This is a genomic window from Devosia yakushimensis (assembly GCF_030159855.1).
Lineage (GTDB): Bacteria > Pseudomonadota > Alphaproteobacteria > Rhizobiales > Devosiaceae > Devosia > Devosia yakushimensis.
Genome location: NZ_BSNG01000001.1, coordinates 2,739,539 through 2,850,826, shown reverse-complemented (window position 1 = coordinate 2,850,826; position 111,288 = coordinate 2,739,539). Strand labels below are relative to the sequence as shown.

At 63.2% G+C, this 111,288-nt stretch carries 115 protein-coding genes and 1 riboswitch (2 of these 116 only partly in view); of the genes, 61 read left to right on the top strand and 54 right to left on the bottom strand.

What is annotated here, in order from left to right:
* The 3 genes in view from QQL79_RS13815 to cbiB are tightly spaced (at most 7 nt apart) and all read left to right on the top strand, a layout consistent with a single transcriptional unit that may run on beyond the window.
* Window positions 1-389, top strand: the 3' end of a protein-coding gene (locus QQL79_RS13815; protein WP_284391776.1) for a cobyrinic acid a,c-diamide synthase CobB. 907 nt of this gene lie to the left of the window's left edge; 389 of the gene's 1,296 nt are visible here — the last part of the coding sequence; its start codon lies off the left edge, out of view; its stop codon occupies window positions 387-389.
* A gap of 7 nt (window positions 390-396) precedes the next feature.
* Entirely contained in the window at window positions 397-1,860 is a 1,464-nt protein-coding gene (locus QQL79_RS13810; protein WP_284391775.1) for a cobyric acid synthase, read from the top strand.
* Window positions 1,860-2,825 carry an adenosylcobinamide-phosphate synthase CbiB gene (cbiB, locus tag QQL79_RS13805; protein WP_284391774.1) on the top strand — a complete coding sequence of 322 codons (966 nt, stop codon included), beginning with the start codon at window positions 1,860-1,862 and terminating at the stop codon, window positions 2,823-2,825. Before QQL79_RS13810 ends, cbiB begins: the two co-directional genes overlap by 1 nt.
* A 36-nt stretch (window positions 2,826-2,861) precedes the next feature.
* On the opposite strand, the gene cobU is transcribed toward cbiB, so the two are convergent.
* Entirely contained in the window at window positions 2,862-3,416 is a 555-nt protein-coding gene (gene cobU, locus QQL79_RS13800; protein WP_284391773.1) for a bifunctional adenosylcobinamide kinase/adenosylcobinamide-phosphate guanylyltransferase, read from the bottom strand.
* Window positions 3,417-3,774: 358 nt separating this feature from the next.
* On the opposite strand from cobU, the gene QQL79_RS13795 reads away from it, so the two are divergent.
* The 4 genes from QQL79_RS13795 to edd all read left to right on the top strand — a co-directional run bounded on the left by QQL79_RS13795 (window position 3,775) and on the right by edd (window position 9,025).
* Complete coding sequence (locus QQL79_RS13795) at window positions 3,775-4,713, top strand: glucosamine kinase nucleotide-binding domain-containing protein (RefSeq protein WP_284391772.1); 939 nt, start codon at window positions 3,775-3,777, stop codon at window positions 4,711-4,713.
* A gap of 24 nt (window positions 4,714-4,737) precedes the next feature.
* A complete protein-coding gene (zwf, locus tag QQL79_RS13790) occupies window positions 4,738-6,219 on the top strand; it encodes a glucose-6-phosphate dehydrogenase (protein WP_284391771.1) in 1,482 nt (493 codons plus the stop codon).
* Between the two features lie 171 nt (window positions 6,220-6,390).
* Complete coding sequence (pgl, locus tag QQL79_RS13785) at window positions 6,391-7,086, top strand: 6-phosphogluconolactonase (protein ID WP_284391770.1); 696 nt, start codon at window positions 6,391-6,393, stop codon at window positions 7,084-7,086.
* A 124-nt stretch (window positions 7,087-7,210) separates the two neighbouring features.
* Window positions 7,211-9,025, top strand: a complete 1,815-nt coding sequence (gene edd, locus QQL79_RS13780) for a phosphogluconate dehydratase (RefSeq protein WP_284391769.1) — start codon at window positions 7,211-7,213, stop codon at window positions 9,023-9,025.
* On the opposite strand, the gene QQL79_RS13775 is transcribed toward edd, so the two are convergent.
* Window positions 9,019-10,152 (bottom strand): citrate synthase, encoded by a 1,134-nt coding sequence (locus QQL79_RS13775; protein ID WP_284391768.1) that lies wholly within the window; start codon window positions 10,150-10,152, stop codon window positions 9,019-9,021. The genes edd and QQL79_RS13775 overlap by 7 nt on opposite strands.
* An 85-nt stretch (window positions 10,153-10,237) precedes the next feature.
* On the opposite strand from QQL79_RS13775, the gene QQL79_RS13770 reads away from it, so the two are divergent.
* Window positions 10,238-11,314, top strand: a complete 1,077-nt coding sequence (locus QQL79_RS13770; protein WP_284391766.1) for a citrate synthase/methylcitrate synthase — start codon at window positions 10,238-10,240, stop codon at window positions 11,312-11,314.
* Window positions 11,315-11,674: 360 nt separating this feature from the next.
* Here QQL79_RS13770 and QQL79_RS13765 read toward each other — a convergent pair whose 3' ends face one another.
* From QQL79_RS13765 to QQL79_RS13755, 3 genes are all read right to left on the bottom strand, one after another.
* Window positions 11,675-13,225 (bottom strand): VOC family protein, encoded by a 1,551-nt coding sequence (locus QQL79_RS13765; RefSeq protein WP_284391763.1) that lies wholly within the window; start codon window positions 13,223-13,225, stop codon window positions 11,675-11,677.
* A gap of 1 nt (window position 13,226) precedes the next feature.
* Window positions 13,227-15,071 carry a DNA mismatch repair endonuclease MutL gene (mutL, locus tag QQL79_RS13760; RefSeq protein ID WP_284391761.1) on the bottom strand — a complete coding sequence of 615 codons (1,845 nt, stop codon included), beginning with the start codon at window positions 15,069-15,071 and terminating at the stop codon, window positions 13,227-13,229.
* Window positions 15,072-15,147: 76 nt separating this feature from the next.
* Entirely contained in the window at window positions 15,148-16,278 is a 1,131-nt protein-coding gene (locus tag QQL79_RS13755) for a TDT family transporter (RefSeq protein WP_284391759.1), read from the bottom strand.
* Between the two features lie 100 nt (window positions 16,279-16,378).
* On the opposite strand from QQL79_RS13755, the gene QQL79_RS13750 reads away from it, so the two are divergent.
* From QQL79_RS13750 to QQL79_RS13735, 4 genes are all read left to right on the top strand, one after another.
* A complete protein-coding gene (locus QQL79_RS13750; protein ID WP_284391756.1) occupies window positions 16,379-17,269 on the top strand; it encodes a LysR family transcriptional regulator in 891 nt (296 codons plus the stop codon).
* Between the two features lie 9 nt (window positions 17,270-17,278).
* The gene (locus tag QQL79_RS13745; RefSeq protein WP_284391754.1) at window positions 17,279-17,731 is read left to right on the top strand and encodes a nucleoside deaminase; all 453 of its coding nucleotides are present in this window, start codon (window positions 17,279-17,281) and stop codon (window positions 17,729-17,731) included.
* Window positions 17,732-17,863: 132 nt separating this feature from the next.
* Window positions 17,864-19,027, top strand: a complete 1,164-nt coding sequence (gene fabV, locus QQL79_RS13740; protein WP_284391752.1) for an enoyl-ACP reductase FabV — start codon at window positions 17,864-17,866, stop codon at window positions 19,025-19,027.
* Window positions 19,028-19,466: 439 nt separating this feature from the next.
* Window positions 19,467-19,841 carry a nuclear transport factor 2 family protein gene (locus QQL79_RS13735; protein ID WP_284391751.1) on the top strand — a complete coding sequence of 125 codons (375 nt, stop codon included), beginning with the start codon at window positions 19,467-19,469 and terminating at the stop codon, window positions 19,839-19,841.
* A gap of 2 nt (window positions 19,842-19,843) precedes the next feature.
* Here QQL79_RS13735 and QQL79_RS13730 read toward each other — a convergent pair whose 3' ends face one another.
* From QQL79_RS13730 to QQL79_RS13715, 4 genes are all read right to left on the bottom strand, one after another.
* A complete protein-coding gene (locus QQL79_RS13730) occupies window positions 19,844-20,716 on the bottom strand; it encodes a patatin-like phospholipase family protein (RefSeq protein WP_284391749.1) in 873 nt (290 codons plus the stop codon).
* A 151-nt stretch (window positions 20,717-20,867) separates the two neighbouring features.
* Entirely contained in the window at window positions 20,868-22,151 is a 1,284-nt protein-coding gene (purD, locus tag QQL79_RS13725) for a phosphoribosylamine--glycine ligase (protein ID WP_284391747.1), read from the bottom strand.
* Between the two features lie 354 nt (window positions 22,152-22,505).
* Window positions 22,506-23,876 (bottom strand): glutamate--cysteine ligase, encoded by a 1,371-nt coding sequence (locus QQL79_RS13720; protein WP_284391745.1) that lies wholly within the window; start codon window positions 23,874-23,876, stop codon window positions 22,506-22,508.
* Between the two features lie 72 nt (window positions 23,877-23,948).
* Window positions 23,949-24,698 carry a 16S rRNA (uracil(1498)-N(3))-methyltransferase gene (locus QQL79_RS13715; protein WP_284391743.1) on the bottom strand — a complete coding sequence of 250 codons (750 nt, stop codon included), beginning with the start codon at window positions 24,696-24,698 and terminating at the stop codon, window positions 23,949-23,951.
* 180 nt (window positions 24,699-24,878) lie between these two features.
* Here QQL79_RS13715 and ubiA point away from each other — a divergent pair, with 180 nt between their 5' ends.
* Window positions 24,879-25,823 (top strand): 4-hydroxybenzoate octaprenyltransferase, encoded by a 945-nt coding sequence (ubiA, locus tag QQL79_RS13710; RefSeq protein WP_284391741.1) that lies wholly within the window; start codon window positions 24,879-24,881, stop codon window positions 25,821-25,823.
* Window positions 25,824-26,099: 276 nt separating this feature from the next.
* Here ubiA and QQL79_RS13705 read toward each other — a convergent pair whose 3' ends face one another.
* Entirely contained in the window at window positions 26,100-26,615 is a 516-nt protein-coding gene (locus tag QQL79_RS13705; RefSeq protein WP_284391739.1) for a DUF6101 family protein, read from the bottom strand.
* Between the two features lie 317 nt (window positions 26,616-26,932).
* On the opposite strand from QQL79_RS13705, the gene QQL79_RS13700 reads away from it, so the two are divergent.
* Both QQL79_RS13700 and QQL79_RS13695 read left to right on the top strand, forming a co-directional pair.
* Entirely contained in the window at window positions 26,933-27,772 is an 840-nt protein-coding gene (locus QQL79_RS13700) for a 3'(2'),5'-bisphosphate nucleotidase CysQ (RefSeq protein ID WP_284391737.1), read from the top strand.
* A gap of 11 nt (window positions 27,773-27,783) precedes the next feature.
* Window positions 27,784-28,029 (top strand): DUF4170 domain-containing protein, encoded by a 246-nt coding sequence (locus tag QQL79_RS13695; RefSeq protein WP_284391734.1) that lies wholly within the window; start codon window positions 27,784-27,786, stop codon window positions 28,027-28,029.
* 186 nt (window positions 28,030-28,215) lie between these two features.
* Here QQL79_RS13695 and QQL79_RS13690 read toward each other — a convergent pair whose 3' ends face one another.
* From QQL79_RS13690 to QQL79_RS13675, 4 genes are all read right to left on the bottom strand, one after another.
* Entirely contained in the window at window positions 28,216-29,364 is a 1,149-nt protein-coding gene (locus QQL79_RS13690; RefSeq protein ID WP_284391732.1) for a glycosyltransferase, read from the bottom strand.
* A 2-nt stretch (window positions 29,365-29,366) separates the two neighbouring features.
* On the bottom strand, window positions 29,367-29,588 hold the full coding sequence (locus QQL79_RS13685; RefSeq protein ID WP_284391730.1) for a DUF2093 domain-containing protein: 222 nt from the start codon (window positions 29,586-29,588) through the stop codon (window positions 29,367-29,369).
* A 50-nt stretch (window positions 29,589-29,638) separates the two neighbouring features.
* Entirely contained in the window at window positions 29,639-31,252 is a 1,614-nt protein-coding gene (gene xseA / locus QQL79_RS13680) for an exodeoxyribonuclease VII large subunit (RefSeq protein WP_284391728.1), read from the bottom strand.
* 147 nt (window positions 31,253-31,399) lie between these two features.
* A complete protein-coding gene (locus tag QQL79_RS13675; protein WP_284391727.1) occupies window positions 31,400-32,290 on the bottom strand; it encodes a LysR family transcriptional regulator in 891 nt (296 codons plus the stop codon).
* A 157-nt stretch (window positions 32,291-32,447) separates the two neighbouring features.
* Here QQL79_RS13675 and QQL79_RS13670 point away from each other — a divergent pair, with 157 nt between their 5' ends.
* Window positions 32,448-32,708 (top strand): DUF1127 domain-containing protein, encoded by a 261-nt coding sequence (locus QQL79_RS13670; RefSeq protein ID WP_284391725.1) that lies wholly within the window; start codon window positions 32,448-32,450, stop codon window positions 32,706-32,708.
* A 400-nt stretch (window positions 32,709-33,108) separates the two neighbouring features.
* On the opposite strand, the gene QQL79_RS13665 is transcribed toward QQL79_RS13670, so the two are convergent.
* Both QQL79_RS13665 and QQL79_RS13660 read right to left on the bottom strand, forming a co-directional pair.
* The gene (locus QQL79_RS13665; protein ID WP_284391723.1) at window positions 33,109-33,354 is read right to left on the bottom strand and encodes a PilZ domain-containing protein; all 246 of its coding nucleotides are present in this window, start codon (window positions 33,352-33,354) and stop codon (window positions 33,109-33,111) included.
* 14 nt (window positions 33,355-33,368) lie between these two features.
* Window positions 33,369-33,872, bottom strand: a complete 504-nt coding sequence (locus QQL79_RS13660) for an invasion associated locus B family protein (RefSeq protein ID WP_284392887.1) — start codon at window positions 33,870-33,872, stop codon at window positions 33,369-33,371.
* Between the two features lie 360 nt (window positions 33,873-34,232).
* Here QQL79_RS13660 and coxB point away from each other — a divergent pair, with 360 nt between their 5' ends.
* From coxB to QQL79_RS13585, 15 genes are all read left to right on the top strand, one after another.
* Complete coding sequence (gene coxB / locus QQL79_RS13655) at window positions 34,233-35,150, top strand: cytochrome c oxidase subunit II (protein WP_370461252.1); 918 nt, start codon at window positions 34,233-34,235, stop codon at window positions 35,148-35,150.
* A gap of 22 nt (window positions 35,151-35,172) precedes the next feature.
* Entirely contained in the window at window positions 35,173-36,867 is a 1,695-nt protein-coding gene (gene ctaD / locus QQL79_RS13650; protein WP_284391721.1) for a cytochrome c oxidase subunit I, read from the top strand.
* 64 nt (window positions 36,868-36,931) lie between these two features.
* Window positions 36,932-37,864 carry a heme o synthase gene (locus QQL79_RS13645; protein ID WP_284391719.1) on the top strand — a complete coding sequence of 311 codons (933 nt, stop codon included), beginning with the start codon at window positions 36,932-36,934 and terminating at the stop codon, window positions 37,862-37,864.
* A complete protein-coding gene (locus QQL79_RS13640; protein ID WP_284391718.1) occupies window positions 37,864-38,046 on the top strand; it encodes a cytochrome c oxidase system small membrane protein in 183 nt (60 codons plus the stop codon). The genes QQL79_RS13645 and QQL79_RS13640 overlap by 1 nt, the downstream gene beginning before the upstream one ends.
* On the top strand, window positions 38,046-38,609 hold the full coding sequence (locus QQL79_RS13635) for a cytochrome c oxidase assembly protein (RefSeq protein ID WP_284391716.1): 564 nt from the start codon (window positions 38,046-38,048) through the stop codon (window positions 38,607-38,609). Before QQL79_RS13640 ends, QQL79_RS13635 begins: the two co-directional genes overlap by 1 nt.
* Before the next feature lie 3 nt (window positions 38,610-38,612).
* On the top strand, window positions 38,613-39,449 hold the full coding sequence (locus QQL79_RS13630; RefSeq protein WP_284391714.1) for a cytochrome c oxidase subunit 3: 837 nt from the start codon (window positions 38,613-38,615) through the stop codon (window positions 39,447-39,449).
* 69 nt (window positions 39,450-39,518) lie between these two features.
* A complete protein-coding gene (locus tag QQL79_RS13625; protein ID WP_284391712.1) occupies window positions 39,519-39,872 on the top strand; it encodes a DUF983 domain-containing protein in 354 nt (117 codons plus the stop codon).
* Window positions 39,869-40,627, top strand: a complete 759-nt coding sequence (locus tag QQL79_RS13620) for an SURF1 family protein (protein WP_284391710.1) — start codon at window positions 39,869-39,871, stop codon at window positions 40,625-40,627. The genes QQL79_RS13625 and QQL79_RS13620 overlap by 4 nt, the downstream gene beginning before the upstream one ends.
* Before the next feature lie 244 nt (window positions 40,628-40,871).
* Window positions 40,872-42,266: a threonine synthase gene (gene thrC, locus QQL79_RS13615; protein WP_284391709.1), complete on the top strand. Its 1,395-nt coding sequence runs from the start codon at window positions 40,872-40,874 to the stop codon at window positions 42,264-42,266.
* Between the two features lie 54 nt (window positions 42,267-42,320).
* Window positions 42,321-43,583 (top strand): M16 family metallopeptidase, encoded by a 1,263-nt coding sequence (locus QQL79_RS13610; RefSeq protein WP_284391707.1) that lies wholly within the window; start codon window positions 42,321-42,323, stop codon window positions 43,581-43,583.
* 15 nt (window positions 43,584-43,598) lie between these two features.
* Window positions 43,599-44,204 (top strand): GNAT family N-acetyltransferase, encoded by a 606-nt coding sequence (locus QQL79_RS13605; RefSeq protein WP_284391705.1) that lies wholly within the window; start codon window positions 43,599-43,601, stop codon window positions 44,202-44,204.
* 67 nt (window positions 44,205-44,271) lie between these two features.
* Complete coding sequence (locus QQL79_RS13600) at window positions 44,272-44,940, top strand: GntR family transcriptional regulator (protein ID WP_284391703.1); 669 nt, start codon at window positions 44,272-44,274, stop codon at window positions 44,938-44,940.
* 107 nt (window positions 44,941-45,047) lie between these two features.
* Window positions 45,048-45,626, top strand: coding sequence for a biotin transporter BioY (locus QQL79_RS13595; RefSeq protein ID WP_284391701.1), 579 nt, complete (start codon window positions 45,048-45,050; stop codon window positions 45,624-45,626).
* A complete protein-coding gene (locus QQL79_RS13590; RefSeq protein ID WP_284391700.1) occupies window positions 45,623-46,054 on the top strand; it encodes a DUF1284 domain-containing protein in 432 nt (143 codons plus the stop codon). The genes QQL79_RS13595 and QQL79_RS13590 overlap by 4 nt, the downstream gene beginning before the upstream one ends.
* A gap of 172 nt (window positions 46,055-46,226) precedes the next feature.
* Window positions 46,227-49,106 carry an EAL domain-containing protein gene (locus tag QQL79_RS13585; protein ID WP_284391698.1) on the top strand — a complete coding sequence of 960 codons (2,880 nt, stop codon included), beginning with the start codon at window positions 46,227-46,229 and terminating at the stop codon, window positions 49,104-49,106.
* Window positions 49,107-49,264: 158 nt separating this feature from the next.
* Here QQL79_RS13585 and QQL79_RS13580 read toward each other — a convergent pair whose 3' ends face one another.
* Window positions 49,265-49,840, bottom strand: a complete 576-nt coding sequence (locus QQL79_RS13580; protein ID WP_284391695.1) for a YqgE/AlgH family protein — start codon at window positions 49,838-49,840, stop codon at window positions 49,265-49,267.
* 131 nt (window positions 49,841-49,971) lie between these two features.
* Here QQL79_RS13580 and QQL79_RS13575 point away from each other — a divergent pair, with 131 nt between their 5' ends.
* The 4 genes from QQL79_RS13575 to QQL79_RS13560 all read left to right on the top strand — a co-directional run bounded on the left by QQL79_RS13575 (window position 49,972) and on the right by QQL79_RS13560 (window position 53,005).
* Window positions 49,972-50,781: a protein-disulfide reductase DsbD domain-containing protein gene (locus tag QQL79_RS13575; protein ID WP_284391694.1), complete on the top strand. Its 810-nt coding sequence runs from the start codon at window positions 49,972-49,974 to the stop codon at window positions 50,779-50,781.
* A 125-nt stretch (window positions 50,782-50,906) separates the two neighbouring features.
* Window positions 50,907-51,401, top strand: coding sequence for a redoxin family protein (locus QQL79_RS13570; protein WP_284391692.1), 495 nt, complete (start codon window positions 50,907-50,909; stop codon window positions 51,399-51,401).
* Window positions 51,402-51,425: 24 nt separating this feature from the next.
* A complete protein-coding gene (locus tag QQL79_RS13565) occupies window positions 51,426-52,013 on the top strand; it encodes a hypothetical protein (RefSeq protein WP_284391690.1) in 588 nt (195 codons plus the stop codon).
* Between the two features lie 227 nt (window positions 52,014-52,240).
* Window positions 52,241-53,005, top strand: coding sequence for a class I SAM-dependent methyltransferase (locus QQL79_RS13560; protein WP_284391688.1), 765 nt, complete (start codon window positions 52,241-52,243; stop codon window positions 53,003-53,005).
* Between the two features lie 143 nt (window positions 53,006-53,148).
* Here QQL79_RS13560 and gcvPB read toward each other — a convergent pair whose 3' ends face one another.
* The 12 genes from gcvPB to QQL79_RS13500 all read right to left on the bottom strand — a co-directional run bounded on the left by gcvPB (window position 53,149) and on the right by QQL79_RS13500 (window position 66,083).
* Entirely contained in the window at window positions 53,149-54,696 is a 1,548-nt protein-coding gene (gcvPB, locus tag QQL79_RS13555; protein WP_284391686.1) for an aminomethyl-transferring glycine dehydrogenase subunit GcvPB, read from the bottom strand.
* Window positions 54,693-56,036 (bottom strand): aminomethyl-transferring glycine dehydrogenase subunit GcvPA, encoded by a 1,344-nt coding sequence (gene gcvPA, locus QQL79_RS13550; protein ID WP_284391684.1) that lies wholly within the window; start codon window positions 56,034-56,036, stop codon window positions 54,693-54,695. The genes gcvPB and gcvPA overlap by 4 nt, the downstream gene beginning before the upstream one ends.
* A gap of 66 nt (window positions 56,037-56,102) precedes the next feature.
* Window positions 56,103-56,468 carry a glycine cleavage system protein GcvH gene (gcvH, locus tag QQL79_RS13545; protein WP_284391682.1) on the bottom strand — a complete coding sequence of 122 codons (366 nt, stop codon included), beginning with the start codon at window positions 56,466-56,468 and terminating at the stop codon, window positions 56,103-56,105.
* A gap of 10 nt (window positions 56,469-56,478) precedes the next feature.
* The gene (gene gcvT, locus QQL79_RS13540; RefSeq protein WP_284391681.1) at window positions 56,479-57,648 is read right to left on the bottom strand and encodes a glycine cleavage system aminomethyltransferase GcvT; all 1,170 of its coding nucleotides are present in this window, start codon (window positions 57,646-57,648) and stop codon (window positions 56,479-56,481) included.
* A gap of 158 nt (window positions 57,649-57,806) precedes the next feature.
* Window positions 57,807-57,895: riboswitch (glycine riboswitch) on the bottom strand.
* Window positions 57,896-58,051: 156 nt separating this feature from the next.
* The gene (locus QQL79_RS13535) at window positions 58,052-58,537 is read right to left on the bottom strand and encodes a F0F1 ATP synthase subunit B family protein (protein WP_284391679.1); all 486 of its coding nucleotides are present in this window, start codon (window positions 58,535-58,537) and stop codon (window positions 58,052-58,054) included.
* 5 nt (window positions 58,538-58,542) lie between these two features.
* Window positions 58,543-59,187 carry a F0F1 ATP synthase subunit B gene (locus QQL79_RS13530; RefSeq protein WP_370461251.1) on the bottom strand — a complete coding sequence of 215 codons (645 nt, stop codon included), beginning with the start codon at window positions 59,185-59,187 and terminating at the stop codon, window positions 58,543-58,545.
* 97 nt (window positions 59,188-59,284) lie between these two features.
* Window positions 59,285-59,512 carry a F0F1 ATP synthase subunit C gene (locus QQL79_RS13525; RefSeq protein ID WP_046137693.1) on the bottom strand — a complete coding sequence of 76 codons (228 nt, stop codon included), beginning with the start codon at window positions 59,510-59,512 and terminating at the stop codon, window positions 59,285-59,287.
* Between the two features lie 62 nt (window positions 59,513-59,574).
* A complete protein-coding gene (locus tag QQL79_RS13520) occupies window positions 59,575-60,348 on the bottom strand; it encodes a F0F1 ATP synthase subunit A (protein ID WP_284391667.1) in 774 nt (257 codons plus the stop codon).
* A 24-nt stretch (window positions 60,349-60,372) separates the two neighbouring features.
* Window positions 60,373-60,762 (bottom strand): AtpZ/AtpI family protein, encoded by a 390-nt coding sequence (locus tag QQL79_RS13515; RefSeq protein WP_284391665.1) that lies wholly within the window; start codon window positions 60,760-60,762, stop codon window positions 60,373-60,375.
* A gap of 414 nt (window positions 60,763-61,176) precedes the next feature.
* A complete protein-coding gene (locus QQL79_RS13510; protein ID WP_284391664.1) occupies window positions 61,177-64,632 on the bottom strand; it encodes an AAA family ATPase in 3,456 nt (1,151 codons plus the stop codon).
* Window positions 64,633-64,689: 57 nt separating this feature from the next.
* Entirely contained in the window at window positions 64,690-65,466 is a 777-nt protein-coding gene (locus tag QQL79_RS13505) for a thioredoxin domain-containing protein (RefSeq protein WP_284391662.1), read from the bottom strand.
* Between the two features lie 89 nt (window positions 65,467-65,555).
* Window positions 65,556-66,083, bottom strand: coding sequence for a DUF721 domain-containing protein (locus tag QQL79_RS13500; RefSeq protein ID WP_284391660.1), 528 nt, complete (start codon window positions 66,081-66,083; stop codon window positions 65,556-65,558).
* A 142-nt stretch (window positions 66,084-66,225) separates the two neighbouring features.
* Here QQL79_RS13500 and QQL79_RS13495 point away from each other — a divergent pair, with 142 nt between their 5' ends.
* A complete protein-coding gene (locus tag QQL79_RS13495; RefSeq protein WP_284391658.1) occupies window positions 66,226-67,278 on the top strand; it encodes an A/G-specific adenine glycosylase in 1,053 nt (350 codons plus the stop codon).
* An 80-nt stretch (window positions 67,279-67,358) separates the two neighbouring features.
* Here the strand turns inward: QQL79_RS13495 and QQL79_RS13490 are convergent, their stop codons facing one another.
* The 3 genes from QQL79_RS13490 to QQL79_RS13480 all read right to left on the bottom strand — a co-directional run bounded on the left by QQL79_RS13490 (window position 67,359) and on the right by QQL79_RS13480 (window position 69,701).
* Window positions 67,359-68,492, bottom strand: coding sequence for a site-specific DNA-methyltransferase (locus tag QQL79_RS13490; protein ID WP_284391656.1), 1,134 nt, complete (start codon window positions 68,490-68,492; stop codon window positions 67,359-67,361).
* Between the two features lie 172 nt (window positions 68,493-68,664).
* The gene (gene rnhB, locus QQL79_RS13485) at window positions 68,665-69,315 is read right to left on the bottom strand and encodes a ribonuclease HII (RefSeq protein ID WP_284391654.1); all 651 of its coding nucleotides are present in this window, start codon (window positions 69,313-69,315) and stop codon (window positions 68,665-68,667) included.
* A gap of 29 nt (window positions 69,316-69,344) precedes the next feature.
* Window positions 69,345-69,701, bottom strand: a complete 357-nt coding sequence (locus QQL79_RS13480) for a DUF4180 domain-containing protein (protein WP_284391652.1) — start codon at window positions 69,699-69,701, stop codon at window positions 69,345-69,347.
* Window positions 69,702-69,808: 107 nt separating this feature from the next.
* On the opposite strand from QQL79_RS13480, the gene QQL79_RS13475 reads away from it, so the two are divergent.
* A complete protein-coding gene (locus tag QQL79_RS13475) occupies window positions 69,809-70,408 on the top strand; it encodes a hypothetical protein (protein ID WP_284391650.1) in 600 nt (199 codons plus the stop codon).
* A 14-nt stretch (window positions 70,409-70,422) separates the two neighbouring features.
* Here QQL79_RS13475 and QQL79_RS13470 read toward each other — a convergent pair whose 3' ends face one another.
* Entirely contained in the window at window positions 70,423-70,860 is a 438-nt protein-coding gene (locus QQL79_RS13470) for a VOC family protein (RefSeq protein ID WP_284391648.1), read from the bottom strand.
* A gap of 57 nt (window positions 70,861-70,917) precedes the next feature.
* Entirely contained in the window at window positions 70,918-71,352 is a 435-nt protein-coding gene (locus QQL79_RS13465; RefSeq protein ID WP_284391646.1) for an Lrp/AsnC family transcriptional regulator, read from the bottom strand.
* Window positions 71,353-71,475: 123 nt separating this feature from the next.
* Between QQL79_RS13465 and QQL79_RS13460 the strand changes: the two genes are divergently transcribed.
* A complete protein-coding gene (locus QQL79_RS13460) occupies window positions 71,476-72,381 on the top strand; it encodes a DMT family transporter (RefSeq protein WP_284391644.1) in 906 nt (301 codons plus the stop codon).
* On the opposite strand, the gene QQL79_RS13455 is transcribed toward QQL79_RS13460, so the two are convergent.
* Together QQL79_RS13455 and QQL79_RS13450 are read right to left on the bottom strand one after the other, a co-directional pair.
* Window positions 72,335-73,222 carry a phosphotransferase family protein gene (locus QQL79_RS13455; protein WP_284391642.1) on the bottom strand — a complete coding sequence of 296 codons (888 nt, stop codon included), beginning with the start codon at window positions 73,220-73,222 and terminating at the stop codon, window positions 72,335-72,337. The genes QQL79_RS13460 and QQL79_RS13455 overlap by 47 nt on opposite strands.
* Window positions 73,223-73,290: 68 nt before the next feature.
* On the bottom strand, window positions 73,291-74,439 hold the full coding sequence (locus QQL79_RS13450) for a PA0069 family radical SAM protein (RefSeq protein WP_284391640.1): 1,149 nt from the start codon (window positions 74,437-74,439) through the stop codon (window positions 73,291-73,293).
* 394 nt (window positions 74,440-74,833) lie between these two features.
* Between QQL79_RS13450 and QQL79_RS13445 the strand changes: the two genes are divergently transcribed.
* Both QQL79_RS13445 and QQL79_RS13440 read left to right on the top strand, forming a co-directional pair.
* Entirely contained in the window at window positions 74,834-76,321 is a 1,488-nt protein-coding gene (locus QQL79_RS13445; protein ID WP_284391638.1) for a DHA2 family efflux MFS transporter permease subunit, read from the top strand.
* An 83-nt stretch (window positions 76,322-76,404) separates the two neighbouring features.
* Window positions 76,405-77,352 (top strand): hypothetical protein, encoded by a 948-nt coding sequence (locus QQL79_RS13440; RefSeq protein ID WP_284391636.1) that lies wholly within the window; start codon window positions 76,405-76,407, stop codon window positions 77,350-77,352.
* Between the two features lie 202 nt (window positions 77,353-77,554).
* On the opposite strand, the gene moaB is transcribed toward QQL79_RS13440, so the two are convergent.
* The 3 genes from moaB to QQL79_RS13425 all read right to left on the bottom strand — a co-directional run bounded on the left by moaB (window position 77,555) and on the right by QQL79_RS13425 (window position 80,280).
* Entirely contained in the window at window positions 77,555-78,091 is a 537-nt protein-coding gene (gene moaB, locus QQL79_RS13435) for a molybdenum cofactor biosynthesis protein B (protein ID WP_284391634.1), read from the bottom strand.
* Window positions 78,069-79,367 (bottom strand): MFS transporter, encoded by a 1,299-nt coding sequence (locus QQL79_RS13430; RefSeq protein ID WP_284391632.1) that lies wholly within the window; start codon window positions 79,365-79,367, stop codon window positions 78,069-78,071. The genes moaB and QQL79_RS13430 overlap by 23 nt, the downstream gene beginning before the upstream one ends.
* A 103-nt stretch (window positions 79,368-79,470) precedes the next feature.
* Window positions 79,471-80,280, bottom strand: coding sequence for a uracil-DNA glycosylase (locus tag QQL79_RS13425; RefSeq protein ID WP_284391630.1), 810 nt, complete (start codon window positions 80,278-80,280; stop codon window positions 79,471-79,473).
* Between the two features lie 153 nt (window positions 80,281-80,433).
* Here QQL79_RS13425 and QQL79_RS13420 point away from each other — a divergent pair, with 153 nt between their 5' ends.
* Window positions 80,434-82,170, top strand: a complete 1,737-nt coding sequence (locus QQL79_RS13420; protein ID WP_284391628.1) for a tetratricopeptide repeat protein — start codon at window positions 80,434-80,436, stop codon at window positions 82,168-82,170.
* 10 nt (window positions 82,171-82,180) lie between these two features.
* Window positions 82,181-83,056 (top strand): 4-(cytidine 5'-diphospho)-2-C-methyl-D-erythritol kinase, encoded by an 876-nt coding sequence (locus QQL79_RS13415; protein ID WP_284391626.1) that lies wholly within the window; start codon window positions 82,181-82,183, stop codon window positions 83,054-83,056.
* Window positions 83,057-83,091: 35 nt separating this feature from the next.
* On the opposite strand, the gene QQL79_RS13410 is transcribed toward QQL79_RS13415, so the two are convergent.
* Entirely contained in the window at window positions 83,092-84,087 is a 996-nt protein-coding gene (locus QQL79_RS13410; protein ID WP_284392885.1) for a polyprenyl synthetase family protein, read from the bottom strand.
* 234 nt (window positions 84,088-84,321) lie between these two features.
* Between QQL79_RS13410 and QQL79_RS13405 the strand changes: the two genes are divergently transcribed.
* Genes QQL79_RS13405 through QQL79_RS13390 form a run of 4 tightly spaced genes read left to right on the top strand, consistent with a single transcriptional unit; the run spans window position 84,322 to window position 87,105 of the window.
* Window positions 84,322-84,987 carry a tRNA1(Val) (adenine(37)-N6)-methyltransferase gene (locus tag QQL79_RS13405; RefSeq protein ID WP_284391625.1) on the top strand — a complete coding sequence of 222 codons (666 nt, stop codon included), beginning with the start codon at window positions 84,322-84,324 and terminating at the stop codon, window positions 84,985-84,987.
* Between the two features lie 54 nt (window positions 84,988-85,041).
* Window positions 85,042-85,884 (top strand): S49 family peptidase, encoded by an 843-nt coding sequence (locus QQL79_RS13400; RefSeq protein WP_284391623.1) that lies wholly within the window; start codon window positions 85,042-85,044, stop codon window positions 85,882-85,884.
* Window positions 85,885-85,887: 3 nt separating this feature from the next.
* Window positions 85,888-86,127 (top strand): hypothetical protein, encoded by a 240-nt coding sequence (locus tag QQL79_RS13395; RefSeq protein WP_284391621.1) that lies wholly within the window; start codon window positions 85,888-85,890, stop codon window positions 86,125-86,127.
* 54 nt (window positions 86,128-86,181) lie between these two features.
* On the top strand, window positions 86,182-87,105 hold the full coding sequence (locus tag QQL79_RS13390; RefSeq protein ID WP_284391619.1) for a glycine--tRNA ligase subunit alpha: 924 nt from the start codon (window positions 86,182-86,184) through the stop codon (window positions 87,103-87,105).
* On the opposite strand, the gene rnk is transcribed toward QQL79_RS13390, so the two are convergent.
* Window positions 87,106-87,519, bottom strand: a complete 414-nt coding sequence (rnk, locus tag QQL79_RS13385) for a nucleoside diphosphate kinase regulator (RefSeq protein WP_284391618.1) — start codon at window positions 87,517-87,519, stop codon at window positions 87,106-87,108.
* A gap of 307 nt (window positions 87,520-87,826) precedes the next feature.
* On the opposite strand from rnk, the gene QQL79_RS13380 reads away from it, so the two are divergent.
* The 3 genes from QQL79_RS13380 to glyS all read left to right on the top strand — a co-directional run bounded on the left by QQL79_RS13380 (window position 87,827) and on the right by glyS (window position 92,413).
* Window positions 87,827-88,387, top strand: a complete 561-nt coding sequence (locus QQL79_RS13380; RefSeq protein WP_284391617.1) for a LemA family protein — start codon at window positions 87,827-87,829, stop codon at window positions 88,385-88,387.
* Between the two features lie 7 nt (window positions 88,388-88,394).
* Window positions 88,395-90,317, top strand: a complete 1,923-nt coding sequence (locus tag QQL79_RS13375) for a DUF2207 domain-containing protein (protein ID WP_284391616.1) — start codon at window positions 88,395-88,397, stop codon at window positions 90,315-90,317.
* 71 nt (window positions 90,318-90,388) lie between these two features.
* Window positions 90,389-92,413, top strand: a complete 2,025-nt coding sequence (gene glyS / locus QQL79_RS13370) for a glycine--tRNA ligase subunit beta (protein WP_284391614.1) — start codon at window positions 90,389-90,391, stop codon at window positions 92,411-92,413.
* A 55-nt stretch (window positions 92,414-92,468) separates the two neighbouring features.
* On the opposite strand, the gene QQL79_RS13365 is transcribed toward glyS, so the two are convergent.
* On the bottom strand, window positions 92,469-92,804 hold the full coding sequence (locus QQL79_RS13365; protein WP_284391612.1) for a hypothetical protein: 336 nt from the start codon (window positions 92,802-92,804) through the stop codon (window positions 92,469-92,471).
* 69 nt (window positions 92,805-92,873) lie between these two features.
* On the opposite strand from QQL79_RS13365, the gene QQL79_RS13360 reads away from it, so the two are divergent.
* Window positions 92,874-93,866 carry a DUF808 domain-containing protein gene (locus tag QQL79_RS13360; RefSeq protein WP_284391610.1) on the top strand — a complete coding sequence of 331 codons (993 nt, stop codon included), beginning with the start codon at window positions 92,874-92,876 and terminating at the stop codon, window positions 93,864-93,866.
* Between the two features lie 5 nt (window positions 93,867-93,871).
* On the opposite strand, the gene rnhA is transcribed toward QQL79_RS13360, so the two are convergent.
* Genes rnhA through ispH form a run of 3 tightly spaced genes read right to left on the bottom strand, consistent with a single transcriptional unit; the run spans window position 93,872 to window position 95,828 of the window.
* A complete protein-coding gene (gene rnhA / locus QQL79_RS13355) occupies window positions 93,872-94,348 on the bottom strand; it encodes a ribonuclease HI (RefSeq protein WP_284391609.1) in 477 nt (158 codons plus the stop codon).
* Entirely contained in the window at window positions 94,345-94,860 is a 516-nt protein-coding gene (locus QQL79_RS13350; protein WP_284391607.1) for a GNAT family N-acetyltransferase, read from the bottom strand. Before QQL79_RS13350 ends, rnhA begins: the two co-directional genes overlap by 4 nt.
* Window positions 94,857-95,828, bottom strand: coding sequence for a 4-hydroxy-3-methylbut-2-enyl diphosphate reductase (gene ispH / locus QQL79_RS13345; protein ID WP_284391605.1), 972 nt, complete (start codon window positions 95,826-95,828; stop codon window positions 94,857-94,859). Before ispH ends, QQL79_RS13350 begins: the two co-directional genes overlap by 4 nt.
* Window positions 95,829-95,928: 100 nt before the next feature.
* On the opposite strand from ispH, the gene QQL79_RS13340 reads away from it, so the two are divergent.
* From QQL79_RS13340 to QQL79_RS13330, 3 genes are all read left to right on the top strand, one after another.
* Complete coding sequence (locus QQL79_RS13340) at window positions 95,929-98,214, top strand: putative PEP-binding protein (RefSeq protein WP_284391603.1); 2,286 nt, start codon at window positions 95,929-95,931, stop codon at window positions 98,212-98,214.
* A 78-nt stretch (window positions 98,215-98,292) separates the two neighbouring features.
* Entirely contained in the window at window positions 98,293-98,847 is a 555-nt protein-coding gene (locus QQL79_RS13335; protein WP_284391601.1) for a hypothetical protein, read from the top strand.
* 178 nt (window positions 98,848-99,025) lie between these two features.
* Complete coding sequence (locus QQL79_RS13330; protein ID WP_284391599.1) at window positions 99,026-100,096, top strand: cell wall hydrolase; 1,071 nt, start codon at window positions 99,026-99,028, stop codon at window positions 100,094-100,096.
* Here the strand turns inward: QQL79_RS13330 and QQL79_RS13325 are convergent, their stop codons facing one another.
* The 3 genes from QQL79_RS13325 to ygfZ all read right to left on the bottom strand — a co-directional run bounded on the left by QQL79_RS13325 (window position 100,097) and on the right by ygfZ (window position 102,227).
* On the bottom strand, window positions 100,097-100,615 hold the full coding sequence (locus QQL79_RS13325; protein ID WP_284391597.1) for a hypothetical protein: 519 nt from the start codon (window positions 100,613-100,615) through the stop codon (window positions 100,097-100,099). It lies immediately after the preceding gene.
* A gap of 111 nt (window positions 100,616-100,726) precedes the next feature.
* Window positions 100,727-101,329, bottom strand: coding sequence for an HD domain-containing protein (locus QQL79_RS13320; RefSeq protein WP_284391596.1), 603 nt, complete (start codon window positions 101,327-101,329; stop codon window positions 100,727-100,729).
* A gap of 67 nt (window positions 101,330-101,396) precedes the next feature.
* Window positions 101,397-102,227 (bottom strand): CAF17-like 4Fe-4S cluster assembly/insertion protein YgfZ, encoded by an 831-nt coding sequence (ygfZ, locus tag QQL79_RS13315; RefSeq protein WP_284391594.1) that lies wholly within the window; start codon window positions 102,225-102,227, stop codon window positions 101,397-101,399.
* A gap of 116 nt (window positions 102,228-102,343) precedes the next feature.
* On the opposite strand from ygfZ, the gene QQL79_RS13310 reads away from it, so the two are divergent.
* The gene (locus QQL79_RS13310) at window positions 102,344-103,669 is read left to right on the top strand and encodes a dihydroorotase (protein WP_284391591.1); all 1,326 of its coding nucleotides are present in this window, start codon (window positions 102,344-102,346) and stop codon (window positions 103,667-103,669) included.
* Between the two features lie 20 nt (window positions 103,670-103,689).
* Here QQL79_RS13310 and QQL79_RS13305 read toward each other — a convergent pair whose 3' ends face one another.
* On the bottom strand, window positions 103,690-104,241 hold the full coding sequence (locus QQL79_RS13305) for an AAA family ATPase (protein ID WP_284391590.1): 552 nt from the start codon (window positions 104,239-104,241) through the stop codon (window positions 103,690-103,692).
* A 219-nt stretch (window positions 104,242-104,460) separates the two neighbouring features.
* Here QQL79_RS13305 and QQL79_RS13300 point away from each other — a divergent pair, with 219 nt between their 5' ends.
* Genes QQL79_RS13300 through QQL79_RS13290 form a run of 3 tightly spaced genes read left to right on the top strand, consistent with a single transcriptional unit; the run spans window position 104,461 to window position 105,622 of the window.
* Window positions 104,461-104,802 (top strand): ArsR/SmtB family transcription factor, encoded by a 342-nt coding sequence (locus QQL79_RS13300; RefSeq protein WP_284391589.1) that lies wholly within the window; start codon window positions 104,461-104,463, stop codon window positions 104,800-104,802.
* Entirely contained in the window at window positions 104,795-105,223 is a 429-nt protein-coding gene (locus QQL79_RS13295) for an SRPBCC family protein (protein WP_284391587.1), read from the top strand. Before QQL79_RS13300 ends, QQL79_RS13295 begins: the two co-directional genes overlap by 8 nt.
* A gap of 30 nt (window positions 105,224-105,253) precedes the next feature.
* A complete protein-coding gene (locus QQL79_RS13290; protein ID WP_284391585.1) occupies window positions 105,254-105,622 on the top strand; it encodes a nuclear transport factor 2 family protein in 369 nt (122 codons plus the stop codon).
* A gap of 199 nt (window positions 105,623-105,821) precedes the next feature.
* On the opposite strand, the gene QQL79_RS13285 is transcribed toward QQL79_RS13290, so the two are convergent.
* The 3 genes from QQL79_RS13285 to QQL79_RS13275 form a co-directional block, all read right to left on the bottom strand.
* Window positions 105,822-106,082, bottom strand: coding sequence for a hypothetical protein (locus QQL79_RS13285; RefSeq protein ID WP_284391583.1), 261 nt, complete (start codon window positions 106,080-106,082; stop codon window positions 105,822-105,824).
* Window positions 106,083-106,218: 136 nt separating this feature from the next.
* Window positions 106,219-106,590 carry a TIGR02301 family protein gene (locus QQL79_RS13280; RefSeq protein WP_284391581.1) on the bottom strand — a complete coding sequence of 124 codons (372 nt, stop codon included), beginning with the start codon at window positions 106,588-106,590 and terminating at the stop codon, window positions 106,219-106,221.
* A gap of 32 nt (window positions 106,591-106,622) precedes the next feature.
* Entirely contained in the window at window positions 106,623-107,021 is a 399-nt protein-coding gene (locus QQL79_RS13275) for an NUDIX hydrolase (protein WP_284391579.1), read from the bottom strand.
* 73 nt (window positions 107,022-107,094) lie between these two features.
* On the opposite strand from QQL79_RS13275, the gene QQL79_RS13270 reads away from it, so the two are divergent.
* Window positions 107,095-107,820, top strand: coding sequence for an SOS response-associated peptidase (locus QQL79_RS13270; protein ID WP_284391577.1), 726 nt, complete (start codon window positions 107,095-107,097; stop codon window positions 107,818-107,820).
* Here QQL79_RS13270 and QQL79_RS13265 read toward each other — a convergent pair.
* Entirely contained in the window at window positions 107,817-108,392 is a 576-nt protein-coding gene (locus QQL79_RS13265) for a hemerythrin domain-containing protein (protein WP_284391575.1), read from the bottom strand. The two genes, QQL79_RS13270 and QQL79_RS13265, sit on opposite strands and share 4 nt — an antisense overlap.
* Before the next feature lie 57 nt (window positions 108,393-108,449).
* Window positions 108,450-109,865 (bottom strand): FAD-binding oxidoreductase, encoded by a 1,416-nt coding sequence (locus QQL79_RS13260; RefSeq protein WP_284391573.1) that lies wholly within the window; start codon window positions 109,863-109,865, stop codon window positions 108,450-108,452.
* A gap of 253 nt (window positions 109,866-110,118) precedes the next feature.
* Here QQL79_RS13260 and QQL79_RS13255 point away from each other — a divergent pair, with 253 nt between their 5' ends.
* The 3 genes in view from QQL79_RS13255 to QQL79_RS13245 are tightly spaced (at most 60 nt apart) and all read left to right on the top strand, a layout consistent with a single transcriptional unit that may run on beyond the window.
* On the top strand, window positions 110,119-110,739 hold the full coding sequence (locus QQL79_RS13255; protein WP_284391571.1) for a histidine phosphatase family protein: 621 nt from the start codon (window positions 110,119-110,121) through the stop codon (window positions 110,737-110,739).
* A gap of 60 nt (window positions 110,740-110,799) precedes the next feature.
* Window positions 110,800-111,036, top strand: coding sequence for an antitoxin (locus QQL79_RS13250; protein WP_284391569.1), 237 nt, complete (start codon window positions 110,800-110,802; stop codon window positions 111,034-111,036).
* Window positions 111,033-111,288, top strand: the 5' portion of a protein-coding gene (locus tag QQL79_RS13245; protein WP_284391567.1) for a type II toxin-antitoxin system VapC family toxin. 149 nt of this gene lie beyond the right edge of the window; only the first 256 of its 405 coding nucleotides appear in the window; the start codon lies at window positions 111,033-111,035; the stop codon falls past the right edge of the window. The genes QQL79_RS13250 and QQL79_RS13245 overlap by 4 nt, the downstream gene beginning before the upstream one ends.

The following is a 111,288-nucleotide window of genomic DNA, read 5'->3' as shown; positions in this document are numbered from 1 at the left end:
TGGCCGCGGCCGATAGATTTAAGGCGGGCCTCACCGCCGCGCGCGACCGCAATGCCCTGATCTATGGGGAATGCGGGGGCTTCATGGTGCTGGGCGAGGCACTGGTGGACAAGGCCGGCCACAGCCATGCCATGGCCGGCCTGCTGCCGCTCACCACCCGCATCGACCGCCCCAAACGCACCCTGGGTTATCGCCGCCTGGCCCAGGCCGGCGATCTGCCCTGGCCCAACCGGCTCAATGGCCACGAATTTCACTATTCCTCGGCCAAACAATCGCGGATGACGCCGCTTTTCGCGGCCGCCGATGCCAATGGTGAAACCCTGCCACCCATGGGCGCCGTCATTGGCCGTGTCATGGGGTCTTACGCCCACGTCATCGATGCGGCATAAGCCTGCAATGGCCAAGTCACTGATGTTCATGGGTACGGGGTCCGATGTCGGCAAGTCGCTGCTGGTGGCGGGACTGTGCCGCTTGCTGGCCAATCGCGGCCTGCGCGTTGCTCCGTTCAAGCCGCAGAACATGTCCAACAATGCCGCCGTCACCGCCGATGGCGGCGAAATCGGCCGGGCGCAGGCGCTGCAGGCGCGCGCCGCGCGGCGTGACCCTATCACGGCGATGAACCCGGTTCTGCTCAAGCCCGAGCAGGAAACCGGCTCGCAGGTTGTCGTGCGGGGCCAGCGCCGGGCCTCGATGTCCGCCCGTGCCTATTGGGCCGAGCGCGGTAAGCTGATGCCCGAGGTCCTGGAGGCCTTCCATGAGCTGGCAGCCGATAGCGACTATATCATCGTCGAAGGCGCCGGCAGCGCCTCCGAGGTCAATCTGCGGGCCAATGACATCGCCAATTTCGGTTTTGCCCAGGCCGCCGAACTGCCGGTCGTGCTGATCGGCGATATCCACCGCGGCGGCGTCATCGCCTCCATCGTCGGCACTTTTGCGGTGATCGGAGAGGCCGATGCCGGACTGATCCGCGCCACTTTGGTCAATAAATTCCAGGGCGATCCTTCCCTGTTTGCCGCAGGGATCGGCTTCATCGCCCAGCATACCGGTGTGCCTTGTTTCGGGCCCGTCCCGTGGTTTTCCGATGCCGCCAAGCTGCCGGCGGAAGATGTGTTGGCGCTCGAAAACTATGCATCTGGAGGCTCGGGCGGCTTCACCATTGCCGTGCCGCGCCTGCCGCGCATTGCTAATTTCGATGATCTTGATCCGCTCCGCGCCGAGCCGGGTGTCAATCTCGTATTGGTCGAACCCGGCCAACCCATTCCCCGCAATGCCGATCTGGTCATTCTGCCCGGTTCCAAGGCCACGCGCAGCGATCTCGCTGCTTTGCGGGCCAATGGCTGGGATATCGACCTTCTGGCGCATCACCGCGCCGGTGGCCGCATCCTGGGCATTTGCGGCGGCTACCAGATGCTGGGCAGGACCATTGCTGACCCTGAGGGTATCGAGGGCGAGCCGGGAACCAGCGCGGGATTGGGACTGCTCGACGTGGAAACCGTACTGGAGCCGGTCAAGCAATTGCGGGTCGAGGCGGCCGTTCATGCCGCGTCCAACCTGCCGATCAGTGGCTATCACATGCATATGGGCGTCACCGAAGGCCCTGATCGTCAGCAGCCTTTCGCCAGGATTTCCAAGGCCTTGGAAGGAGCGGTCAGCGCCGATGGACTGGTGGCCGGCACCTATCTGCACGGCCTCTTCGCCGCCGATGGCTTCCGCCGCGCTTTCCTCGGTAATGCAGCCAGTCCCGACCTCTCCTATGAGACCGGCGTCGAGCAGGCGCTTGACGATCTGGCGGCCCATCTCCAAACCCATCTCGATATCGATGCGCTGCTTGCGCTGGCCGAACCTGTGAGCCTTGCCTGATGTATGCCCTGATCCCGCCTCTGGCCCTGTTGGCCGAACGTGTCCTCGGCTATCCGCAGCTTTTGACCGGGCGGATCGGGCATCCGGTCATGTGGTTTGGCTGGCTGATTTCCTATATGGAACAACGCACTAATACGCCGGTGCGCAGCGCCCGGCAGCGCAAGCTGGCGGGGATCGTGTCGCTGGCTTTGCTGCTGATCGTGGTGCTGGTTGTGGCTGTCGTTGTGCAACGCCTGGTGCGGTCGCTGCCGCTGGGCTGGCTGCTCGAAGTATTGCTGGCGACGCCGTTTCTGGCCCAGAAGGAATTGGGCCGCGCTGTCGAGGCCGTGGGCGATGCGCTGGGAACCTCGCTGGCAGCAGGACGCGAGGCGGTCAGCCATATCGTTGGGCGCGACCCGCAAACCCTTGACGAAGCTGGCGTTTCTCGCGCGGCAATCGAGACCCTGGCGGAAAGTACCTCCGATGGCGTGGTGGCACCCTGGTTCTGGCTGGTGCTGCTCGGCCTGCCCGGCATCGTGCTCTACAAGGCCATCAACACGCCCGATTCCATGATCGGGCATCTCAATGACCGCTACCGCGATTATGGCTGGGCGGCGGCGCGGCTCGATGACCTTGTCAATCTTATCCCCGCCCGGCTTTCGGCGGTTTTGGTGACCATTGCCTGTTTCTTTATCCCCGATGCCAGCCCGTCCCGGGCCTGGGGCGCCGCGATGCGCGATGCGCGCGGGCATAAGTCACCCAATTCAGGCTGGCCGGAAGCCGCCTTTGCCGGTGCGTTGGGAATTTCCCTTGGTGGACCAAGGCATTACGATGGTGAGATGGTCGACCTGCCGATGATGGGCAAGGGGGATAGAAACCTCGGGCGCTATCACATCGCCCGTGCTGTCAGCCTTTATCATATGGTGCTCACCGTGCTGCTGGTTGTTAGCACACTGTTAGCACTGGCAATCGCATTGGGCGGCTGAGGGTAATAGAACTCGAATTTTATGCGCGGGGTAGCCTCACGCCTCGTGAATATGCGTCGGTGTCTGTTCGGGCGGCTGGCCCTTGAGCGTCATCGGCAGGCCCGCAGCGACGAAATAGACGTCGTCGCAGATTTCGGCGAGGCGCTGATGGGCGGCGCCGGCAAGATCGCGGAAGGTGCGGGCCATGGCATTGTCGGGCACGATGCCCAGCCCCACCTCGTTGCTGACCAGGATGATCTTGGCTTTCTTGAGCTGGATCAGCGTGGCGCCCAATTCGCTGACCGCGCTCGAGACATCCTCATTGGCCAGCAAAAGATTGGTGATCCATAGCGTCAGGCAATCGACCAGGATCACATCGTGGCTGGACGAGGCCTTGATCAGGGCATCGGAAAGCTTGAGCGGCTCCTCTATGGTGGCAAAGCGCTCGCCACGTACCGCCTTGTGACTGGCGACGCGGTCACGCATTTCGGCGTCCAGCGCCTCGGCTGTCGCCAGATAGGCAGGCTTGGCCCCGTTATGGAGCGCCAACCGCTCGGCAAAGCCGGTTTTGCCCGAGCGAGCGCCACCCAGCACCAATACATGTCTCGTCATCCTGGCTCCTCTCCGGGGCATCCGCCAACCCCGTTCAGAAAACACAAAGCACTGGCGCCCAAGGGGTTGCGCACTTCCTGCAATCAGGCCATGCCAACCCTGCATAGGACAGACGCTTTTTGTGCCTTATTCTACTTTCGTCTTAGCATCTTTCGCATTATGGTCCGCCGCGAAACCAGCCCCTACAATCCCGTTAGGATGTGAGTCAGTTAGGTGATGGAGGCCTGCAAATGGTGATTTCCTGCGCTTCCGGTGCTCACGTACCCAAACGTACGCTGCGCTCCGGTTCTCGAAAATCACCATTTTCGGCTCACCCTGACCTAACTGTCCTCACACCCTAGTCCACGGAGTCGATTGCGTGCCCAGATACTATCTTGGCGTTGATGGCGGCGGCACCAATTGCCGTGTGCGTCTGGCCGACGAGAATCTCAAGACGCTCGCCGAAGTCAAGAACGGCCGCTCCAACTTGCAGATCGATGATGGCGAGCCGGCTTACAAGGCCATTAGCGACGGCACCCGCGATGTCTTCAAGGCGGCCGGGATCGATTTCTCCGAAACCGCCAATACCTATGCCTGCTTCGGCATGGCCGGCGGCCGCATGGATACCGCGCGCGCCGAATTCCGCGCCCGCAAATGGCCCTTCGCCGATGTCAAAGTCTATGATGACATCGATATCGCCCATGCCGGCGCGCTGGGCGGCGGCGAAGGCGGGGTGATCATCGTGGGCACCGGTTCGGCCGCACTCGCCATTGTCGATGGCCAGCGCCATCAATCGGGCGGCTGGGGCTTTCCCATTGGCGACCAGATGTCGGGCGCCATCCTGGGCCGTGAACTGGTGCGCTATGCCGTGGAGGCCGAAGATGGCCTGGTGGAAGCCTCCCCGCTCACCAAGGCGGTGATTGCCCGGCTCGGCGGCAATAACCAGGCGGTCATGACCTGGGCCTTCGCCACCGAATTGGACCTCAAGATCATCAGCAGCGACGGCTCGGAAGGGTGCGACGATGCATTGATCGGCCGGGCGCCCGCTGAATTCGGCAAGCTGATGCCGCTGTTCTTCGATTATCTGGAACAGGGCGATCCGGTGGCCCAGAAAATGCTCGATATCGAACTGGGCTATGTCGATACCTATGTGCGCTGGTTCAAGGCGCGCAATGCCAAGGTCATGGCCATTGTCGGTGGCTTTGGCGAACGCCTGTTCCCCATTCTCACACAGCGCTATGGCGATTTCGTCGCCCTGCCCAAATTCGAGCCGCTCAATGGCGCGGTGATCCTCGCACGCCAGAACTTTCCTGCCTAACGACGCCAACCAAGGACTTGCCAAGTGTCCAGCCGTATCATTCCCGTCCAGCCTTTCGACTATGTGGTGTTCGGCGCCACGGGCGACCTGACCAAGCGCAAGCTCATCCCGGCGCTTTATCACCGGTTCAAGGATGGCCAGTTCGACGAGCAGAGCCGCATTATCGGCGCCTCGCGCAGTAAGCTCAGCGATGCCGATTTCCAGAAGGCGGCGCGCGACGCGATCACCCAGTTCGTCGAAAAGGAATATCAGGACGAGGCGGTGATCGACCGCTTCATCAAGATTTTTTCCTATGTGCCGGTCGATGCCAGCAACCCTGAAACCTCGGGCGATCTGGGCAAGGCCCTGCGCGACGACCCCAAGATCGTGCGCGCCTTCTATCTTGCCGTGGCGCCCGATCTGTTCGAGCCCATTGCCGAATATCTCGCCAAGAAGAAGCTCTATCGCCGCGATGCGCGCGTGGTGATCGAAAAGCCGCTGGGGCACGATCTGGCCTCATCGGTTGAGATCAATGACGGCGTGGCCAAGATCTTCAAGGAAGATCAGGTTTACCGCATCGACCACTATCTGGGCAAAGAGACCGTGCAGAACCTGCTGGCGCTGCGCTTTGCCAATGCCCTGTTCGAGCCGATCTGGAACTCGGCCCATATCGACCATGTGCAGCTGACCGTGGCTGAATCGGTGGGCGCCGGCACGCGCGGCTATTACGACGAGAGCGGCGCGCTGCGCGACATGATCCAGAATCATATGCTCCAGCTGCTGTGCCTGGTGGCCATGGAGCCGCCCGCTTCGGACGATGCCAATGCGCTGCGCGACGAAAAACTCAAAGTGCTGCGCGCGCTCAAGCCCATCCTCAATGGCGATGTGGCCAAGAATACCGTGCGCGGCCAGTATAAGGGCGTAAAGTCGGAAACGACCTCGGTCGCCGGCTATCAGGATGAATTGCCCGAGGACAAGAGGGGCAGCCGCACCGAGACCTTCGTGGCGCTCAAGGCGGAAGTGGAAAACTGGCGCTGGTCCGGCGTGCCCTTCTATTTCCGCACCGGCAAGCGCATGGCCAACCGGGTGTCGGAAATCTGCATCCAGTTCAAGCCGATCCCCCATTCCATTTTCGACCATGCCGAGGGCGCGCCCAAGGCCAATAAGCTCGTCATCCGCCTGCAGCCCGACGAGGGCGTCAAGCTGTTGATGATGATCAAGGACCCGGGTCCGGGCGGCATGCGCCTGCGCGAAGTGCCGCTGAACCTGAGCTTTGCCCAGACCTTTGCCGAGCGCACCCCCGAAGCCTATGAACGCCTGCTGATGGATGTGGTGCGGGGCAGCCAGGCGCTGTTCATGCGCCGCGACGAGCTGGAAGCCGCCTGGAAATGGGTTGACCCGATCCGCGAGGCCTGGGACCGTTCGAGCGAACCGCCACAGGCCTATGTGGCCGGCACCTGGGGCCCCAGCGGCGCCATCGCCCTGATCGAACGCGACGGCCGGACGTGGTACGAAGACGATAATTAAGGCTTCGGCTCTTGCCCTCCCCCTTGAGGGGAGGGTAGCGGCGCCGGGCCCGAAGGGCCTAGCAAAGCTGGGGAGGGGGTGGTTCGGTGATCCACCGACGGACCCCCACCCTCATTCCCTCCCCTCAAGGGGGAGGGAGGCGATAGGAGCCGCTGGCTCAAAGGAATTGATATGACCATCGAGCGCCGCACATTCGCTGACAAGCCGACCCTGGCCAAGGAACTGGCCGAGGCGGTGGCGGATCGCATTCGGACCGCCATTGCCGAGCGGGGCGAGGCGGCGATTGCGGTGAGCGGCGGCTCGACTCCGGCCCGGTTTTTCCAGGCCCTGGGCAAGACCAAGGATATCGACTGGAGCAAGGTAATCGTCACCCTGGTCGACGAGCGCTGGGTCGATGAGACCAATGACCGCTCCAATGCCCTCCTGGTCAACGAAAAGATGCTGCAGGGCCCGGCTGCCGTGGCGCGCTTCTTCCCGCTCTATTCGGGCGGCGATGAGCCCGGTCCGGCCGAGATCGCCAAGACCAATGCGCTGCTGGCCGAGCTGCCCGAGCAATTTGCCGCCGTCATCCTCGGCATGGGTGGGGACGGGCACACCGCCTCGTTCTTCCCCGGTGGCGACACGCTGACCGAGGCGCTGACTGCCGCCGGCCCGGCCCTGGCGATCCATGCGCCGGGTGCGGGCGAACCGCGCATAACCTTTACCCTACCGCGTCTCCTCCACACGGATGGGCTTTACCTTCATATCGAAGGGGAGGAAAAGGCCGTCGTTCTCGACGCGGCTCTGGGAGATGGTCCCGTTGAGGACCTCCCCATCCGCGCCGTATTGCGCTCCGGCCGCCCTGTAACTGTCTACTGGTGCCCATAGTCCCCTCGGCGGTCCCCAATCGACTGCCCTGGCCACTACGCGGCTCCGCAGCAGCGTCCTTTTTACGGAAAAGTGACCCCCGCTTTTCCGCGCGAGGCCGCGACAACTGAGTTAGGAGCTCGAAATGTCCGTTCGCCAAGCCATCCAGGATGTGACTGACCGCATTGCCGCGCGCAGTCGCGATAGCCGCAAGGACTATCTCAACCGGCTCGATGCGGCCCGTGAGGCCGGCGTTTATCGCTCGACGCTCTCCTGCGGCAATCTTGCCCATGGCTTTGCCGCCTGCACGCCCGCCGAAAAGGCGGCCCTGGCCGGCAACAAGACGCTGAACCTGGGCATTGTCACCAGCTATAACGACATGCTGAGTGCTCATCAGCCCTATCAATTCTATCCCGAAATCATCAAGCAGGCCGCCCGCGAGATCGGCGCCACGGCCCAGGTTGCCGGCGGCGTGCCGGCCATGTGCGATGGGGTGACCCAGGGCCAGCCGGGCATGGATCTGAGCCTGTTCAGCCGCGACGTGATCGCCATGTCGACCGCTATTTCGCTCAGCCACAATATGTTTGATGCCGCGGTTTATCTCGGCATTTGCGACAAGATCGTGCCCGGCCTGCTGATCGGGGCACTGACCTTCGGGCATTTGCCTGCCGTCTTCGTGCCGGCCGGACCGATGCCTTCGGGCCTGCCCAATGACGAAAAGAGCAAGGTCCGCCAGCTCTATATGGAGGGCAAGGTCGGCCGCGCCGAATTGCTCGAAGCCGAGTCCAAGTCCTACCACTCGGCCGGGACCTGCACCTTCTATGGCACGGCCAATTCCAATCAGATGCTGATGGAAATCATGGGCCTGCACCTGCCGGGCGCCAGCTTCGTCAATCCGGGCACGCCTTTGCGCGATGCGCTGACCCGCGAGGCCACGGTGCGGGCGCTGTCGCTGACCGCCCAGGGCAATGATTATACGCCGGCCGGGCACGTCATCGACGAAAAGGCCATCGTCAATGGCCTGGTGGGTCTGCACGCCACGGGTGGCTCGACTAACCACACCATGCACCTGATCGCCATTGCGGCGGCTGCCGGATTGCAGGTGACCTGGGACGATATGAGCGATCTGAGCGATGCGACGCCCCTGCTGGCCCGCGTCTATCCCAATGGCGTGGCCGATGTGAACCATTTCCACGCCGCCGGCGGCATGGGTTTCCTGATCAAGGAATTGCTCGAAAGCGGGCATCTGCACGAGGACGTCAAGACCGTCTGGGGCAATGGGCTGTCCAACTATACCGTCGAGGCCAAGCTGATCGAGGACAAGCTGGCCTTTGAAGCGGCGCCCAAGGAATCGGCTTTGCCCAAGGTGCTGACCGGCACGGCGACCCCGTTCCAGCAGACCGGGGGCCTCAAGCTGCTCACCGGCAATCTGGGCCGTTCGGTCATCAAGGTCTCGGCCGTCAAGCCCGAACACCGCGTGATCGAGGCCCCGGCCCGGGTCTTCCATGGCCAGGAAGGGTTGCAGGCTGCGTTCAAGGCTGGGGAGCTCAATGGCGACATGATCGCGGTGGTGCGGTTCTCGGGCCCCCGCGCCATCGGCATGCCCGAATTGCACAAGTTGACCCCGGCGCTCGGCGTGTTGCAGGATCGCGGCTTCAAGGTGGCGCTGCTGACCGATGGCCGCATGTCGGGCGCCTCGGGCAAGGTGCCCGCGGCCATCCACATGACGCCGGAAGCGGTCGATGGCGGTCCGATCAGCAAGATCCGCGATGGCGACATGATCCGGCTCGACGCCAATGAGGGCACGCTGACCTTCCTGGGCGACGAGAAGGAATTCTTCGCCCGCACCCCGGCCAGCGAAGACCTGCGGCCCCAGCATTTCGGCATGGGCCGCGAACTGTTTGCCGGCTTCCGCAGCCTGGTCGGCGTCGCCGATCGCGGCGCCAGCGTCTTTCAATAGGCCGGCGCCGGCCCCACATAACGCGCCCGGGGCCGGATCAGTGATCCGGTCTCGATCTGCTCCAGCGCATGGGCCAGCCAGCCCACCGAGCGGGCGAGGGTGAAGATGATCATCGGCGCGGCAGCGGGCAGGCCGCAGGCGGCGGCCATGGCGGCGAGGGCGAAATCGATATTGGGCCGCTCGCCCACCAGCGCCTCCCCGATCACCGCGAGATCGCGATAGAGCGGCGGCACTTCGAAGTGCGTCAGCAATTCGGCCGCGCGCACATCGCCATGCGGATAGAGCCGGTGGCCGAAACAGGGCAGGGCACGGCCTCGCCTGAGGCTGAGTTGCACGGCCTGTTCCGGCCCGAGCCGGGTGGCGGCCTCGGCCAGTTCATCCATGGCGGCCGCCGCCCCGCCATGCAGCGGCCCGCCCAGCGTGCAAAGGCCCGACAGCACTGCGGCCGAGAGCGGCGCGCCGGTCGAGACGGTAATGCGCGCGGAAAAGGTCGAGGCATTGAGCTCATGTTCGGCGAGCAGCACCAAGGCCCGCCGGATGATGTCGGCGGCCTCCGGGCGATGCCAGTGCCGGGCGAGGCGCTCATGGGCCGCCAGCTCGGTGGCGGTCGTGCCGGCCAGGGCGCGGGTCACTGCACCCATGACCCGGGCGGCATCGGCATGAAGCACTGCATGGCCGCGCCCCAATGTGGGCATGTCGCTGGCGGCCAGGCGCCCGAGCACGGTGAAGGCCTGCGGTAGGCCGGGATTGTCCTCGCCGGCCATAATGGGAAAACGCGGCCGCTTACCGCCCCAGAGCAGGCCCGCCACCGCTTCGAGGTCGGCCATGCGCGAGAGCTTGGCGGCATCCTCGCCGCGATAATAGAGGCGTCCGTCCTCGATGGTGGAGATCGTGGTCGGCAGGACAGGATCGCCCCAGGCCATGGTCTGCGCGGCGACGGTCTCGGCCTTGCGGCGGCCATGCTGGCGGCTGGCCAGCCGCTCGATGTCCTCGGTGCTGTAAAGACTGCGGCGCGGATCGGAGGCGTCAGGCTTGGCCGCGATCCGGCCCCGGCTGACATTGGCATAGAGCGTCTGCGGTTTGGTGCCCAGACGCTGCAAGGCCTGTTCCGCTGTTATCCAGCCCATGGCTCCTCACATTGATGGTTCGCATCAAGATTGACGTCAATCTTGATCAAGCCCATCTATCCTCCAAACGCAGAGGAGAGACAAGATGATCTCTGGATTGGACGATGTGATTGCCGCCGAAACCATGCTTTCGGATGTGGATGGGCTGAATGGCCGGCTGGTCATCGCCGGCCATTCGCTGGACGATCTGGCGGGCCGCACCAGCTATGAGGCCATGCTGGCCCTGTTGCTGGGCGAATTCCTCCAAGCCGACACGGCCGCCATCACCCGGAACCTGGCCGCTGCGCGCCGGGAAGTGCATGCCTATGTCGAAGGGATCGATGCTGCCATCCTGGCATTGAGCCCCATCGAGGCCCTGCGCGCCATGATTGCCCGCCTGCCCGATGGCGAGGACCGCGACACCGCCTATCGCCTGCTGGCTGCCCCGGCGGTGTTCACTCCCGCTCTGCTTCGTATGCAGCAGGGGCTACCGGTTATCGCCCCCAGCGAGACGCTCGGCCATGCCGCCGACATGCTGGCCATGCTGCTGGGAACCGTGCCGGCAGAAGAGCAGGCCAAGGCCCTCGATACCTATCTCGTGACGGTTTCCGACCATGGCCTCAACGCCTCGACCTTTGCCGCCCGCGTCGTAGCCTCGACCCGCGCCGGGCTGACCTCGGCGATCCTGGCCGCCCTGAGCGCGCTCAAGGGGCCGCTCCATGGCGGTGCGCCAGGCCCAGTGCTCGATATGCTCGATAGCGTGGGTACGCCTGAGCGGGCCGAAGCCGTGCTGGCGGCCGAACTGGCCCGGGGCGAGCGGCTGATGGGTTTTGGGCACCGCATCTATCGCGTGCGCGACCCGCGCGCCGATGCGCTCAAGGCCGCGCTGCAGCAATTGGCCAAGGCCGGCGCCGTGCCGGCGGGGAGGCTGGCGCTGGCCGAAGCGGTCGAAGGCGCGGCGCTGGTTCTGCTGCGGCAGAAAAAGCCGGATCGGGCGCTCGAAACCAATGTCGAATTCTATACCGCACTGCTGCTCGAGGCACTGGGCTTGCCGCGCGAGGCTTTTACCTGCGTCTTTGCAGCCGGCCGGGTCGGCGGCTGGATCGGCCATGCGCGGGAGCAAATCGATCACGGCCGGCTCATCCGCCCGCAATCGAAATATATTGGGCCGCTTGCGGCTTGATCAGCTGTATTTTTAGTCGTCGCGCTCTCCCCCGCCTTTGTGGCTCCCCGCACCCCACCCTCAATCCCTCCCCATCAAGGGGAGGGAGGCGCAGACTGAGAACTCTCGGTTCTATCGTCTCCCTCCCCTCAGAGGGGGGACAGCATCGGGGTGTCCCTGGATTGACCACTGCCTATCCAACACACCGCGCTTCCCTCGGGCTTGACCCGAGGGCCACTCGCCGCTTGTGCCGGGTTGGGAGAGGCCCTCGGGTCAAGCCCGAGGGAGGCGCGGTGGGGTGGTGAGATTGAGGTGGTTGGGAAGGCGGTGGGTGGGGAAGGCGCGGTGGGTGGGGAGATTGGCGTACCGGGCGACACGCCCTTATTGCGCTTCTTTTCCCAACCAAGCCGCGATCGTAGCGTTGTCCTGGTCTGACAAGGCATGGGCAGCGGGAAGGGTCTTAACCGTCACGGTCGCGCCGGCGGCGCGCAAGGCGTCGGCCAGTGTTTCGCCGCCGCTGCGATAGGCGTCGGTTTCTCCCAATATGATCAAGACATCGGTTCCCGTCAGGTCGGCTTGCGGCGTGTTGTCCAGCACCATGACCGGACGCAGCAGGATAGCGCGGCGCACGAGGCCAGGATGCAGGAGCAGCGCCGCCGCCAGCAGGTTGGCGCCATTGGAATAGCCCAGCGCCGTGAGGTGGTCGCGGTCGAGGCCATATTCCCGTTCGGCATCGGTGACGAAGGCGTCGAGTGCGCCGGATTCGAAAGTTATGTCCTTCTGGTCGAAAATATGGGGCGCAAGCCCGCGGAACCAGCGCTGCACGCCGCTTTCGGTGCTGCGTCCGCGCAGGCCGAGCAGAACGGCGTTGGGGGCCGCGCGACGGGCCAGCGGCATCAGGTCGGTCTCGTTGCCGCCCGTGCCGTGCAATAGCAGCAAGGTCTGGCCATCGGGATGGGCGGGGGTGTGGAAGCGATGCACATGGGTGAGGTCGCGATAGACCACGCGGTCCTCGCCGGGCAGGGCGAACTGGGGCAGTGTCGCGATGATGTCCTGGGCGTCGAGCGCGGCATCGGGGGGCACGAAAAGCTGCTGGCCCAGGGTCTCCTCCGGCTCATCCAGCGTAAATCCGGGGCCGTCCGAAGCCAGTTCGATCAGCACGCCGCCCGGCTCGCGCACATAGAGCGAGGTGAAATAATGCCGGTCATGCAGATTGGTCAGGCTTGAATTGAGCCGCGCCAGATCGCGTTCAACGGCCTTGACGGCGGCATCGTCGGGGGCGCGGAAGGCGACGTGATCGGCAATGCCGGTCCCCGGTGCGCCCGGCCAGAAGCCGGAGGCATCGCGCACATCGACGCTATCGCCGCTATCGGCAACCAGTCGCTGGCTGGCGCCCGACCGCGTCAGCATACGGAAGCCGAAATGGGCGGTGATGAAGGCGGCGGTCTGTTCTGGCGTTTCCGACAGCAGGGTCACTCCGCGCAACCGGCTGATGGCATGTTCGGGCGGAATATCGCTGACGGGCAGGGCCAGCGGGGGCAGGCCGGCCGCGGCCAGCTTGATGATGACGCCATCCGGATCGCGCAGCCGCAGCACGGTTTCCCCGAATTCCTGGACCGTGCCCTCGACCTTGACCTGGTGGCGCAATGCCCGCTCCAGCCAGAAGCCGATGCTGGCCTGGCCGATAGAGAAGCTGATTTCCCCCACCTGCTCGGCACCGCTACGCCCGGGCGATCCATCCTGCCAGACGAGGAAGGTGATGAGCGAGCCGGGCGCGCCCGAGCGGTCGCCATAGAACAGGTGTAATTGGCGGGGGTCTTCATAACCCCCGGTGCGCTTGACCAGGCGCAGTCCGAGAAAGCCGACATAGAAATCGACATTGGCCTGCACATTGCCGGTGATCAGCGTGACGTGGTGGATACCGCTGGTCATGCTACCGGCTCCGCCCGAACAGGCGCTCGATGTCCTTCTGCTTCAGTTCCACATAGGTCGGGCGCCCATGGATGCATTGCCCGGAATGGGGCGTGGCCTCCATGTCGCGCAGGAGGGCATTCATTTCGTCGACCCGCAGACGACGCCCGGAGCGGACCGAGCCGTGGCAGGCCATGCGGGCGATGATTTCATCCATGCGGTCGGCCACCGCGGTCGAGGTGTCCCATTCGGCCAGGCCATCGGCGACATCGCGCACCAGGCCCTCGACATCGGAATTACCCAGCAAAGCCGGGGTCTCGCGCACCGCGATGGCGCGGGGGCCAAAGCGCTCGAGATAGAGGCCAAACCGTTCGAGGTCCGGCGCCGCCTCTTCCAGCCGGGCGCAATCTTCCTCGGGCAGCTCGATGACCAGGGGGATGAGATGGGCCTGGCTGGGCACGGGACCGGAGGCAAGCTGGGCCTTGAAGCGCTCATAGACCAGACGTTCATGCGCGGCATGCTGATCGACCAGCAACAGGCCCTCGCTATTCTGGGCGATGATGAAATTGTCGAACATCTGGGCCCGTGCCGTGCCGAGCGGGAATTCCATCAGCGCGGGCGGAGCTTCGCTCTCGACGCGGGCACTGGGCTCGTTGAGGCCTTCTATGCCGGGCTGGATTGCCGTTGCGGCGCCATAATGCGGCGAAAAGGGGTTGGCGCTGCCATAGCCCTCCGCCCGCTCATAGCTGGCAAAGGGCATTGCGGGGCGGACGAAATCCTGTCGCTGGGGCGCTCCGGCCGGAGCCGTCGTTTCGTATTGCGGGGTGGTGAAGGCGCCCAGAATGTCATCGGCGACGCTGGTCGAAGCCTTGAAACCGGCGGCGGTCAGTGCCTCGCCAATGGCGCGGATAACAGCACCACGCACCGCGCCGGCATCGCGGAAGCGCAATTCGGCCTTGGCCGGATGCACATTGACGTCGACCTCGGCCGGATCGATGGCGAGGTAGAGAGCGACGACCGGAAAACGGTCGCGGAAGGTGTAATCGGCATAGGCGGCGCGGATGGCGCCGACCAGCACCTTGTCGCGCACCGAGCGGCCATTGACGAAATAGAACTGCGATAGCGAATTGGCGCGCGTATAGGTGGGCAGACCCGCCAGGCCTGCCACGACCACGCCATGGCGCGACGTCGCGAGCCGCACCGCATTCTGCGCGAAATCGTCGCCGATGACCTGGGCCAGCCGCGCTTCCAGGGCCCCCGTGCCGCTGACGGCGGGCCAATTGGCGGGGGAGCGATCCGTGCCGTTGAGCACGAAATGTACCGATGGATTGGCCATGGCGAGGCGCTTCATCACATCGGTAATGGCGCCGGCCTCGGCCCGATCGGTCTTGAGGAATTTGAGCCGCGCGGGGACATTGGCAAAGAGGTTCTTGACCTCGACCACAGTGCCCCGGTTCATCGCCTGCGGTACGGGGCCGGTGCGGACGCCGCTGCGCACCTCGATGCGCAGGCCGCTCTCGGCATTGGCCGGGCGCGAGGAGACGCTGAGCTCGGCTACCGAGCCGATCGAGGCCAGGGCTTCGCCGCGAAAGCCCAGCGTGCGGATATCGTCGAGATCGCCGGCGGAGAGCTTGGACGTGGCGTGGCGCTCGACCGAGAGGAGCAGGTCGGCCTGGTCCATGCCATGGCCGTCGTCCTCGATGCGCATCAGCCCCTTGCCGCCGCCGGCCGTAGTGACCACGATGCGGCTGGCGCCGGCATCGATGGCGTTCTCAACCAGTTCCTTGATCACGCTGGCAGGCCGCTCGACGACCTCGCCGGCAGCAATGCGGTTGATCAGATCTTCGGGAAGCTGGCGAATGGGCAAGTTTCGATTCTCCTGAGGGGAGAATATAGGTCATGCCGGGCGGCTTTCCGACCCGGTTTCCCGTTTTTACCCGCGATCAGTCATCGGCGAGGCACGGCGCGGCGAAGAGCTCGCCATGCCACGCCCCGGCCAGCGTGCGCGAGGCAACGATGGCCCAGACCACGGCCAAGACGCCGCAGAGCCCCGTGCCAAGCGCCATGAAAGGGGCGAAGGGCACTATATGGGCCAGGTTGAGCGTGGTGACGGCATAGACGCCCAGCGGAAAGGTAAAGGCCCACCAGCTGAGGTTGAAGGGCACGTCATCACGGAAATAGCGCAGGGTGATGAGACCAGCCATGCCCAGCCACCACAATCCATAGCCCCAGAGCAGCACGGCGATGAGAAAACTCGCCCCGCCCACCGCATCGGCATAGGCGCCCAGGCCATTGGCTTCGAGCGCTATGGGCGCATGCCGGGCCAGTAGCAGCATGCCGAGCGCGCCGGTGGCAATGGGTCCCAGGGCCAGCCAGCAGGAACTGGCCATATTGGCGTCGGGCAGGTTGTGGACGATCATCCGCACCACCAGAACCACCAGCAAGCCTAGCGCCATGGGCACCGAACAGGCCCAGAGCGCATAGCTGACAAGGGTAACGGTCAGCTGATCGGCCGCCGGGAGATGGGGCGCGAGCAGGGCGCCCGTTGCCGCGGCCACCCCGGCGGCGACGATGGGCAGCAGCCAGATCGCGGTCATCTGGTGGGGCGCGTGATTCTGGCGGGTGAACATCATGAAGGGCACGCCGATGCCACAGGCCAGCGACAGCGTGGCATCGGCCCACCACAGGCCCTGCGCCACCGGCACGATGGCCGCGCCGAACAGGGGAATGCCGAACAGCACGGCGCCATTGATCAGCGTGGAGAGGCCCATGGGAATGCAGCCCAGCGACATGGACATGCTCGAATGCGCCAGAATGCGCTTGGCGCCGGAAAAATGGGTGACCCAGCGGGTGGCATAGAGAACGGCAAACAGCGCAAACAGCGCGACATTGAAGAACCACAGCCCCGTGCCGGCGGCGAACAGCAGCGGCAGATCGGGAAATTGCCCCAGCGCCACGGCCAGAATGCCGGTGCCCATGGTGGCGGCGAACCAGTTGGGCGTGAAAAAGCGAACCGCATCGGCCGGCGTGGCGAGACGGGAAAACGGGCGGATACTGGCAACAGCAATGGACATGGCAAACCTCTGCGGCGAGCCATAGCGGCAAAGCGATGATCGTTTCCAACGCATGATTTATGTGAGATCAATCGATGATATCGATTGATTGGTGGCGGGAATGACCCTCGAACAATTGCGCATATTCCTGGCCGTGGCCGAGCGGCAGCACATCACGAGGGCGGCCCAGGCCCTGCATATGACGCAATCGGCGGTGAGCGCCGCCGTCTCGGCGCTAGAAAGCCGCCATGGCGTGACGCTGTTTGACCGGGTGGGGCGGTCCATCGTGCTCAACGAGGCCGGGCGCACCTTCCTGCCCGAGGCCCAGGCGGTGCTGGACCGGGCCAAGGCCGCCGAAGGCGCGCTCGACGACCTCTCGCGGCTGCTGCGTGGGCGGCTGTCGATCATGGCGAGCCAGACCATTGCCGATTACTGGCTGCCGCGGCGGCTCGTGGCCTATCGGCAGAGCCATCCCCATATCGAACTCGACATGCGCTTTGCCAATACCGGCCAGGTGGCCGACGGCGTCGAGAGCGGGCTGGCCGAACTGGGCCTGGTGGAAGGGCAGGTGGAGCGCCCGGCGCTCAGTGTCGGCCTGCTCGATCAGGATGAAATGGTCGTGGTGGTGGGGGCAGGCCATAGCTGGGCCCAACCGGGCGTGGCCCAGGCCGCAGGCTATGGCGGCACGGCCTGGGTCTTGCGCGAGGCCGGCTCGGGCACCCGCGCCGCCTTTGACGGCATGATCCTGCAGGCGGGAATCGATCCGGCTGCGCTCGATATCGCCATGGTGTTGCCGGGCAACGAGGCGGTGCTGGGCGTCGTCGAAGCGGGGCTGGGCGCAACGCTGGTATCGCGCGCCGTCGCCCGGGCCCGCGTGGTGGCGGGGCTACTGACCGTGGTCGACCTGCCACCGGTGCGGCGCAGTTTTTATCTGCTGCGGCACAAGGAGCGCTACCGCACCCAGGCGGCCGAAGCATTTCTGGCTATGGTGAGAAGCGCCGCAAACGGCTAGACAAGCGCCATGACTGCACCCCGCTCACCCATGGATCTGGCGCTGACCCTGGCCGAGGAGGCCGCGGCCCATGGCGAAGCGCCGGTGGGCGCGGTGATCGTCGAGGGCGAGACCGTGCTTGCCGCCGAACGCAATCGCATGAAGGCGCTCAACGACCCCACCGGCCATGCCGAAATGCTTGCTATCCGCACGGCCCTGGCTCGGCGCGGCACCGGGCGGCTCGATGGCTGCGATCTCTATGTGACGCTCGAACCCTGCGCCATGTGTGCCGGAGCCATCGCCCATGTCCGGCTCCGCCGTGTCTATTTCGCGGCCGAGGACCCCAAGGCCGGCGCGGTGGAAAACGGGGTGCGGCTGTTCGAACAGCCCACCTGTCATCATCATCCGGAGGTTATCGGGGGCATTGGCGCCAGCCGCTCCGAAGCGCTGTTGAAGGCGTTTTTCCGGGGGCTGAGGGAGTAGGGGCTATCATGAGCCCCGATCCCTCAAACCCCATATTCGCCGCCCTAACCCACATCAGAATCGCATGTGGCCCTAGCCGTGCCGCTTTTGGCACGCTATTGCGGAAGTCACGACCATTCGGAGCCCCCGCCCATGATCATCGAGCCCAAAATCCGTGGCTTCATCTGCACCACCGCGCATCCCACCGGTTGCGCGACCAATGTTCAGCGCCAGATCGACCATGTCGTGGTCAAGGGCGCGATCCCCTCGGCCCGGCGCCGGGTGCTGGTGCTGGGGTGCTCCACCGGCTATGGCCTCGCCTCGCGCATCGTCAATACGTTCGGTAGCGATGCCGATACGATCGGTGTGTCCTTCGAAAAGCCGCCGGCCGAAAACAAGACCGCCAGCGCCGGCTGGTACAATAACCGCGCCTTCGAGCAGCGCGCCAAGGCCGTCGGCCGGCTGGCGCTGACCATTGAAGGCGATGCCTTTTCCGATGCCGTCAAGGCCGAAACCGTCGAAGCGATCCGCCAGAATTTGGGTCAGGTCGATCTGATCGTCTATAGCCTGGCCTCCCCCGTCCGCACCGATCCGGCCACCGGGGAAACCTATCGTTCGGCCATCAAGCCCTTCGGCGCCGCCGTCGAAGCCAAGACTCTCAACACTGCCACCGGCGAAGTATCCGAAGTTGTCATCGAACCGGCGACCGACGAGGAAGCCAAGGCCACCGTCAAGGTCATGGGCGGCGAAGACTGGCAGCTCTGGATTTCGGCTCTGGCCGATGCCGGCGTACTCGCCGATGGTTTCACCACGCTCAACTATACTTATCTGGGCAGTGAGCTGACCTGGCCGATCTACCACAAGGGCACGCTGGGCGTGGCCAAGGCCGATCTCGACCGCGCCGCCAGGGAAATTCGCGCCCGCTTCACTGACCAGAGCGCCTATGTCGTGGCGCTGAAGGCCGTGGTGACCCAGGCCAGCTCCGCCATTCCCGTCGTGCCGCTCTATGGCACGCTGCTGCTCAAGGTCATGGCCGAGATGGGCGTGAACGAAGGCACGATCGAGCAGATCGACCGCCTGTTCCGCACCAAGCTGGACAATCCCGCGCTCGATGACGAACACCGCATCCGCGTCGACGACTGGGAATTGTCCGAGACCGTCCAGGCCGAAATGATCCGCCGCTGGCCGCTGCTCTCCACCGAGACACTGCCCAAGCTGGCCGACCTGCCGAAATACCGCGAAGAATTTTTGAAACTCTTCGGCTTTGGTCTTGGTGGGGTGGATTACAGCGCGGACGTGGATCCGCGCGAGGTTTAGTAGCGGGCACTGCGTACCGCCCTATCCCATCACCAGCGTCTCCCTCGGGCTTGGCCCGAGGGCCTTTCACCGCTTGCACCAGGCTCAGTGCGTAACCTTGCAGGCCCTCGGGTCAAGCCCGAGGGAGCAAAGTGGTGTGGTTAAGCTCGGTGGCAGCGACCGATTCCGGGTCCAGCCGCCGTTCGCTCCCCAACCCCTCTCCGCAAGGGGAGAGTGCCGCATCGAGGCCATGGAGAGCTTGGAAATTCCCACAGTGTCATCCCCGCGAAAGCGGGGACTTCCGTTTTGCTGCTGGGTTTTGGAAACAGAGGTTCCCGCTTTCGCGGGAATGACATTGTGGGTGGGCGCGCTTAGCGCACGTCACGGTTCATCGGCGAGAGTGTACAAGCCATTGCATGCATGGCTAAAGTTGCGCTTTTGCCACCGGAGCCATTCGGAGATGCCCCTTCCTGAGTTTGCCGAAATATGGTCGTTGGAAGAGGCGCTTCACAAGCCGGAGACCAGGCGCTCACGGCAGGCCGTCGAAAACCTCTTGGCCGAGGATTTTGTCGAGTTCGGCGCGTCGGGAGCTGTCTATCGGCGGGAGCAAATCATAGATCTTCTGGCTGAAGAAAATGACGAGGACAGCGGCCAACTTCGCACGGCCAACCATACTTTGATGCCGATTGGTCCCGACGTCGTGCTCCTGACCTATGAAAGCCGTAGCGAGCAAAGCGACGGATCGGAACGATGCGTTCTGCGAAGCTCCATCTGGAAGCACAATGGCAAGCAGTGGCAAATGCTGTTTCATCAAGGCACGATCGCGAGGCGCTAGCCCTAATTGCTCTCGATCACCGGCACCTTGCCCTGGATATAGGCTTCGATCTTGGTTTCCAGCAGGCGCTTGAAACGGTCTTTTTCCGGCTCCGCATTGGCGACGATTTCGCGCACCCGCCAGAATTCGAGGGCGCCGAAACTGGCGACATGGGGGCGGATATAGATGTCGGGCGGATAGGCCGCCATCATATGGGCGGTCAGCGAATGCATCATGATCTGGGCCGAGCCGAACCAGATGTCGAGCGGCTTGTGATCGGTCCTGGCAATGCTTTGGGAGGGGTCGCCATTGACGTCGATGCCGATCAGGAAATCGGTGTCGATATCGGCCTGGTCGAGCGGCAGCGGATTGACCACCCCGCCATCGACCAGCAGGTGATTGGCATAGACCACCGGCCGGAACAGGCTCGGAATGGCAATCGAGCCGGCAATGGCCGGGCGCAGCAGCCCGGAATTGAACACCACCTGGTGCCAGGATTGGAAGTCGGTCGCCACCACATAGAGCGGGATTTTGAGGTCTTTGAACTCGCGCGGGAAATAGGGTGGGGTAAAGGCATCCACGACATGGGTGGCATCGAGCTGCATCGAAATGCCGTTCTTGAGAATGCCGCTAATGCCCCGAATCTGGGTGGCCCAGAGCTTGGTGGCGATGATCTTCATCGTGCCCAGCACGTTGAAGGAATGCTCGCGCAGTTCCGCACCGGTCATGCCGGCTGCCCAGCCGGCCCCGATCAGCGCGCCGATCGAGGTGCCCGAGATGACCGAGGGCTTGAGCCCGAGTTCGTCCATCGCTTCGATATAGGGAATATGCGTCAGCCCGCGCGCCGACCCGCCCCCCAGGGCTACTCCGATCCTCGGTCCGGATATCGTGCTCACTCTGGCCCGCTCCTTGCTGGCCTGCTCCCTGTCATTCGGGCGAAGCTGGTCCGCGATTGCCTTGCCCCGGATTTGCAGCGGGGTCAGCGGGCGCCGCGACGGCTTCTTCCCGGATGAGGGATAGGGTAGGGGCAGCCCCTTGCCAAAGGGTTCACGCCGATGTGGTGGATTCCCTGGCAATCTGCCGCCAGCCGATGTCTCGGCGGCAAAAGCCTTCTGGCCAAACAATCTGGTCCACGCCTGCGTAAGCACGCTGCTGCGCCTCTTTCACGCTCGAACCCAGCGCGGTGACATTCAGCACACGCCCGCCGGCAGCCAATAAACGCGCGCCATCGCGCTGCGTTCCCGCATGAAAGACATGCAGATCTGCCGTATCGAGACCCTCGGCATTTTTGATCTCGCTGCCCTTGCCATAGTCGCCCGGATAGCCCTGGGTCGCCATGATGACGGTCAACGCATATTGATCTTTCCAGGCCACGCTCTGGCCCGCCAGATTGCCTGTGGCGGTGGCATGAAGCAGCTCCAGCAGGTCGCTATCGAGCCGCAGCATCATCGCCTGCGTTTCGGGGTCGCCGAAGCGGGCATTGTATTCGACAAGCCGCGGGCCGGTTTCGGTGAGCATCAGCCCGGCATAAAGCACGCCCTGATAGGGCGTACCGCGCGCGGCCAGGCCCCGCACGGTGGGTTCGATAATGCGGGCCATGGCCTCGTCATATTGCGCGCGACTCATCACATCGGCCGGTGAATAGGCCCCCATGCCCCCGGTATTGGGGCCGGTGTCGCCGTCAAAGGCGCGCTTGTGGTCCTGCGCGGTGGTGAGCGGCTGGATGGTGCTGCCGTCGCAGAGCACGAAAAGGCTGACCTCCTCGCCTTCCATGAATTCCTCGATCACGACCTCGGCGCCCGAGGCGCCGAAGGCTCCGGCAAAGCAGTCGATCACGGCCTCTTCGGCTTCCTCGACGCTCATCGCCACGGTGACGCCCTTGCCGGCGGCCAGGCCATCGGCCTTGATCACGATGGGCGCGCCATGGGTGTAGATATGGGCGAGGGCTGCGGCTTCGTTGTCGAAGCGGCCATAGGCGGCGGTGGGGATATCCATCTCGTCGCACAGTGCCTTGGTGAAGCCTTTTGAGCCTTCGAGCTGCCCGGCAGCCTTGGACGGGCAGAAACAGGTGAAACCGGCCGCCCGCACATCATCGCCCAGCCCGGCGACGACCTGCGCATCGGGGCCGACCACGACGAAGTCGATTTCGTGCTGATGGCAGAGCGCGATGACGGCTGCATGGTCGGTGATATCGACCGGCAGGTTTTCAGCCACTGCCCCGGTGCCGCCATTGCCCGGCGCGATGAAGAGCTTGGTCAGCCTGGGCGACTGCGCGATTTTCCACGCCAGGGCATGCTCACGTCCGCCGCCACCAATGACCAGAACCCGCATGCTTCGCCTCCGCCGCTACCTGGCGGGGTGATGCACGAGATAAAGCGGGGAGGCAAGGCTTTTGGGGGAACTCAATTCATGCCACCCACCGCTCTCCCTCGGACTTGATCCGAGGGCCACTCGCCGCTTGTGCCGGGTTGAGGATGGCCCTCGGGTCAAGCCCGAGGGAGATGCGGTGGTTGTTGATGATTAGCGCAAAATTGCTTCCATTCACGGGATCATCCCGGCGAAGGCCGGGATCCAGGTCCGTGGTGCGCCGCATCATCCAGCTTGGGAATGGTCTTCAGCATGGATTCCGGCCTTCGCCGGAATGACACCGTGGTGGGGGTAGGACTGTGCCTGCTCTTCCCCAGCCTACATCTCTGCTTCTTTGAAAATCCGGGTCAAATCCCCATTCCACTCGCCGTGGAATTTCTCGAGCCACCGTTCGGCCGGGGATTTGGCGAGGCGGATGGTTTCTTCGAGGGGGGCCAGGTGGATGGTTTCGTCCTGGCCCTTTCCATTGCGGCGGTTGCGGCGGACGAGGCCCGCCTCGGCAATGCCCACGGCCTGGGCGGCGATGTCGTAGAGATTGGAACGATCATGCGGCGTGTTGAGCCCCAGGCGCGGCACTTCGCGGCGCATGGTTTCGCGCTCTTCATCGGTCCACGGCTCGATCAGCTCATAGGCGGCTTCGAGCGAAACATCGTCATAGAGCAGCCCGACCCAGAAGGCCGAGAGCGCGGTGACGGACTTTTCGTCGCCCATATCGGCGCCGCGCATTTCCAGGAACTGCTTGAGCCGCACTTCGGGGAAGATGGTGCCCAGATGGTAGTTCCAGTCGCGCCGGGTCGGCTTTTCGCCGGGCAATTGCGGCAGCTTGCCTTCGAGGAATGCGCGGAAACTCTCGCCGGCCACATTGATATATTTGCCGTCGCGGATGACGAAATACATCGGCACATCAAGCGCATAATCGGCATATTGCTCGAAGCCGAACCCTTCTTCGAACACGAAGGGCAGCATGCCGGTGCGGGCATTGTCGGTATGCAGCCAGATATGGCTGCGGAAGCTCAGATAGCCGCTGTCCTTGCCATCAACGAAGGGCGAATTGGCAAAGAGCGCCGTGGCCACGGGTTGCAACGCCAGCGACACGCGGAACTTCTTGACCATGTCTGCTTCGCTCGAAAAATCGAGATTGGTCTGCACCGTGGCCGAGCGGAACATCATCGAAGTGCCCAGCGTGCCGACCTTGTCCATATAGGGCGCCATGATGCCATAGCGCGATTTGGGCATGACCTTGATCTCGGCCACGCTCCAGAGCGGGGTGACGCCCAGACCCAGGAAATGGATATCGAGCGGAGCGGCGACGGATTTGACCACTGCCATGTGCTCAGCGGTTTCGGCGGCGGCAGCGTGCAGATCGGGCTGGGGCGCGCCCGAAAGCTCGAACTGGCCGCCGGGCTCGAGCGAAATGCCGCCATGGCTTTGCTCGTCCCAGAGGCCGATGGGATTTTCCCCGTCGAAGAACGGCTTCCAGCCGGTGCGCTCGGCAACGCCGTCCAGCAGCGCATGAATGCCATCGGGCCCCTCATAGGCCACCGGGCGGAGCGGATTGGTGTGGAACACGTGTTTTTCGTGCTCGGTGCCGATGCGCCATTGCTCGGCGGGTTTACAGCCCCGCGCCATACCGTCGATGAGGTCGGCCCGCGATTCAATCAGGGGCGAAAATGTTTCGGCGCCGGCCATAAAGTCCTCTTGCTATGAGGGGGTCATTGTTGGCGCGAACATAGCGAGGCGCAAGCCGAAAGCAATCGGCTTTTATCGCCAATCACCGATGGTCGCTTGAATCACGGCCAAAGCGGCCACGGCAGCAGTGTCGGCACGCAGAATTCTGGGGCCGAGACTGATCGGAACGACAAAATTCTGCGCCCGCAGCCGCTCGCGTTCTTCATCGGAAAAGCCGCCCTCGGGGCCGATCAAAATGCCGACGGGTTGCCCCCGCAGCGCTGAGAGGACCTCGATGGGCGAGGCCGAGGCAGCGCTTTCATCGGCTAGGATCAGCTTGCGTTCGCCCTGTTCGGCGGCCCAGGAGTCGATCAGGCGGTCCAGGCTGATCTCGGCGGCTACGATGGGCACGCTTAGCACTTCGCATTGCTCGGCGGCTTCGATGGCATTGGCCACCAGCTTGTCATGCTTGAGGCGGCTGACCTGGGTATATTTGGTCAGCACCGGCTGGATGGTGCCGGCCCCCATCTCGACGGCCTTTTGCACCACATAATCCAGGCGCTCGGTCTTGAGCGGGGCAAAGCCATACCAGAGATCGGAAACCGGGGTCTGCGGCGCGATCTGTTCGACCAGATCGAGCGTCACCGATTTCTTGGAATCGCTGATGAGACGGCTCAGCCAGGCCCCGTCGCGGCCATTGAACAGCACGACCTCATCGCCCACGCTTTTGCGCAAAACGGCGGCGAGATAGAGCGACTGGTCCTTGCCCAGGGTGAGCTGGGCATGGGCGACAAGGTCGGGTTCGATATGCAGACGAGGCAGGGAAGCGTGGGTGCGGGGCATGGCAAGCGTGTTGATTGGCGGTCACGGCGCAGTTAGGACTGAAGCCGTCGCTTGATCAAGGCTGGTTCTCTTCCACCCAGGTCATTCCCGCGAAAGCGGGAACCTCCATTTGCGAGGCAGCGACTGTCAACAGAGGTTCCCACTTTCGCGGGAATGACCTTGTGGTTTTTGGCGAGCGCGATGACCAACACCGATCAAACTCCCCCCACCTCCGGCACGGTTGCCGATGCAAGGGCCGACAATTGGGTGGATCGCTATGCCCCCGCCTGGCTCAAGCCCTATGCGCGGCTGGCCCGGTGGGACCGGCCAATCGGCATCTATCTGCTGTTTTGGCCCTGTACCTGGGGGCTGGCGCTGGCGGCCATCGCCAATCCCGAGCGCGGCTTCGACTGGATCGCCTGCATCCTCATGGCTATCGGCGCGACGCTGATGCGCGGCGCCGGCTGTACATTCAACGACATTGTCGACCGCGACATCGACATGCAGGTGGCGCGCACCCGCTCGCGCCCGATCCCCGCGGGGCAGGTAACGGCCAGGCAGGCGCTGGCTTTCCTCGTCGCGCAGGCGCTGCTCGGGGCGATCATCCTGTTCCAGTTCAACCGCTTCACGGTGATTGCCGGGGTGGCCTCGCTGGTGCTGGTGGCGATTTATCCCTTCATGAAGCGAGTCACCTGGTGGCCGCAGGCCTTTTTGGGCCTCGCCTTTTCCTATGGCGCTTTGGTGGGCTGGAGCAGCCAGACCGGGGGCTTCTCGCCCGCCATCCTGCTGGTCTATTTCGGCACCATCCTCTGGGTCATCGCCTATGACACCATCTATGCGGTGCAGGATATCGAGGACGATGCGCTGATCGGGGTCAAATCCACCGCACGGCTCTTTGGCAGCAAGACCAGGCCCATTGTCACCGGCTTCTATGCCGGCGCCTATGCGCTGTGGCTCGCCGGCGCGACCATGGCCGGGGCGGGATTGATGTTTTTCGCGCTGTCACTGGTCGCGGCAGGGATTTTGGCCTGGCAGGTCTGGACCCTCGATGCCGATGTGCCGGGCAATCCGGGCGTGCGGTTTTACAGCAACCACTATGTGGGGATTGCCCTGGTGCTGGCACTGCTGGCGGAGTGGGTTTGGTAGGATTTGGGCAGATTTGCGCAGGGGCTGGTGGTTCTGGCCTCCCTCCCCCTTGAGGGGAGGGCCGGGGTGGGGGTCCCTTGCGGCTTTCTGCGCAAGAGCCCGCCGACCCCCACCCTCAATCCCTCCCCTCAAGGGGGAGGGAGGCGATAGGCCCACGCGCTGGAGGGTCTTTGAACCCGCCCCGCGACCACCTCACCCCAACGGCCAAAACGACAAAAGGGTCAGCCGCACCATCGGCTAACCCCTTTGTCGTGCTTTGGAGGCAGTAGAAACTGATTAGTTGGCTTCGCTCTGGCCGGGCTTGCGGCGGTTGAGGAAGCGGGGGCGGCGGTTGGCGTCGGCGGCGAGCTTGCGGCGACCGGCCGAACTGCCCAGCATGACGCCATCGACCTGCTGGCTATAGGGCATGTATTGGCCATCGCCCGCCTTGATGAACAGCGGCAGGCGCAGCTTCTTGCCCCAGTTTTGCCATTCGGCGACGACGTTGTGATTGCCCTGTTCTTCGAACACGCGATAGTTCAGCTCGCTGTCGGAATGGACCAGCTCGATGGAGCTGACCAACAGGCCCTCCTCGGAAATCGAGGTGGCGACAGCCACGCCGATAAATTCGGTGACGGGCACCTTGATCTTGATGGAAACCCCGCTCTGTTCGAGCATTTTGCGAATGGTGACGGTCTTGACCGGGTCCTTGGGACCATTGTCATTGGCGGCCACAAAGCGGCGTTCGGCCACTGCGGGCTTGCCGAATGCCAGAACGACCGAAGAACCTTCCATCGCAACGCCGTGAACCATTTTGTTCTGCCTTATACCTGTCAACTTCAAGAGCTGGTTTTTGGTGCTCTCTTTTATGGCCCCACTTTAGCGCGTCCCCTTACCTGCCTCCTTAATCGGTTCGGTTAAGTTTATCTTGTTTTCCGAGAGGGTTAGCAGGACCTGACTCGGTGTAGGGCCAGATTAACCGAACCTGGAATGGGAGCGTTAACCAGCTTGCCGCGGCGGCCCGATCCGCGATTGTGCCATTAGGCAAAGCACTTATCCGAAGCGGTCGAAGCAATGTGTTCGCACTGGCCTTGTTCAAAACCCGCCGCCAGCCTAAAAGCGCGGGGAAAATGACGCTTCCTTCCAGCATATACAGTGACGATCTCGAATTGCTCCGCTCTTCGGCGGTGGCGGCCGGTATTATTGCCAGCGGCTTTTTCCGCCGCGATGTAAAGAGCTGGACCAAGGAACACGATTCCCCGGTAACCGAGGCCGATATATTGGTCGACCGGTACCTCGCCGCCTCCTTGTTGGCCGCGCGGCCCAGCTATGGCTGGCTGAGCGAGGAAACCGCCGACAATCCCTCCCGGCTCGATTGCGAGCGCGTTTTCGTTGTCGACCCCATCGATGGCACGCGCGGCTTTCTGCGCGGGGAAGATAGCTGGACCGTTTCGCTGGCCGTGGTGGAGAACGGCGTGCCGGTGGCAGGCGTGGTCTATGCCCCGGTGCGCGATGAAATGTATGACGCGCTCAAGGGTGGCGGGGCCAGGCTCAATGGCAATCCCATCACGCGCAGCCGCAGGGCCGGCGCGCCGCCGCTGATCCCCGCGCCCGGCGCGGTGCATCAGGAGATGCAATTGGCCGGGCTGCATTATTCGCGTGGGCCGATGTATCCGTCCCTCGCCTATCGGCTGGTGCAGGTGGCGACAGGCAAGCTCGATGCCGCCGTGTCGCGGCGCGGCAGCCAGGATTGGGATATCGCGGCGGCCGCACTGATCCTCGACGAAGCTGGGATCGGCTTTGCCGATGTGTGCAGCGGGTTCCCACAATTTAACAAGCGAGATACGCGCCATGGAGCGCTTGCGGCGCTTGGCGACATGAGCCTAAAACCGCTCGTACATGCGGCATTGATCAAGGTTTACGGCTGTCCCGCCGAAACCGAGACGCCGCAGGAAAAGACCCTGACCTGACGGAGCGCCAAATGGCCGAAAAAGAAGACCCCAGCAAGCAGCTTCTGCATCTCGTGATTGGCGGCGAACTCTCCAGCATCGAGGGCGTAACCTTCGCCGATCTCGACCAGGTCGATATCGTGGGCCTTTATCCCAACTACGCCGCGGCCTATGCGGTGTGGAAGCAGAAGGCGCAGCTGACGGTAGACAGCGCCCAGACGCGCTATTTCATCGTGCACCTGCATCGGCTGCTCGATCCGGAGACGGATAAGAAGTAGGGCAGGGCGGGCGTTACGCTCATTCCTCCATAGCGTCGTATTCATCCACAACGTCATTCCCGCGCAGGCGGGAATCCACTCTTTTTGCTCCCAGTGCGGGGAAGAATGGATTCCCGCCTGCGCGGGAATGACACTGTGGGTGGGATAGTGCGGGCCGATCCGAATATCGGGGCTCTCCAGCTTTCCCTACTGCTCCATCAACCGGTCCAGCACCGCATGAATGGCGCCTGGGCCGCCAATGCGTTCGCGGCCGATATTGGCCAGCCGCCGGCGTTCGTCGCCATGTTCGAGCAGGTTACGCAGCGCGATGCCGATCGCGGCGGCTTCCGGTGGGACTACTGTGCGTGCTTCGCCGAACAGCATTTGCTCATCGGTAAAGCGGGAGCGGCGGTCGCGTGGATTGACCACGGTGATGGCGGGCTTGCCCAGGCCCAGCGCCTGCACCGTTGCCGTGCCGGCCTGCGACAGCACCAGATCCGACGCCGCCAGCAGATTGCCCATGGCATTGCCCCGCGCCATATGGATGGTCAGCGTGCCATCGGACAATTCGCCCAGATCGGCAGATTCGGCGCTGAGCATGGCGGTGCGGCGCAGCCCGGTCTGCTTGGCGAGATCGTCGACATTGACGCTGCCCGCCACGGCCAGGAATACATCGGGCCGCAGCGCTTCGGGCAGGGTGCGCAGGGCCTCGACCTGGAGCGCAAAACTCTCGGCGGTCAACGCCCGGCTGCCCGGCAGCAGCGTCACCGCCTGGCTCCGGCTGCGGCGGGCGCGGGCGTCGTAGTCCCCGCTGGGGATGGTATCCATCATGATATTGCCCGCGCAGCGCGCATCGACACCGATATGCACCAAGGTCCGGGCAAGATTGTCGCTGCGGCAGAATACGGTGGCGCAGGCCTGCTTGATGGCCCAGCGCTCGGGGCTGGAATAAAGCCGCGCCGCGCCGGTCTTGTAGACGTCTAGATAAATGAGATCGCGATGCCCGGTGCCCAGGCACGCCAAAACCCCCACCATGTCGCCGACCACGACCACCCGGTCATACTTGCCCCGCATGCGGCGCAGGAAGGAGAGGGCGGGCGGCACCGTGCGCAATCCGCCCGTGGCCAGGTCACGCCGCAGCGAGCCCTTGACGTTGCGCCAGCCCTCGGAGGCGAGACTGGCCCGTGGCCCGACAATGCGGCACACATTGGCATAGGCATTGCCGGCCCCGATCATGGGATAGGCTTCCGCCTCGATCCAGGTCGGCAGGCGCGCGACGATGGCGGCCGAAATCCAATCCTCGCCATGCCCATTGGAAATGAAGAGATATCTGAGGCGGCTTGACGCTTCCGCCACGGTCAGGCCCCGATGCCGTACCGCTCGAATGCCGTATGGGCGGTGGCCGCATCGACATAGGCCTCCTGCCGGTCGACATTCCAATAGGTCAGTTCATCGACCGGAATGGGCTTGCCGGTAATGGCGCAACGCACAAAGCTGCCGGGCTTGAGCACGACATAGTCGCCGTCGAGATAGCGCACCACCGCTTCTGCGGGGGTGAAGCTTTTGTCGAAAATATTCATCGTCGAATTCCTGACAATCTATCTCGGGATATAGCGTCCAAATCGACCGTTCAAAAGAGACTTTCCTGTGAACCGTCATCCGAGAGCGAACGCGGTTTCTTTTTTATGACCGGGCTGCCCGCTATTGTAGCGCCTATGGCGCCATCGGCAAACTCGATTGCCACCGCATCGCCGGGACTGAGGCCGGCCTTGCCCTGCACCAGATTGCCCGCTTCGTCCTTGATCACGGCATAGCCCCGCGCCAGCACGCTGCGATAGCTGAGCGACACCAGAAGCTTGGACGATTGGCTGAGCGCGTTGCGGCGGTCGGCCATGGCCTGGGAAACGCTGGTCAAAAGGCTTGCCGCCAGCGGCGCAAGCTGGCTGCGCGAATGCCGCAACTCGGCCCGCAGGGCATTGGGCGAAAGCTTGGGGCCGATGGCGTCGAGCAAAGCACGCTTGCGCTCGAGAAGGCGCGCGGCCGCGTTGCCGAGCCGCTCGGCGCGCGGATCATGGGTAAGCCGGGCGCGTTCGACGCTCTTGCGCAGTCCCGCCGCGCCGCGCAGCGCCAGATTGCCCAGCCGCTCACCCATTTCCACCTGGCGGCGGGCCAGCAATTGCGGACCCAGTCGCGGCTCAATGCGGGAAAACTGCACGCGCTGCGCCTGTACCGAATGCCGCAGGGCCGCGCCAAGATTGCTCGCGGCATGGTCGAGCCGCTGCCTTTGCGTGGCGACCAGATCGGCCGGGCGGGGCAGGCCGGCCGTCGCGGCCCGCAACCGGTCTCGCGCGCTCAGCGCCAGCCGTCGCGCCGCCTGGCGTTGCCGGCCGCCCAGGTCGTCGACATAGCCGATCAGCTCTGCCCGTACCGGCACGGCCGCTTCGGCGGCTGCCGTGGGGGTGGGGGCCCGCATGTCGGCGGCATAATCGATCAGCGTGGTATCGGTCTCGTGGCCCACCGCCGAGATGATGGGAATGGCGCTGGCCGCCACGGCGCGCACCACGGCCTCTTCGTTGAAGCCCCAAAGGTCTTCTATGGAGCCCCCGCCACGCGCCACGATCAGCAGATCGGGCCGGGGAATGGGGCCATTGGGCAAAAGGCCGTTAAAGCCCTCGATGGCGTTGACCACTTCGGGCGCGCAGGTATCGCCCTGCACTCGCACCGGCCAGACCAGCACATGGCTGGGAAAGCGGTCCTCGAGGCGATGCAGAATATCGCGGATCACCGCGCCGGTGGGCGAGGTGACGACGCCGATGACGCGCGGCAGATAGGGCAGGGGGCGCTTGCGTTCGCGGGCAAAGAGACCTTCGGCAAGCAGCTTCTTGCGCCGCTCCTCCAGCAGCGCCATCAGGGCGCCTGCGCCGGCCGGCTCGATATTGTCGATGACGATCTGGTATTTCGACGAGCGCGGGAAAGTGGTGAGGCGCCCCGTGGCGATCACCTCAAGCCCCTCTTCGGGCTTGAAGGTCAGCCGGGCATAATTGCCCTTCCACACCACCGCATCGATCGCGGCATTCTCGTCCTTGAGCGTGAAATAGGCGTGGCCGGATGAATGCTGCCCGCGAAAGCCGGAGATTTCCCCGCGCACCCGGACATGGCCGAATTCATCCTCGACAGTCCGTTTGACCGCTTGGGCGATCTCGGAAACGGTAAACTCGGCAGCATTGCTCAGCGCGTCGGACATGCCTCTCTGGTGCGGCAATTGGCCGGGGAGGTCAAGCTCTTGCGCTTTGTCGGGTGGGCGCATGCTGTCCACACCCACTGTTTTCCCTCGGGTCAGGCCCGAGGGAGAAACGGTGGGAGGGAGAGACATAGCCAGATGAGTCGGCGCCTACTCCGCCGCGTCCGCATGCACCGGGACGGCGTCGAGATTGCCCATGGAATGCACGATATGATTGGCCAGGGCATCATAAATGCCGCCATAGGCGTGGCTGGCCCGCATCAGCGCGATTTCGGCATCGGCCAGGCGCGGCAGGCCGACATCCTCGCTGACTACACGCATGCCCGGCTGCATCGCGCTTTCTGGGAGGAACCCCACCGCAAGGTCGGACAGCACGGCGCTCGAAATGGCCGTGGCATTGGAGGAGGTGTAGGCGATGCGGTAATCGGTGCCGTTGCGGTTCAGCGCTTCCATGGCGTCCTTGCGCCAGATGCAGCAGGCCGGGCCGCAGGCAATGGCCAGTGGCTCGCTGGCGAGAGCCCGTCCGCCATGGCTGGCCACCCAGAACATCTTTTCGGTACGGAACAGCTCGCCGTAATTCTGGTCAGTGCCCTGGGTGAAGACGATGAGGTCGTAACGCCCGGTCTTCATGCCGGCCAGCAATTCCTCCGAAGCCATGCAGGCCACATCCACCGCGATCTTGGGATGAGTGCGCTGGAAGCTGGAGAGGATCACCGGCAAGAGGCGCACGGCATAATCGTCGGGCACCCCGAAACGGATCGAGCCCGCCAGGTCGCCATCGGAGAAATGGTCGAGAATTTCCGCATTGGTGCGCAGCATGCGGCGTGCCCTGGCATAGAGCGCTTCCCCGTGATGGGTCAGCGACACCGAACGGCCGTCCCGCGTCAAAAGCGGCTGGCCCAGCCGCTCTTCGAGGCGCTTGATCTGCATCGATACGGCCGACTGGGTCTTGTTCACCCGGCGGGCAGCCTCGGTGAAGCTGCCGCAATCGGCAATGGCGCAGAAGCTCTGCAATTGGTCGAGATCGAGGGGCGTGGTCATCACCTAATCCCATCACTCAAATTGATAGTAAGGATGAAATCTATTTGTTGGACGAATGGAAGTCCAGCGCGGTATTCCTATCATCATAGACGCGGATCGTCCTTCGCGCCTTCCCCAGCCGGCTCCCTTCGGCACAACCACATCTTTGGAGACTAAAATGGCTCTCTCGCTTTCCGGCGAGCGGTCAGTCGTGGCCGCCACGCCTCTCAATCCGTTTGCCGCATTCATGCGCTGGATCGCCAAGGCACAAGCAGCCCGAACCCGCCGGACCGCGTTGCTGGGCCTGCTCGAACTCGATTCCGAGCGCCTGCGCGACCTGGGCATCAGCCGCCACGACGTAGTGGAAGCGATGCGCAGCAAAGGCGCCGCCGCCAGCCTGGCGCTCAACGCCGCCCGCGCCGGCAACGCCCGGCGCTAAGCCAGGAAATCTGGCTGCCATGTTTCCGACGAAATCGGGGCGGCATCACTTGAGGCTGAAGCGCATGTTCCGATTCCTCCCGGAACACTCCCTCGCTCAGTCATTGAATTGCGCCGGCTACCCATGCGGCCGGCGCCACCTTGTTGGTACGGACATTTTTTGGAGTGCTCGTGCCATCTCCCGGGCCGGTTTTGCCGCCGGTCCCGTTTCCTGATGACTTGCCGGACGGTGCCAAGGCACTTGTCCGGCTTTTTTGTTTTTTTGGGAAAGCAGCTCCCGCCAGTAACAACGTCATTCCCGCGCAGGCGGGAATCCATTCCTTCTTTCTCGAGCCACTTGAAGAGTGGATTCCCGCCTGCGCGGGAATGACGTCGTGGAGAGCGAGAATGATGTGGCGGTCTCAGCCGAACTTGACGCCGATTTCATTCGCCGTCCGCCAAACCACCGTGCAGGCATGTTTGCGGCCGTCATCCATGGCTAGATCGAACGTGTCGGGAATGCCGATAATGCTGGCGACCTTGAGCCGTGCGCCCGCTTCCGACAGATTGCGCACCGTGCATTGAAAGGTCGAGAACCCGTCATTGATGACGATTCTGCCGCCCTTGAGCACACGCTGGCGTGGGGCGGCACGGCGTTCCTCGGTCATGGATACCTCGCCACTCAGGGGAGTTGGGCAAACCCGTCCTTGAAGCCATTGAGCGACACCGGAATACCGATGCCTTCCTCTGGCGTCTTGAACACCACGAAAATCGCTTCCTTGCCGGCCGACAGCGTCTCGATCATGCTGTCATCCAGCACCACTTCGGCGACACAGCCATTGGGCAGGCAGCGCACAAAGGCGACCCGGCCCATATCCTGGCCATCGATATTAAGCCCCAGCCCGTTCGGCAGCAGCACGCCAAGCGGCGCCAGCACCCGCAGCAGCCGCGCTTCGCGATCGGCGGTGCGCAGCACGATGACGGAAAGGCCCACATTGGGCTGATCTTCCGCCATCACGTTCTGGATGATCGCGCATTGCTCGAAGCTGGCGCCCGGCGGGGTATCGCAGCTCATCTGCCAATCGCCATACTGCGCCTTGACGACACCCTGCGCCGCCGAAGGGCCACTCGCGCCAGCCAGAGCCAGCAGGGCAAGGCCGCCAACGGCCAGACGCTTCAAATTCAGCTTCACTCTATCAATTCTCCTGAACGAATCGGGCGCCCGCGTGAGGTTACAACTGTTTCCAACAGGGGAGGGGGCAAGTCAACCAAAGCCCGGATTCATTGGGAATATGCTGGGAAAACTACGGCAAGGGTGAGGCGTTTGCTCATCTCGGGGGAACATTATGACGCAGCACAGGGCCCAATCGCCGCAATAGACTCCGTCATTGTGATGTGATTTAGGTCTGCGCAGAGTTTTTGCGCTCCGAGGTTGAGTCGGGGCGGCGTAGCTATGCCGCTGTTTTTACCCCTCAATCCTTGGCGCGTGTGCACCAACGACAGTCGATTAGGGGGTTAAGTGGTGACCGGACAGTTCTTGAAAGGGATGGGAGCCGTGTCGGCAGCCGCCATGGCGCTGATGCCAGCCCTCGCCGCCGCCCAACAGGCGACGGAGGAAGCGGGCTATACGGCGGGACACCCCCTCCCCGGTCAGTTTCATCTGCAGCGTTCCGTGACCCCGATCATGGATTCCATCACGGCTTTCCATGATGGCATCCTGATGTGGACGATCACGTTGATCGTGCTTTTCGTGCTGGCGCTGCTGATCGTGGTGATCGTGCGCTTCAATGCCAAGGCCAATCCGAACCCGGCCCGCTTCACCCACAATACGCTGGTCGAAGTGGTGTGGACCGTATTGCCCATCGTGGTGTTGATCGTCATCGCCATCCCCTCCTTCGGCGTACTCAGCGACCAGCTGACAACGCCCGATGGCGAGCGTAAATATCTCGGCGCCAACATTTTCTCGTTCGGCGAAGTCGAGGTTCCCGCTCCCGAGCTGACCATCAAGGCCATCGGCCAGCAATGGTACTGGGACTATGAATATGTCGATCAGGACCTCGCGCTGACCTCGGTGATGCTGCAGGAAGATGGCGCCGCTGGCCGCCTCGCCACCAAGCCGAACCAGCCGCGCCTGCTGGCTGTCGACAATGAACTGGTCGTTCCGGTCGATACCACCGTGCGTCTCGAAGTCACGGCCGATCCGACCGGCGTGATCCACGCCTTCGCCGTGCCCTCCTTCGGCATCAAGATCGACGCCGTGCCCGGACGCCTCAACGAAACCTGGTTCAACGCCCGCGAAACCGGCGTGTATTATGGCCAGTGCTCGGAACTGTGCGGCAAGGATCACGCCTTCATGCCGATCGCGATCCGCGTCGTGACCAAGGACGAATTCGCGGCCTTTATCGCGGCCTTCAAGGGTGGGGATTACGCCGCCGCCAATGCCACGCTTGCGGCGCTCCAGTAAGGCTTAGGGGACACTTAGTACAATGGCCGACATCGCTCACCTCGAAGCCCACGCCACGGGACACGACCACGCCCATGATGCGCACCAGCCCACCGGCTGGCGCCGCTGGGTCTACTCCACCAATCACAAAGACATTGGTGTGATGTATCTGATCTTCTCGATCGTCGCCGGCATCATCGGCGGCCTGCTCTCCGGCGTCATGCGCATGGAATTGCAGGAGCCGGGCATCCAGATTTTCCACGGCCTGGCCGCCATGTCCTATGGCGTCGATGGCGATGCCGCGCTCGATGCCGGCAAGCACATGTATAATGTGTTCACCACCGCGCATGCCCTCATCATGGTGTTCTTCGTGGTGATGCCCGCCACCTTTGGCGGCTTCGGCAACTATTTCGCCCCGCTGATGATCGGTGCGCCCGACACGGCCTTCCCGCGCATCAACAATATCGCCTTCTGGCTCCTGCCGCCGGCCTTTATCCTGCTGCTGATGAGCCTCTTCTTCGAAGGCGCCGGCGCTGGTGCGCTCGGCTTTGGTGGCGGCTGGACCGTCTATCCCCCGCTTTCGACCACCGGCCACCCCGGCCCGGCGCTCGATTTCGCCATTCTGGCCCTGCACGTTTCGGGTATTTCCTCGATCCTGGGCGCCATCAACCTCATCACCACCATCTTCAACATGCGCGCTCCGGGCATGACGCTGCACAAGATGCCGCTGTTTGCCTGGTCGATCCTGGTGACCGCTTTCCTGCTGCTGCTGGCCCTGCCGGTGCTCGCAGGCGCCATCACCATGTTGCTGACCGACCGCAATTTCGGCACCAGCTTCTTCAAGCCCGATCAGGGCGGCGACCCCGTGCTGTTCCAGCATCTGTTCTGGTTCTTCGGTCACCCTGAAGTTTATATCATGATCCTGCCCGGGTTCGGGGTGATCAGCCACATCGTCTCTACCTTTAGCCGCAAGCCGGTCTTCGGCTACATGGCCATGGCCTATGCCATGGTGGCCATCGGCTTTGTCGGTTTCGTCGTGTGGGCGCACCACATGTATACGACCGGCCTGAGCCTGGATGTGCAGCGCTACTTCGTGGCTGCCACCATGGTCATCGCGGTGCCGACAGGTGTGAAGATCTTCTCCTGGATCGCCACCATGTGGGGCGGCTCCATCACCTTCCGCACGCCCATGCTCTGGGCCATCGGCTTCATCTTCCTGTTCACCGTTGGCGGTGTGACGGGCGTGGTGCTGGCCAATGCCGGTGCGGACCGTGCCCTGCACGACACCTATTATGTGGTGGCCCACTTCCACTACGTGCTGTCGCTGGGCGCCGTGTTCTCGATCTTTGCGGCCTGGTACTACTGGTACCCCAAGATGTTCGGCTGGATGTACAGCGAGAAGCTCGCCAATGCCCATTTCTGGGTCATGTTCGTGGGCGTCAACCTGATCTTCTTCCCGCAGCACTTCCTGGGCCTGGCCGGCATGCCGCGCCGCTATATCGACTATCCGGATGCGTTTGGCTTCTTCAACCGCGTCTCCTCGATCGGTTATTACATCACCTTCGTCGCCATGCTGATCTTCTTCTATGCTATGTGGGAAGCAGCCCGGAAGAAGCGCCCGGCCGGCGACAATCCCTGGGGCGATGGTGCAACCACGCTGGAATGGACGCTGAGCTCGCCTCCGCCCTTCCACCAGTTCACCACGCTCCCCAAGATCGACTCGACCAACGCGCACTAAGCGCAACAAAAACGAACCACCGGGCCGCGTATGCGCGGCCCAATCCCGGATAAAGGCAGAGCCAGTGGCTTATATTCATGACAATCGGAAGGCGCCCGCATTGACGGGCGAGGCGCGCGTGGAGGACTACCTCGCGCTCCTGAAGCCGAACGTCATGCAGCTGGTTGTCTTCACCGCCATTGTCGGCCTTGTGGTCGCGCCCGGCACGATCAATCCGATCGTCGCTGTTATCGCCATTGTCTGCATCGCCATCGGGGCAGGGGCCTCGGGCGCGCTCAATATGTGGTATGACGCCGATATCGACGCCATCATGAGCCGCACGGCCAACCGGCCCATTCCGGCTGGCCGCATCACCAAGGGCGAAGCCCTGGTCTTTGGCTGCGTGCTCTCGGTCTTTTCGGTGGCGCTTCTGGGCCTTGCGACCAATTGGGTCGCCGGCGGGCTCCTGGCCTTCACTATCTTCTTCTATGTCGTCATCTATACGATGTGGCTCAAGCGCTCGACGCCGCAGAACATCGTCATTGGCGGCGCTGCCGGCGCTTTCCCGCCCATGGTGGGCTGGGCCGCCGTAACCGGCTCGATCTCGCTGGAAAGCGTCGCGCTGTTCCTCATCATCTTCCTCTGGACGCCGCCGCATTTCTGGGCCCTGGCGCTCTATAAGCAGAGCGACTACGGCGCCGCCGGCGTGCCCATGATGCCCAATGTGGCGGGTGAAGCCTCCACCAAGCTGCAGATCCTGCTCTATACCGTGCTGCTCGCCGCCTCGGCCCTGCTGCCGACCTGGCTCGGCTTTACCGGCGCGATCTATACCAGTGTCGCGGTGATCACCGGGGCTTCCTTCCTGTTCCTGGCCTGGCGGCTCTACCGCACCAGGGAAGACGTGCCGATGCGCAAGGCCGCGCGCGTCGTGTTCAACTATTCCCTGAGCTATCTGTTCGTTCTGTTCTTTGCCCTGCTGGCCGACAACCTGCTCGTGCGTTTTGGGATGTTTGGCTGATGAGTGCTCCCGACGAAATCCGTGAAGTGGTGGTCCTGCCGCCCGAGATCGAAGCTGCCCGCGCCAAGGTGCGCCGCCGCCGCTCGATTGCTCTGGCGCTGGGCCTGGCCCTCTTCGCCCTGACCTTTTATGTGCTGACCATCGTCAAGATGGGACCGGCCCTGTTCGACCGGGCGCTCTGATGGCCGATCTCTCCCACTCCTCATTCGCCGATGCCGCACGCCGCAACAAGCGTATCGGCCTCATGTGCCTGGCGCTGGCCGCCGGCATGGTGGGGCTCGCCTATGCCTCGGTGCCGCTCTACCAGCTCTTCTGCCAGGTGACCGGTTTCGGCGGCACCCCCGGCAAGGCCGAGAGCAATCCCAAGGGCGTCATTGCCCGCGAAATGTCGGTGCGCTTCGATTCCAACGTGTCCTCCGACCTCAATTGGACCGTCAAGGCAGCCGCACCCGTAACCGACCGGATCGGCGCCGTCGACACGGTCAATTACGTCGCCACCAACCATTCGGACAAGCCGATCACGGGCATGGCCATATTCAACGTCTCGCCCGAAAAGGCCGGCGTCTACTTCAACAAGATCGAATGCTTCTGCTTCACCGAGCAGACGCTGCAGCCCGGCGAGACCGTGGATATGCCGATCGTGTTCTTCGTCGATCCCGAGCTCGACGACAATCGTGAGCTCGACACCATCAAAGAGATCACCCTCTCTTACACCTTCTACGCTTCAGATAACGGGGGAAGCTGAACCATGTCGGCAATAGCCAAGAATCACGACTACCATATGGTCGAGCCCTCGCCATGGCCCTTCGTCATGTCGGTGAGCCTGCTGGTCTTTGCCATCGGCGCTGTGTCCTGGATGCACCATTGGACGCCGTGGATTTTCTTCATCGGCCTCGTTGGTGTGCTCTACAGCTTCTATATGTGGTGGGCCGATGTGGTGAAGGAAGCCAATAACGGCGTCGACCATACCCCCGTGGTCCAGATGCACCACCGCTATGGCATGATGCTGTTCATTGCTTCGGAAGTGATGTTCTTCGTCGCCTGGTTCTGGGCCTATTTCGACGGCTTCTTCCGCTTCGACGATGTCGAGCAATATGCCCGCGTCGCTGCCACCGGCGGACATTGGCCGCCGGTCGGGGTCGAACTGTTCGACCCCTTCCACCTGCCGCTCTTCAATACGCTGATCCTGCTCACCTCGGGCACGACCGTTACCTGGGCGCACCATGCCCTGCTCGAAGGCGACCGCAAGGGCCTGCGCTGGGGCCTGGCGCTGACTATTGCCCTGGGCGTGCTCTTCTCCACCGTCCAGGCCATCGAATATTCCGAGGCCGCCTTCTCCTTCGCCGGCAATATGTATGGCGCCACCTTCTTCATGGCGACCGGCTTCCACGGCTTCCACGTGCTGATCGGCACCATTTTCCTCGCCGTCTGCCTGATCCGCGCCGAGCGTGGCGATTTCACCCCCGAACGTCACCTGGGCTTTGAATTCGCCGCCTGGTACTGGCACTTCGTGGACGTGGTGTGGCTCTTCCTCTTTGCCTCGGTCTATATCTGGGGTTCCTGGGGCGTGGCGCTCAACCACTAAAAGAGCGAACGGGAAATCTGCGGGGGCGCGGTCTTATGGGCCGCGCCCCAATTTCTTCCGGGGACCATCATGACCCAAATCTCCCCCTTCAAGGCGGGCCTGCTCTGCCGCTGTCCGCGCTGCGGCCAGGGCAAGCTGTTCAAAGGCTATCTCAAGGTTGCGCCGGTCTGCTCGGCCTGCGGGCTTGACCTGGCCTTTGCCGATAGCGGCGACGGCCCGGCCATTTTCGTGATTTTCCTCGTGGCCCCGCTGATCGTCGCGCTGGCCCTGGTGGTCGGCGCCATGTTCAATCCGCCGCCCTATGTCCACCTGATCCTGTGGATACCGGCGACGCTGATCCTGTCGCTGGCTCTGCTGCCGCCCTTCAAGGCCACCATGGTCGCCCTGCAATACCGGCACGATGCGCATGAGGGACACCAATGAGCGCCCCCGCACAAGGCCGCCTCGGCCCGCTTATGACCTGGGGCTTTGCCGTGCTGATGCTGATCCTTGCCGGCGTCTGCGTCTGGCTGGGCACTTGGCAGATGCATCGGCTGGCCGAAAAGGAAGCCCTCATCGCCGCTGTCGACGCGCGGCTGACCGCAGCGCCCATTTCCGTTCCAGATGCTGAAAGCTGGGAGGGCCTCAATCTCGAAGCGCTCAATTTCCAGCCCGTCTCGCTCACTGGCGCCTTCCGCTACAACCAGACGGTCACCGTTTTCACCAGCCTTGCCAATGCCCGCGGACCCGCCTCGGGCCCCGGCTATTGGGTGGTGACGCCCTTTGCCCTGGCGGATGGCGGCACCGTCTTCGTCAATCGCGGCTTCGTGCCCGAGGCCTTTCAGGAAGCCGCCGTCACCGATCCGGAAGGCGAAACCGGGCAGGTGACGATTACCGGCCTTTTCCGCCCCGGCGAAAAAGCCGGCTTCATGACGCCCGAAGCCAATACTTCGGACCGCATCGAATGGGTCCGCGATCCCCAGCGCCTCGCCAAGCTGGTCGATCCCGCGCTTGCGCCCTTTGCGCCTTTCTATGTCGACCTCCCCGCCGGCGCCCCCGGCCAGCTGCCGCAAGGCGGCGAGACAGTGGTGGAATTCCCCAACAATCATTTGGGCTATGCCTATACCTGGTACGGCTTTGCCGTGGTGGCCGTGGTCATGCTCGGGTTTTGGCTGTGGCGACAGCGACGGGGCGGCTAGGCGGGATGTCGAGAGGTTACCTTCTCCCCTTGAGGGAGAAGGTGCCCGAAGGGCGGATGAGGGGTCTCTTTCGGCGTTCTGGCATGGGCGAGCGCAGCACCTCTCACCCTGTCATTTCTGCTGAACGCAGAAATGCCGCCCCCTCTCCCTCAAGGGGAGAGGGGAAGACACCCCTCCATCAAACTTGCGGTTCAGTCCCCGTTTGACTAGGTTGCAACAATTCTAAAAAGGGCCTTCCCCTTCGATGCAGTTTGTTTCCACGCGCGGCCAGGCGCCGGCGCTCGGCTTCTCCGATGCAGTTCTGGCCGGTCTTGCCGCTGATGGCGGGCTCTATGTGCCGCAAAGCTGGCCCCAGCTCAGCGCCGCCGATATCGCTTCTTATGCCGGCAAGCCCTATGCCGATGTGGCCTTCGACATCATCAGCCGTTTCGTCGATGGCGAAATTGCCCCGGCCAAGCTCAAATCCATCATCGATGAGGCCTATGCCGGCTTCCGCCACCCTTCGGTGACCCCGCTGGTGGAGCTGGAACCCAATCATTTCGTGCTCGAGCTGTTCCACGGTCCCACTTTGGCGTTCAAGGACGTCGCCATGCAATTCCTCAGCCGCATCATGGATCACATCCTGGCCGAGCGTGGCCTGCGCGCCACCATTGTCGGCGCCACCTCGGGCGATACCGGCTCGGCCGCCATCGAAGCCTTCCGCGGCCGCGACACCACCGATATTTTTATCCTCCATCCGCTCGGCCGCACCTCTCCGGTGCAGCGCCTGCAGATGACCACAGTGCTCGATGCCAATGTGCATAATATTGCCCTCGAGGGCACGTTCGACGATTGCCAGAACCTGGTCAAAGCCATGTTCAACAATCACCGCTTCCGCGATTCGGTGCGCCTCTCGGGCGTCAATTCTATCAATTGGGGCCGCATCGTTGCGCAGATCGTCTATTACGTCACCGCCGCCGTATCGCTGGGCAGCCCGCACCGCAAGGTGAGCTTCACCGTGCCCACCGGCAATTTCGGCGATATCTTTGCCGGCTATTGCGCCAGGGCCATGGGCCTGCCGATCGAGCGGCTGATCATCGCCACCAATGCCAATGATATCCTTCGCCGCACCATGGATAGCGGGCGCTACGAGATGGAGGGGGTCTCGCCCACCATCAGCCCCTCCATGGATATCCAGATCTCCTCCAATTTCGAGCGGCTGCTGTTCGAGGCGGCCGGGCGTGACGCGAAATCGGTCATGCGCATGATGGATAGCCTCAAGCAGTCCGGCGGCTTTGCGCTGCCGGAAGCGGCGCTGGCCAATATCCGCCGCGACTTTGCCGCTGGTACCACCGGCGAGGCCGAGACCCGCGCGACCATTGCCGCAACGCTCAAGAATTCCGGTTACCTGCTCGATCCCCATACCGCCGTTGGCGTGCATGTGGCCCGGGTGCAGGCATGGTCGGCAACCCCCATGGTCACGCTGGCCACCGCTCATCCCGCTAAATTCCCTGCCGCCGTCAAGGATGCCTCGGGCATCGAACCGGCTCTGCCGGCCTGGCTTGCCGATCTCTATGGCCGCGAAGAGCGCCTGACCGTGCTTGCCAATGACCAGTCGGTGGTCGAAAACTTCATTGCAGCGCGTACGCGCGCTGCCTAGGACGACTTTGGGGCACATGCGGCCTCCGGGTCGCGCCGTGCCAGGAGGACCCATTTGAGCCTACAATCAACGACCCTCGATAACGGCATGGTGGTGCTGACCGACGACATGCCGCACCTGGAGAGCGCTTCGCTCGGGGTTTGGGTCAAGGCCGGTGCGCGCTGCGAGCGCAAGGCCGAACACGGCATTTCCCACCTGCTCGAACACATGGCCTTCAAGGGCACGACGACCCGCAGTGCGCTGGAAATCGCCGAGGCCATCGAAAATGTCGGTGGCGATCTCAACGCGGCGACCTCCATCGAGCACACCGGCTATTTCGCCCGCGTGCTCAAGGAAGATGTGGTGCTGGCCGCCGATATCCTCTCCGATATCCTGCAGAATTCCCGTTTCGAGGATGACGAGCTGACCCGCGAAAAGCAGGTCATCGTGCAGGAAATCGGCGCGGCGCGGGACAATCCCGACGATCACGTCTTCGATCTGTTCCAGGAAGCGGCCTTTCCCACCCAGCCCATCGGCCGCACGATTCTGGGCACAGTGGATTCGGTGCGCGAATTCAACCCCGACACCATCCGCAAATATATGAACCGCAATTATGTGGGCGACCACATGGTGATGGCGGCGGCGGGCAATGTCGATCACGACGAATTGGTGCAAGTCGCCCAGCAGCGCTTTGCCACCCTCAAGCCCAATGGTGCCCCCGCGCCCCAGCGCGCCGAATATCTGGGCGGCGAAGAGCGGCTGATTTCCGACCACGAACAGGCCCATATCGTCATCGGCTTCGAAGGCCGCGCCTATAATGCCGATGGCTTTTACGCAGCCCAGGTGCTTGCCTCCATCCTGGGCGGCGGCATGAGCTCGCGCCTGTTCCAGGAAGTGCGCGAAAAGCGCGGCCTATGCTACTCGGTCTATTCCTTCCACTGGGCCTTTGCCGATAGCGGCGTGTTCGGCGTGGCGGCGGCGACGGGCGAGGACGAAGTGGCCGATCTGGTGCCCGTCGTACTCGACGAGCTCAAGCGCGCCACCCAATCGATCACCGACGAGGAAGTCATTCGCGTCCGCAACCAGATTCGCGCAGGGCTCCTGATGTCGCTCGAAAGCCCCTCGGCACGGGCCGGACAATTGGCGCGCCAGCAGATATTGTGGGGTCGTCCGATCCCGATGCAGGAAACCGTCGATCGTATCAATGCCATCACCGCCAAGCGGGTGCAGGATGTCGCCGAGCAGATCTTTACCGCCGGGGCGCCAACTCTGGCCGGCATCGGGCCGGTCGATCGGCTGGTCGATGTCGGCGCCATCGGCGACCATCTCAAGCGCTGAGGAGCGCACCGGCCCATGCTTTGGCCCTGGTCATCGCCAGCCCCGCTGATCGCCCTGCGCGGGCGGCGGGTCTTGCTGCGCCTGCCGCAAATGGCTGATTTCGAGGCCTGGCACGAGCTGCGCCGGGCCAGCCGCGATTTCCTGCGGCCGTTCGAGCCGCGCTGGACCGAAGCCGATCTCAACCGCCGCGTCTTTGCCGCGCGGGTGCGGCGCGCGCGCGAAGAGGCGGAGGAGGGGAGTGACTATTCCTTCTTCATCTTCGCCGATCAGGGCGCGACGCTGGTGGGCGGCATTACGCTCTCCAATATCAGGCGCCGGGCCGCCCAATTCGTCAATCTGGGCTATTGGATGGGCCAGCCTTTTGCCGGCCAGGGACTGATGAGCGAGGCCGTCGCCACCAGCCTCCCCTTCATCTTCGACACGCTCGACCTGCACCGCATCCACGCCGCCTTCCTGCCCGGCAATGCCGCCTCGCGCCGCGTGCTGGAAAAGAACGGCTTTGTCGAAGAAGGTTTTGCCGAAAAATACCTGCAGATCAACGGCCGCTGGGAAGACCATGTACTGTTCGGCCTGACCAAGGAACGCTACGAAAACGCGCGATATCTGCGGCGCACGGTTTAGCGTCAATCGGCTTTCGCCCTCAGAGCTGCCTCGACAAATCGCAGCGCGATAAACTATCTATAAAATCATGCCCCAGCCCAAAGATGACACCATTGCCGTCCGGATCAGCAAGGTTCTGGCCGAGCGGATCATCGCCGGCGTGCTCGAGCCGGGCGCGCGGTTGCGACAGGATCATATCGCGGCCGAATTCGGCGCCAGCCACGTGCCCGTGCGCGAGGCCTTCCGGCGGCTCGAGGCTCAGGGCCTAGCGATCAGCGAGCCGCGCCGTGGCGTGCGTGTCGCCGCCTTCGATCTGGCCGAAGTCAAGGAAGTGGCCGAGATGCGCGCCGCCCTCGAAGTGCTGGCCCTGCGTCACGCCGCGCCGCATCTGACCACGGCCATTCTCGATGCTGCCGAACAGGCGACCTATGCTGGCGACAAGTCCCCCGACGTCGCCTCCTGGGAGGCGGCCAACCGCCTGTTTCACCGCACTCTGCTGGCCCCCTGCGGCATGCCGCGCCTGCTGGCGGCGATCGATGACCTGCATGCCGTCAGTGCCCGCTTTCTCTTCGCCGCCTGGCGATCGGCCTGGGAAGCGCGCACCGACCACGATCACCTGGCTATCCTCGCCGCCCTGAGAGCAGGGGATGTGGAGGAAGCCGCGACCGTGCTGGCGCGTCATGTCCGCTGGATCGGCCAGAAACCCGTGCGAACGGCCTCCGGCCAGACGCGGAAGGTTTTTACGATAGTGGGGTGAGGGGATCCGATCTCCGACCCACTCCCAATTCCCCCTTGCCCCGGCATCCAAAAGTCCGTTTAATAGATCATCTTCAAAAATTATCTATAATTCTGCAAGGATCGAATATGAACTCTCTGGCCACCGCATCTCATTCCGGTTTCAGCCCACTGCGTCTGGCTGACCGGCCCCTGGTCTGGCAGGTCGCCGCCGTCGTTCTTGGCACGCTGTTCCTGGCGCTTTCGTCCTATGTCGAAGTGCCCATGGTGCCGGTGCCCATGACCATGCAGACCTTCGCCGTCGCCATGGTGGGCGCGCTTTATGGCTGGCGCCTTGGCGGCATCACCATCACGGCCTGGCTGATCGAAGGGGCAATCGGCCTGCCGGTCCTTTCGGGCGGCGCCGCGGGCGCGATCCATTTCGTTGGGCCCACCGCCGGTTATCTCTTTGCCTTCCCGTTTGCCGGTGCCCTGGTCGGCTGGCTGGCCGAACGCGGCTGGAATGGTCAGCGGCCGGTTCTTGCCTTTGTCGCGGCTCTTGCCGGCAACGCCGCCTGCCTCGCCCTGGGCGGCGCCTGGCTTGCGGTGATGATCGGCGCCGAACAGGCCTTCATCCACGGCGTTGCGCCCTTCCTGGTTGGTGCGGTGCTCAAGTCCGTGCTCGGCGCGGCAGCGCTGGCCGGTCTGCAGCGCGTGGTCAAGCGTTGACCGTCAAGCTGCGGGCCCATCACCTGCTCTGCATGCTCACCTATGTCGGCAGGGGGTATACCCCTGCCTTCACTGCCAATTACGACATCATCATCGCTCGCCTCGGCGCGGGCGAAACCATCGAGCTGGTTGCCGGCCCGGACGATGTCTGCGCCCCCCTGCTGGCCACCGGCCAGCCCCATTGCCATAACGATAGCGTTATCGAGCGAGACCGCCTGGCGCGGCTTGCCGTCGCCGATTTGCTCGCCCCGCATATCGACCTGACAGGGCCCTTTCACCTCAATACGACCATGCTCGCCAGCTTGCGCGGTGCATTTTCCACCGGCCAGATTCGCCCCGCCTGTGCCGGTTGCGAATGGTCCGAACTCTGCGACAACGTCGCTCGCTCAGGCTATGCGGGCACATCCCTGACCATCGCCACCTGTTAGCCGGTGTGCCGTTGCCATTCGGCAACACGTCGCCAATCTTGTCGCCTGCCTCAATCCCCGCTACCAAAGAGGGCTCCCGCCAAGACGAAGCCGTTTCGGCGCGCGGGTCGTTAACGCGGCCCCGCTGGATCGCTGCCATAATGAAGCCTACCACAGGATATAGTCGGCCCTGATGCGTCCTCTCTTTGCACTCGCGATGTGGCTTGCGGTTTCGCTCCTCACCATCGCGCCATCCGCCGCCTTTGAAGTCATCTCGGTCCCCGAAGACGTCAACGCCGTCAATCTGTCCGCCGTGGTCGAAATCGTCCCGGGCACCGATGGCCGCGTGCAATTGTCGACCGCGCCGGGCGAAGACGGCATCATTCGCCGCATCGAAGTGCTGGCGAGCGAGCAGGGGACCAATCCGATTTTTGCGCTCTTTGCGCTGCGCAATGAAAGCGACCAGCAGATCGAGCGGCTGCTGGTGGCACCATTTTTTCGTCTGCCCAATTCCGGCGTGTTCAACCCAGATCTCGGCAATGACCGCCTCAAGGCGCTGACTCCCAGCGCCGGCATCCGTCCGGTCAAGCTGACCGACAGCGAGGCCGATGTCTTCGAGATCACGCTCGATCCCGGCGCTACGGTGACTTTCGTGGCCGAACTCTCCTCGGCCCAATTGCCCGAACTTTATCTGTGGCAGCCCAATCCCTATCGCGACTATGTGAACTCCTTCACCCTGTTCCGCGGCGTGGTGCTGGGCGTGGCCTCGCTGGCCGCGGTGTTCCTCACCATCATGTTCGTGGTCAAGGGGCGCGGCGTGTTCCCGGCTACGGCGGCTTTTGCCTGGGCCGTGCTGGTCTATCTGCTGATTGATTTCGGCGTGCTGGGCCGCCTGCTTGGCATTCCGGCGGGAGGAATGCAGCCCCTGCGCGCGGCTTCCGAGGCGGGCATAGCCACCACATTAGCCGGATTCCTGTTCATTTATTTGAACCTACATCGCTGGCATCTGCGCTTCATCCATTTGGCGCTGGGTCTTGCCGCCCTGTTTCTGGCGCTCTTCGCCTTTGCCTTCTTCCAGCCCGCCATCGCCGCCACCATTGCCCGGCTGGTGCTGGCCATGCTCGGTTTTTCCGGCTTCTTCCTCATCCTGCTGCTGGCGCTGCGCGGCTATGATCGCGCCGTGCTGCTGGTGCCCACCTGGATCATCCTGATTTCCTGGCTGTTCTATTCCTGGCTGGTGATTTCGGGTCAGGTCTCCAACGACGTGGCTCAACCGGCCGTGGGTGGCGGGCTGGTGCTTATTGTCATGTTGCTGGGCTTTACCGCGGTGCAGCACGCCTTCTCCGAGGGACAGGTGTCGGTCGGCACGCTGTCCGAAGTTGAGCGCCGCGCCCTGGCGCTCACCGGCTCGGGCGATTTCGTCTTCGACTGGAATATCGAGCGCGACCGCGTCTCGGTGTCAGATGAATTGGCGACCCGCTTGGGCGAAAAACGCGGCGCATTGCGCGGCGCCATCAAGCGGTGGCTCGATCGCGTCCACCCCGACGACCGCGACCGCTTCCGCACGGCTTTCGACACCTTGGTCGAGCTGCGCCGCGGCAAGGTTTCGGCCGATATGCGAATAGCCGGTCACGATGGGAGCTATCGCAGCTTCCGCATGCGGGTCAAACCGGTGTTGGGCGGCGACGGCCAGGTCAACCGCATCGTCGGCACCCTGCAGGACGTCACCGAGGACCGCGCCGCCCGCGAACGCCTGCTGCATGATGCTGTGCACGATAGCCTTACGGGCCTGCCCAATCGCCAGCTCTTCCTCGACCGACTGGAGCGCGCCCTGGTGCGCGCGAGGACACCGGGCGGCACCAAGCCGGCTGTGTTCCTTATCGACATCGACCGCTTCATGGAGCTTGAGGAACGCATCGGCCACTCGGCCGCCGATTCCGTGCTGTTGGCCATTTCCCGCCGCATCGCCCGCATAATGCGGCCGCTCGATACCGTCGCCCGCGTCACCGGCGACCAATTCGCCGTGATCCTGGCGTCCGAGCAGGCCGCCGGCAAGATCGCGGAAACCGCCGAACAGATCCGCAAGGCACTCAAGGCCCCGTTCAATTTCGGCGACCGCGACCTGACCCTGACCGCCTCGATCGGCGTCACCATCTATGACAGCGCCCCCGCCTCGGCACCCGATGTACTGCGCGACGCAGAGCTCGCCATGTATTACGCCAAGCGCCTGGGCGGCGACCGCATCGAAGCCTATCGCGCTTCGGCCCGCTCCATTTCGGCCTATAACCGCGCCAGCGAAGAAGACCTTGAACGCGGCATGAAGCAGGGCGAGCTGCATGTGCAGTTCCAGCCGGTCATGGACATCCAGACCGGCCAGCTCGTGGGCGCCGAAGCCTTGATGCGCTGGGTGCATCCGACCCGCGGCGTGGTCAATCCCGATGAATTCGTGCCCCTGGCCGAACGCTCCGGCCAGATTGAAAAGCTCGGGCGCCTCGCCTTCGAGCAATCGGCCGCTCAGGCCAAGGACTGGATGACCTCGCTGGGCCTGCCCGAGGAATTCTTCATCTCGGTTAACCTGTCGCCCAGCCAGTTGGCCACCGAAACCCTGCTCAACGACATGCGGAGCCTGGTCAGCCAGGACAAGGAATTGGCGCGTCATTTGAAGCTCGAAATCACCGAGAGCCAGGTGATGACCAACCCTGAGCATTCCGCCTATATGCTGCAGGCGCTGCGTAATCTGGGCCTGGGTCTGGCGCTGGACGATTTCGGCACCGGCCATTCATCGTTGAGCTACCTGCACCGCTTCCCCTTCGACACCATCAAAATCCCGGCACCCTTCGTCAAGATGAGCGACGATAACGGTATCGCCCATACCCAGGCGCCGATTATCAAGGCTGTGGTGGGCTTGGCGACCGATCTCGACCTCATGGTCATTGCCGAAGGCGTCGAAACGCTGGACGAGATCGAACGCCTGCGCCAGCTCAACTGCCGCTACGCCCAGGGCTTCGCCTTTGGCGCCGCGATGACCGGCGCGGAATTCGGCAAGAAACTGGCGGCGCAATTGGCGCGGTAGGTCCGCGATATGGGCAGAAGCCCCGTCCCAAAAATCGCTTCCCTCGGGCTCGACCCGAGGGTCACTCACCGCTGGCGCTGAATCGCCAAAGGAGCTCGGGTCAAGCCCGAGGGAGGCGACTGCGTTTTCGTTAGGTGAGGTGAAGTCTCAGAAACGCCCTAAGCGTGTCCCGCATCCGGGCTGAAGCTCGCTCGTGTAATATGCAGGCTCGCCAGCGCCGCCTTGTAGCGCTCTTCGACCGGGGTTTCGAACACCAGGTCGCGGGAAATGGGGATGGTCAGCCAACCATTGTCGCTGATCTCGCCTTCCAGCTGCCCCGGACCCCAGCCGCAGCAGCCCAGCGCGAAAAGGCTGGCCTTGGGACGCGGGCCAAAAGCCATGGCCTTGAGAATATCGAGCGTGGCGGTGAGATAGATGCCCTCGCCAACCTTGTAGCTATTGCCGCTGGTGTAATCGGCCGAATGGAGCACGAAGCCGCGCCCCTTTTCCACCGGACCTCCGCGCATGACTGCGCCCTGGCGGATCGAATCGGGCAGGCGGATCAGCGCGTCGGGATCGCCCAGATCGAGTTCGTCGATAATGTCGGCAAAGCGCAGATTGGCCAATTCGTGATTGACCACGAGGCCCATGGCCCCCTCGCTGCCATGGCCAACGACGAGGATGACGCTTTCGGCGAAGCGTTCATCTTCCATATCTGGCATGGCAACCAGAAATTGGCCTTCAAGCGAATTCATGAAGCCAATTGTAAGCCCACTCGTCCGATGCGACAAGGCGCGCGGCTTGCAAAGGGGTTATGCGGCCATCACGAAGGCCTGATTGCGCGTCAGCTATTTCTTCACTTCCTCCTGCGTTAATGGCTGTGCTCATGCAGTTTCTTTCCGCCCTTGCCCTCCTTGCCGCCACGCTCACACCCGCCCTCGCGGGCGAAACGCCATGGCAGGAAGTTGCCCCCGGCGTGAAGCTGCGGCTGATCAGTTCGGGCCTGATCAAGCCCGATGGCCAGACCCTGCTTGGTCTCGAAATTTCGATGCCCGAGACCACCAAGACTTATTGGCGCGTGCCGGGCGAAACGGGCCTGCCCACCGTGCTCGACTTCGCCGGCTCGACCGGTGTCGCCGGCGGAGAGATCGTCTGGCCCTATCCCAAACGGGATGAGAAGGACGGCTATCTCGACTATGTCTATTATGGGCCCCTGGTGCTGCCGGTGGCGGTGACCGTGACAGGCGAGGCCCCCAAGGCCGAGATTTTCGCCACCCTGGGCGTCTGCTCGGAAATCTGCGTGCCGGCCCAGGCGCGGTTCTCGCTGCCGCTGGCCGATCCCGAGCCCGATGCGCCCAATGGGCTGCGCATCCGCCAGGCGTTGGCGCTGGCCCCCGTGCCCTGGGATGGTGCAAAGCCGCCGCTTGGCGCGGTGCGATATCGTGCCGCCGAGCGCATGCTGGCCGTCGAACTGGCCGATCCGGGTCTCGATCCCGCCTCGCTGATCGTTGCCACGGCCAGTGGCGAACCGCTCTTCGGCGCGCCGCAAAAAAGCCCGGAACCACACCTAGTCCTCATCCCGATCCTGGATAAGGAAGGGCCGATAGGCCTCGAAAGCCAGGACGTTCAGCTCACATTCATGACCGATATGGGAGCTTTTGAAGTCACACGGACCGTTGCCGGTTCGGGCGACTGAAACCGGACCGGGATCGGATCGGCCATTAGGCCTTGTATGCGGCGGAAAAGCCGCTTATCCGAGATACTGGACTTTTCGAGGGAAATGGCTGCCACAGGCGGCTCAGGCATGGGGCATATCCTTTTATGATCGAACGTGGCAGTCCGGTTCCGTCGGTGCGGATCAAGCTTGTTGGCGCAGAGGGCGCCAGTGACACCACCAGCGATGCGGTTCTGGGCAGCGGCACCGTGGCGTTCTTCGCCGTGCCGGGCGCTTTTACGCCAACCTGCCATGTCAATCATCTGCCCGGCTATCTCGCCAATCTCGGTAAGCTTGAGGCCGCCGGCGTCGACAAGGTCGTCTGCGCCTCGGTCAACGACCACCATGTGATGAAGGCCTGGGCTGAAGCCTCGGGCGCGCTCGGCAGAATCGAATTCATTGCCGATGGCAATGGCGAACTGGCCGAAGCGCTGGGCCTCGCCAAGGATTTCTCGGGTTCGGGCATGGGCAAGCGCTTTGCCCGCGCCTCGATCCTGTTCCGCAACGGCAAGGCCGACGCGGTCTTTCTCGAGGATGGCCCGGGCGTCAATGCCAGCGGTGCCCCCGCCATGCTGATGGCGCTCGAAACGGCCAATGGCTGACCCAAGGCGCAAGGAGCCAATTCGATGACCAATTTCCTCCCCGTGCTGCGCCTCTCCGCTGCCGCTCCCCTCGCTATTCTGCTGGCTGGCTGTTCCATGGGCGGCATGTTCGGCGGCGGCCAGAGCGCGGCGACCAACCAGTCGCTGCAGAACGCCACCGCCACTCCCGCCGCCATTGCCCAGGCCCAGACCAATGCGCTGCCGGCCATCGCCACCCAATGCCCGCCTATCAAGGTGCGCGCCGGCTCGGAAGCCATGTATTATTACGGCAATGGCCGCACCGGCGATCCCAAGGCCCTGCAATACCAGGGCGTGATCGACGAGAGCTCACGCAATTGCGTGGTTTCCAATGGCCTGATCACCGTCAATATGGGCGTAGTCGGCCGCGTGCTGCTTGGCCCCGCTGGCTCCCAGAGTACCGTCAATGCCCCGATCCGCTTTGCAGTCGAGCGCAATGGCGCCGCTGTCTTCTCGGAGAAATACACCATTCCGGTGGCTATCACTCCGCCGGCTCAATCGGCCGAATTCGTCAAGGTGATCGAAAATGTCGCCATCCCCTATCTGGGCGGCGAGGAGATCACCATCTGGGTTGGCTTCGACACCAGGGGCTGATTGCGCCAGCTGCGCTTTCGGGCTAAGGAGCCTGCCATGAGCCAAAACGCATTCTTTTCCATTCGCATCCGCACCGCCTGAAGGCGGTGCCGATCCATGACTGAACGCCCGGCCGTCATGCGGCCGGCGTGAGCCTGCGGGATTCTGGCCAAAAGGCTGTGGGCCAAAATTCCGAAACCGGCGCCGTCTCATCTCTCGAACAGCTTTTCGAGATTTTGAGACCATCCATGAAAAAGAACCTCAATCGCGCCCGCTCGCAGAGCTGGGACGCTGTCGCCCATTGGTATGCCGGTTGGACCGGCACCAATGGCAGCCGCTATCACCGCACCCTTGCCGTGCCCCTGTTGCTCGAATTGCTCGATCCACGGGCCGGAGAGCATATTGCCGATCTGGGCTGCGGCCCGGGCATTCTCGCGCCGCCAGTGGCCGCGCGCGGCGCCCGTTTCATCGGCGTGGACCTCTCGCCAAAGCTCATTGCCGAGGCGCGGCGCAATCACGGCCGGGTCGGGCGCTTCCATGTCGGAGATGCTACCAATCTGCCACGGCATGCCGACCTGCCGGCGGGCGGCTTCGACGGAGCGAGTTTCCTGCTCTCCATTCAGGATATTAATCCGCTCGGGGATGCGATGGACAATGCCGCCCGGCTGCTCAAGCCTGGCGGGCGGCTCGCCATGGTTATGCTGCATCCCTGTTTCCGCGTGCCGCGCCAGAGCGGCTGGGGCTGGGATGAGGGCAGGGGCCTCAAGTTCCGCCGCCTCGATTCCTACCTGACGCCGCTGGCCGTGCCGATGCAATCCCATGCCAGCGGTACCACCCGCAGCTATCACCGCCCGCTCGGGGCCTATGCCGAAGCGTTGGCCAGAGCAGGCCTGGCGTTGACCGACATAAGGGAGGTGAGTGATCTGCCGGGGCAGGGGGACAGCAAGGCTGATCGGCGGGCGGCCGGGGAGTTTCCGCTGTTTCTGGGGTTGCGGGCGGTGAAGCTGGGATAGAACTGGGGGTGGGGATACCCCCTCCTAGCCTCCCCCTGATAGGGGGAGGGATATCTCCACCCTTGGAACTGGATCGAGTTCTAGTCACAAGGCGGTTCCTCCCCCTATCAGGGGGAGGGTAGGAGGGGGTACTTCGATGCCCGCTATTCAGCTGCCTTCAGCTCAACCTCCGGCTTTTCCCACTTCAAGATCGGGCTGCGCGCTGCCCGTGTCTCGTCCAGCCGGCGGCGCGGGGCCTTCATCGGCGCCGAGGTGAACCGCTCGGCATTACCCGCCTTGGCATCGGCGGCCAGTTCTTCCATTACCGCGCAGAAGCGGTCCAGCGTCTGCTTGCTTTCGCTTTCGGTGGGTTCGATCAGCATGGCGCCATGCACGACCAGGGGGAAATACATGGTCATGGGGTGGAAACCCTCGTCGATCAGCGCCTTGGCGAAATCGAGCGTGGTGACACCCGTTCCGGCCAGGAAACTGTCATCGAACAGCGCCTCATGCATGGTCGGGTAATCGTCAAACGGCACGGAGAAGGCATGGGCCAGCCGCGCCTTGATGTAATTGGCATTGAGCACGGCATCCTGCGCCGCCTGGGCGAGGCCATCCCCGCCATGGCTGAGCATATAGGTGAGCGCGCGGACATACATGCCCATCTGGCCCTGGAAGGCGGTGATGCGCCCCAGTGCCTGGCCCTCTTCGTGTTCCACCAGCTCCAGCCCATGCTCGCCTCTGCGCACGAAAGGCACCGGCGCAAACGGCGCCAGCGCTGCCGAGAGCACGACCGGACCCGCGCCCGGCCCGCCCCCGCCATGCGGCGTCGAGAAGGTCTTGTGCAGGTTGATATGCATGGCGTCGATCCCAAGATCGCCTGGTCGCACCACGCCCATGATAGCGTTGAAATTGGCCCCGTCGCAGTAGAAGAACGCGCCAGCCGCATGCACGGCTTCGGCGATCTCGATGACTTGCGGCTCGAAGAGGCCGCAGGTGTTCGGATTGGTCAGCATGATTGCGGCCACGTCGGGCGAGAGCGCATCCTTGACCGCCTGCACATCCACCGTGCCATCGGCCCGGGCCGGAATCGGCTTGACGCTATAGCCCAGGAAAGCGGCGGTTGCCGGATTGGTGCCATGCGCGCTTTCGGGCACCAGTACGATAGTGCGATGGCTCTGCCCGGCAGCATCCTGCGCGGCCTTGATCGCCATCATGCCCAGCAATTCGCCATGCGCGCCGGCCTTGGGCGTCAGCGCCACGGCTGCGGTATTGGTCAGCGTCATCAGCCAGTGCGAAAGCTGGTTCATCAGCTCGAGCGCCCCCTGCACGGTCGAAACCGGCTGCAGCGGATGGATATCGGCAAAGCCGGGCAAGCGCGCCATCTTCTCGTTTAGACGCGGATTGTGCTTCATCGTGCACGAGCCCAGCGGATACATGCCGCTGTCGATCGAGTGATTGAGGCGCGACAGGCGCACATAATGACGCATTGCCTCGGGCTCGGTCAGCCCGGCCAGGTCGAGCGGGCTCTTGCGCTCGAAGCCGCTCAGCCGGTCGCCCGAAATCTTGACCTCCGGCAGGTCGACGCCGGAATGCTCATTATCGCCGATTTCGAACAGCAGCGGTTCGTTCGGCAACATGGCCGAACCGGAGGTGGAGGCAAAGCCCGAAGTGCCGGTGCCGGTGGGGCGGCCCTGATTGTTCATGCTCATTGCAGTTCCTCCGAAAGAGCGGTGCAGAGCGCGGCGATGTCGGCAGCACTGGTGAGTTCGGTGGCGGCCAGGATGATGAGATTGCCGACCGCCGGATCATCGGGAATAAGCCGGCTGACCGGCACGCCACCCAGAATGCCGCGCGCCGCCAGTCGTTCGATCAGCGCCGCGCCGGGCAGGGGCGTACTGATGGTCATCTCATTGAAGAAGGTCTTGTTGAGCACGCGCACCCCCGGCACGCCCTCAAGCGCATCGGCCAGGGTGCAGGCATTGGCATGGTTGAGCCGGGCAAGACGGGTAAAGCCAGCTTCGCCCAAGAGACCCATATGGATCGAGAAGGCGAGCGCACAGAGCCCCGAATTGGTGCAGATATTGCTGGTCGCCTTTTCGCGGCGGATATGCTGTTCGCGGGTAGAGAGCGTCAGCACGAAGCCGCGCTGTCCATCGGCATCCACCGTCTCGCCGCAGAGCCGCCCCGGCATCTGGCGGATGAATTCCTTGCGCGTGGCCATGAGCCCCAGATAGGGCCCGCCGAAATTAAGCGCATTGCCGATCGACTGGCCCTCGGCCACCACGATATCGGCACCTAAAGCGCCGGGCGCTTCCAGCAGGCCCAGCGACACCACTTCGGTAATCACCACGATCAGCAGCGCGCCCTTGGCATGGGCAGCGTCAGCCGCGGTCTTGAGGTTGCGCAGATGGCCGTAGAAGTCCGGCGTCTGGATAACGATGGCCGCAGTCGTCTCGTCGATATGGTCCAGGATATCGCCCTGGCCTTCGGGCGAGGCCGAAAGGATTTCGAGGTCGGCATCATCCTTGAGATAGGCCCGCACCACATCGCGATAATGCGGATGAAGCCCGCCCGACAGCACGATCTTGCTGCGCTTGGTGAGGCGCCGGGCCATCAGCACCGCTTCGGCCGTGCCGGTCGAGCCGTCATAAAGGCTGGCATTGGCCACATCCATGCCGGTGAGCTTGGCCACCTGGGTCTGGAATTCGAACAGCATCTGCAGCGTGCCCTGCGAGATTTCCGGCTGGTAGGGCGTATAGGCCGTGAGCCATTCCGAGCGCTGGATCAGGTGATCGACCGTCGCCGGCACATGGTGCCGATAGGCCCCCGCTCCCACGAAGAACGGGCCATCCGCCCCCGCATGGTTCTTGGCCGCCAGCGCCCGCATATGCGCTTCGACCAGAAATTCTGGGCTATGGGCGGGCAGGCCGAGATCAAAGCTCTTGAGCGCCTTTTTGGGCACGGCGCTGAACAGGGCATCGATATCGGCCGCGCCGATGACGCCAAGCATCTCGGCGCGTTCATGGTCGGAATGGGGGAGGTAGCGCATGGGCAGGGCTTCCAGTATGTGGCGAGAACCCCCTCCCTTATGGGGAGGGTAGGGAGGGGGACTTTCTTACTTCGTCAGTTCGGCATAACCGGCATCGTCGAGCAGGCCGTCCAGCTCGCTCGCATCGCTGAGGGCGATCTTGAACATCCAGCCGGCCGCCTCGGGATCGGAATTGATCAGTCCCGGCTCGTTGCTCAGCGCGTCATTGACCTCGGTGACGGTGCCCGAGACCGGCGCATAGATCTCCGAAGCGGCCTTGACCGATTCAACGACAGCGGCTTCGTCGCCTTTCTTGAACACCTTGCCGACGGCAGGAAGCTCGACAAAGACGATGTCTCCAAGCTGTTCCTGCGCATAGGGCGTGATCCCCACAATGCCGGTCGCGCCCTCGACGCGAATATATTCGTGGTCAGGGGTGAACTTGGTGGTCATGGCAGATCCCTCAACTGGATTTGGTTTTGCGGAAATAGCGGTGGGGCACGAAAGGCATGGCGACGACCGTGCCGGAAACCGGCTTGCCCCGCACCATGGCGATCACGGGCGCCCCTTCATAAGCGTCAGACGGGGGCAGATAGCCCATGGCGATTGGGGCATCGAGGCTGGGCGCAAAGCCGCCCGAGGTGACCTGGCCCATGACGCAACCCGATTCATCGACCAGTTCGGCCCCCTCGCGCACCGGCAAGCGGCCCTCAAAGCGGATACCGACGCGCACCCGCGTCAGCTCGCCGGCAAATTCCTTGAGAATGCGCGCGGCGCCAGGGAAATCGGCGGCCTCGCGGCGGCGCTTGGAAATGGCGAAATTAAGCGCTGCCTCAGTGGGCGAAATGGTCTCGTTGAGGTCGTGGCCGTAAAGCGGCAGGCCGGCTTCGAGCCGCAGGCTATCGCGCGCGCCAAGGCCGATCGGCTTTACGCGTTCGTCGGCCAGAAGCTTGTCCCATAACGCACTGGCCAGGCTCGCCGGCGCCAGGATTTCAAAGCCATCCTCCCCGGTATAGCCGGAGCGCGAGACAATGAGCGTGCGTCCTTCCCAGTCGAACGGGCCATATTGCATGAAGCCCAGTTCCACCACGCCCGGCAGCAATGCGCTCAACACGTCAATGGCTTCCGGCCCTTGCAGCGCCAGCAGGGCCTCGTCATCGGCGCGGGTGACCTTGGCGCGGTCGCCGGCCGCCTTGGCGATATGGGCGAAATCGGCCTCCTTGGTCCCGGCATTGACCACGATATAAAGCGAGCCGGGATAACGCGGCGATCGGGCGACCATCAGGTCGTCCATCGTGCCGCCCTCGGCATTGAGCAGCAGCGTATAGCGGATCTGGCCGGGCTTGAGGCTCGCAATATCGCCGCAGATCAGCGGCTCGATAATGGCGGCGATGGCGGCGTGATCGGCCTCGGCGTCGCCAGTCCTGGTGCTGAGTTCGAGAAAGCTCGGCCCCATATGGCTGACATCGAACAGCCCCGCATGCTCGCGCGTCCATTTGTGCTCGGCCATGATGCCGGGGGCATATTGCACCGGCAGGCTATAGCCGCCAAACGGCACCATGCGGCCACCGGCCGCGACATGCCGCTCATAAAGCGGTGTGGTTTTGAGAGTTTCGGCGGAGCTATCGGCCATCAACGCTTCCCGGAAAATGAACAAGGCGACACGACTACACTCGCCTTGCGGCGAATTCCGTGCCCCCTCTGTCCTCATCACCTGAGAGATTTCCCGGCTGAGCGCCGGTTGCTCCTTCGGTGGGACCGCGCCTATGCGGGTCCGCTTTCCAGAGTTGTAGCGGTGCTGCGGTCCTTTTGCCTGAGAGTTTCCGGGGCGGTTGCTCCTTCGGCGCTGGAGAAAATCCAATCTCTCCCGCAGTCACGCGCACCATGGTGGAGATTCCTTGGGGCGTCAATCGCGGGCGTGGATATGGGCACAGCGATTTTTATCGGGAGGTGGAGACGATGGTCCCGCAATACCCCCTCAAACAAAAAGGGCGGACCTCGCGGCCCGCCCTCAAAACTCAATCCAACTGAACGCCTCAGTTCAACCGGCTGCCCACATCGGCGATGGCGCGATCGATGACCTGGCCGCCCTTCTTGGCCATTTCGTCGGTGAGCACGGTACGGGCCGCCTCGATGGCGACGTCGGCCGAGCGGCCACGCACTTCGGCGATAGCCTGGGCTTCGGCCTGGGCGATCTTGTCTTCCACGGCGCGGGTGCGGCGGGCAACGAGATCGGCCAGCGAGGTCTGGGCTTCGGCGGTGAGACGTTCGGCTTCCTGCTTGGCCGCGGCGATAATGCCTTCGGCTTCCGACTCAGCAGCGACGCGCTTCTGCTCATATTCTACCAGCAGAGCGGCGGCTTCCTCGCGCAGCTTCTTGGCTGCTTCGAGCTCGTCCGCAATCTGCTGGATGCGCTTGTCGAGCATCCGGCCGATAACGCGCGGCACGCCGAAATAGGTGATCAGGCCCAGGAACAGCACGAGCCCGACAGTGGCCCAGAAGCTATTGTCCATCCATTCCATCGTGCTTACTCCTTGCTCGCCTTGGCGACGGCCGCCTTGACGCCATCGGTCGGGATATCGCCCACGAGCTGAGTGACGACGGTCTGCGCCGTTTCGGCGGCAATCTCATCGACATGGGTCATGGCTTCCGCCTTGGTCGCGGCGATCCGCGTTTCGGCGGCGCTGACCTTGGCGGAGAGATCGGCTTCCACCGCCTGGCGCTTGGTTGCCAGTTCGGCCTTGATCGCGTCGCTGGTCTGGGTCGCGATGCCCTGAGCTTTCGACTTGGCTTCCGCCAGGGCCGTCTCATAGGCGGCAATGGCAGCGTCGGTCTTCTGGCGGCTGGCATCGGCCGCGGCCAGATCAGCGTCGATCCGTGCCTTGCGATCGGCCAGGATGGAGCCGACGCGGGGCAGGGCCACCTTGCTCATCAGCAGGTAGAGCGCGGCAAAGGAAATCGCCAGCCAGAGCAATTGCGAGGGGAAGGTCGCCGGATCGAACGGCGGGAAGACACCCGAACCGTGATCTTCGCCATGCGCCTCGGTGGTCGCATGGGTATCGGCGGTGGGGTCGGCATGTGCCGGATCGGCATGGGTCGCATCGACCGCGCCATCGACATGTTCTTCAGCCGGGGCTGCTGCCTCTTGGGCGTAGGCTTGCGTTACCATCAGGTGAGGTCCCGTTAAATCCGGTCAGCCGGCGGAAAGCCGGTCAATAGAGCGCAGCCGGGAGTGTCCCGGCTGCGGAATACAGGCAGTCGCGCCGCTATTAGGCGACGAACAGCAGGATCAGGGCAACCAGGAACGAGAAGATGCCCAGAGCTTCGGTCATGGCCATACCGAAAATCAGGTTACCGGTCTGGCTCGGAGCAGCCGACGGGTTGCGCAGGGCGCCCGACAGGAAGTTCGAGAAGATGTTCGACACGCCAAGGGCGGCGCCAGCCATACCCAGAGTTGCGATACCAGCGCCGATGAACTTTGCGGCTTCAGCTTCCATTTTTGTAGTCCTTTCAAGGGTCGTAGTTTGCCGGCGGGGCCCGCCGTTGAGGGACTCAACGCTCAGTGTGAAGGGTGAACCGCGTCGTTGAGATACATCGAAGTCAGAACTGCAAACACATAGGCCTGCACTGCTGCAACGAGGAATTCGAGGGCTGTGATCGCCACCGTCATGATCAGCGGCAGCACGGCGCCGAGCCAGCCCAGGGCGCCCAGCGTGCCGAGGCTAACCACGAAGCCAGCAAAGACCTTGAGCGTGATATGACCGGCCAGGATATTGCCAAACAGTCGGACAGAAAGGCTGACCGGGCGCGACAGGAACGAAATGATTTCGATCGGCACCACGATGGGCAGCACATAGCCGGGCACGCCCGAGGGCACGAAGAGCTTGAGGAATTTGAAGCCGTGACGGACGAAACCGTAGATCACCACCACGCTCATCACCAGAACGGCCAGCGCCACCGTGACGATGATATGACTGGTGACGGTGAAGAAATAGGGGATCATGCCGAACATGTTGGCCGTCAGCACGAAGGCAAACAGCGAGAACACGAAGGGGAAGAACTTCATCCCCTCGGTGCCGGCCGAGCTTCTGAGCATATTGGCCACGAATTCGTAGGACAGCTCACCCATGAGCTGCAGTCTGGAGGGGACCAGCTGCTTGCGGCTCGAAGCGAGCAGCACGAAAGTGGTGATTGCAGCAACCGTCAGCACCATAAAGAGCGACGAATTGGTGAAGGACAGGTTCAATCCGCTTCCTGCGGTGCCATCGCCCCCGACATGGATCGGAATCATGTCCTCGATGACAAACTGGTGGATCGGGTCAGTACCGGCCAAAACAGAGCCCCTTGCGCGTCGTCATCAGTGTTCAATCCGCTTGTCGTCTTCCGCGTCAGGCTTGGGCCCAGGCGGGGGAGGCGATGCGGCATTCAGTTCGGCCACCGCTCGGGTGACGTTGAGTATTCCAGCGGCAAAACCCATCATGAACATGATGAGCAATCCCCAGGGGCTGGTGCCCAGTCCAAGATCGATCAGGTAGCCGAGAATGCCCCCTATCACGATCGCCGCCACGAATTCAGTGCCGATGCGCATACCGCGCGCCATGCTGCTCGTGTCGTGGGAACCATTTGCCGAGGCTCTATTGTCCTCGGCTGCGCGGCTCCGCTTGGCAGAGGCAATACGCGATGCGAGATCGCGCGTCACCCCGTCAGCGCCACTATCCTGGCCTTTGGTATCTTGCGGTTTTGCCATCCGCTCGCTCCCCTCGGCCCGGCTTTGACCCGGGGTAAATCCGGGGCGCCTTTTAAGTCGCGCGCAACATAGTGGTGGGGTAACACAGTGTCAAGATTCGTCGCGGCAACGTAATTTATTGATTTAAAACGCTTTTTTGCCTTTCAATGGGGGTGCGGCATGCTGTCCACACCCAAGCGTGGCAAAGTCGAGGCAAGGACAGGGGGATTCTGGGTACTTTTGGGTTACCGGCGGGGAGGGGCGGTGTCCGATCTGGGAGATCGTGGCTTCCGCTACCCCCTCCTAGCCTCCCCCTGATAGGGGGCGGGATCTCTCCACTCTAAGAACTGGATCGAGTCACAAATACTGAACGGTCCCTCCCCCTATCAGGGGGAGGCTAGGAGGGGGTAACGAGAGCCCCAAACCTACCGGCCCTCAAACCGCCTCAAGAAATGTCTCGGCCGTGGTCAAATCCACCGACACCAATTGGCTCACCCCGCGCTCGGCCATGGTCACGCCAAACAGCCGATCCACCCGGCTCATGGTGATCGGATTATGCGTAATCACCATGAAGCGCGTATTCGTCCGCTGGCGCATGGAATCGAGCAGGTTGCAGAACCGCTCCACATTGGCGTCGTCGAGCGGGGCGTCCACTTCATCGAGCACGCAGATCGGCGCCGGATTGGTCAGGAACACCGCAAAGATCAGGCTCATCGCTGTCAGCGCCTGCTCGCCACCTGAGAGCAGCGTCATAGTCTGCGGCTTCTTGCCGGGTGGGCGGGCGATGATTTCGAGCCCCGCCTCTAGCGGATCGTCGCTCTCGACAAAAGTCAGCTCGGCCGTGCCGCCGCCGAACAGCGTGGTGAACAGTTCCTGGAAATGCGCATTGACCTTGACGAAGGCCTCATTGAGCCGTGCCCGGCCCTCGCGATTGAGCGATTGGATACCGGTCCGCAGCTTGGCAATGGCCTCGATCAGGTCGTCCCGATCCCTAACCATGGTGTCGAGCTTTTCCTGAACCTCTTCGGCTTCCTTTTCCGCCGACAGGTTCACCCCGCCCAGCCGCTCGCGCTCGGCCTTGAGCCGGTCCACCCTCTGCTCGATGGTGCTTTCCGTCGGCAGCGCCTCGCTGGGCTTGATCCCCGACACTTCCAGCGTCTTGCTGGCCGGAATATCCAGCGTTTCCTCGATCTGCCGCTCGATCTGCTGGCGCTGAGCGATAATGCCCTTGATGCGTTCTTCGACGCGTGTCAGCTCGATCCGCGCATTGGCCAGAATATCGCTGGCGCCCTTGAGCGCCTTGTCGGCCTCGCGATAGCCGGTCTGCGCCAGGTTGAGCCTATCGCCGGCCGCCTTGTGCTCGATCCCGGCGGTTTCGATCTGGTCTTCCAGCTCCGCCCGCCGCGCCACAAAACCATCCGGCGTTTCGGTGACGCTGGTCAATTGGGCGCTGACTTCGGCGGTGCGCTGGTTGAGTGTCGCCAATTGCGCCATGGCCCCGTCGCGACGGCGGGTCCAGGCCATGCTGTCGCGCTGCAATTGGCCGAGGCGATTGTCGCGCATGCGCGCCGCCGTCTCAAAACTGCCCAGCTTCAGCCGGGTCTGATCGGCCCTTTCCCTTGCGGCGGCCAGCCCCGCTTGCAAATCCTCGGCCATCTCGGCCGCATCGTCTTCCTCGCCTGCCTCTTCGAGCAGGGCTTCGGCCTGTTCGCGCATCGCCTCGGCTTCGGCCAGACTTGCTGCCAGCCGCGCCCGCGCTTCTTCCAGCGCCGATTGGCGCGTGGTCAAATCGCCAATGGCCCGCTGTGCCCGGTCGACCTCGGCCTGCGCCGCGCCAATGGCATGCTGCGCCATCCGCCAGGCTTCGCGCTGGTTCTTTTCATCCTGCCGCGTTGTTGCAAGGGCTGCGGTCAGCGCCTCCACATCGCGCTTGGCCGCATTGCGTTCGCCCCGCGCACGGGTGATTTCGGCATCGAGTTCGGCCAGCCGGTTGCGTTGCGCCAGCCGCTGTGCAGCCGGGCTCGGCGCATCGGCGGCGGCCACAAAACCATCCCAGCGCCACAGCGCTCCATCCAGCGTCACCAGCCGCTGGCCGGGCTTGAGCGCATGCATCAGCGCCGGGCCATCCACCGCATCGACAATGCCGATCTGGTCCAGCCGGCGCTTCAGCAGCGCATTGCCTGTCACATAGCGCGACAAGGGTTCGGCCGCCTGGGGTAAGGCCGGATCGATATAATCCTCGATGGCCACCGACCAATGCATCGGCGCGCCTGCGTCCGAAGACGCTTCAAGATCATCTCCCAAAGCCGCGCCGAGCGCCGTTTCATAGCCCGATTGTACGCTGAGCTGATCGACAATGGCCGGCCACAGGCTCGCGCCCACATTGAGCATTTTGCCCAGTGTGGAGGCTTCCGATTCCAGCCGCGTCAGCGCCGCCTCGATCTCGGCCAGCCGGGGCTGCGCATCGTCGAGCCGAGTCTGCGCATCCGCGGTCGCTTCCTCGGCGATCACAGCCATTTCTTCAGCCGTCGCCGCTGAAGCCTGCGCTTCTTCCAGCGCCGCGCGCTTCAGCGTCAGGGTTGCATCGGCGTCAAGCTTGGCCGCAATCGTATTGGCTTCCTGCTCGACTTCGGCGATCTGCTGACCCAGCCGGGCAATCCGCCCGGCAGCATCCTCGGCGCTGCGTTGTGCCTGGGTCCGGCGCGCTCGTACCTGCGCCAATGCATCGGCCGCTGCCCGCGCTCGTGTCTCCGCCGCGCTCACGGCGGCGCTGGCGGCCTCGGCCTCGCCGCGCGCCCGGTCGAAATCAGCCTGCGCTGCCTCGCCCTCTTCGACCAGCTGCACCAGCTCTTCTTCATAGGCGGCGAGTGTGACTTCGCTTTCTTCGACAAGCAGCCGCTCGCGCTCACCGTCGGCGGCAAGCTGGCGGATGCGGTCTTCCAGTTCCGCGCGGCGGCTGCTGGCGCGGCGCGCTTCCTCGGCCAATTGCTCGTTGAGAATCGTGTAGCGCTGCAGCACGGCCCCAGTCACCGCCTCGCGGTCGCGCAGCGGCTGCAGCGCCGCATCGGCGGCTTCCAGCGTCTTTTGTGCCTGCAATTCGAGATGGGTTGCGTCCGCCAATTCGCGGATCAGCACGGCCTGGCTTGCCTCGGTTTCCTTCTCGGCAAAGCGTGCCGCCACCCAGCGGATATGAAACAGTGTGGCTTCGGCGCGGCGAATATCGCCCGAAAGCGAGCGATAGCGATTGGCCAGCCGCGCCTGGCGCTTCAGCGTTTCGAGCTGAGCATCGATCTGGGCGATGATATCGTCGACCCGCTCGAGATTGCCCTCGGCCGCCCGCAGCCGCAGCTCGGCCTCATGCCGACGCGAATGCAGCCCGGAAATCCCTGCCGCCTCTTCCAGCAAGGCCCGCCGTGCGGTCGGCTTGGCGGCGATCAATTCGCCAATCTGTCCCTGCCGCACCATGGCGGGTGAATGGGCGCCGGTCGAGGCATCGGCAAACAGCAATTGCACGTCGCGCGCGCGCACTTCCTTGCCATTGACGCGATAGACCGACCCGGCCTCCCGCTCGATCCGGCGGGTCACTTCCAGGATATCGGCACTGTTGAGGGCAGCCGGCGCCGTGCGGTCGGCATTGTCGAGCACCAGCGTCACTTCGGCCGAATTGCGCGCCGGCCGGTTGCCCGAGCCCGAAAAGATCACGTCATCCATGCCCGAGGCGCGCATGGCCTTGTATGAGTTTTCACCCATAACCCAGCGCATGGCTTCCACGAGGTTGGATTTGCCGCACCCATTGGGCCCGACAATGCCAGTCAGCCCGGGCTCCATGAGAAGCACGGTCTCATCGCTGAAAGATTTGAAACCATGCAGCTTGAGGCGGGAGAATTTCATGGCCGTATCGCCCAAAGGGCGACCTCCCCCCGCAGGGGGAGATGCAGATCGATGGCCTTACTGCGCGGGAGCAACCGGCGTAGCGGTCTCGGCGGCAGGTGCGGCCGGAGCCATCGTGTCGGTTGCAGCAGGTGCGACCGGCGCTGCTGCGGGAGCGGCAGCAGCCGGTTCGGTTGCCACGAAATCGGCAGGCACCAGCGGATCGATTTCAGCGGCCAGCTGCTCGAGCGTCTTGTCACCAGTGAGCGTCTTGCCATTGACATAGAATGTCGGGGTGCCCTGCAGGCCAAACTCGTTGAGCGCCTGATCGCGCATGGCTTCCATCCCGGTGAACAGCGCCTGATTCGTCAAGGCGGCGTCGAAGGTTTCCTGGGTAAAGCCGAGCTGCTTGGCGATTTCGAGGATCTTGTCGCGGGGGGCTTCGGATGCGGCCCAATCGTTCTGCGTCTTGAAATAGGTCGACAGCACATTGTCATAATTGGTCGGGCCGGCGGCCTCGGCCAGCATGAACACCGCCGCATCAAGCACATTGCGCACGAACGGCCGGGTGATCAGCTTGACCTTGCCGGTATTGACATAGGCCGCAACGAAATCGGGCTTCACCGTATTGGCGAAAGTCGCGCAGTGCGGGCAGGTGGGCGAGGCATATTCGATAACGGTGACCGGAGCGCTGTCGCTGCCCTGCACATGGTCGGTCATGCCGCCGGCGGGGGCCAACAGCTTGGCCTGGTCAACCATGTCGCCTTCGGCGGCACTGGCCGTGGCGACGCCGCAAAGGCTTAGCGCCGACGCTGCGGCGGCAAGGATCAGGGTGTCACGGCGGGTAAATTTCACGGTCTGTCGCTCCTTTTGAGGTCTGCGCGACACTACACGGGCACAAGGTGTCGGCAAGTGGGCACATTCATCACTAGCGGGTGAACGCACTATCTGGCTTTTCGCTCCGATCTGCTGGAGAGCGCGTGGCCCAAGGCCCGCAACGCCTCCCTCAGATCGTCATCTTCGACATTGGCCACCTGGGCCCCGACCTTTGCTATGACGCTCTGGCTCGGTTGGCTGGGTTTTTCGTCCCTATCGCCTGAACCGGGCGTGAACGGCTCAGCCGAGAGCCGGATCTGGCCCACCAGCACATAGCCGAAATAGCGGTTGATTGCAGCGGCAATGGCCGGTCCCTCATGGCTGATGGCCAGGGCATGGCCCGGTATATAGCGCAGGTAAAGTGTTGCTCCCTCGGCGCTCCGCTCGCCGCGCGGCCAGGCCAGCTTGTCGGGAATGGCGACGGCGTCATAGGGCCGGGGCGCCATCGCCCCCCAATGGGTAATGATATCCCGGCTGGCAAAGCCGCGCTTCTTGAGCACGGGATCGAGCGCGCCGGTAATGGCATCGGCCAGCGTCACCGCACGATTGCGGCGTTTGGGTTCTGCGTCGGCTTTGGATTTAGGCGCTTCGCTCATGGCGGTGATCTTAGCACCGGCACGGCGGCCAAATCACCCCCACCCCGATAGCAAAGACAGATTGAAAAGGTCACGCTCCCCCTTGTGGGGAGGGGGTATTTCAGGCTTGCACGAAATCCAGCCTTCCCCCACATCATGCGCCATGCACCTGCCAAACCCCGCTCCGATAGATGCCGCGCCGGTTCTCGCCTGGTATGACAGCCACGCCCGCAATCTGCCCTGGCGCGTCTCCCCTGCCGACCGCGCCAAGGGCATCGCGCCCGATCCCTACCGCGTCTGGCTCAGCGAGGTCATGTTGCAGCAGACCACCGTGGCTGCGGTCAAAACCTATTTCCTGCGCTTCACCAGTCTCTGGCCGACCGTTTTCGATCTGGCCGCCGCGCCGCTCGATGCAGTCCTCAAGGAATGGGCGGGCCTGGGCTATTATGCCCGCGCCAGGAACCTTCATGCCTGCGCCGAGGCTGTGGTCAACCAGCATGGCGGTGTCTTTCCCACGAGCTCGGCCGCCCTCCAGACCCTTCCGGGCATTGGCGCCTATACCAGCGCGGCCATCGCCGCGATCTGCTTTGACGAAGAGATCGCCGTGCTAGACGGCAATCTCGACCGCGTCCTGGGCCGTTATTATGCGCTGCCGGTGCCCGTCCGCGAGGCCAAGGACGAGCTGCGCGCGGCCCTCCAGGCCTCGGTGCCCAAAAGAGCAGGGGATTTTGCCCAGGCCATGATGGACCTGGGCGCAACCATTTGTGCCCCGCGCACCGCGACCTGCATGCTCTGCCCGATCCAGCCGGGGTGTATCGCGACAAAAACGGCGGCCCCCACCGTCTATCCACTCAAACCGGCCAAGCCCGAAAAGCCGGTCCGCAAGGGGCATGCCTTCGTCATGACCGACGCGGATGGCGACGTCTATCTCCAGACCCGTCCCGACAAGGGCCTCCTCGCCAAAATGACCGAAGTGCCAACCTCAGACTGGGTCAGTGCACTTCCACCCGTCGCCTATCCCGCGTCCGGGGATTGGCGTCATCGCGGACAGGTTATCCACGTCTTCACCCATTTCCGGCTGGAACTGGAAATCTGGTCCGCTGCGGTCGCGCCGGCAGGATTGGACAGGGGCTGGTGGGCGGAGCCATCCGCGCTCAAGGGCGAGGCCCTGCCGACTTTATTCCGCAAGGTGCTGGCGGCGGCCGGGCTGGAATAGTGTCGAGCTCAACCAAGAAAAAAGCCGCCGGGGCAAACCGGCGGCGGGCAGTTGAGCCTGGAAACGATTGGAGGTCAGGATCAGGCGGAAATCAAATCAAGTTTCTGTCGGATGCCGGCGCGCAGATCGTCGATCGGCACGCTGCGGCCATCATTGTCATGGTGCCAGAAGGTCCAGCCATTGCAGGATTCAGCGCCTTGCACCAAAGCGCCCACCTTGTGGATGGAGCCCTGATGCGTGCCCGAAACCAGCGAGCCGTCTGCCCGCACCATGGCGGAGTAACGGCGCGCTGAATCGAAAAGTTGCGCGCCCGGTTCGATCACCCCCTGTTCGACAAGCGAACCAAAGGGAATGCGGGTTTCCTTGCGCTTGGGTGTCACCGATTGCAGCGCCTCGAACACGCCGGGCCGGATGCTGGCAATGCGCTGCAGCGCGGCATTGATATAGGTTTCTTCCCGCTCGATGCCGATGAAGTGGCGGCCCAGCTTGCGGGCCACTGCGCCCGTGGTGCCGGTGCCGAAAAACGGGTCGAGCACGATATCGCCCGGCTTGGTCGTGGCATTGAGAATGCGGAACAGCAGCGCTTCCGGTTTCTGCGTCGGATGCACCTTGCCGTCGTCTTCGCCCTTGAGGCGTTCGGCGCCGGTGCAGATGGGGAACAGCCAGTCGCTGCGCATCTGCGTATCGTCATTGGCGAGCTTGAGCGCTTCATAATTGAAGGTCACCCGGCTTTTCTGGCTCCGCGCCGCCCAGATCAGCGTTTCATGCGCATTGGTAAAGCGCGTGCCGCGGAAATTGGGCATGGGATTGGCCTTGCGCCAGATCACGTCGTTGAGCATCCAGTAGTCGAGATCCTGCAGCGCCGTCCCGACCCGGAAAATATTGTGGTAGCTGCCGATGACCCACAGCGCCCCATCGGGCTTGAGCACCCGGCGCGCGGCCTTGAGCCAGGCGCGGGTAAACTGGTCGTAATGGGCAAAGCTCTCGAACTTGTCCCAGTCGTCATCCACCGCATCTACCTTGGACTGGTCGGGGCGGGTGAGGCCCTGGTCCAGTTGCAGGTTATAGGGCGGGTCCGCAAAAATAAGGTCAACCGAGCCGGCCGGCAGGGCATTCATGTGGTCGATGCAATCGCCCACCAGGATAGTATCGATGGGGAGGCGTTTTGCCTCCTCCGCAGCGGCCACAGGAGCCGTACGCGCGGTACGCAACATACACTTAACCCTAACGCAGTACTAACGCCTCCCTTGTAGCGTCGGAGGGGTTAAAAGAGCGTTCGCAATGGGTTAGCGGGGGGTTAAGAAGCCACAAACCGGGTGTCAAAGCGCTGCCGAACCCGGCATCTTCATTCCATCCATGGCAAAAGCGGCGGGCGAGGTCGTGCCCTTATCCCGCCAAACCCACGCGCAGCCGCGCCTCGGCAACCGGCGCAAATTCCTCACGGTGGTGCCGGCAGGGGCCATGCGCCGTCAATGCCCGCAAATGCTGCGGCGTGCCATAGCCCTTGTGCCCGGCAAAACCGAAATCGGGGGCATCGCAATCCATGATCGCGCACATGCGGTCGCGCGTTACCTTGGCGACGATCGAGGCCGCCGCGATCGATACGCTCCGCCCGTCCCCACCGATCAGCGCCGTGCCGTCGCAGGGCAGGCCCATGGGCACATCGCGCCCATCCACCAGCACCCGGTCCACCGCAATGCCGAGACTATTGACCGCCCGCGCCATGGCCCAGAGTGTCGCGCCCCTAATATTGCGGCTCAAAATGATCGAAGGTGGCGCCACGACCACGGCAACATGCGCCGAGGCGACGATCAGCTCAAACAACGCCTCGCGCTGCTCCTCGTTGAGCTTTTTGGAATCGTTGAGCCCATCGGGGATGCGCGCGGGATCGAGCACCACAGCGGAAACCACCACGGGCCCGGCCAGCGGTCCGCGCCCGGCTTCGTCAACACCAGCGACGAACCGCGCCCCGCGCGCCTGCATGGCGCGTTCGTGCGAATAGTCGGGAATGGTCTGGAGCGGCGAATCGATCAACATGCCGCCAGCATCGCTGGGGCGCGGGGCAATCACAAGCGGTCCAGCAGCGCCTGCCGGTCGGGTAGGAAAAGGTGATGACCCACCCGGTTGGTTTCCACAACGAATGCCGCCAGCGCTTCGCTTGCCGCTACCTCAGCCGAAATATCGCCCAGTACCACCAGCCGGCATCCGTAATTCTGCAGCTTCTGGATGAACGCGCCGGCCATGCCGCTGCGCAACTGCAGAAAGCCCGGCTGGAGCCGCGCTACGGGAATGACGATGATGTTCGCCTCGGTGCCATAGGTTTCCCCCAGAATGTCCAGGGCATCCGTCTCGGTGCCCAGCAATGGACCTTCATTGGGGAGCTCAAGGAGAGCCGAGCCATTGATATTGCTCGTCACTGTCACGATTTCTCCTTTACCAACAAATATATACGTTCTGAGATGCAGCGGGTTTCCTGCTATCATCGTTCACCGCGTCGGCAAAGCAGACAAGGGAGCTCGGGCCATTGCGCATGGCATTGATGCAGTCACGGTTCGGTTTGGTGGCCATTGCATTGGTTCTGTTGCTAGTGCCGGCTGCTGCCGAACCCTTCCATCATCCCTCCGGCGAATGGCGGGAATATAACCGCGACTGGCTCGCCGCCTGTCCTGACACGATCGATGAGGATGCAGCCACCTATTACGGCTATTCCTGCTTCGCCAGCACCGGCAGCCAGGAGCTCAACAGCGCCGGCCTCCCCGCTTGGAAGCTGACCCTTGTCCACAATCGGCTGACCGGCGATGTCGATGTCGCTTTTACCGGTGCGGCCGACACCGCCCAGGTCGACGTGACCCGGCCCCTCCATGTCGAATTCACCGGCACCCTGCCGCAAAGTTTCGATTTCGTGGCCGACCTCGAAACCCGCTTCAACACCACCAATCAATGGTTCGTGGCCGACGACGCCCGCCGGGATGCCCTGATTGCCCAGATGAAAACACGCAACGCGGTGACCCTGGGCGTACCCCTTACCAATGAAGGTGAACCCACCCGCAAGGTCCGCCTGTCCCTCAACGGCGTCCTCGCTTCGCTCGATTTCATGTCGAGCTATGCGCGGCGCGTATCGGAATATTAGGGCCGCCCTGAAGCTCAGCTCAGTTCCTGGGCCAGTCCGATAAGCAGGCCCTCCGGACCGCGAATGTAGCAGAGCTTGTAGCTATTCTCGTATTGGACGACCTCGCCAACGAGCTGCGCGCCACGATTGCGGAGCCTTTCGAGTGTGTCGTCGATATCGTCCACCGCGAACATGACGCGGAGATAACCCAGGGCGTTGACCGGGGCGTTGCGGTGATCCGCCACGACAGCGGGGGCGAGGAAGCGGGACAGCTCGAGCCGGCTATGGCCGTCCGGGGTGCGCATCATGGCAATTTCGACGCGCTGGTCGCCCAGCCCGGTGACCCGTCCGGCCCACTCGCCCTCGACCACGCCCCGCCCTTCCAGCTCCAGGCCAAGCTCGACAAAGAAATCGACCGTCGCTTCGAGGTCGTCGACGACGATCCCGACATTGTCCATCCGTTTGATCGCCATGTGTCCAACCTCCAGGTGCCATGAGCTTAGGACCTCAAGACCAGTAAGCCAACCGGCTCACAGAGGCGGCAAGCGCCGTTTTACCGGCTGCGCCTTCACAATTGCCGTGCTGGTCTCGGCCTTGTCCGCAATCCGATCCAGAATCCCGTCCAACTGCTCGATCGAGCGCAGCAGCAGCCGGGCGACAAAGCAATCATCCCCCGTCACCTTGTCGCATTCGGTGATCTGCGGAATCTCCTCGATCAGCTTCTGCACGATATGCAGCTTGCCCGGCAATGGCTTGATCCGCACGATGGCCTGCAAGGGGTAATCCAGCATTCTGGTGTCGAGATCGAGTGTGAACCCCTGGATTACCCCGCGGTCTTCGAGTCGCTTCAGCCGCTCCGATACGCTGGGCGAAGACAATTCCACCCTTTGGGCCAGTTGCTTGATCGAGAGCCGTGCATCCGCCGCCAGCGCCACGATGATCTTTCGGTCGGTTTCGTCGATCATTTTCGTTTTCCAAGGAAGTCTGTTCAATCTAACGAATAATATAAAGCAAAAATCGGTTTTGCCTATCAAGTGATATGGATGGCGACAGCGCCGGCAGCTATTGTCTCGGCAAAGGGACAGGCGATGAACACGACCACACGCGGCACAATCGAGATGACGGCATCCATGGTGATTTCGGGCACCATCGGCGCCTTTGTGGTGTTTTCCGGTCAGCCGGTGATCGATGTCGTATTCTGGCGCTGCCTGTTCGGCACCGTGCCGCTGCTCGCCGCTTGTGCCGCGCTCGGCCTTTTCCGGCGCTATATCATCACGCCGCGCCAATTTCTGTTGGCCCTGGTTGGGGGCGTGGCCATCGTTGCCAATTGGCTGCTGCTGTTTGCCGCCTATCCATTGGCCTCTATTTCCATCGCGACCGCCGTCTACAATACGCAGCCCTTCATGCTGGTGGCGTTCGGCGTGCTGTTCCTGGGCGAGCGGCTGACCATCCACAAGCTGGGCTGGCTGCTTGTCGCCTTTGCGGGCGTCGCGCTCATTGCCAATGGCAAGGCCGGCGCTGCCGGCAGCGACTATCTGGGCGGCATTCTGCTCTCGCTGGGCGCGGCATTTTTCTATGCCATTGCCGCTTTGGTCACCAAGCAGCTCAAGGGCGTGCCGCCCCATCTGATCGCCCTGATTCAGGTTGGTGTCGGCATGGCCATGGCCGCGCCATTCGCCGGCTTTTCGACGCTGCCCACCAGCCCCACCACCTGGGGGAGCCTCGCCGCCATCGGCGTGGTGCATACCGGCCTGGTCTATATCCTGCTCTACGGCGCCATCCAGAAATTGCCGACCCCGCTGATCGGCGCCCTTTCCTTCATCTATCCCGTTGTCGCCATCCTGGTGGATTTCATCGTCTTCGGCCATCGTCTCGATGCCGGCCAAATGCTCGGCGCCACGGCCATCCTCATCGCCGCCGCCGCCATGACCCTGGGCTGGGTGCCGCTCAGAAGCGTGCGCCCGCGGCCCAGTTCTCAACCGCCGCTATCATGACCTCATGCGTTTCGGGGCTGCCGGCCTCCTGCGCCAACTCCCATAGGCGATGCGCCCCCGTCGTCAGATCAATACGCTCGCGATCGAGCCGCTTGCCCGTCTCGGCCTCGTAGCGCCGGACGATCCGCTCGGTGAGTTCCGGCGACACGAAACTCGAATAGATGAATTCCTGATGCAGCGGCCCGAACCCGGAATCGGCAAAGTCGTAAACCCCGTTCAGCGTCGCGCTCGCATGATCGAACGCCATGTTCCAGCCATGCCCGTCGAAAAAGCCATAGCTTTCGCCATAGGGGTCGGGCGGCAAATCAGCCCAGGCCGCGAGTGTCCGCTCCGCCAGGCCCCGCAGGTGATGTGGCAAATGGGGCAGGGCGCCCGCCACGATGGTGTCCGCCGGTGCTATGGCCTCCGCCGGCCCCGCGCCCGCGGCCCGCAATTGCGCGGCGTCGATGGCATGCAATTGTGCGTAGAACAGGCCGAGTCTATTTGCCAGCCTGTCCCGCGCCGCCTCGGACAATTGCGCGTAATGTTCGGCCAGCAGGTGCTCGCCGGCCAGCTTGACGTGGCGCGAGAAAACGCGCGGCGTGTGATGCATCGTCAGTTCCGGCACGGGCATGTCCACGGCCGGCCCGATCACCGTCAGGAGCCGCGCCTCCATCAGCAGCGCATCTTCGGCATGGGCCTGGCGCGGAAACTTGAAGATCAGCCTGTCATCGACATCAACGGCCACACTGTCCCAGCCTTCATTCAACAGGCTGAACCGGCCGTCACGTGTCTCGGGATAGGCCGCGACAATGATATCGCGCAACTGTTCGAGATCGAGTGGCGAGGCGGCAATGGGCATGATTGTTCCGTGGTCCTGGACTTTGCGCGAGACTAGGGTGTTTCGCCCGCGCTGTCAGGCCGCGCCGCCTAAAACAGGCTCATCTGCTTGTCCTCAAGCCTGGGCGCCACGAAAAGCTCGGTGCGCAGCCCCGGCAGTTTGACGTCGAGCCCATAGCGCTCGCGCGCCTTGTCGAGACGCTGACGCAGCAATGTCGCATAGGGTCCTTCCCCGGTCATGCGGATGCCCCAGCGCGCATCGTAATCCTTGCCGCCACGCGTATCGCGCACCAGCGCCAGCACATGGCGCACCCGGTCGGGAAAATGCCGCAACAGCCACTCGCGGAAGATGTCGCGCACTTCCCCCGGCAGCCGCAGCAGGATCATCGAGGCACTCTTGGCCCCCTGCGCCGCCGCTGCATCCAGAATCCGCTCCAACTCCATATCGTTGATCGCCGGAATCATTGGCGAGGCAAACACCGCCACCGGCACGCCGGCCTCGCTGAGCAGCCGGATCGCCTCCAGCCGCCGGGCAGGGGAGGAGGCGCGCGGTTCCATCTTGCGGCTGAGCTTGTGATCCATCGTGGTCATGGAAATGGCCACCTTGACCAGGTTGAGCTTGGCCAATTCGGTCAGGATATCGAGATCGCGCACGATCAGCGCCGATTTGGTGGTGATCATCACCGGATGCCGGGTTTCCAGCATCACTTCGAGAATACCCCGCGTCAGCTTATGCTTGCGCTCGGCCAATTGATAAGGGTCGGTATTGGTGCCCATGGCAATAGGCTTGGGCCGGTAGTTTTTGGCGCCCAGCTCCGCTCGCAATGCTTCCACCGCATTGGTTTTCACATAGATATCGCGCTCGAATTCGATCCCCGCCGAATGCCCCAAAAAGGCGTGGGTCGGCCGCGCGAAACAATAGGAACAGCCATGTTCGCACCCCCGATAGGCATTGATCGAGCGTTCGAAGCCGATATCGGGACTATCGTTTGTGGTGATGATGGTCTTGGCGCGTTCAAGGTGCTCGACCGTCTCGAAGGCCGGCATGGATTCGGAGCTGCTCCAGCCATCATCGAACCCTTCGCGCACCTGCCGCTCGAACCGCCCGCTGCGATTGGATTGCGCGCCCCTGCCGCGATTGCGGCTGGGATCGACCAGCTCGCGCCGCGCCAGATCGGCGTCGCGGCTGCGGCTCAGCTTTTCCAGGGCTTCGAAAGACGGGGCCTGATAGAGGGCCATCAATGCTCTCCTTGCGCGCCGACTTGTCGAATCGTCGCATGGGTTAACGTGCAGTAAGACATAGCAGTTGCATGAGAACAAAACAAGAACTAGCGCCAATGAGAACAGCTGCGCTACCCGCTCGCGGGATGGCTGGCTTGCGCGGAAATGAGTGGACAGCAAACCCTTGCTCCCCTAAACGGTCCGGCCCCGCGTCTCAAACTGGCAATGGCGCGGCGTACTTAAGCGCCAGATTTAGTATTGACCCGCTTCCGCGGGTAATTTACTAAAGCAATCACTTCACTATTTTCGCGCAGCTGCTGACACGGCCTGTCACGCAATCTTTTTAGATGTGACGTCGAAATCCGCCGCCGCCATTCGTCGTTCCGGCGACATCCAGCCCTTGGGAGAGATCATGACCACCGACAATTCAACTTTCGCCGGTCCGGCGGAGCAGGCCGGCGCGCCGCAAGACCATGCTGCCCGTAACCGTCTGGTGATTTCCCTGCTGCTTGTTTCGGCCTTCGTGGTCATTCTCAACGAGACCATCATGGGTGTGGCGCTGCCCCATCTCATGGATGATCTGGGCATCACGGCGAGCGCCGCTCAATGGCTCACCACCGCCTTCATGCTGACCATGGCCGTGGTGATCCCGGTCACCGGTTTCCTGCTGCAGCGGCTCAATACGCGGCCGGTCTTCATCCTGGCCATGTCGCTGTTTTCGGCCGGCACGCTGATTTCGGCCATCGCGCCCGGCTTTGCCGTGCTCGTCATCGGCCGCATCGTGCAGGCATCGGGCACCGCTATCATGATGCCCTTGCTGATGACCACGGTGATGACCCTGGTGCCGCCTGAATCGCGCGGCAAGACCATGGGCAATATCTCGATCGTCATTTCGGTCGCCCCGGCCATCGGTCCCACCATTTCGGGGCTGATTCTGTCCGTGCTCGACTGGCGCTGGATGTTTATCCTGGTGCTGCCGATTGCCCTGGGGGCATTGGCGCTCGGCGCCAAGCGGATCGTCAATGTCACGACGCCCAAGGAAGCGCCGATCGACGTGCTTTCGGTCGTGCTGTCGGCCATCGGCTTTGGCGGCTTCGTCTATGGCCTGAGCGGTCTGGGTGAAGCAGCGCATCATCCGTCTCCGGTTTCGCCGTGGATTCCGCTGCTGGTGGGTGCTGCCGTCATCGCCGTCTTCGTGCTGCGCCAACTTTCGCTGCAGAAGCAGGATCGTGCCTTGCTCGATCTGCGCACGCTCTCTTCGCCCGTCTTCACCGTTTCGGTGGCGATGATGGCGATCCTGATGATGGCCATGTTCGGCGCCTTCATCCTGCTGCCCATCTACCTGCAGAACGTGCTGGGTCTTTCCACCCTGCAAACCGGCCTGCTGCTCTTGCCGGGTGGCCTGGTCATGGGGCTCTGCGCGCCGACCGTGGGCACGCTCTTCGATAAGTATGGCCCCGTGCCGCTGGTCATTCCCGGCGCTGTGCTGCTCAGCATTGCGCTTTGGGGCCTGACCTTCGTGCAGCAGGATACTTCGGTCTGGCTGCTGCTGGCGGCTCATCTGCTGCTCAGCATTGGCCTCGCGCTGATGTTTACGCCGCTCTTCACCGTGAGCCTGGGCTCGTTGCCGCCCAATCTTTATTCGCATGGCAGCGCGGTGATCGGTACGGCCCAGCAGGTTGCGGGCGCGGCGGGGACGGCGCTGTTCGTCGCCATCATGACGCTGCAATCGACCGGCCTCACCAATGCCGGCGCCGATCTCGTTGCCGCAACCACGGGCGGCATCCGCTCGGCCTTCCTCTGCGGCGCCATCATCTCGCTTGCGGCCGTGGCGGCGGCACTCTTCATCAAGAAGCCCGCGCCCCGCGCCATGCCGGCCGAGTTCGCGCCGGGACACTAAGCCGTCTCATCCAAGCACGGTCTTGAACTCATCCCCGTCGCCAGCCAAGCTGGCGGCGGGGATTTCATTTTGCGGAGGACAGCATGAACGGCTTGCTCGAGAGGATCGTGGCCGCCTCCGGCGTGCCGGACCTGGTGGATATCCTCGCCGCCCGCCTCAGCCCCACCGATCTGCAATCGCTGCTGCTGGAGGTCTATGACCGCCGCTCGTCCGCGCGCAGCCCGGCCGATCTGCTGGCCGATTACGAAAAGAGCCGCTTCTTCGGCGCCGCCAGCCTCGCCCCGGCCGACGCCGCCGAATGGGAGGCGGTGTTGAGCGCCAGCGCAGGGGATTGCCAATTCCTCACGCTCTCGCCCATGGCGCCGCTGGGTGCTTGCGCTGTGGTGGCGCCGGTTGGTCAATCCTGGTCGGTGCCCACTGTGCGGACCGGGGAAGTCGTATCCGACGCGACCAATGTCCTGGCGCTCGAAGCCGCCCTGCTGCGCCGGGCTGCGGCAAAGCGCGATCCCAAAAGCCAGGACATCGTTCATCTTGCCACAACCCACCGCGTGGTCCGGCCCCAGGCCTATGCCAAGCCCGGCCTATTGGCCCATTTCGCGCTCTCGGCCATGGTCAGCGCCGGCCGCGATCGTGGCAGCCTGGGGTTCGAGGCGGCGGCGCTGCACGCACAGATCGGCGCCTGGCTCACCGCCTATCGGCGCTATTTTGGGCCCAAATTGCGGCTGGGTATTTCCTATACCTTGCCGCGTCCCGGCAATCCCGATGCGCGGCTGGAGGCACTGCGTGCGCTGGCCGAGGCTCACAATGCCGAATTGATCGAAGACGCCGAGCGCCCCGCCGCCAATGGCTATTATGCCGGCTTCTGCTTTCACCTGCTGGGCGGCTGGCCTGGCGGGGAACTGCGCCAATTGGCCGATGGCGGCATGGTTGATTGGACGGCCAAGCTGCTGGGGAATGCCAAGGAGCGGTTGTTGATCAGCGGGTGCGGGGTGGAGGGGTTGGTGGCGTTGCGCGGGCAGGGGACAGCATAGGGCACTGAGGCATCCCCATACTCAATGTCACCCCGGCGCAGGCCGGGGCCCATCCTGAGATTGTGGAGCTTGGACACAGACCTTGCGGCGGCGGGGCGATCTCGAGATGGGTCCCGGCCCGCGCCGGGATGACACCGTGGGTGATCCGGGATTAGCTACAGAATGGCTAAATCAGCAATGGTCTCGCCCGACGGAGCTTCTCCTACCGCTCATCCAGCCGTGGCATCAGCTCGACGAAATTGCAGGGCTTGTGCCGGTAATCCAACTGGTGGCTCAGAATGCCTTCCCAGGCGTCGCGGCAGGCGCCGCGCGAGCCGGGGAGGCAGAAGACGAATGTCGTGCCGATGAGCCCGCCCGTCGCCCGCGATTGCAGCGAGCTGGTGCCTACCGTCGTCGCCGAATATTGGTGGAACAGCACCGAAAAGCCTTCCATCCGCTTGTCAAAGAGCGGCTCGATCGCCTCGGGCGTGACATCGCGCCCGGAAAAGCCGGTGCCGCCCGTGGTGAGGATCACATCGACCTTGGGATCGGCGACGAACCCCTGCACGGCCTGGCGGATCAGCTGGGTATCGTCGCGGACGACCACGCGAGAGGCACATTCATGCCCATCGGCTTCGAGCAGCGATTTGAGCAGCGCGCCGCCTGTATCGGTTTCGAGCGTCCGTGTATCGGAAACGGCGATGACGGCGATGGAGAGCGGCTTGAACGCCCGGTCTTCAAATCGCTCGCTCTTGAACATCGCTTCTCTCCGCTTGTGATGATGGCTCATTGCTTGGGCCGCTATCACTATCAGCTCGCGGATCGAGCACAATGGTTTCCGGCGTCACCTGCTTGTCGGTGCCCATGGGCTGGAACGGGGCGCGATCGGCCGCGTCGGGCGCATTGCGCATCCGCATGCGGAGATAGGCAAAGCCGGCCAGCAGGGCATGGAACAGCGCCGTCACCATGAACAAGGCCACCGGCCCGAACGTGCCCATCAGCATGGAGGAAACCGCCGGCCCGATGGCCAGCCCAACCCCCAGAATCAGCAGCATGCCGCCGGCCACGCGGGCAAATTCGCCATCTTTGGCGAAGTCGTTGGCATGGGCCACCGCCACGGCATAAAGCGGATTGGCAACAAAGCCATAGGCGGCAAAAAACACATACATCAGCCAGCCGGCGGTGGGATTGATCAGGACCAGCAGGAGGCCGATCACCGAGGCCGCCCCCGCCAGCCCGATCAGCACCCAGCGCCGGTCGATCCGGTCCGAGAGGCGCCCGAAGGGAATTTGCGCGATCGCGCCCAGAATGGCTGCAACGGCGAAGAGAAAGGCGATGCCGCCGGCATCGAGCCCTTGTTCATAGCCATAGACCGGCGCCAGCGTGCCGAACGAGCCATTGGCCATGCCGCAGGAAAAGGCCGCGATCGCCGCCACGGGCGAGGTTCTGTAGAGGAGGCGCAGATCGAGCTTGGCCGAGGCGAGCGGGCGTGGCTGCGGGCTCGAGGTCAGGGCGGTCGGCAGTACGGCGCAGATAAAGCTGATCGCGCCAAGCACGAAGGGCAGATAGCCCGCCGTCCCGGTCACCGACATGGCAATCTGCCCCAGCGTCGAGGCGGCCATATTGATGGTCACATAGATCGAAAAGATCGTGCCGCGGCTGCGATTGTCGGCCACTTCATTGAGCCAGCTTTCGACGATCATCGCCGCGCCGGCAAAGCAGAAGCCCGATAGCGCGCGCAGCACGATCCAGCCGACATCGTTGATCCAGAGCAGATTGAGCAGAATGGTGACCGTGCCGATGGCCGCCATCACCGAAAAGGCGCGGATATGGCCCACCTTGCGCACGATCATCGGCACCGCGATCGACCCGGCGACAAAGCCCACCGACCAGCCTGTGCCGATCAGGCCCAGCGACAGCAGCGAGAAATTTTCCTCCGCCCCGCGCACCGAGAGCAAGAGGCCCTGCAGCCCCCCGCCAAACATGAGCAGGGCCGAACCCAGAAACAGGGCGTAGATTTTAATGACTGAGGCCATGACGCTTTTTCGGCTTTACGGGTCGGAACAACGTTGCAAATCACGCAAGGGTGACCATAACGCGGCGTGCTGGGATTGGGAGCGCAAAAAAGCGGCAAGGCGCTTAAACTATCCCCAGCGCCTCGATCCGCATCCGCAAGCTCAGCAAATCCCGCCAGGCCTGCTGCTTGGCGGCCGGATTGCGCAGGAGATAGGCCGGATGCAGCGTCGGCATGGCTTCCACCTCATGCCGCCCGATGCTCACATTGCTCCACTTGCCGCGCATCTTGATGATGCCGGCGGTAGTGGAAAACACCGTCTGCATGGCCGGCCCGCCCAGCGTCATCACCACTTTGGGCGCTACCAGCTCCACTTGCCGGTGCAGGAACGGCAGGCAGAGCGCCATTTCCTCGGGCGTCGGGGTGCGATTGCCCGGCGGCCGCCACGGTACGGTATTGGCGATATAGACCTTGGTGCGGTCGAGCCCGATGGCCGCCAGCATACGGTCGAGCAATTGCCCGGATTTGCCGACGAAGGGCTTGCCCTGCCGGTCCTCCTCGGCGCCCGGCGCCTCCCCGATCAGCATGATCTCGGCCTCGGGATTGCCATCGGCAAAGACCAGTTGCGTCGCCCGCAATTTGAGCCCGCAGCCGTCATAGGCGCCCAGAATGGCCTGAAGCTGGTCCAGCGTTTCGGCGCTGCCGGCCAAAGCCCGCGCCTCGCTGGGATCGCCGCCCAATGCCGGGGCAGGGGGCGCGACGGCCCGCTCTCCGCTTGCTGCCGCAACGGGCGGGGGCATGGCGGCCCGCACCGGCGGGCGCTGGGCGAAGCGATCGACCGGTTCCTCGCCCACGGCGACATCCACGCCGGCAGCGCGATACCAGTCGAGCATGCCGACCATGTCATCGTGATTGAGGAAAGGTTCTTGAGCCATGACCTTCCTTATGTCACAGCGCCTTCGGCCCGGCCAAGCCGATATCGCCACTACATCCGATTGTGACTGCATCGCGCCTTGCGGCGCAGTCGCAAAACGGACAATCTTGCCCGCCAGAACTGGCTGGATAAGGCCTCCGGAGAATTAAGCCTCGTGACATTGCTCGTGAACCGTCTCGCGCGACCCGCCCTTGTGGTGCTGATGCTGGCGGCGTTTGCCGCCCCCCTGGCCGCCCAGACCAAGTCTAACCAGTCCCTCGATATGCTGTCCCTGTTCCGCTCCAGCGTCACCGGCTCCTATATGGCCGGCCAGCAGGCGCTCAAGGACATGCGGACCGAAGAAGCCGCGCGCTATTTCAACCAGGCTGCGCAGGCCGATTGGGACAATCCGGTGCTGGTCGAGCGCGCGTTCATCGGCTTTGCCGTCGATGGCCAGATCGGCCAGGCCGCGGCCACCGCCAAGCATCTGCTCGAACTCGACCCGCGCAATGAGCTGGGCGAATTGGTGGTTGCTACCGAAGCGCTCAAGGAGCGCCGCTATGACGCGGCCGAGAAAATGCTCGGCGCCATCGGCCAGGACAGCTTTACCGGCATCACCGCCGGCATCCTGCAGGCCTGGGCGCTGGTGGGCGACAATCGTTTTTCCGAGGCCGAAGCCCTGCTCGATAAGCTCGGCGCCAATGGCCTCGAGGATTTCCTGGTGTTCCACCGCGCCTTGATGGCCGAGGCTGCCGGGGAGACCGACAAGGCCATTGCCCTGGCCGGCAAGGCCTATGACGCCGAGCCCTTCGTCGCCCGGATCGTCGAGGTCTATGCCCGCATCCTCGCCAATGCCGGCCGCTTCGACGAGGCCAAGGATGTCATCGCCCAGTTCGAGGAACGCGGGCTGACCCACCCCATCGTCACCCGCGTGAAGCAGGCCATCGAAGCCGGGCAGCGCCCGGGCATTTTCGCTACCAATGTTCAGGTCGGCGCCGCCGAAATGTTCCATGGCATTGGCGTGGCCCTGTCGCGCGATGGGAGCCTAGATCTGGCGCTGGTCTTCCTGCGCATGGGGCTCTATCTCGATCCCTCCGCCGATGTGATCTCGCTGGCGCTTGGGCAATTGCTCGATACCGCCGGCCAGCATGATGCCGCCAACCGCATCTATGAGGCGGTTCCGGCCACCTCGGTCATGAAATCGACCGCAGTGGTCCGCGTTGCCCAAAATCTCGATGCCATCGGCAATCGCGCCGAGGCGCTGCGCCGGCTGGGCAATATCGTGGCCACGCGCCCCGACGATCTCGACGCGGTTTCGGTCTTGGGCGATCTCTTACGCTATGACGAGCAATATGTGCCCGCCGCCGAGGCCTATTCCAAGGCGCTGGAGCTGACCGGCGGCGAAAACGCCTCCGACTGGCGCTTCTATTACGTGCGCGGCATTGCCTATGAACGCGCCAAGCAATGGCCCAAGGCCGAAGCCGATTTCCTCGAAGCGCTCAAGCTCAATCCCGACCAGCCTCAGGTGCTGAATTATCTGGGCTATAGCTGGATCGATCAGGACATGAACCTCGAACCGGCGCTGGAAATGATCGAAAAGGCCGTCAAGGCCGTGCCGCAGGATGGCTATATCGTCGATTCGCTCGGCTGGGCTTTCTACAAGCTGGGCCGGCTGGACGAAGCGGTAGCCACGCTCGAACAGGCCGTGCTGCTGCGCCCCAACGACGCCGAGATCAACGACCATCTAGGCGATGCTTACTGGAAAGCAGGGCGGCGCCTTGAAGCCAAGTTCCAGTGGAATGTGGCCGCTTCGGTCGATCAGGAAGGCAATGTCAAGGAGCGCGTCGCTCCCAAGCTTGCCAATGGTCTGACCGAAGAGACTGAAGAAGCCGGCCACACCGCCACCCAATAGCAGGGGCGGCATGTCCGAAATCCAGTTCCAGGCAGCGCCGGCCAAGATCAATCTGGCGCTGCACATCACCCGCCGCCGCGAGGATGGCTATCACGACCTCGAAAGCCTCATCGTCTTTGCCGATGTGGCTGACGAGATCGAGGCCGCGCCCGCGCCCATCGACAGTCTTGCCATTACCGGCCCTTTCGCCAGGGGGCTGGGCAATGGCGAGACCAATCTGGTATCGCGCGCCGTCGCCGCCTTCCGCGCGCGCTGGCCTGGCGCGGTGGATGCCGGCCTTGCTCTCACCCTGCACAAGAATCTGCCGGTGGCCGCTGGCATTGGTGGCGGCTCCGCCGATGCTGCCGCTGCATTGCGCCTGATGTCGGGATTGGCAAAACAGCCCATTCCCGTCGCGGAGCTTTCGGCTCTGGCGGCGCAGCTCGGCGCCGACGTGCCCGCCTGCCTGCTGTCGCAGCCGTTGGTGGCGCGGGGCATCGGCGAAATCCTTGCTCCCCTGCAGCAATTTCCGCTCTGCCATATCGTACTGGTCAATCCGATGGTGCCGCTGGCCACCGCCGACGTGTTCCGCCGGCTGCGCAGCCACGACAATTATCCCTTGCCCGCGCTGCCCGAGCCGCTGACGCGGCCGGCCCAATTGGGCATCTGGTTGGCCGAAACCCGCAACGACCTCGAACCGCCCGCCATCAAGCTGGTCCCCGTGATTGGTGATCTGATCGAGCGTCTGCGCGCCGCCCCCGGCTGCATCCTCGCCCGCATGTCCGGCTCCGGCGCTACGGTCTTCGGCCTTTTCGGTTCAAGCACCCAGGCCCATCAGGCCGCCAGCGATCTACGCCAGGCCAGCCCGGACCACTGGGTCGCTGCCGCGCCGCTGATCGTGCCTTAGGAGGGGTACTCCGATCGTGCAAACAGGCAAAAGCCCTAGAAGGCCCGCATCACGCTGAATTCGACTACGTCGCCCAACAGCGTGCGCATTTCCGACGCCGGCAGGGCACGGAGCGCCTCTTGCGCCGCACGTGCATGGGCCTGTGCCTGCTCGAGCGTCCGCCCCAGCGCGCCATGGCGCTCCATGATCGCGACGACTGCCGCCACTTCTTCGGCGTTTGCTTCGGCATTGCCCAGCGCGGCCGAAATCACCGCCCGCTCCGCCTCGCTGCCGTTTGCCAGCGCTAGAATCACCGGCAGCGTCATCTTGCCTTCGCGCAGGTCGTCGCCGGTATTCTTGCCCAGCGTGCCGCTTTGCCCGCCATAGTCGAGCGCGTCATCCACCAATTGGAAGGCCTTGCCCAGCTCGAGCCCATAAATGCCCAAAGCCTCTGCCCCGGTCGCGTCGGCGCCGCCCGCCATGGCGCCCACCTTGCAGGCGGCTTCGAACAATACGGCAGTCTTGGCGCGGATCACCTCGGCATAATCGTCAGGCGTGGTGTCGAGGTCACCCGTCTTGGCCAGCTGGAACACTTCGCCCTCGGCCATCACCGCCGACGCAGCCGACAGCACGCCCAGCGAGGCTATGTCGCCGGTCTCCACCATCATCATGAAAGCCTGGCCGAGCAGGAAATCGCCGACCAGGATCGAGGCCTTGTTGCCCCACACCATGCGGGCCGCCGGCTTGCCCCGGCGCATGTCACTATCGTCCACCACATCGTCATGCAGCAGGGTGGCATTATGCATGAATTCCACAGCCGCGGCGAAATTGACCGCGCTGCCATTGCCTCGGCCGAACAGGGCTGCTGCGGCCACGGTCAGCATCGGGCGCAACCGCTTGCCGCCGCTCTCGATCAGATAGCGGGCCAGCTCGGGCACCATGTCGACATGCGATTCGGCGCGCGACAGAATCAATTCATTGACCTTGGCCATGTCGGCCTCGGTGGCGGCGACAAGCCGTTCGATCGGCGTGGCGCTCTGCGCCTCTCGCATTTGGGTCAGCACTGACACCACTATTCCATCCTCGTTTGCCGCAATCGGCAAATCAGGTTGAGCCCGCCGCGTCTGCGCATATATGGTCGCACCAAACCGGCCTTTTCGGGTGCGATGTCCCTAGACCAGCCACACGGCTTTGTAAAACACCAAACAATAACACGCGACGCCTTTTTGGGTGGCAGGATCACTCTGTCGCAGCCCCGGCAGGGCTTTCGCGCCGGATTGGACAGCGTGCTGCTCGGCGCAGCTGTCGCCGAGGATTGCGAACGCCTGCTCGATCTAGGCAGCGGCGTCGGCACAGCGGCTTTCGTCGCGCTGGCCCACGCTCCCGCCTGCCATGGCACTCTTGTCGAGCAGAACCCGGAAATGGCCGCCCTGGCGCGCGACAATGCCGCAACCAACGGCTTTGCTGCCCGTACTCTGGTCATCGAGGCAGATGTTACCGCCAAGGGCGGCGATCGCAAGGCGGCCGGTCTCATCGAAAATGGCTATGACAGCGTCATCGCCAACCCACCTTTCTTCGAAGCCGGCGCCGGCACCCTCGCCACCACGACCGGTCGTGCCGCCGCTCGCCATATGGATGCCGCCGCGCTCGATCTCTGGGTCCGCACCGCCGCCACTTCGGCTGCGGCCAATGGCGAAGTCATTTTTATCTACCCGGTCGAAAGCCTGGCGCCTTTGTTGGCCGCGTTCAGCCAGCGTTTTGGCGGCCTGACCCTGTTGCCGCTGGCCCCACGCCCCGACGCTCCGGCCAATCGCGTGCTGCTGCGGGGCTTGAAGGGCTCCCGCGCGCCGCTGCGCATGCTGGCCAGCCGCGCCCTGCACGATGCCGAGGGGCGTGCTTTCCGGCCGGAGTTCGATGCAATCTTTCGTGGGATTGCCCGCCTCGACTGGTAATCGGGGCAAACCCATCCTAAATCTGGCCGCAAGACTTCAGGCTGAGGAGATTCAATGGCCGCGACCCCTAGCAAGCCGCGCAACTGGCTCAGCCGCCTCGTGCGGCGTGCTCCCGTCATTCCCGTCGTACGCCTGCATGGCGTCATCGCCGCCGAACAGCGCCAGGGTCGGCTCAACATTGCCAGTGTCGCCCCACTGCTCAAGCGCGCCTTTGCCATCAAATCCGCCCCCGCCATCGCGATCATCGTCAATTCGCCCGGTGGCTCGCCGGTGCAGAGCCGGCTGATCTCCAAACGCATTCGCGACCTGGCCGACGAGCACAACAAGCCCGTCCTGGTCTTTGTCGAGGATGCTGCCGCCTCCGGCGGCTATTTCATTGCCGTGGCCGGCGACGAAATTATCGCCGATCCATCCTCTATCGTCGGATCGATCGGTGTCATCATGGCCGGCTTCGGCTTCGTCGGTGCACTGGAAAAATTGGGTGTCGAACGCCGCGTTCATACCGCTGGCATCAACAAGTCGACCCTCGATCCCTTCCTGCCTGAAAAGCAGAGTGATGTGGATCGCATCAAGCAGTTCGAATTGGACATTCATAACGTGTTCATCGATGTCGTCAAAATGCGGCGCGGCGCCAAGTTGAAAGCTGCCGACGACGTGCTGTTCACCGGCGAATGGTGGCCGGGCGTACGCGGCATCGAACTCGGCCTGATCGATACGCTGGGCGATATTCACGAAATCCTCCACACCCGCTACGGCAAGGATGTCGAACTGAAAATGATCGAACCCAAACGCAGCTGGTTCAGCCTGCCGCGCTTCGGTTTTTCGGCGTCTGGCCTCTCCGCCGACGTCGCCGCCACCATCGAGGACCGCGCCATCTGGGCGCGTTTTGGGCTCTAGCGCATGACTGGTATCATCATCCGCATCCTAATCTTTGCCCTGATCTTTGGCGCTATCTATTTGGGATTGCGCAAGATTTGGCGCGATTGGAAGGGCCAGTTCAAAGCCGAGGATGAAGAAGCCCGCCAGCTGCGCCGCGAGCGCGACCTGCGCGAACGTCAGCAACCCGGTGTCATCGATCTCAAGCGCGACAATGACGGCACTTTCCGCCCCAATGGCAAGGACGATGACAAACGCCGTTGACCGCTCGGGACGCTCAAACTAGAGGTTTGGCGCGACAATAGGATAGTTTCCGCCATGACCGACCGCCCCGCGCATATGGACCCCAAGAATTCGTTCCAGGGCCTGATCCTCACGCTGCAGCAATTCTGGGCGGAGCAGGGTTGTGTCATCCTGCAGCCCTATGACATGCCCATGGGCGCCGGCACCTCGCACACTGCAACCGTCTTGCGCGCGCTGGGGCCAAAGCCGTGGAACGCGGCCTATGCGCAGCCCTCGCGTCGCCCCAAGGATGGGCGTTACGGTGAAAATCCCAATCGCCTGCAGCACTATTATCAGTTCCAGGTGATCCTGAAGCCCTCTCCGGCCAATATCCAGGACCTCTATCTCAAGTCGCTCTATGCCATCGGCATCGATCCGGCCCTGCACGATCTGCGCTTCGTCGAAGACGATTGGGAAAACCCCACCCTGGGCGCCTGGGGGCTGGGCTGGGAAGTGTGGTGCGATGGCATGGAAGTCAGCCAGTTCACCTATTTCCAGCAGGTCGCCGGCTTTGAATGCAACCCGGTTTCGGGCGAGTTGACCTATGGGTTGGAGCGCCTCGCCTGTTACCTCCAAAACGTTGATTCCATTATGGAACTCAACTTCAATGGCGGTGTGGGCGATGCCAAGGTGAGCTATGCCGATGTGTTCCTGCAGAACGAGCAGGAATCCAGCAAATACAATTTCGAAGCCGCTGACACCGAAATGCTGTTCCGCCACTTTGCGGACGCCGAGAAGGAATGCCGTGCGGTCCTCGAAAAGGGCGCGCAGGCCAACCGGCAGACCATGGCCATCCCCGCTTACGAGCAGGTGCTCAAGGCCGCGCACAATTTCAACCTGCTCGATGCGCGCGGCGTGATCTCGGTGACGGAGCGGCAGAGCTACATCCTGCGCATCCGCGAATTGGCCAAATCCTGCGGTGAAGCCTGGCTGCAGACCGCGGGCGGCGGGGCCGAGTAGTTACTCGGCCGCCACCGGCTGGCGCACGGTCAAAACCGTCAGCATGTGCTTGCGGTTATCCCGGCTGCGCCAGCTGATCGACTGGCCCACGCGCAGGCCGATCAGTGCCGTGCCGACCGGGGTCATGATCGAGATGCGGCCGGCCGCGATATCGGCGTCCACCGGATAAACCAGCGTCACCGAATGTTCCTGGCCATTGTCGGTGCGGTAACGGACCGACGAGCCCATGCGCACGATATCAGCGGGAACCTCGGCATCGTCGAGAATGCGCGCGCGCTCCAGCTCATAGAGCAGATCGTCGGACTGGTCCGGCGTGTGAGTAAGCCCGGCCATGGCCAGGATGTTGAGTTGCTTGTGGTCGGCCTCGCCCAGAATGATTTCGGGCGTCAGGTCGTTATAGTCTTGGGTATTCATTTATCTGTACCTATGCAGCCGCCGTCGCGCATTCGTTGCGCGCCGTTGCGGCGATAAAACTGTGGTTGGGGTGTGCGCCAGCTAAGGCGATCAATACGATCGGCCTGCCCCTAAGCAGGCTCCGGCGCGGCAGGCATGCTTAGGGCTGCGATCCCGCGAAAGGGTATTCCAGCCGGAATGTCGAAGTCATGCTCATCGCTATAAAGTAGTGTGGCCCGCCGCCAAGTCAAGCCGCGGCCATTGCGCTCGAGTGGCTGCAATGCCAGTGTCTGCGCTAATGTCGTGCGTTTTGAGGAGCTTCGCACCCATGACCACCTGGATCATTCTTGCCGTTGTCGTCGTCGCGGCGGTCTATGCCGTCACCATCTATAACGGTCTGGTCAAGAACCGGCAGATGGTGGAGGAAGGCTGGTCGGGTATCGATGTCCAGCTCAAACGCCGCACCGATCTCATCCCCAATCTCATGGAAACCGTGAAGGGCTATATGGGCCATGAACGGGAAACGCTTGAAGCGGTGACCAATGCGCGCGCTGCCGCCACCAGCGCCGCCTCCGGCTCGCCCAAGGAGCGGGCCAAGGCCGAAAGCCAACTGTCCTCGGCACTGGGCCGCCTCATCGCCACCGCCGAGGCCTATCCCGACCTCAAGGCCAATACCACTTTTCTCGAATTCCAGACGGCCCTGCAGGGCGTGGAAGATGAAATCCAGATGGCGCGGCGCTATTACAATGGCGCCGTGCGCAACCTCAATGTGATGGTCGAATCCGTCCCCTCGAACTTCATCGCCGGCCCCTTCGGGTTCAAAAAGGCCGAATATTTCGAGCTGGAGAACGAAGCCGACCGCGCCGTGCCCTCCGTCAAGTTCAACTGAGCCGGCAATGCCGCCAATTGCCCGCCTTGTCGCCTGGCTGCTGCTCGCGCTTGCTTTGTGTCTGCCGGCTGCCGCGCGCGAGGAAATCCGCAATTTCGCTTCCGACGTAGCGCTGCACGTCGACGGCTCGGTCGAAGTTGTAGAGACCGTTGAGGTCATGGCCGAGGGCATCGATATCCGCCGGGGTATCTATCGCGACATTCCCACGGTGATGCTCTCCCCGTCGGGTTCCAAGATCCGTTCCGGCCTGGATGTCCAGGCCGTCACCCGCGATGGCCAGCCTGAGCCGTTCCGCACCGAGCGGATGGGCAATTTCGTGCGCGTGTGGATTGGCGACAGCAGCAGCTTTATTTCGCGCGGCAGGCACAGCTATACCATCACCTACACCATGACCCGCATGGCCCGCAGCTTTGCCGACCATGACGAGCTCTACTGGAACGCTACCGGCAATTACTGGATTTTCCCCATCGTCAATTCCACGGCGCGGGTGACCCTGCCGCAGGGCGCCGTGATTTCCGATCTAATCGCCTATACCGGCCCCGTGGGCTCGACCGAGCAGGCGGTGACTATCACCCGCAATTCCGATTCGACCGCCACTTTCCGCACCAATCGCGAGCTTGGCGCGGGCGAAGGCATGAGCTTTGCCGTCAAGTTCCAGAAAGGCATACTGACGCTGCCGACCGGGCTCGATGCCCTGCTGATTTGGCTCTCCGATCTGCGCGAAATCGTGCTGCCCATCCTGGGCGTCGTGCTGGTGCTGGCCTACAATCTCATCGCCTGGAACAAGGTGGGCCGCGATCCGCCCAAAGGCACGATTATCCCCCTGTTCCACCCGCCCAAGGATTTTTCCCCGGCGCTCACTCATTATGTCCACAAATGGGGCTTTGACAAATCCGGCTGGACCGCGCTGACCGCCGCGATCTTTGATCTGGGCGTCAAAGGCCTGGTCAAAATCGACAATCCCAAAAAGACACTCTCGGTGAGCACCACCGGCAAGGAACCTGAAGCGGCGTTACCGACCGGCGAGCAATTGCTGTTTTCCTATTTCCAGTCCAGGGGCGAGGTAACAGTCGACAAGAAAACCGGGCCCGAGCTGGAAAAGAAGCGCGGCGAATTCGTCTCCGCCATCGAGAGCGAGAACCGCAGCGTCTGGTTCCGGCACAATACCGGTTATGCGATATTGGGTTTCGTCATTGCCATCGCCGCGCTCGCTGCCCTGGTGATATTCGACGTGCTCGAGCCGCTGTGGCTCTTCATCGGCGTAGTCTCGGGCCTCCTGCTGGGCGTCTTCGGCACTGTTGCCAGCACGCTCTGGAAGGGTGGTGGTTTCCGCAAATTTTTCATCCTGCTTTGGGTGGTGATTGTCGGCTTCAACATCTTTGCCGGCGGGCTCGAAACCTTCAGCCGCCTCTCGGTCAATACGGCAGCTTTGGCCGCGCTTTCCATCGTCTTGATCACCGTGGTCTTTGCCGTGCTGATGCACGCGCCCACCATCCAGGGCCGCAAGATCATGGACCAGATCGATGGCTTCAAACTTTATCTCGAAACTGCCGAGAAGAACCGGCTCAACATCAATGGCGAGCCGCCGATGAGCGTGGAGCGTTTCGAGCGCATTCTGCCTTATGCCATTGCTTTGGGCGTCGAAAAGCCATGGTCGGAGCATTTCGAGGGTGAGCTGGCACGTAATGCTGTGAACGATGTCGCGGTCAGCAGCGGCATCTACAGCCCCCTCTGGTATTCGGGCGGTTCGTCATTCTCCTCGGGCAAGATTTCCAGCGCCATCAGCGCCGCCGCAACCGGTATGTCGGCGGCCATGGTTGCCGCCCAACCCGCGCAGGCCAGTTCCTCTGGCTTCAGCTCCGGCGGTGGAGGAGGGGGAGGTGGTTTCTCCGGCGGTGGGGGCGGCGGCGGTGGCGGCGGCGGATGGTGACTTGAACGAAGTGGACATCCCCTTCTCCCCAAGCTAAGCAAACCGCGCCTCTAACTTCCGGTACGCCTGTCATGCCCGAATTGCTGCTCGAACTTTTCTCCGAGGAAATCCCCGCCCGCTTTCAGCGCCGTGCGGCTGAGGACCTGCGTAAGGGTGTCACCAATGCGCTGGTGGATGCAGGCCTGGTCTATGAAGGCGCCAGGGCCTTTGTCACGCCGCGCCGCCTGGCGCTGACCGTGACCGGCCTGCCGGCCCGTTCGCCCGATACGCGCGAAGAAAAGAAAGGCCCCAAGGTCGGCGCGCCGCAACCGGCCATTGATGGCTTCCTGCGCGCGGCCGGGCTGGCCTCGATCGATGACGCCAAGATCGAAAGCGACCCTAAAAAGGGCGATTTCTACGTGGCCCACATCAGCAAGCCCGGCGCCGACGCCGTCGAGCTGCTGTCGGGCATTCTGCCAAAGATACTTGCCGATTTTCCCTGGGCCAAATCGATGCGCTGGGGCAGCGGCAGCTTCAATTGGGTCCGCCCGCTCCGCGCCATCACCGCAACTTTCGGCGCCGAAAACGAGGAGCCGGTTGTTGTTCCCTTTGCCTCAAACGAACTGGTTTCGGGGCAAACCACTTTCGGCCATCGCTTCCTCGCGCCCGACGCCATCAAGGTGCGCCGCTTCGAGGACTATGCCAGCGCGCTGGAACGCGCCAAGGTCGTGCTCGATATCGACCGCCGCAAGGATATCATCAGGACCGATGCCGAACAGCTCGCCTTCGCGCAGGGCCTGACCGTGATCGCCGATGAGGGCCTGCTGGAAGAGGTGGCCGGGCTGGTCGAATGGCCCGTCGTCATGATGGGCACGTTCGATCCCGATTTCCTCAAGCTGCCCGAGGAAGTGATCATCGCGACCATTCGCGCCAACCAGAAATGTTTCTGCCTGCGCGATGCGGAGGGCAAGCTCGCACCCAATTTCATCATCACCGCCAATACCGTCGCTACCGATGGCGGCGTGGTGATCACGGCCGGCAATGAACGGGTCATCCGCGCTCGCCTTTCTGACGCTGCCTTCTTCTATCAGGGCGACCTGGCCCTGCCGCTGGAGCACGGTCTGCCCAAGCTCGAAGACACCGTGTTCCACGCCAAGCTGGGCACCCAGTTTCAGCGCGTCGAGCGGCTAGTCAAACTCGCCGCGGAGATTGCCCCCCAGGTGGACGCCAATCCCGAGCGGGCCAAGCGGGCAGCGATGCTGGCCAAAGCCGATTTGACCACGGGCATGGTCGGAGAATTCCCCGAATTGCAGGGCCTGATGGGCCGCTATTATGCCGTGGCGCAGGGTGAGCCCGCCGACATCGCCACTGCCCTCGAAATGCATTACAAGCCCCTCGGCCCCACCGATAAGGTGCCGACCGAGCCCACTTCGATTGCTGTGGCCCTCGCCGACAAGCTCGACCTGTTGACCGGCTTCTGGGCCATCGACGAAAAGCCCACTGGCTCGCGCGACCCCTTCGCCCTACGCCGCGCCGCCCTGGGTGTCATCCGCATCATCTCGGAAAATGGGCTCAAATTCCCGCTCAAGGTCGAGCCGGATCTGCTGGCTTTCTTCCATGACCGGCTCAAGGTCTCCTTGCGCGATGCCGGCGCCCGCCATGACCTTGTCGATGCCGTGATCTCGGCTGACAGCAATGATATCTTGCAGATCACGCAGCGCGCCGAAGCCCTTTCGACGTTGCTGTCCTCCGAAGACGGCAAGAACCTGCTGGCCGGCTACAAGCGCGCGGCCAATATCCTTGCCGCCGAGGAAAAGAAGGATGGCAAGAGCTATCCCGGCAATGTCGAACAGGACAAGCTGCAACTTGCCGAGGAAACCGCGTTGGCCTTCGCCGTCGATGCCGTTCATGCCGCGGTATCCGCGCATGTTGCCAAGGACGACTACAAAGGCGCCATGGCCGAATTGGCGACCCTGCGCGCACCGGTCGATGCTTTCTTCACCGCCGTCCTGGTCAATGATGCGGACCCGGCCGTGCGCGCCAATCGCCTGAACCTGCTGGCTCGCCTGCGCGACACCATGCATCTGGTGGCCGATTTCTCGAAGGTCGCGGGCTAGGCCGCGGCCATTTCACTGCGTCACTCCCGCTTTGTGGGAATGACATCGTGGCCAATTAAGCGGGCGTAGCGCACAGAACGCTGCCGACATTGGTCGTGAACATGAACGAGGTTCTGCCGCCATCGGTGGTGAAACTGCCCGTGAGCCCGATATCGGCAAGCGGGCCGCTGACGGCATTGACGCTATTGCCCGAGGAAGCGATCTGCCCGGCGCCGCCAATCGCCGTGCTGGAACGGAAATCATAGTCGCCGGATGCCGCAAGGCTCAGCGTTCCGAAGGCCGCGCCACTCATGTCCACGCAGAGATAGACGCCTGGCGGCGGAAATTGCGCCGTGGCCGGTGTGGTCAAGGCCAGGCCCAGGGCCGCGGCGGCGAAAAATCGTTTGCTCATGGGCCGATAATGCGCTGGGTTGCTGGCAATACCAAATCAAGCCCGCGCTATTGCACAAGGAAAATCTCGATGAGTGTCGGTTTGCTCGCTCTGCTCGATGATGTCGCCGGCCTGGTCAAGGTCGCGGCGGCATCCCTTGACGATGTGGCGGGGCAAGCCGCCAAGGCCGGGGTCAAGGCCGCAGGTGCGGTGATCGACGATGCGGCGGTGACGCCCCGATATGTCGATGGCTTCTCCGCCGATCGCGAACTGCCCATTGTCGGCAAGATTGCGCTGGGGTCGATCAAGAACAAGCTGATCTTCCTGCTGCCTGCGGCGTTGCTGCTCAGCGCCTTTGTGCCCTGGTTGATCACCCCGCTGCTGATGATCGGCGGCGCCTATCTGTGCTACGAGGGCGCCGAGAAGGTGTTGCAGGCCCTGTTTCCGCATCTGGCACACGGCCACGAGCAGCAAGTGGACGCCGCACCGCCCAATGCGACGGCTCTCGAAGAATCAAAGGTTTCCGGGGCGATCCAGACCGATTTCATCCTCTCCGCCGAGATCATGACCATCGCACTCGCTGCCATCGAGACCGATAATATTTTCAACGAAGCGATTATCCTGGCCGTGGTCGCCATCGGCATCACCGTCGTCGTCTATGGCGGTGTCGCCTTGATCGTGAAAGCCGACGACGCCGGCCTTTGGCTGGCCAATAATGGCCGGACCGGCGGAGGCAGGGCGCTCGGCCGGGGCTTGGTCACCGGCATGCCCGTTTTCATGCAGATCCTGGGCGTCATCGGTACTGCCGCCATGATCTGGGTCGGCGGCGGCATCGTCATCCATGGGCTGGTGAGCTTCGGCCTGGCTGCCCCCGAGCACATTGTCGAGGCGGCAGCCGAATGGGGCCAGCATGCCTTGCCGGCCATTGGCGGCTTCGCTGCCTGGTTCATGACGGCCCTGGTCGATGGCATTGCCGGCCTGGCGCTGGGCGCAGTGCTGATCCCGATTGCCGGCTATGTCATCATGCCGGCCTGGAAAGCTGTGTTGGGACTGCTCGGCCGGCGGGATGCCACCGGACACTAGATTTATTAGCTAAGATTGGACCGCGCCAGCCCGCCGTTGCGCTTGGGCTTGAAGGGCGCCATGCCTTCATTGGCCAGCTGATCGGCGCGCTCATTGAGGTCGTGCCCGGCATGGCCCTTGACCCAGTGCCACGAAATCGTGTGGCGCTTGGTCGCCTCGTCCAGCGCCTGCCAGAGTTCGAGGTTCTTCACCGGCTTCTTGTCGGCGGTCTTCCAGCCGTTCTTCTTCCAGCCATGCATCCAGCTCTGCACGCCATTCTTGACATATTGGCTGTCGGTATGGAGTTCCACCGTGCAGGGGCGCTTGAGGGCATTGAGCGCCTCGATGGCGGCGGTCAGCTCCATCTTGTTATTGGTGGTCAGCGCTTCCCCGCCACTCAATTCCTTGGTCTTGTCGCCATATTGCAGAATGGCGCCCCAGCCGCCGGGGCCGGGATTTCCCGAGCAGGCGCCGTCGGTATGGATGATCACGGTGTCGCTCATGAACTGGGCCTGTGCTTGACGTAGAATTGGTGCGGCATGCCGGCAATTTCGGCCTGGTGCGTCTCGGTCATGCCAATGCGCTCCAGCACCACCCGCGAGGCGATATTGTCGACATGGGCAAAACCGATGAAACTATCGTCTGGCCGGCTGGCGAAAAACCAGTCGCTGAGACCAAGGGCGATTTCCTTGGCATAGCCCTGGCCCCAATGCTCGCGGCAGAGCGAATAGCCGATCTCCGCCACGCCTTCATGGGGTGAAAACCCGGCGCGGCCGACAAAGATATCGCCCTCGCGCAATGTCAGCCGCAGTTTGCCCAGGCCATGCTCGTCGCGCTCCTGCCGCCAGTCCTGCAGTCGCTGAGCCGCCTTCTCGCGCGTGTAGAGCCGCCCTTCCACGTCGAGAAAGCGCATGACCTCGGCATCGCCATGCAAGGCCATCAGCTCGTCGATGGCAGTATCGGTCCACCACGACAGGCGCAGGCGCGGCGTTTCAAGCAGGATATCCCCGCTCACCGCGCAACCGCGGCTTCGATGGTGCGCAGCTCGCGCGGGATATTGAAGGCGATGTTTTCCTTGGCGGTCACCCGCGCTTCGACCTTGATGTCATAACGCTGGGCAAAGGCCTCGATCACTTCATCGACCAGCTTTTCGGGGGCCGAAGCGCCGGCCGAAACGCCAAGTGACTTGATGCCTTCGAACCGGGCCCAATCGATATCGGCAGCGCGGTCCACCAGCATGGCGGTCTTGCAACCGGCACGCTCCGCCACTTCCACAAGGCGCAGCGAATTGGAGGAATTGGGCGACCCCACCACGATCATCGCATCCACTTCCGGCGCCACGGCCTTGATGGCCTCCTGCCGATTGGTTGTGGCGTAGCAGATGTCTTCCTTGTGCGGACCGTTAATGGCGGGGAAGCGCTGCTTGAGGGCGGCGACAATCTCGCGCGTGTCATCGACCGAAAGCGTGGTCTGCGTCACAAAGGCCAGTGTTTGCGGATCGCGTGGCTCAAAACGGTTCGCGTCATCGATGGTTTCGATCAGCGTGATCGCGCCCAATGGCAATTGCCCCATCGTGCCCACCACTTCGGGATGGCCCTTATGGCCGATCAGCACGATTTCGTGGCCTTCGGCAAAATGGCGCTGGGCTTCCACATGCACTTTGGAAACCAAGGGGCAGGTGGCGTCGAGAAAGAACATATTGCGCGTCCGCGCATCGGCCGGCACGCTTTTGGGCACGCCATGGGCTGAGAACACCACCGGCGCGCCGGTATCGGGAATCTCGTCGAGCTCTTCGACAAAGATTGCGCCTTTGTCGCGCAGGCCATCCACCACATATTTGTTGTGCACGATGGCGTGGCGCACATAGACGGGAGCACCGTATTTTTCCAGCGCCAGCTCCACGATCTGGATGGCGCGATCAACGCCCGCGCAAAATCCGCGTGGGGCGCAGAGCAGAATGTCTAGTTGTGGCCGCTTTTCCATATGAGATCAGATGCTTTCGACGTTGCCTCAAGTCAAGTCTTGTTGCAGCCGGTCTGGGTCATAGGCATTATGCACCCGTAAATACGGCAAGGACTTAACGGTGAGTTTGGCCCAGGAAATGTTCGCGATCGCCCCGGCCATGGGGAAGGCGAACCTGTCGGCCAGCCAGCTCAAGCTGCTTTCGGGCAAATCGCGCTGGATTTTCCGCGTGGGCGAAGCTGGCTTTCCCACCGTCCCCACCATCTGCATCACCCGCGCCGCCTGGGACGCCCTGCAATCCGAACGTGCGCGGCGGGATACCAAGCTGCGCACCCATTGGATTGCCTGCCTCTTCAAACTCGTGGGCAAGGATGGCAAGCCACCCACTCTGGTCGTGCGCACATCGGCGGCAACCCACAATGGCGGCCTGATGCCGGCCAAGCTGGGCATTTCCGCGCCCGCCAATCCTGAAGACGCCGTCGATCCGGCCCGGCCGTTGGCCAAGGCGATCAAGAATGCCTTTGACAGTTATGGCTTCGGCCAGGGCTGGACCAGTCCGCGCCAAGATGACGATCGTGGCAAGCAGATCGTTCTGGTGCAGGCGCTGGCCGATGGCGAGATCGAGCAATTCCTGACCCGCAATGCGGTCACCGGGGCGCTGGGGGCATCCCCCATCAATGGCGGCCCGCTCCCCCGCATGCCCGATACTATCGAGCCGCTGGTCGCCCTGCTCGACGCCAAGGCGGGCCGGCACATGATATGTTCGGTGGCCATCAAGCGGGGCCAGGTAACCTTTGTTTCCGCCCGGCCTATGCAGGTAACCGCGGCTGCCGAGCTCGAAGCAGCAGTCGATCGGGTCAATCGCAAGGTCTGGTCGGCGCAGAATGCCGTCACCCGCGTCGATCCGTCGCGCCTGGCGCAATTGCTGCATCCCCGCATCCGCTCGACCGAAGGCGCCGCGCCGATTGCGACGGGCCTGGGCGTCTCGCCGGGCGCGGCCAGTGGCATCATCGTGTTCAATGCCGAGGACGCGGCCCGGCTGCGCGCGCGCGGCAAGCATTGCATCCTCGTGGTCAACGAAACAGGCCCCGCCGATATCGAGGGCATGAAGGCGGCAACCGGCATCCTGACCGCCCGTGGCGGCATGTCCAGCCATGCCGGCGTCATCGCCCGTATCACCGGCAAGCCTTGTGTTGCGGGAGTCCGGGCGCTCTCCGTCGATGCCGGCGAAATGGTGTGCCGTATCGGCAATCGCGAATTCCGCAGCGGCGACCGGCTCACCATCGATGGCAGCGACGGCTCGGTCTATTTCGGCACCCTGCCACTGGCGCAACCCCATATCGGCGGCGCTATCGGTACGCTGCTCGGCTGGTCCGATGCCAGCCGCACGATTGCGGTGCGCACCAATGTCGAGACCGTAGAATCGGCCAATACGGCACTGAGCTTTGGTGCCGAGGGCATCGGGCTTGCCCGATCCGAACACATGTTTTTCTCGCCCGAGCGCATGGTGGCACTGCGCCGCATGATCCTGTCGGAAGACGAGGAGGACCGCAGCCGCGCCGTCAACGGCTTGGTGGATTTCCAGACCGGCGATTACTCGGCATTGTTTTCCGCCATGAAGGGCCTGCCGGTCACCGTGCGGCTGTTCGACCCGCCTTTGCACGAATTCCTGCCGCGCAGCGACGAGGATATCGAGGAAACCGCCGCCTCCTTCGGGCTTGCCGTACGAGCATTGCGCCTGCGGCTCGAGCGGATCGCCGAGATCAATCCCATGCTGGGCCATCGCGGCGTGCGGCTGGCCATCACCTATCCGGAAATCCTGCAAATGCAGATGCAGGCCATCATGGCCGGTGTCCGCGCCGCCAGCGAACGCCAGAGCGAGCCGGTGGCCGTCGAGGTCATGGTGCCCTTCGTTTCTACCGCCAGCGAAGTTGCCTGGGTGCGCGAGCGGGCCCATGCCATCGCCGCCAATTCGGGCCTGTTGCGCTCGGACCGGGTGAAATTTTCCTTCGGCACCATGATCGAACTGCCCCGGGCGTGCCTCCGCGCCGGAGACATTGCCAATATGGTGGATTTCATTTCCTTCGGCACCAATGACCTGACCCAGACCACATTCGGTATTTCCCGCGACGACGCCCCAACCTTCCTTGCCGCCTATCAGCGCAAGGGCATCTATGAGCGCGATCCCTTCGTCACCATTGATGAAAAAGGCGTCGGGGAAATGATCTCGATTGCCATCGAGCGGGGCAGGGCCGCCAACCCTCATCTCAAGATCGGCATTTGCGGCGAACATGCCGGCGATCCGGCTTCGCTCAAATTCTTTGCCGGGCTCGGTGTCGATTATGTCAGCTGCTCACCCTATCGTGTGCCCGTCGCACGGCTGACGCTGGCGCAGGCTTCTGCTTAAATAGCGTATGCCAATCCCCATATAAGGGGCAATGAAGGCCGGCGCCAATCGACCGGTCACCTGGGACGGGACGACCAATTGAAATCTTTGCCGGTTCTGGCGCTGCTGCCATTGTTTCTTGCAACCACGCCTCAGGCCTTTGCCCAGACGGGCGGCGAGCAATGCGCTGCCATTGCGGGCGATGTCGAGCGCCTGGCCTGCTATGACGGCGTTTTCCGCGCTGCGACATCAAGCGCGGCGGGAATAAGCGTGGTGCTGGAATCCGAGCAACTCATCCCGGCGCGCCCCAGCGGGCGGGCCCCGGCGACGATAACGGTGGCTTGCGAAGCCGGTCTTTTGAGCGTGGCCTTCTATTTCGCCGGCAATACCATGTCGGCCCTGGGCAATGATGCGGGGCTGACGCTGCAATATGATCTGCAGGCCGCGCGCAGCCGGACCTTGCCCGTCAATGCCAGCAATACCGCCATTCTGATCAATAACAGCCGGGAGGCCGCGGCTTTCCTTGATGGTCTGGCTGGCGCTACCAACCTGACTGCCCGGGTGACGCCGGCCAATTCGCGCTCGTTGTCGGTGCGCTTCAGGATCGACAGTTTTGCCCAGCAGGTCGCCCCCGTCCGGGCCGCCTGCGACTAGTCCTGCGACAAATCAGCCACTCATATTTTGGCCGGATAACGGCCACGCGAAGACCTTTTGCGTGCCTGATTGGCCGTTTACGCGCCGCTAACCCTAATAAGCGATAACTTCTGTTGTCGGCATTTTAGCGTCACTTTCGCCGATCAGTAGTTTTGTTGCGTAGCGTTGAGTAGTGTTGATGGCCAGTCCACACCGGCCCGTGGTGCGTTCGCGCCCGGCCAGAGCGGTTCGTCGGGGGCGTCCCTTTGCCAAGCTTTTGGCCTTGGGGGTGTTTGGTACCCTGAGCTATGCCGGCCTCACCGGCGGCGCCTTCGGTCCGGCTGGTGATCCCCTCGGAGATTTGGGGCGGCCTGCCGTCAAGCTCGTCGAAGCCAGCCTTTCCTATACCGGCACCGATGCCGTCATCACCGGGTCGGTCGACCATCTCTTCGACACGGCCAGCTTTACCGGCCCAAACCGTGCCGAAAAGACCGATCGCGTCCGCCCTCCAGTCGATGCGCTAGCGCTTTCCCGCGGCTTTGAAGAAGTGCGCATGCGCCTCGCCGCGCTCCGTTCCCCGCCTCCCGATCCGACCGATCTGGGCCAGTCCCGGCTTGCCGATGTCGGGCAGGGCACGGGCGATGTGGAAGATGGGCCGCGCATGTCCGTGGCAGCGATCAATCCCAACGCGGCTGCCGCTCTTGATGCCATTGCCGGGATTGCCCCCTTTGCCGGCGGTGCCCTGGCGCCGGCGGCTGTCAATCCGCTTCCGGCAGTTGCTTCCGAGCAATTGGCCTATGCCCGCGCCAATGCACCGGTCACCGGCGGTTTTTCTGAAGGCGCGGCCATGCAGGTTTCCACCAAGGAACTTTGGTGCCTGGCCACGGCGATCTATTTCGAGGCGCGGGGCGAGGCCTATCGCGGCCAGGTTGCCGTCGCCCAGGTCGTACTCAACCGCGTCAAGGATCACCGCTATCCCGATACCATTTGCGGCGTGGTGTTCCAGAACCAGCACCGGCGCAATTCCTGCCAGTTCTCCTTTGCCTGCGATGGTATTCCCGAGGTCGTCAACGACCAGAAATCCTGGGCGCAGGCAGAAGACATCGCCAAACGCTTCACCGATGGCGAGCTCTATCTGACCGAAGTGGGCGATGCGACCCACTACCATGCGACCTATGTGCGCCCTGCCTGGGCTCCGCGCATGCAGAAGGTGACCCAGATCGGGCTGCACGTCTTCTATAAGTTCAAGCGCGGCTGGCTGTTTGGCTGATCAGCAGACGCTGATCGTGGCTGTGCTGATGCAGATGACCTCGCCCAGCTTGGCGAGCGAGATTGCCCCGGTATTGAGATAATACCAGGAATTGCCGGGCTGGCTGCTGAACGAAGACCAACCGCCATTGCTCCAATAGGAAAAGCGGTTGCGGTTTCTGTTGTGGGGCCAAGGCGCTGCTTCCACTGAAACGCCCGGATATTGGATGTGGTTGGAAAACATCGCATCGGTCGAATAGGTGCCGGTCGCGGTGGTGGTGACGTCGACATAGGACACCTTGCCCATCTCGATCTTCTTGACGCGGGTGGTCGCGAGCGGGGTCGTGTCGACCCAGTCTTCATGCTGGACGATGTAATTGGTGCCTTCGAACTTGACCAATTGCGAGGGATCAAAGCCCGGCGCCGCGAATTCATCGCCGAACGCCTTGACCACAAAACCCGGCCCGATAGCCGCCAGAACCGTGGCGCAGACGGCGCCGAGCGCCATACCCAGCAACATATGACGATCTGGCAAGTCCATGATTTCCGTCCCGAAATGAAGCGCGTGGCGATGTTCTGTTAATGCTTCAGTAACCACGACGGGCGGCGCGAGGCAAAATTCATCCCTTGTTAGGGTTAATATCCACCGGGCTTAGAGGGAGATCGCCTCGAAGGCGGCAACAAACCGGTCATGGGCTTCGCGGGTCGGCCAGGGGCGGATCAGGCGATCAAAGGCCTCGACATCAAAGGCCGGCAGGCTGGGCTCGCCAAAGAGCTTTCGCGCCTCGCCATCTTCGAAGCCGGCCAGGTGGATGGCTTCGAAGAATGCGGCTTCCCGGTCGGCTTTCTTGATCTGCTTGGCAAGGGCTGCGGTCTGCGTGGCGGGAAGCGAGAAACGCAGGTAAATCGCTGACAATAAACGGTTTTCCACGTCCTTGTAATTGCCGCCCATGGCCGCTTTGAAGGGGGAAATAATGTCGCCCATGACATATTCGGGAGCGTCGTGCAGCAGGGCCTGAAGTTGCGCGGCGGCGTCGCAATCGGGGATGTGAGCCCTGAACAATTCCAGCACCAGAACGGAATGCTGGGCGACGGAAAAGGGATAGTCGCCAAGCGTTTGCCCGTTCCAGCGGGCCACGCGGGCGAGGCCGTGAGCAATGTCGGAGAGCTCGACATCCATCGGCGAGGGATCGAGAATATCGAGCCGGCGCCCGGACAACATGCGTTGCCAGGCGCGTCCACTAGCGCGTGCCATGATGCCCCGAAAAGCCACGATGAGTTAGCAGACTGTTAACCTTGGCGGCTCGATTCGCCAACAAGCGCTACTCGTCCGACGCCGTCTCGCCGAATTGATAGGTCGCCCAATCGGGAAGCGCGACGGCAACCGGCTTGCCATCCACGGTGACCCCAGCAGGATCGGCGATGCGGTCGAGCCGGAGAATGGCGACGGCCTGGCCATCGACCACCTGACCGACATTGCCTGCCTCCCTTCCGCCGGCGGTGACGGCAGTGCCGGAGGGTGCATCCACGCCGGAGACGATTACCGGCCGGCGCCGGGCGGTGCCGCGATGCTTCATGCGGGAGACGACTTCCTGGCCGACATAGCAGCCTTTGACGAAATCGATCCCTTCGAGGATGTCCATGCCGAGATCATGGGCGAAGGCGTCATTGGCGGGGAAGTCATTGCCCTGGTGCAGGATGCCCGAGGCAATGCGGGCAAGATGATAGGGCGTCTCGTCTGCCGACCAGGCGCTTGCGGCCTCAACCGGGGCGATCACGCGGTACCCCAGGGTGACGGCGCCCAGCCGGTCCTTGTGCGCGATACCGGAAAGCGGGGCGTCGCTGGAAAAGCCGACGCGATGGCTTTCCCGCAGATCGTCGATCTCGACCTTGGCGCGCAGGCGATACATCTTCATGCGCTTGAAGAAGTCGTCGGCCACGGAGAGATGGACATCGAGCCAGAGCGCATCCTCGAACCAGCCAGCCAGTCCCTCGGCAAGAATCTTGCCCTGAGGGGACAGCAGGGCCCAAAGGCCGGCGGGCGCTTCAGCGGAAGCGGGCATGATGCCGGTCACGACATCATTGACCAGGCGATGCGCATCCGGGCCCGAGAAACGGAAAACGGCGCGGTCGGCACGCAAAATGATGGTCATCGGACGCTCCAAACAGAGGTTCCCGCTTCGCGGGAATGACCCGGTGATGGGATGGACAGGCAAGGCCGCGACCTTTTAGAACCAAAACGCAACCAACCATCGGCGGGATCAGAGACATGGCGCACTACGACACGATTTTCAAGAACGCCACTGTGGTCAACCAGGATGGCGAAGGGCTGGCCGATATCGGTGTGCGCGGTGGAAGGATTGCGGCGCTGGGAGCTTTGGCAGGGGACACCGCCGACGAGATCGTCGACTGCAAGGGTCTCCACATCCTGCCCGGCGTCATCGATACGCAGGTGCATTTCCGCGAACCCGGCCTGACTCACAAGGAAGATCTCGAATCGGGCTCGCTCTCGGCCGTCATGGGCGGGGTAACGGGCGTGTTCGAAATGCCCAATACCAACCCGCTGACCACCAGCCGGGAAACCTTCGAGGCCAAGATCGCCGCGGGCACCAATCGCATGCATTGCGACTTCGCCTTCTATATCGGCGGCACCCATGAAAATGTCGGCCAATTGGCCGAGCTCGAAAAACTGCCCGGCTGCGCCGGCGTCAAGGTCTTCATGGGCTCGTCGACCGGCTCCCTGCTGGTGGCCGATGACGACGGCGTGGAAGCCATTCTGCGCGCCATTTCGCGCCGCGCGGCGTTCCATTCGGAAGACGAATATATGCTCGAGCAGCGCAAGCATCTGCGCGTGCCGGGCGACCCGTCGAGCCACCCCGTCTGGCGCTCACCCGAAGTGGCGATGAGCTGCACGACGCGGCTGGTGAACCTCGCCCGCAAGACCGGCAAGCGCATCCACGTGCTGCATATCTCGACCAAGGAAGAGATCGATTATCTCGCCGGCCACAAGGATGTGGCCAGCGTGGAGGTCACCCCGCATCATTTGACGCTGGACGAAACGGCCTACACCAAGCTGGGCACCTATGCCCAGATGAACCCGCCGGTGCGCGATCATGTGCATCGCGAAGGCATATGGAAGGGCGTTGCCAATGGCGTCGCCGATATCCTGGGCTCCGACCACGCCCCCCATACGCGCGAGGAAAAGGACCATCCCTATCCCGAATCCCATTCGGGCATGACGGGGGTGCAGACGCTGGTGCCGACCATGCTCGATCATGTGAATGCGGGAAAGCTGAGTTTGGCGCGGTTTGTGGATATGACCAGCCATGGACCCAACCGCCTGTTCGGCATTGCCAATAAGGGCCGGATCGCGGTGGGCTATGATGCCGATTTCACTATTGTCGACCTCAAGCGGCGCGAGACGATCACCAATCAATGGATCAAGAGCCGCGTTGGCTGGACGCCCTATGACGGCGTGGCGGTGACCGGCTGGCCGGTCGGCACCATTGTTCGCGGCAAGACGGTGATGTGGCAGGGGGAATTGGTGACCCCGTCGATTGGTCAGCCGATGCGGTTTCTGGAGGCACTGGCGTAGGGGGCGCGGAAACTGACAGCTCAGAGACTAATGGCGGCCTTCCTTGCGGCCTCGGCGACGATAACGTCGGCGGTATCCTCGGCAGTTAGGGCACCAGTATCCAGCCACCATCCCTGGTCACCGATCTCCCGGCGCATGTTCGCTGCCGTATGGGCAAAGTCGTAACTCACCCGATCCTTTTCTGGCCGCGTCGCATTGCGATGCCGGGCAACCTCCAAGGGCGGCGCAAGAACGATGAGCATGAGGGGACGTGCCGCAAGCCGGGCTGCAAGAAACTCCAGTTCTTCGCGGGTCTCGACAACCGTATCGAGCACCGGCGTAAATCCGGCTTCGGCAAAATTGTTCGCCACTGAGCAGGCATTGATCATACGTAGCCGCAATTGACGCTTGCCTTCAGGGCCGGGATTCCAGTTTCCGGTGTCGTCAAGCAGTTTGGCTCGTCCGTTGACCATCAACTGCGCCATGGCATCTCCATCAATGCATGCCGACCGCGCCAGTCGCATAGCTACGAGCCGCGACACGGTAGACTTTCCTGCGCCGGGCGTTCCCGTGACAATGAGGCATCCGTTCATGCGCGCATTCTGCTGTATCGCCTTCTGCGACGCCAGCGCTCTCCGCCGCTTGCGCCGGGTTGAGAGTGGCCCTCGGGGTCGAGTCCGAGGGAGGCGCGGTTGGGGGTGGGATAGGGTAGGGGCCGAATTTCGCCGACCTGACACGCAGGTAGATTGAGCGATCTCGTGCCCACTTGACATACAAATATCTATTTGTATGAATGGTGCCGAGAGGTATCGATGACGCCTGCCATAGCCACAAAAGACGAAGAATTGGATCGGGCGCTGCGCGCCGTGGCCGACCGCAACCGTCGCGCAATCTTGTCCGTCGTTCGGGCTAGTCCGCGATCGGTCAACGATATTGCAGCAGAGCTTGGTCTGTCCCAGCAGGTGGCCTCGCATCACCTCCAGGTGCTGCGCGCGGCAAAGCTCGCCAGCAGCACGCGGGTTGGTAAACAGCAATTCTTCGTTGTCGAAACCGATGGGTTGGCCGCCGTGCAGGCTTTCCTGAACGAGTTCTGGCCAAGCAAGCTCAATGCCTTGAAGGCGGCTGTCGAGGCGAAGGTCCGGAAAGATGGCTGAGCATCAGAGTTCGATTGAGATCGAGGCCGACCCGGAATCTGTTTTTGATTTTCTGGTCACTGATGAGGGCATGACCGCCTGGATGGGGCAATATGCGGCGCTCGACCCGAGGCCGGGCGGGGACTTCGCGGTGAACATCGCAGGTTACGCCATCCGCGGCCGATACATCGAAGTCGACAGACCGCGCCGTGTCGCGTTCACCTGGGGCATGGCCGGCAGCCAGGCTCTGCCGCCGGGTGCATCCACCGTGACTTTTACCCTCTCGCCCACAGCTACGGGCACTCGGGTCGAACTCAGCCATACCGGTCTGCCGGACACGGAAGTCGCCGGTCACATGCGTGGTTGGGCTCATTTTCTGCCCCGATTGGCTATGGTTTCAACAGGAACAACCCTTGGAACAGACGATTGGCAGCCAGTCTGATCGCAAGCATTTCAGCAGGAGGAGACTATCATGACACAGCCAAACTCAGCGCCGCTCGACGTGGTACTCAAGTTCCATCACGCATGGACCAAGGGCGACGTCGATGGCGCCATGGATCAGCTCGCCGATGACTTCATCTGCCATACGCCTGGCGACGGATCGTTGGGCAAGCAGCAATACCGCGGCTATCTGGCCAGGTTTGTGCCGCAGATGACCGGCACCGTCGATCTGGCCCATTTCGTCGATCAGGACCGCGTGGCCCTCTTCTATTACCCCCAGACCGCCGTAACCGATAAGACCTTGGCCGGCGAGGTCTTCACGCTCCGCGACGGGAAAATCGCCGAGAGCTCGCTTGCCTTTGATCGCCTGTCCTACATGCCACCGGAGGGCGCGCGGTGAAGTGCGTTTGGCTTGCCGAGCATCTGCACAATCACCGTCGCCTTCCTCGGGCTTGACCCGAGGATCATTCGCCGCTTGCGCCGGGTTCAGAATGGCCCTCGGGTCGAGCCCGAGGGAGGCGATTGTGGGGAGGTGGGCCAGGAGTGCCAAGACGGAGGTTCCCGCTTTCGCGGGGAATGACCAGGAGGCATGCCGTCTGCTACTGCAGCACGCGATCCAGGTTGTACTCACCCGAGCGAATGCGGTCGGGGAGCATGGCGATCAAATCCGCGGTGGCTTCGTCGCCATGGAGCTTGACGAAGGTGGCGAGCGCGGCAAAGAGCGAGGCATGCGCCAGGGCAGCACTTTCCAGGCCATCGTCTTCGGCCAGGTTCCAGGCTTCGGCCAGATATTCGAGCGCAAGCTGCCGCTCGCTCTGCTCGCGATCGAAAGGGCCCAGCCCGGACGCCGGCGTGAACATGGACTTTGTCGTTGTCATAGGCCTTGGGTTAACACGCATGGCGCGTGAGAGCGCGTAGGAAGTAACCCGAAGGTTAACGGTCGGTGCGAAATGCCATCGACTTAGTAAACCGTTTAACTTTCCATTTACCAATGGTCTATTCGGCAAACCGCGTATGGATGTCCCGTGCGGTGCGTTCGGCCTCGGTCAGCAGGCGCGTCAGGGCCTCATGCGCAGCCGGTGTGCAGGCGCGGTGAAAGCGGGCATAGGCCGTGTAGCCGCCATTAAACGCCCCGGCCAGGCGCTGGCGGCGATCCTCGTCGGGTTCGTCCAGGCTAATGAGATCGGACATTTCGGCGCGCCAATCGGTGGTGCCGGCCTTGCAGAGCGGCTGCAGGAAATAGAGGCTGCCCATGATCTCGGCCAGCCGTTCCATTTCGCGCTGATAGAGCGGATCGATGGCCATGGCCGGCGCGGCGCTTCCAACCAGCGCCAGCATCACGATCATCGCTTTGAACAGTCTTGCCATGGCGTCCCGTATCTGTGTCGGCCGGGCTTGTATCAGCTTTGGCCGATCACTGCGAAGGCCTTCGCGAGGACGTCATCGAGCCGGCTGGTGGTGCGGAAGGCCACCAGCGCGCCAGGCGCCACCCATTTATGGTCGCTGATTTCGTCGGAGGCAAAGAAGCTGCCGGAAAAATCGGTGCTGGCGAATACGGCCAGCTGGAAGGTCTCGTCCTTGCCGAGCAATTGCACCATGACGGGTTTGAGATTACGCACGGTAAGGCCCACTTCCTCGCGGATTTCCCGTGTCGCGCATTGCTCGATGGTTTCATCGGGCTCGATGCGGCCGCCGGGCAGGGTCCACAGGTGCTGATAGGGCGCATAGGCCCGCTTGATCAGCAGCACCTTGCCATCGCGAATAAGGGCGACACTGGCGGCGTTCGGGGTTTCGGTCACTTAAGGCAGTCCATTTGCGATTCGTCTGCTCAGAGACTACCTCTTTGGCGACCGATTCCCGAGGCCCCCAAATATGTGCGGACGCTACGCATCGACCCTGCCGCCCGAACTAATGGCGGAGCTGTTCAAACTGCTCAACAGCGTGGAAAGCGTACCGCGCTATAATATCGCCCCGACCCAGCCGGTTATCGCCATTTGGGAGGAATCGGGCCGCCGCCAGGGGCATTTCGCGCGCTGGGGCCTGGTGCCGCGCTGGGTGAAGGACCCGCGCGAATTCCCGCTCCTGGTCAATGCCCGGGTTGAGACCATGGCCGAAAAGCCCGCCTTTCGCGACGCGCTCAAACATGGCCGCTGCATCATTCCGGCCAGCGGCTATTACGAATGGCACACCGGGCCGGACAAGCGGAAACAGCCCTATTATATCACCTTGGTCGATGACCGGCCCATGGCGCTGGCGGGGCTCTACGCCACCTGGGTTGGGCCGGAAGGCGAGGAAATCGACAGCGTCGCCACCATTACCGTGCCGGCCAATGGCCAGCTTTCGGTGGTGCACGACCGCATGCCGGCCATTCTCGAGGGCGATGCCATCGACCAATGGCTCGATGTCAGAAGCTTTCCGGCCAAGGCTGCCCATCAATTGGCGCTGCCGCTGGAGGATGGAGCGGTCAAGTTTCACCCCGTCTCGACCCGGGTCAATTCGGCGCGGGATGACGATCCGGGGCTGATTGTCGAAGTGAGCGTGGAAAAGCCCGAGCCGGTGCGCAAGAAGGCGGCGGGCGGGCAGCTGGATTTGTTTTAGACCCCGATGCTGAAATAGCCCAATGCGTCGCCCATGGCGTCTTCCTCATAGCCCAGATGCGACAGCAGCACGCGTTCGAGCGCGTGATAGACGGTCAGCGTGGTTTCGAAATTGGAGGGGCTGGGTTCGCCGGCCAGCACATTGAGTGCATCGACCAGCCGCACCAGCAATTCATGCACCACGACATGCTCCGCCCGCAGCCGGTCGGCGATTTTGCGGAAGGCTTCGCCCCGCTCGGCCAGGGCCGGAAAGATCGCATAATCCTCGATGGAATGGTGGGTGTTGACGATCTGGCAGTGCTGGCCGCAGAGATTGCCGAAGCGGCGGTAATTGGCGACGATGGCCAGATCGGCGGTCTCCGCCGTGATCTCGGCAGGCGTGACGCCGCCGGCTTTGGCGCGCTCGATCAGCTTGGCCAGGGTGCTCATATTGTGCCTGAGATGGTCGTGGACCATGCGCAGATGCAGGCCGGGCTGGCGCTGTTCTTCGGTGATGCCTTCGAGCGCAACCGGAGGCGGACGGGTGGCGTCGTCGAGGAATTCGACGCCGGCAAGGGGCAGGATCTGTGTCATGGCGCTGAGATGGCGCCTGGGGGCATGACGTGCAAGTAGGTACAAAAAAGTGGCCGGCTACGGCAGCATCTTGCCCGGATTGAGGATGTTCCTGGGATCGAGCGCTGTCTTGATGGCCCGCATCATGTCGAGCGCGACCGGGTCTTTGACCTGGCGCAAAAGGTCGATCTTGAGCTGGCCGATACCGTGTTCGGCCGAGACTGAACCGCCTAGTTTGAGCACGATCTCGTAGATCGCTTCATGCAGTTTTTCGTCAGCCTGGGCCATGAAGGTCTTGGGATCGGCGCCCACCGGCTGGCTGAAATTGAAGTGGATATTGCCATCGCCCATATGCCCGAATGGCACCGGGCGGATGCCGGGGAACAGGCGCTCGGCGGCGGCGGAGCCTTCGGCTATGAGCTGAGGCACGGCAGCGATGGGCACCGACACGTCATGCTTGATCGAGGCGCCTTCCTTGGATTGCACCTCGCTCATCTGCTCGCGGAAGGCCCACATGCGGGTGCGGTCGGAGAGGGATTCGGCGAGCACGGCATTGTCGATCAGCTGGCGCTCGAAGGCGGTTTCGATGGCCGCTTGCAACAGCCCGGCCTGTCCGCCGGCCATGCGTGAAATTTCGATCAGCGCATACCAGGGGGAGGGGCCCGCCGTGGGGTCGCGGTCCAGCATGGCGTGGCGCAATTGCATGTCGAGCCCGAGTGCGGGGACGATCTCGAACGCGTTGAGGCGCCCGCCCAGCCGCTCGCGCAGCAGCTGGAACAGGGTGCGCGCGGCATCGGGGCTAGCGATATTGACGATGCAGGTCTCGTAATCTTCCGGCTTGGGGAAGAGCTTGAGCGTGGCCGCCGTGATGATGCCCAGCGTGCCCTCGGCGCCCACCAGCAGGTCCTTGAGATCGTAGCCGGTATTGTCCTTCTTGAGCGAATTGAGGCCCTGATAGAGCCGCCCGTCGGCCAGCACAGCCTCGACGCCCATGGTGAGCTCGCGGGCATTGCCATAGGTCAGCACATTGACGCCGCCAGCATTGGAGGAGAGCAGCCCCCCGACGCGGGCGGAACCCTGCGAGGCCAGCCAGAGCGGGAAGATCGTGCCCTGGGCTTCGGCGGCTTTGTGCGCATTTTCGAGGATGACGCCCGCTTCGGCGGTCATCGTGCCGGCGGCAGGATCGACGCTGCGAATGGTGTCGAGCCGGGTGAGGCTGATGATGACCTCGTCGCCCCGCAAGGGCACCTGTGCACCTACCAGCCCCGTATTGCCGCCCTGGGGGATGAGGCCCACGCCATGTTCATTGGCCCAACGGACAATGGCCTGTACCTCGGCAACCGAGCTGGGCAGCACCACGGCCACGGCACCCTTATGGAAGCGCTTGCGCGGCTCATTGAGATAATTGCCCATCTGTTCGGGCGCACCGATGACGGCGGCAGGGCCGACCAGACCGGTGAGCTGGGCAAGGATATCGGCAGTGGATGAGGGCATGGAAAAACCGGTGTCTGGCGGCCAGGGAGGAGGCGCTATTCTTGCCCCGTTGGGCCGGCCTATGCCACAAGCGGCAAGAGGACTCCAGCAGGGGAGGTAACAATGACCACTGGATCGATGGCAGGCAAGCACGGCTTCAGCGCCACGGCATACCTGCCTTCCGATTTGGCCGGTGGCGTCCCCGTCCGAATCCAGTACCTTGGACGCTCCAAACCCTGATGTAGGACGCGTTGGCGCAACGCGGGAATAGCACATGACAGCCTTGGTCTGGCCGGAAATCTACTTCATCCGGCATGGGGAAACCCCCTGGAACGCCGAACGCCGCTATCAGGGGCGCAAGGACATTCCGCTCAACGAAAAGGGCAAGGGCCAGGCCAACCAGAACGGGCTGACGCTGGCCGCCCTGTTCAAGGCGCGCGGGCTCGATCCCATGGCGTTCGAATGGCACGCCTCCCCGCTCAATCGCACGCGCGACACCATGGACCGGGTGCGGGCCGGCTTCGACATACACCTGCCCGAGGTCAAATATGACGTGCGGCTGATGGAAATTTCCTTCGGTGTGCTCGAGGGCGAATTGTTCGAGCAATTGCCCGCCAATATGGCCGTGGCGCCGGGCGAGCGCACTGAGGACTATTGGGATTTCCGGCCGGAAAACGGTGAGAATTACCGCGATGTCGAAGCCCGGCTCGCCGAATTCGCCGCCGTGCTCAAGGGACCATCGGTGGTGGTGGCGCATGGCGGCATCGCCCGCACGCTGCGCGTATTGATCGAGCATGCGCCCATCCTCGACGTTATCAACTGGGCCCCGCCACAGGACGCGGTGATGCATTTCACCCCGGGCCGGATGGAGCTGCTGCGCGCGGGGGATGTGTGAGCATCTTGCCGGCTCTCCGCATCAGGCATATGTTAAGGCATATGCCTGAATGGAGCGCCCATGAACGAGATCAAGACAGCAAGCCTGTTCCGCAACGGCCGCAACCAGGCCGTGCGCATTCCGGTAGAGTTCGAGATGCCGGGCACCGAAGTCACCATTCGCAAGGAAGGCGACAAGCTGGTGATCGAGCCGAAGGTGCATAAGACCTTGGGAGAGATTCTGGCGTTTTATGGCCCAGTTGATTTCCCGGACATAGACGATTCGGACCTCTTGCCACTCGATGAGCCCGACCTGTGACTTTCCGCGCCATGCTGGACACCAACATCATGTCCACCATGATGCGGCAGGGAGCAGGACGGCTTTGGCAGCGCATTGAGCGTTTTGGCACAGGGAATATATGCGTTAGCACGATTTCCACTGCGGAACTGCGGTATGGCGCCGATCTCCGGCGGTCGCCACGTCTGCACGCCGAAATCGATGAGATTCTGACGGTTATTCGTGCTCTGCCTTTCGAGGCTCCGGCCGACGCCATTTATGGCTCAATCCGCA

Excerpts from the sequence above, each read along its gene's own strand:
- QQL79_RS13515 (WP_284391665.1), bottom strand. The coding sequence starts at position 60,762 with ATGGCAAAACCGCAAGATACCAAAGGCCAGGATAGTGGCGCTGACGGG.
- QQL79_RS13810 (WP_284391775.1), top strand. The coding sequence starts at position 397 with ATGGCCAAGTCACTGATGTTCATGGGTACGGGGTCCGATGTCGGCAAG.
- QQL79_RS13285 (WP_284391583.1), bottom strand. The coding sequence starts at position 106,082 with ATGTTCACGCCGGCGTCCGGGCTGGGCCCTTTCGATCGCGAGCAGAGC.
- QQL79_RS13395 (WP_284391621.1), top strand. The coding sequence starts at position 85,888 with ATGACTGGTATCATCATCCGCATCCTAATCTTTGCCCTGATCTTTGGC.
- QQL79_RS13360 (WP_284391610.1), top strand. The coding sequence starts at position 92,874 with ATGAGTGTCGGTTTGCTCGCTCTGCTCGATGATGTCGCCGGCCTGGTC.
- QQL79_RS13630 (WP_284391714.1), top strand. The coding sequence starts at position 38,613 with ATGTCGGCAATAGCCAAGAATCACGACTACCATATGGTCGAGCCCTCG.
- cbiB (WP_284391774.1), top strand. The coding sequence starts at position 1,860 with ATGTATGCCCTGATCCCGCCTCTGGCCCTGTTGGCCGAACGTGTCCTC.
- QQL79_RS13600 (WP_284391703.1), top strand. The coding sequence starts at position 44,272 with ATGCCCCAGCCCAAAGATGACACCATTGCCGTCCGGATCAGCAAGGTT.
- QQL79_RS13430 (WP_284391632.1), bottom strand. The coding sequence starts at position 79,367 with ATGGCCTCAGTCATTAAAATCTACGCCCTGTTTCTGGGTTCGGCCCTG.
- gcvT (WP_284391681.1), bottom strand. The coding sequence starts at position 57,648 with ATGGCCGATAGCTCCGCCGAAACTCTCAAAACCACACCGCTTTATGAG.
- QQL79_RS13255 (WP_284391571.1), top strand. The coding sequence starts at position 110,119 with ATGACAGCCTTGGTCTGGCCGGAAATCTACTTCATCCGGCATGGGGAA.
- QQL79_RS13260 (WP_284391573.1), bottom strand. The coding sequence starts at position 109,865 with ATGCCCTCATCCACTGCCGATATCCTTGCCCAGCTCACCGGTCTGGTC.
- QQL79_RS13735 (WP_284391751.1), top strand. The coding sequence starts at position 19,467 with ATGCCCCTTCCTGAGTTTGCCGAAATATGGTCGTTGGAAGAGGCGCTT.
- QQL79_RS13745 (WP_284391754.1), top strand. The coding sequence starts at position 17,279 with ATGACTGCACCCCGCTCACCCATGGATCTGGCGCTGACCCTGGCCGAG.
- QQL79_RS13635 (WP_284391716.1), top strand. The coding sequence starts at position 38,046 with ATGGCCGATCTCTCCCACTCCTCATTCGCCGATGCCGCACGCCGCAAC.
- cobU (WP_284391773.1), bottom strand. The coding sequence starts at position 3,416 with ATGACGAGACATGTATTGGTGCTGGGTGGCGCTCGCTCGGGCAAAACC.
- QQL79_RS13270 (WP_284391577.1), top strand. The coding sequence starts at position 107,095 with ATGTGCGGACGCTACGCATCGACCCTGCCGCCCGAACTAATGGCGGAG.
- edd (WP_284391769.1), top strand. The coding sequence starts at position 7,211 with ATGTCCGTTCGCCAAGCCATCCAGGATGTGACTGACCGCATTGCCGCG.
- QQL79_RS13560 (WP_284391688.1), top strand. The coding sequence starts at position 52,241 with ATGAAAAAGAACCTCAATCGCGCCCGCTCGCAGAGCTGGGACGCTGTC.
- QQL79_RS13325 (WP_284391597.1), bottom strand. The coding sequence starts at position 100,615 with ATGGACTTGCCAGATCGTCATATGTTGCTGGGTATGGCGCTCGGCGCC.
- QQL79_RS13765 (WP_284391763.1), bottom strand. The coding sequence starts at position 13,225 with ATGACCAGCGGTATCCACCACGTCACGCTGATCACCGGCAATGTGCAG.
- QQL79_RS13300 (WP_284391589.1), top strand. The coding sequence starts at position 104,461 with ATGACGCCTGCCATAGCCACAAAAGACGAAGAATTGGATCGGGCGCTG.
- QQL79_RS13450 (WP_284391640.1), bottom strand. The coding sequence starts at position 74,439 with ATGGCCCTCTATCAGGCCCCGTCTTTCGAAGCCCTGGAAAAGCTGAGC.
- fabV (WP_284391752.1), top strand. The coding sequence starts at position 17,864 with ATGATCATCGAGCCCAAAATCCGTGGCTTCATCTGCACCACCGCGCAT.
- moaB (WP_284391634.1), bottom strand. The coding sequence starts at position 78,091 with ATGTTCAAGAGCGAGCGATTTGAAGACCGGGCGTTCAAGCCGCTCTCC.
- rnk (WP_284391618.1), bottom strand. The coding sequence starts at position 87,519 with ATGAATACCCAAGACTATAACGACCTGACGCCCGAAATCATTCTGGGC.
- QQL79_RS13640 (WP_284391718.1), top strand. The coding sequence starts at position 37,864 with ATGAGTGCTCCCGACGAAATCCGTGAAGTGGTGGTCCTGCCGCCCGAG.
- ubiA (WP_284391741.1), top strand. The coding sequence starts at position 24,879 with ATGACCAACACCGATCAAACTCCCCCCACCTCCGGCACGGTTGCCGAT.
- pgl (WP_284391770.1), top strand. The coding sequence starts at position 6,391 with ATGACCATCGAGCGCCGCACATTCGCTGACAAGCCGACCCTGGCCAAG.
- QQL79_RS13465 (WP_284391646.1), bottom strand. The coding sequence starts at position 71,352 with ATGATCGACGAAACCGACCGAAAGATCATCGTGGCGCTGGCGGCGGAT.
- QQL79_RS13685 (WP_284391730.1), bottom strand. The coding sequence starts at position 29,588 with ATGAATATTTTCGACAAAAGCTTCACCCCCGCAGAAGCGGTGGTGCGC.
- QQL79_RS13580 (WP_284391695.1), bottom strand. The coding sequence starts at position 49,840 with ATGAATTCGCTTGAAGGCCAATTTCTGGTTGCCATGCCAGATATGGAA.
- QQL79_RS13570 (WP_284391692.1), top strand. The coding sequence starts at position 50,907 with ATGATCGAACGTGGCAGTCCGGTTCCGTCGGTGCGGATCAAGCTTGTT.
- QQL79_RS13455 (WP_284391642.1), bottom strand. The coding sequence starts at position 73,222 with ATGCCCATTGCCGCCTCGCCACTCGATCTCGAACAGTTGCGCGATATC.
- QQL79_RS13475 (WP_284391650.1), top strand. The coding sequence starts at position 69,809 with ATGGCATTGATGCAGTCACGGTTCGGTTTGGTGGCCATTGCATTGGTT.
- QQL79_RS13310 (WP_284391591.1), top strand. The coding sequence starts at position 102,344 with ATGGCGCACTACGACACGATTTTCAAGAACGCCACTGTGGTCAACCAG.
- QQL79_RS13750 (WP_284391756.1), top strand. The coding sequence starts at position 16,379 with ATGACCCTCGAACAATTGCGCATATTCCTGGCCGTGGCCGAGCGGCAG.
- QQL79_RS13425 (WP_284391630.1), bottom strand. The coding sequence starts at position 80,280 with ATGGCTCAAGAACCTTTCCTCAATCACGATGACATGGTCGGCATGCTC.
- glyS (WP_284391614.1), top strand. The coding sequence starts at position 90,389 with ATGCCCGAATTGCTGCTCGAACTTTTCTCCGAGGAAATCCCCGCCCGC.
- xseA (WP_284391728.1), bottom strand. The coding sequence starts at position 31,252 with ATGTCCGACGCGCTGAGCAATGCTGCCGAGTTTACCGTTTCCGAGATC.
- ispH (WP_284391605.1), bottom strand. The coding sequence starts at position 95,828 with ATGGAAAAGCGGCCACAACTAGACATTCTGCTCTGCGCCCCACGCGGA.
- QQL79_RS13460 (WP_284391644.1), top strand. The coding sequence starts at position 71,476 with ATGAACACGACCACACGCGGCACAATCGAGATGACGGCATCCATGGTG.
- QQL79_RS13775 (WP_284391768.1), bottom strand. The coding sequence starts at position 10,152 with ATGGGCTGGATAACAGCGGAACAGGCCTTGCAGCGTCTGGGCACCAAA.
- QQL79_RS13755 (WP_284391759.1), bottom strand. The coding sequence starts at position 16,278 with ATGTCCATTGCTGTTGCCAGTATCCGCCCGTTTTCCCGTCTCGCCACG.
- QQL79_RS13380 (WP_284391617.1), top strand. The coding sequence starts at position 87,827 with ATGACCACCTGGATCATTCTTGCCGTTGTCGTCGTCGCGGCGGTCTAT.
- QQL79_RS13575 (WP_284391694.1), top strand. The coding sequence starts at position 49,972 with ATGCAGTTTCTTTCCGCCCTTGCCCTCCTTGCCGCCACGCTCACACCC.
- QQL79_RS13265 (WP_284391575.1), bottom strand. The coding sequence starts at position 108,392 with ATGACACAGATCCTGCCCCTTGCCGGCGTCGAATTCCTCGACGACGCC.
- QQL79_RS13585 (WP_284391698.1), top strand. The coding sequence starts at position 46,227 with ATGCGTCCTCTCTTTGCACTCGCGATGTGGCTTGCGGTTTCGCTCCTC.
- QQL79_RS13330 (WP_284391599.1), top strand. The coding sequence starts at position 99,026 with ATGGCCAGTCCACACCGGCCCGTGGTGCGTTCGCGCCCGGCCAGAGCG.
- QQL79_RS13675 (WP_284391727.1), bottom strand. The coding sequence starts at position 32,290 with ATGACCACGCCCCTCGATCTCGACCAATTGCAGAGCTTCTGCGCCATT.
- QQL79_RS13280 (WP_284391581.1), bottom strand. The coding sequence starts at position 106,590 with ATGGCAAGACTGTTCAAAGCGATGATCGTGATGCTGGCGCTGGTTGGA.
- QQL79_RS13695 (WP_284391734.1), top strand. The coding sequence starts at position 27,784 with ATGGCCGAAAAAGAAGACCCCAGCAAGCAGCTTCTGCATCTCGTGATT.
- QQL79_RS13500 (WP_284391660.1), bottom strand. The coding sequence starts at position 66,083 with ATGAGCGAAGCGCCTAAATCCAAAGCCGACGCAGAACCCAAACGCCGC.
- QQL79_RS13445 (WP_284391638.1), top strand. The coding sequence starts at position 74,834 with ATGACCACCGACAATTCAACTTTCGCCGGTCCGGCGGAGCAGGCCGGC.
- QQL79_RS13720 (WP_284391745.1), bottom strand. The coding sequence starts at position 23,876 with ATGGCCGGCGCCGAAACATTTTCGCCCCTGATTGAATCGCGGGCCGAC.
- QQL79_RS13365 (WP_284391612.1), bottom strand. The coding sequence starts at position 92,804 with ATGAGCAAACGATTTTTCGCCGCCGCGGCCCTGGGCCTGGCCTTGACC.
- QQL79_RS13295 (WP_284391587.1), top strand. The coding sequence starts at position 104,795 with ATGGCTGAGCATCAGAGTTCGATTGAGATCGAGGCCGACCCGGAATCT.
- QQL79_RS13495 (WP_284391658.1), top strand. The coding sequence starts at position 66,226 with ATGCACCTGCCAAACCCCGCTCCGATAGATGCCGCGCCGGTTCTCGCC.
- rnhA (WP_284391609.1), bottom strand. The coding sequence starts at position 94,348 with ATGAGCGACACCGTGATCATCCATACCGACGGCGCCTGCTCGGGAAAT.
- QQL79_RS13700 (WP_284391737.1), top strand. The coding sequence starts at position 26,933 with ATGACGCTTCCTTCCAGCATATACAGTGACGATCTCGAATTGCTCCGC.
- purD (WP_284391747.1), bottom strand. The coding sequence starts at position 22,151 with ATGCGGGTTCTGGTCATTGGTGGCGGCGGACGTGAGCATGCCCTGGCG.
- QQL79_RS13490 (WP_284391656.1), bottom strand. The coding sequence starts at position 68,492 with ATGTTGCGTACCGCGCGTACGGCTCCTGTGGCCGCTGCGGAGGAGGCA.
- QQL79_RS13665 (WP_284391723.1), bottom strand. The coding sequence starts at position 33,354 with ATGACCGAGGAACGCCGTGCCGCCCCACGCCAGCGTGTGCTCAAGGGC.
- QQL79_RS13400 (WP_284391623.1), top strand. The coding sequence starts at position 85,042 with ATGGCCGCGACCCCTAGCAAGCCGCGCAACTGGCTCAGCCGCCTCGTG.
- ygfZ (WP_284391594.1), bottom strand. The coding sequence starts at position 102,227 with ATGACCATCATTTTGCGTGCCGACCGCGCCGTTTTCCGTTTCTCGGGC.
- QQL79_RS13605 (WP_284391705.1), top strand. The coding sequence starts at position 43,599 with ATGCTTTGGCCCTGGTCATCGCCAGCCCCGCTGATCGCCCTGCGCGGG.
- gcvH (WP_284391682.1), bottom strand. The coding sequence starts at position 56,468 with ATGACCACCAAGTTCACCCCTGACCACGAATATATTCGCGTCGAGGGC.
- QQL79_RS13595 (WP_284391701.1), top strand. The coding sequence starts at position 45,048 with ATGAACTCTCTGGCCACCGCATCTCATTCCGGTTTCAGCCCACTGCGT.
- QQL79_RS13525 (WP_046137693.1), bottom strand. The coding sequence starts at position 59,512 with ATGGAAGCTGAAGCCGCAAAGTTCATCGGCGCTGGTATCGCAACTCTG.
- QQL79_RS13625 (WP_284391712.1), top strand. The coding sequence starts at position 39,519 with ATGACCCAAATCTCCCCCTTCAAGGCGGGCCTGCTCTGCCGCTGTCCG.
- QQL79_RS13250 (WP_284391569.1), top strand. The coding sequence starts at position 110,800 with ATGAACGAGATCAAGACAGCAAGCCTGTTCCGCAACGGCCGCAACCAG.
- QQL79_RS13715 (WP_284391743.1), bottom strand. The coding sequence starts at position 24,698 with ATGCCCCGCACCCACGCTTCCCTGCCTCGTCTGCATATCGAACCCGAC.
- rnhB (WP_284391654.1), bottom strand. The coding sequence starts at position 69,315 with ATGTTGATCGATTCGCCGCTCCAGACCATTCCCGACTATTCGCACGAA.
- gcvPA (WP_284391684.1), bottom strand. The coding sequence starts at position 56,036 with ATGCGCTACCTCCCCCATTCCGACCATGAACGCGCCGAGATGCTTGGC.
- QQL79_RS13770 (WP_284391766.1), top strand. The coding sequence starts at position 10,238 with ATGATCTCTGGATTGGACGATGTGATTGCCGCCGAAACCATGCTTTCG.
- ctaD (WP_284391721.1), top strand. The coding sequence starts at position 35,173 with ATGGCCGACATCGCTCACCTCGAAGCCCACGCCACGGGACACGACCAC.
- QQL79_RS13705 (WP_284391739.1), bottom strand. The coding sequence starts at position 26,615 with ATGGTTCACGGCGTTGCGATGGAAGGTTCTTCGGTCGTTCTGGCATTC.
- QQL79_RS13440 (WP_284391636.1), top strand. The coding sequence starts at position 76,405 with ATGAACGGCTTGCTCGAGAGGATCGTGGCCGCCTCCGGCGTGCCGGAC.
- QQL79_RS13620 (WP_284391710.1), top strand. The coding sequence starts at position 39,869 with ATGAGCGCCCCCGCACAAGGCCGCCTCGGCCCGCTTATGACCTGGGGC.
- QQL79_RS13410 (WP_284392885.1), bottom strand. The coding sequence starts at position 84,087 with ATGCGAGAGGCGCAGAGCGCCACGCCGATCGAACGGCTTGTCGCCGCC.
- QQL79_RS13470 (WP_284391648.1), bottom strand. The coding sequence starts at position 70,860 with ATGGCGATCAAACGGATGGACAATGTCGGGATCGTCGTCGACGACCTC.
- QQL79_RS13290 (WP_284391585.1), top strand. The coding sequence starts at position 105,254 with ATGACACAGCCAAACTCAGCGCCGCTCGACGTGGTACTCAAGTTCCAT.
- thrC (WP_284391709.1), top strand. The coding sequence starts at position 40,872 with ATGCAGTTTGTTTCCACGCGCGGCCAGGCGCCGGCGCTCGGCTTCTCC.
- QQL79_RS13535 (WP_284391679.1), bottom strand. The coding sequence starts at position 58,537 with ATGGAATGGATGGACAATAGCTTCTGGGCCACTGTCGGGCTCGTGCTG.
- QQL79_RS13510 (WP_284391664.1), bottom strand. The coding sequence starts at position 64,632 with ATGAAATTCTCCCGCCTCAAGCTGCATGGTTTCAAATCTTTCAGCGAT.
- QQL79_RS13670 (WP_284391725.1), top strand. The coding sequence starts at position 32,448 with ATGGCTCTCTCGCTTTCCGGCGAGCGGTCAGTCGTGGCCGCCACGCCT.
- gcvPB (WP_284391686.1), bottom strand. The coding sequence starts at position 54,696 with ATGAGCATGAACAATCAGGGCCGCCCCACCGGCACCGGCACTTCGGGC.
- coxB (WP_370461252.1), top strand. The coding sequence starts at position 34,233 with ATGGGAGCCGTGTCGGCAGCCGCCATGGCGCTGATGCCAGCCCTCGCC.
- QQL79_RS13320 (WP_284391596.1), bottom strand. The coding sequence starts at position 101,329 with ATGGCACGCGCTAGTGGACGCGCCTGGCAACGCATGTTGTCCGGGCGC.
- QQL79_RS13390 (WP_284391619.1), top strand. The coding sequence starts at position 86,182 with ATGACCGACCGCCCCGCGCATATGGACCCCAAGAATTCGTTCCAGGGC.
- QQL79_RS13375 (WP_284391616.1), top strand. The coding sequence starts at position 88,395 with ATGCCGCCAATTGCCCGCCTTGTCGCCTGGCTGCTGCTCGCGCTTGCT.
- QQL79_RS13565 (WP_284391690.1), top strand. The coding sequence starts at position 51,426 with ATGACCAATTTCCTCCCCGTGCTGCGCCTCTCCGCTGCCGCTCCCCTC.
- QQL79_RS13415 (WP_284391626.1), top strand. The coding sequence starts at position 82,181 with ATGTCCGAAATCCAGTTCCAGGCAGCGCCGGCCAAGATCAATCTGGCG.
- QQL79_RS13305 (WP_284391590.1), bottom strand. The coding sequence starts at position 104,241 with ATGAACGGATGCCTCATTGTCACGGGAACGCCCGGCGCAGGAAAGTCT.